Raw genomic sequence first — 115,343 nt, 5'->3', positions numbered from 1 at the left:
TTAAAGCGAATATTGAAGCGGCAGGATTCCGCCTCACAGACGTGCGCTATCTGTTGAACAGCCATGCGCGGCTGGATCAAGCGGGGGGCATGGCACGTTTGAAAGCGTGGAGCGGCGCACAATTGGTCGCCAGCCAACCCAACGCCGATCAGATGGCGAGGGGTGGACGAGAGGATTTTGCGCTTGGCGATGCGCTCCCCTTCCCGCCCGTCACCACCGATAAAATTATCCACCACCAGGAAAGCATCATCCTCGGAGGGATAACCGTGACAGCGCTATTCACGCCTGGGCATCTACCCGGCTCAACCTCCTGGCGCGTAACGCTCCGCAACGGCAAGACACTAATTTACGCTGACAGTCTCGCCACGCCCGACTATCTGCTGATTAACAACAAAAATTACCCTGACCTGGTTACTGATATTCAGGGTAGCTTTAAGACACTGGCCGCCCAGCATGTCGATATCTTTATTGCCAATAAAGGTGACCGCTTCGGGCTACTGGAGAAACGACAGCAACTTCGCAACGGCGATACGCAGGCATTCTTTGATTCCAATGGCTTGCAACAGTATGTAGAACGCTCGCGTCAGCGCTTCATCACACAACTTACCGCACAGCAGCCATAATGAAATGACTCACTGGCGGCGCGTCCAGGGCGCCGTTCAGGTAATTTATCTAAGTCAAAATAGAAAAACCTCGCATACAATAAACCACAAAAATGATGTTCAATTTATTGATATTTATAATAAATAATTATTAATCATAAATTTAAAATCATTACTAAAATTTATTAATCGTGTAATGCCTTAGAAAATCTCAATCGTGATACAGCGCACAAATCGTTAATCTTCGCCCCCAGTAAATTAGGGGGAAATCATGCTGTTGCACGTTCTTTATTTAATTGGCATCACTGCCGAGGCCATGACGGGCGCACTCGCTGCGGGTCGTCGTCGCATGGATACATTCGGCGTAATTATTATTGCTACCGCCACCGCCATTGGTGGAGGCTCGGTTCGCGACATTCTGCTCGGTCACTATCCGCTGGGTTGGGTGAAGCATCCCGAATATGTCATTATTGTGGCGACTGCCGCTGTATTGACCACCATTGTTGCCCCCGTCATGCCCTATTTACGCAAGCTTTTCCTGGTACTTGACGCGCTGGGGTTGGTGGTTTTCTCTATTATTGGCGCTCAGATAGCCCTTGATATGGGCGAAGGGCCAATTATCGCCGTGGTAGCCGCCGTCACTACCGGCGTCTTTGGCGGCGTGCTCCGCGATATGTTCTGCAAACGCATTCCACTGGTGTTTCAAAAAGAGCTATATGCCGGCATTTCGTTCGCCTCGGCGGTGCTCTATATTGCGCTGCAACATTACGTCATGAATCCGGATGTCGTCGTTATCTCTACGCTACTGTTTGGCTTTACAGCAAGGTTATTAGCGCTACGTCTTAAACTTGGCCTGCCGGTATTTTATTACCGCCATGAAGGGCACTAAGACCCAAATCCGGGAATATGCTGAGCAGCCAGCCATCTGCTCAGCGTTTTGATCTGCGGATTATCCCGCCAGTCGATAACTCTCCCGGCACGACGCTCGCCCGTCGCTGGTAACTGCCGCCAGTGTTGCTCTGTTCGCATTAATAACTGCTCCCATGAACGATCGCCGCTGGCCTGTAATGCAGCCTGCGTTAAGGGGATATCCATCGCCATGATCCAGCGGGTAAACGACTGCCGGCGCGCCAGGTTAAATTGCCGCCATATCTGCTCGCTTTTTCCTTTAGCAAAGCCTGGCGTGTTGGCTATTTGCGCTGACGTCAGGGTAAGCCAGGAGAAGATATGCTCAAAGCGATGCGTCTGATGCAAGGCCCGCCAGCTGGCTTCACCCATTCCGTCCAGACCCAACGCCGACCGTGACCCCAGCCATATCAGCCTGGAGATAAACTGTTCCTGACACGTTGCCGACGCGTAAAAGCAGGTCAGCGAGTTGAAATGGCTATCAGGCGGTACAGGCTTACTCCGCTCACGACTCCGCCAGACGACCTCATCAAGCCGGGGAATGCCTTGCCCGGCCAGACTCACCAGGATCTGATCGCCCGGCGCGATATCCCACGCTTCCCAACGTTTCACAGAACCGATATTGACCCGCTGAACCCGCTTATCATCCAATATAACGGGGACAAGCGACGCTACTACGGTAATTTTGCCGCTTTTCCCCACCGAGAACTGAATAGCGCTCACTTGCGCGACCTGCGCTACTGGCGGATATTTCCATGCTGCCAGCCAGTCGCCCTGCCCGGGTCGCCAGTGTTGTGACGCAGGTTCTTTAGCCATGCGTATCACTACGCCATCCGTTACAAAGGGTAATGCTGACGTCAGCCATGACTGGCGCGCCCGCTCGACCTCGCTGGCATCTTTTACCGCCAGGGTATATTTATTCGTCAGACTGAATCCAGCCTTAGCAAGTTGGCTTAATCTTTCGGGCATATTTGCCGGACCGTCCGGCCACGCCCAAATAAAAATACCCAACGAATTTAGCGCGGAGGCGTTATCCTGGCGCATTAACATTCCTGCGACTTTCGAGCGCGCATTCATCCCGCCCATCCGTTGCTGGATATGTCCCTCGCGCTGTAGAAAGATTTCGCCCTGCAACACCGCGTTAGCAAGCGCGCCTTGTGTTGTCTGCGGTATAGAGGGGATCAGGCGAATTTTTGGCGTCCAGTCCTCGCCTTGTAGTCCGTTACCCCGGCTAATGGCCCTGGTCAGTTTACCGTTTTGATAAACCAGTGTTACCGCTACGCCATCCACTTTTGGCTGTACCCAAAGCTCGCTGCGCCCGCGCATCCACTGTTCTACCGCCTGTCGGTCCGCGAGTTTACGTACGCCCGTGTGTGCAACAGGGTGCATTGTTGTACCGTTTAACGGCGGTGAAACCGGAGTAGATGAAACATCCTGACCAACACAGCGTTGCCACTGAACCAGCCTTGCGCTGAGCTGGTCGTACACACTATCGTCAACCGCGCTAACACCTTGTTTCCAGTAGATGTCATTCCAGTCAGCGAGCTGTTGCTGTAAACGGGTGATTTCTTCAGCGGCCCTTGCTGGCGGCCAGGCCGGGCAAAGCGCCCCACTCTGCGAATGCCACAATAAAATTCCCCACGCCATACTTTTCCATAATCTCATCACAACCTCCTGCGCACATTGCCCGGCAGGTATAGCGCTTTAGTGAATAAAAACCGACAGGTAAAAATGCACCATCCGAGCCGCTTTCCAGATTTTTTGGTGGGTTGCTGCAACGACGCGATAAAAGCGGAAAAAGGGACGCAAAATGCAATAATCTGGCGCAAAAAGTGTGACAAAGACTACGTCGCATAACGGCGATGTGTATAATAAGCCCGTATCAAGGCTCTATTTCGATAATCACAGACGTAAGATACTCATGGCTCAAGGTACGCTTTATATTGTTTCTGCCCCCAGTGGCGCGGGTAAATCCAGCCTGATTCAGGCTTTATTAAAAACCCAACCGTTGTATGACACTCAGGTTTCCGTTTCACATACCACGCGCGCGCCGCGTCCGGGTGAAGTGCACGGTGAGCACTATTTCTTTGTAAATCATGATGAGTTTAAAACCATGATTGGCAGGGAGGCGTTTCTGGAGCACGCGGAAGTGTTTGGCAATTACTACGGCACTTCGCGCGAAACCATTGAGCAAGTGCTGGCAACCGGCGTTGATGTTTTTCTGGATATCGACTGGCAGGGCGCCCAGCAAATTCGCGAAAAGATGCCGCAAGCACGCAGCATTTTTATTTTGCCGCCATCAAAGATCGAATTGGATCGCCGTTTACGCGGCCGCGGGCAAGATAGCGAAGAAGTCATTGCCAAACGAATGGCGCAAGCGGTTGCAGAAATGAGCCATTACGCCGAATATGATTATCTTATTGTGAATGACGACTTTGATACCGCGTTAAGCGACTTGAAAACCATCATTCGCGCTGAACGTCTGCGTATGAGCCGCCAAAAGCAGCGTCATGACGCTTTAATCAGCAAATTGTTGGCAGACTGAACCCACTTTCAGTATCATGCCCAGTCATTTCTTCACCTGTGGAGCATTTTAAGTATGGCACGCGTAACTGTTCAGGACGCTGTAGAGAAAATTGGTAACCGTTTTGACCTGGTACTGGTCGCCGCGCGTCGCGCTCGTCAGATGCAGGTAGGCGGAAAGGATCCGCTGGTACCGGAAGAAAACGATAAAACTACCGTTATCGCGCTGCGCGAAATCGAAGAAGGTCTGATTAACAACCAGATCCTCGACGTCCGCGAGCGCCAGGAACAGCAAGAGCAGGAAGCCGCTGAATTACAAGCCGTTACCGCTATTGCTGAAGGTCGTCGTTAATCACAAAGCGGGTCGCCCTTGTATCTGTTTGAAAGCCTGAATCAACTGATTCAAACCTACCTGCCGGAAGACCAGATTAAGCGTCTTCGGCAGGCGTATCTCGTTGCACGTGACGCTCACGAGGGCCAGACACGTTCAAGCGGTGAACCCTATATCACGCACCCGGTAGCGGTGGCCTGTATTCTGGCCGAGATGAAACTCGACTACGAAACGCTGATGGCCGCTCTGCTGCATGACGTGATTGAAGATACCCCCGCCACCTATCAGGACATGGAACAGCTTTTCGGTAAAAGCGTTGCCGAGCTGGTAGAGGGGGTGTCGAAACTTGATAAGCTCAAGTTCCGCGATAAGAAAGAGGCGCAGGCCGAAAACTTTCGCAAAATGATTATGGCGATGGTGCAGGATATCCGCGTCATTCTCATTAAGCTTGCTGACCGTACCCATAACATGCGCACGCTGGGCTCGTTACGCCCGGATAAACGTCGTCGTATTGCCCGTGAAACGCTGGAAATCTACAGTCCTCTGGCGCACCGTTTAGGTATTCATCACATCAAAACCGAGCTGGAAGAGCTGGGCTTTGAAGCGCTGTATCCCAATCGTTACCGCGTCATCAAAGAAGTGGTAAAAGCGGCGCGCGGCAACCGTAAAGAGATGATCCAAAAAATCCTCTCTGAAATCGAAGGACGTTTGCAAGAGGCGGGAATTCCGTGTCGCGTTAGCGGTCGCGAAAAACATCTTTACTCGATCTACTGCAAAATGGTGCTCAAAGAGCAGCGTTTTCACTCGATCATGGACATTTACGCGTTTCGCGTGATCGTTCATGACTCCGATACCTGCTATCGCGTACTCGGCCAGATGCACAGTCTCTATAAGCCGCGTCCGGGACGCGTGAAAGACTATATAGCCATTCCCAAAGCGAACGGCTATCAGTCTTTGCACACCTCGATGATCGGCCCGCACGGCGTTCCTGTTGAAGTCCAGATCCGTACCGAAGATATGGATCAGATGGCGGAAATGGGGGTCGCGGCGCACTGGGCGTATAAAGAACACGGTGAGACCAGCACCACGGCGCAGATCCGCGCCCAGCGCTGGATGCAGAGCCTGCTGGAGCTACAACAGAGCGCCGGTAGTTCGTTTGAATTTATCGAAAGCGTAAAATCCGATCTCTTCCCGGATGAGATTTACGTTTTCACCCCGGAAGGGCGCATTGTCGAACTGCCCGCTGGCGCTACGCCGGTGGATTTTGCCTATGCAGTGCATACCGACATCGGTCACGCCTGCGTCGGCGCGCGTGTCGACCGCCAGCCTTATCCGCTGTCGCAGCCGCTTAGCAGCGGTCAGACCGTCGAAATTATTACCGCGCCGGGCGCGCGTCCCAACGCCGCCTGGCTGAACTTTGTCGTCAGCTCTAAAGCGCGCGCTAAAATTCGTCAGTTGCTGAAAAACCTCAAACGTGATGACTCCGTAAGCCTGGGCCGTCGTCTGCTTAACCATGCTTTAGGCGGCAGTCGTAAGCTGGCGGAAATTCCGCAGGAAAATATTCAGCGCGAATTGGATCGTATGAAGCTGGCAACGCTTGACGATCTGCTGGCGGAAATCGGTCTCGGCAACGCGATGAGCGTAGTGGTCGCGAAAAATCTGCAGCAAGGCGAAGCCGTGGTGCCGACCGTTGCGCAATCGAATCACGGCCACCTGCCGATTAAAGGCGCGGATGGTGTGCTTATCACCTTTGCGAAGTGTTGTCGTCCGATCCCAGGCGACCCGATCATCGCTCACGTCAGCCCAGGTAAAGGACTGGTGATCCACCATGAATCCTGCCGTAATATCCGTGGATACCAGAAAGAGCCAGAGAAATTTATGGCGGTCGAATGGGACAAAGAGACGGAGCAGGAATTCATTACCGAAATCAAGGTGGAAATGTTTAACCATCAGGGCGCGCTGGCTAACCTGACGGCGGCGATTAATACCACCACCTCCAATATTCAAAGCCTGAATACTGAAGAGAAAGATGGTCGCGTCTATAGTACCTTTATTCGCCTTACCGCACGTGATCGCGTACATCTGGCGAATATCATGCGCAAAATCCGCGTGATGCCAGACGTCATTAAAGTCACCCGTAACCGAAACTAGCGCTATGAATCCAAAACGTTATGCGCGTATATGCGAAATGCTCGCCAGGCGTCAGCCTGATCTCACGGTCTGCATGGAGCAAGTCCACAAACCTCATAATGTTTCTGCAATCATTCGTACCGCAGATGCCGTTGGCGTCCATGAAGTCCATGCTATCTGGCCAGGTAGCCGGATGCGCACCATGGCTTCCGCGGCGGCGGGCAGCAACAGTTGGGTACAGGTGAAAACTCACCGTACCATTGGCGATGCGGTAGCCCATTTGAAAGGACGGGGAATGCAGATTCTGGCAACCCATCTTTCTGATAAAGCCGTAGACTTTCGCGAGATTGATTACACGCGCCCGACCTGTATTCTGATGGGTCAGGAGAAAACCGGTATTACTCAGGAAGCATTAGACCTGGCGGATCGGGATATCATCATTCCTATGATCGGCATGGTACAGTCGCTGAACGTTTCCGTCGCCTCCGCGCTCATTCTTTATGAAGCCCAGCGCCAGCGTCAGAACGCGGGCATGTATCTGCGTGAAAATAGCATGTTGCCGGAATATGAACAGCAGCGCCTGCTGTTTGAGGGTGGTTATCCGGTGCTGGCGAAAGTCGCTAAACGTAAAGGTCTGCCTTATCCTCGCGTCAATCAGCAGGGCGAAATAGACGCCGATGCTGACTGGTGGGCGACGATGCAGGCGGCAGGGTAATCACCATGTCAGGCCGCTTGTTAGACGCTGTTCCGCTCAATTCCCTGACAGGCGTCGGCGCAGCGCAAAGCAGTAAACTGGCGAAAATTGGCCTGCATACCGTGCAGGACCTCCTGCTTCACCTCCCTCTGCGTTACGAAGACCGTACGCATCTCTACCCCATTGGCGAACTGCTACCTGGCATCTACGCCACCGTTGAAGGCGAAGTGCTGAACTGTAACATCACTTTCGGTGGTCGTCGGATGATGACCTGCCAGATTAGCGACGGTTCCGGCATTCTTACCATGCGCTTTTTCAATTTTAACGCGGCGATGAAAAACAGCCTGGCGACGGGACGACGTGTGCTGGCCTACGGGGAAGCGAAGCGCGGCAAGTATGGCGCAGAGATGATCCATCCGGAATATCGCCTGCAGGGCGATCTCAGCACGCCGGAACTTCAGGAAACGCTCACCCCCGTCTATCCGACCACCGAGGGCGTGAAGCAAGCGACACTGCGCAAGCTTACCGATCAGGCGCTGGAGTTGCTCGACACCTGCGTCATTGCCGAACTACTACCGCCGGAACTGGCGCAGGGTATGATGAGCCTGCCGGAGGCGCTACGTACCTTGCATCGCCCGCCGCCGACACTCCAGCTCGCCGATTTAGAAACCGGTAAGCACCCGGCGCAGAGGCGCTTAATCCTTGAAGAGCTGTTGGCGCACAACCTGAGTATGCTGGCCCTGCGCGCTGGCGCGCAGCGCTATCACGCGCAGCCGCTAAGTACCAACAACATATTGAAAGACAAGCTGCTGGCGTCGTTGCCGTTTAAACCCACCAGCGCGCAGGCGCGGGTGGTGGCAGAGATCGAACGTGATATGGCGCTCGATGTGCCGATGATGCGTCTGGTTCAGGGCGACGTGGGTTCCGGTAAAACGTTGGTTGCGGCGCTTGCCGCCTTGCGCGCTATTGCCCACGGTAAGCAGGTGGCGTTGATGGCGCCGACCGAACTGCTGGCTGAACAGCACGCAAATAATTTCCGCAACTGGTTCGAACCGTTGGGCGTTGAAGTGGGTTGGCTGGCCGGTAAACAAAAAGGTAAAGCGCGTCAGGCGCAGCAAGAGGCTATTGCCAGCGGTCAGGTGCAGATGATTGTCGGCACTCACGCTATCTTCCAGGAACAGGTGCAGTTTAACGGGCTGGCGCTGGTCATTATCGATGAGCAGCACCGCTTTGGCGTCCACCAGCGTCTGGCGCTGTGGGAAAAAGGCCAGCAGCAGGGCTTTCACCCACATCAGTTGATCATGACCGCAACGCCCATTCCTCGCACCCTGGCGATGACTGCCTACGCCGATCTCGATACCTCGGTGATTGACGAGCTACCGCCGGGCCGTACCCCTGTCACTACCGTTGCTATTCCGGATACCCGTCGCCATGAAATCATTGATCGTGTGCGCAACGCCTGCACAACCGAAGGCCGTCAGGCCTACTGGGTCTGTACGCTGATTGAAGAGTCCGACCTGCTGGAAGCGCAGGCGGCGGAAGCCACCTGGGAGGAGCTCAAGCTGGCGTTACCGGAGTTGAATATCGGCCTGGTACACGGCCGCATGAAGCCCGCCGAAAAACAGGCGGTGATGCAGGCCTTTAAGCAGGGTGAACTGCATCTGCTGGTCGCCACTACGGTGATTGAGGTGGGGGTCGATGTTCCTAACGCCAGCCTGATGATTATTGAAAACCCGGAGCGACTGGGCCTGGCGCAGTTACACCAGCTCAGAGGACGCGTTGGCCGTGGCGCGGTCGCGTCGCACTGCGTGCTGCTCTATAAATCGCCGTTGTCGAAAACGGCGCAGAAGCGTTTACAGGTATTGCGCGACAGCAACGACGGCTTTGTGATTGCACAAAAAGATTTAGAGATTCGCGGCCCGGGGGAATTACTGGGCACGCGCCAGACGGGTAACGCCGAATTTAAAGTAGCTGATTTGCTGCGTGATCAAGCCATGATCCCCGAAGTTCAGCGTATTGCCCGTCATATTCACGAACGTTATCCACAGCAGGCACAAGCGCTGATTGAGCGCTGGATGCCGGAAACCGAACGTTATTCCAACGCCTAATCCTATTCGCCGCGCGACAGAGCCAACAGAAGATCCTCAATCTGGATAGCGATAACGTCCTGGGCTGCCAGGGCATCGCGCGAGATACGCGTTGCCATCGCACTCTCCGGCTCGTCCCGCAGCATTTCCGCCGCCTTCTGCACCCCGTCGAGGATCATCTCCGACGTTAACTGCCGGGTTAAAAACGCCAGATTATTTTCCAACCACGGTTCTTCCGTCGCACCTAATGGCGGTTGCCACTGCCACGAGCCTTCTGGCCAAAGCGGGTTAACCTCTACCGGATAAATTAAATGTGCGGCGTACTGCAACGCGCATACCGCTTTACCCGGCGTATCCAGTAACCACCACTGATTCCAGAGCGAACGGATAAACGGCGCAATGCCGCCGAGAACATTGAAGGTATCCAGCCAGGTCAGCGGAGAGTTGAAACCGCGCTCGTGATTGATTCGCGCCAGCATGGTCTCCAGCAAAAAATGCCGTACCTGCTGACGCTGAGCGGCATCCATCATTTCCCGCCAGAGATAAGGCCGCCGTAACGCACGCAGGAAAGACTCCTCGAAGTGATCGCCATAGCCATGGGTTAACAGCGTTTCGCGCCAACAGGCAAGGCACAGCGGAAACAGATAACGAAACAATTCCGGCTGCATCGGTTCGTGGTAAACCAGATTCAGCACATAATAAACGCTCAGATGCCAATCGGTAATCTGCCGCCAGTCCGTCGCCGCCAGCGCCTGCAACTCAGCATCGGCATAGTCAAACTCCGCTTCCCACACGTTAAGAACCGGCGGCTCATCGCCAAAAATATGACGGCAGCGTTCACGCAGGGTTTCAGGTTGACGGCAACGTTTTTTCATCTTTATCCGGCAAACATTGGCAGCATCAGGTACAGCTTGATCACCAACGCATTGACGATATCGATAAAGAACGCGCCGACCATCGGCACCACCAGGAACGCCATATGCGAGGGGCCAAAACGGTCGGTAATCGCCTGCATATTAGCAATGGCGGTCGGCGTTGCGCCAAGGCCAAAACCGCAGTGACCCGCCGCCAGCACCGCCGCATCATAGTTTTTCCCCATCATGCGCCAGGTGACGAAGATCGCGTACAGCGCCATGAAGATGGTCTGTACCACCAGAATCGCCAGCATCGGCAGCGCCAGTGACGCCAGTTCCCACAGCTTCAGGCTCATCAGCGCCATTGCCAGAAACAGTGACAAACTCACGTTCCCCAGCACCGAAACAGCACGCTCAAATACGCGATAAAAACCCACCAGCGCCAGGCCATTGCTGAGGATCACCCCAACAAATAGCACACAAACGAAGACCGGCAGTTCAAGCACCGTTCCCGCCAGTAGCTGCGCTACGATTTTGCCCACGGTCAAACAGATAGCAATCAGGGCGATGGTTTCGATTAGCACCAGAGAGGTGATCATACGGCCCACATCCGGCTTTTCAAAGGCTGTCGGCACGGCCTGATCGTCAGGCATTCCATCCGGCGTGGTGGAGTGTTTCACCAGATAACGCGCTACCGGGCCGCCAATCAACCCGCCCAGCACCAGGCCAAAGGTTGCACATGCCATCGCAACTTCGGTGGCACTGGCAAAACCATAACGTTCGACAAACAGTTTACTCCACGCCGCGCCGGTACCGTGTCCGCCGGACAGCGTAATTGACCCGGCAATCAGCCCCATTAACGGGTCCAGCCCCAACAGACTCGCCATGCCGATACCGATGGCATTCTGCATCAGCAGTAATCCGACCACGACGACCAGGAAGACGCCAACAACGCGTCCCCCCTTGCGCAGGCTGGCAAGGTTAGCGTTAAGGCCGATCGTCGCGAAAAACGCCAGCATCAACGGATCGCGCAGGGTCATATCAAAGTTGACCTCCCAACCGACGCTTTTTTTCAGTACCAGCAGAGCAACCGCGACCAGTAATCCCCCCGCCACCGGTTCCGGAATCGTATATTTCTTCAATAAGGAGACAGACTGGACCAGCTTGCGACCCAGTAGCAGCACCAGCGTGGCGGCGACAAGGGTCGATAAGGTATCGAGTTCAAACATTTAAAGCTCCTGTAGTGCGCTGTGACATGTGCGCACAAATCATTTCCTGAGTCAGTTTTTTAGCTCTTTGCGAGTCTTCGGCATGGATTTTAAGCAGAAAAAGGCAAAAAGTTATATAAAAAGGTGCATTTATCTTTTTTAAATATTAAGAATATTCGCTCGCAATCGTTTGCTTTTACCATCTGGTCAGATAAAATCACCGCTTTTCCACCACGAGAATGTCCCTGATGTCCGTTAACGCCATCGAGCCGGCAGATGCGCAACCGGTTGCGCAGACGCAAAACAGCGAATTAATTTACCGTCTTGAAGATCGCCCGCCGCTCCCTCAAACCCTTTTTGCCGCTTGTCAGCATCTGCTGGCCATGTTTGTCGCGGTAATCACGCCAGCGCTGTTAATCTGCCAGGCGTTGGGTTTACCGGCGCAGGATACGCAGCACATTATCAGCATGTCGCTGTTCGCCTCCGGCGTAGCCTCTATTATTCAAATCAAAGCGTGGGGGCCGGTAGGATCGGGGCTGTTATCCATCCAGGGAACCAGTTTTAACTTTGTCGCCCCGCTGATTATGGGCGGTACCGCGCTGAAAACCGGCGGCGCGGACGTCCCGACGATGATGGCGGCGCTGTTCGGCACGCTGATGCTGGCAAGCTGCACCGAGATGGTGCTTTCTCGCATTCTACATCTGGCGCGCCGGATTATCACGCCGTTAGTCTCCGGCGTCGTGGTGATGATTATTGGCCTGTCGCTGATTCAGGTGGGGCTAACTTCCATCGGCGGCGGCTATGCCGCCATGAGCGACAACACCTTTGGCGCACCGAAAAACCTGTTACTGGCCGGCGTCGTCCTGGCCATTATCATCCTGCTGAATCGGCAGCGTAATCCCTACCTGCGCGTGGCTTCTTTGGTTATTGCCATGGCGGCAGGCTATCTTTTGGCCTGGTTTATGGGCATGTTGCCTGAGAATAACGCGCCGGTCTCACAGGACATCCTGATGGTGCCGACCCCGCTGTATTATGGTCTGGGCATTGACTGGAACCTGTTACTGCCGTTGATGCTGGTCTTTATGATTACGTCGCTGGAGACCATCGGCGACATCACCGCCACCTCTGATGTCTCCGAGCAGCCGGTATCCGGCCCCTTGTACATGAAACGGCTAAAGGGCGGCGTACTGGCTAACGGCCTGAACTCATTTGTTTCAGCGGTATTTAATACGTTCCCGAATTCCTGTTTCGGTCAGAACAACGGCGTCATTCAGTTGACCGGCGTCGCCAGTCGCTATGTGGGATTTGTCGTCGCGCTGATGCTGATTGTACTCGGCCTGTTCCCGGCGGTAAGCGGTTTTGTGCAGCATATCCCGGAACCGGTGCTCGGCGGCGCCACGTTGGTGATGTTCGGCACCATTGCCGCCTCCGGGGTGCGTATTGTCTCGCGTGAGCCACTGAACCGCCGCGCGATTCTGATTATCGCCCTGTCGCTGGCCGTGGGTCTTGGCGTCTCGCAACAGCCGCAGATCCTGCAGTTCGCGCCGGAATGGGTGAAAAATCTGCTCTCATCCGGAATTGCCGCTGGCGGCATCACGGCTATCGTGCTGAACCTGATTCTCCCGCCGGAAAAACCGTAAAAACCCTGCGGCGGCGACACGATTCGCCGCTGCTGTAACGCTCTTTCACCATTCCTGTCTTGAGGATTGCACGCAAATCGTGCATAAATCCCCTATGTGCATTTCACGGGATGGAAGACCATGAAATTGATTGGGAGGTTGCTTCTCTACGTGCTGATCGCCTGTTTAGTGGTGATTTTCGGCTTTTATTTTCTGCTGCAAACGCGCTGGGGCGCAGATCATGTCAGCAACTGGGTATCAGAGAACAGCGGTTATCACCTCACATTCGACGTGATGGATCATCGTTTTTCCGCCCCATCCCATCTTTTACTGGAGAATGTGACCTTTGGTCGTGATGGTCAGCCTGCTACCCTGGTCGCGAAAACCGTAGATATCGGTCTGAGCATTCGCCAGTTAACCGCGCCGCTGCATGTCGACACGATTCTGTTACAGGACGGCACGCTGAATATTTCAGTGCAAACCGCCCCTTTCCCGTTTGAGGCCGACCGCCTGCAACTTCGCAATATGGCGCTCAATAGCCCCGGTAGCGAATGGCGATTGAGCGCCCAGCGCGTTAACGGCGGCGTTATGCCCTGGCGCCCCGAGGCCGGTCGGGTATTGGGCAATAAAGCCCAGATCCAACTGAGCGCTGGTTCGCTGACGTTAAACGACGTTCCCGCCACGAATGTGCTTATTGAAGGCAGTATCGACCATAATCAGGTGATGTTAAACACCGTCGGCGCCGATATGGCGCGCGGAGCGTTAACCGGCGTCGCCCGGCGTAACGCTGATGGTAGTTGGGTCGTTGAAAATCTGCGGCTGAATGATATTCGGTTACAAAGCGATAAATCCCTGAGCGAGTTTTTCGCGCCGCTTACTACGGTTCCATCTTTGCAGATTAGTCGTCTTGAAGTGACGGACTCCAGCCTGCAAGGACCAGACTGGGCAGTCACCGATCTTGACCTGAGTTTGCGCAATCTGACTCTGCGCAAAGAAGACTGGCAAAGCCAGGAAGGTAAATTATCGATGAATGCCAGCGAGTTTATTTACGGCTCACTGCACTTGCTCGATCCAATCCTGAACGCCGAATTTTCACCACAGGGCGTTGCGCTACGCCAGTTCACTACCCGCTGGGAAGGCGGTATGGTCAGAACTTCCGGCGCCTGGTTACGCGAAGGCAAAGCGCTTATTCTGGACGATACCGCTATCGCCGGGCTGGAGTATACGCTGCCGGAAAACTGGAAGCAGTTATGGATGAAGCCGCTGCCCGACTGGTTGAACAGCCTGACGCTGAAAAAATTCAGCGCCAGCCGCAATCTGGTGATTGATATCGACCCGGCCTTCCCGTGGCAAATCACCGCTCTGGACGGCTACGGCGCAAACCTGGAGCTGGTACAACATCATCAATGGGGCGTCTGGAGCGGCAATGCGACCCTCAACGCCGCAGCGGCAACCTTTAACCGTGTGGACGTGCGCCGCCCGTCGCTGTCGTTGACGGCTAATGCCAGCACGGTCAACATCAGCGATCTGAGCGCGTTTACTGGAAAAGGGATACTGGAAGCCACTGCCAGCGTATCGCAACTGCCGCAGCGTCAGACGCAAATCAGCCTGAACGGACGCGGCGTACCAATGGATGTGCTACAGCAGTGGGGCTGGCCGGCATTACCGATTGCTGGCGATGGCAATATTCAGCTCACGGCCAGCGGCAATATTCAGGCCGATGCGCCGTTGAAACCGACGGTAAACGGGCAATTACACGCGGTCAACGCACAAAAGCAGCAGATAACACAGACGATGCAAGCGGGCGTGGTGTCCGGCGGGGAAGTTACGTCAACGGAGCCAACGCTGTAATTGAGGGCTTTCCCGGTGGCGATGGCGCTTACCGGGCTTACGGTTCTTGCTCATTTGTAGGCCGGATAAGCGCAGCTCACGGCGCCATCCGGCGATTCAGATTTAAAGCGTAATCACCACTTCATTTCCCTGCGGGGTGACCACTACGCCCAGTTCACTTCCCGCATATGAGCCGCATTTGGTACCGCTAATCTGCGTAATATTACGCAGACACAGCGTCCAGTTGCGCGCCTTGCCTTCGCCGCTCACCGTAATGGTATTGCCTGTGCGTTTCGCCTGCAGCGTAAAGATTGTCGAACCATCCGTAGCAGGGACTTCGCAGACCGCTTCGCAGCCGTCATCCAGATGGAATAACTGGAAGGCCGTACCCTCATGCCAGGCGTAATCGGGCTTCTGGCTATTGTTGCCCAGCGCCAGTAGTGTATTGTCACGCACGTACACTGGCAGACTCAGGAAGTCATGCTGCTGTTTATGCCAGCGGCTGCCCTGCACTTCATCGTTGCGCCACAGGTGCGTCCAGCGGCCTTCTGGCAGGTAGAACTCCACGTCGCCCGCTTCACTAAATACCGGCGCTACCATGACCGCATCTCCCAGCATGTACTGGCGATCAAGATAATCACACGCCGGATCGTCCGGGAACTCCAGCATCATCGCCCGCATCATTGGCGTACCGGCTTCGTTGGCACGCGCCGCTTCCCGATACAGATACGGCATCATCCGGCACTTCTGTTCAGTGAAGAAGCGCACCACGTCACAGGACTCGTCGTCATAGGCCCACGGAACCCGGTAGGATTTGCTACCGTGCAGGCGGCTGTGGCTGGAGAGCAAGCCGAATGCGCACCACCGCTTGTAGACATGCGCCGGCGCGGTATTCTCGAATCCGCCAATATCATGACTCCAGAAGCCAAACCCTGACAGGCCGATGGACAGCCCGCCGCGCAGGCTTTCCGCCATCGATTCGTAGTTGGCGTAGCAGTCGCCGCCCCAGTGCACCGGGAACTGTTGCGCGCCCACCGAGGCGGAACGGGCGAACAGCACCGCCTCTTCAACGCCGACGGTCTCTTTCAGCACGTTCCACACCAGTTCGTTGTAGATGTAGGCATAATGGTTGTGCATTTTCTGTGGATCTGAACCATCAAACCACTGCACATCCGTTGGAATGCGTTCGCCGAAGTCAGTTTTGAAGCAGTCCACTCCCATCTCCACCAGGCCCTTCAGCTTGTCGGCATACCATTCGCAGGCTTGCGGGTTGGTGAAGTCGTAAATCGCCAGTCCCGGCTGCCATTTATCCCACTGCCACAAGGAGCCGTCCGGGCGTTTTAGCAAATATCCTTTCTCTTTCAGCTCCTGGAAGACCGGGGATTTCTGGCCGATGTAGGGGTTAATCCACACGCAGACTTTCAGCCCTTTCGCTTTCAGGCGGCGAATCATCCCTTTCGGATCGGGGAAAGTCACCGGGTCCCATTCAAAATCGCACCACTGGAAGGCCTTCATCCAGAAACAGTCGAAGTGGAAGACGTGCAGCGGCAGATTGCGCTCGGCCATACCGTCGATAAAACTGTTAACGGTCGCTTCGTCGTAGTTGGTGGTGAATGAGGTGGTCAGCCACAGGCCAAACGACCAGGCGGGCGGCAGCGCCGGACGACCCGTAAATTGGGTATAGCGGTTCAGCACGTCTTTCGGGGTCGGGCCGTCGATGACGAAGTATTCCAGATACTCGCTCTCGACGCTGAACTGAACTTTGGAGACTTTCTCGGAGCCAATTTCAAACGACACGCACTGCGGATGATTCACCAGCACACCGTAGCCACGGTTGGTGATATAGAACGGGATATTCTTGTACGATTGCTCGGTGCTGGTGCCGCCGTCGCGGTTCCAGGTCTCCACCGTCTGACCGTTACGCACCAGCGCGGTAAAGCGCTCGCCAAGCCCGTAGACGGTGTCGCCCACGCCGAGATCCAGACGCTCGAACATGTAGTTGCGCCCGCTATTGGTGTCCTGCACATAGCCGTTATTTTTCAACTGACTACCGGTGATACGTACACCGTTACGCAGAAAATCCAGTGACCAGATCTCGCCTTTGGTGACGCGCACGCTCAGGCTGCCGCTCTTGAGTTCGGCAAATTCGGCGTTGTTCTGCATCTCCACGTTGATATCTTGCAAGACATTGAGCGGATAATGTGGGCCGTTATCCAAAGCGCCCTGGAAGTGTTCCATCCGTACACCTATCACTCCTTCCTGCGGCGAGAAAAAGCGTAGGGTAAACAACGGGGTATCCAGTTGCCAGGTTCGTTCGCGGACATCACGCGGCGCGGCATAGATCACCATCTCATTCCCGTGCTGTTCAACGTCGAACACCTGAACCGGGTGAATCAAATTAAGGCCAGGCTGGATCAGCCAGTTTCCGTCGCTAATTTTCATAGTCTGTTCCTTTAGTTCTGCAATTCTTTATGGGTAAATTCTTGTTCATTACGGTGTGCGCCCTGCGCCAGTTGTTCCAGAATGGTTTTCAGGAACGGGCTTTTCAGGGTGTAGTAGCGTTTAGCGATCGCGGCGCTCAGCAGATAACAGATGGCCGGGACGATAGTGAACAGAGCGATGATGATGCTGATCGTGGCGCTGTTTTGCGTTTTCGCCGCCGCGTCGTAACCGCCGCCTGCCAGCATCCAGCCAATCAGCGCCCCGCCGAGGGCAAGACCCAGTTTCAGCACGAACAACGTGCCGGCAAAACTGATCCCCGTCAGGCGTTTGCCGTTACACCATTCGCCATAGTCGACGGTGTCAGACATCATCACCCACTGGATAGGCGTGACTAACTGGTGCAATACGCCAATCACAAAGATAAAGACGAACATAGCGATCGTGGCGTGCATCGGTACGAAGAACATCGCCACGCTGATTACTGCGAGTAAAGCATTGGTCCACCAGAAAACGCTCACTTTGCATTTCCAGTCGGTCAACGGTTTTGCCAGCGCCGAGCCAATCAGGTTGCCGACGCAATAGGTGGTGAGGAAGGCGACAAACACGCCCGGTTTGCCCAATATCCAGGTGACGTAATACATCATCGCCCCGCCGCGCACGCATACCGCCAGAATATTCAGGATGGTGAGCAGGCCGACTATGCGCCACTGGTCGTTGTGCCAGATATCACGCAGGTCTTCACGCATGGAGGTATGGGTGGCAGGCGCTTCAACGCGCTCTTTGGTGGTAAAGAAGCAGAACGCCAGCATCAGGAACGCCACCACCGAGAGCGCCGCGATACCCCCCTGGAAGCCCAGCGCCTTATTCTCGCCGCCAATCAGTTTCACCAGAGGCATCATCAGTACGGTAGAAAGCATTCCGCCCGCCGTTGCCAGCACAAAGCGCCAGGATTGCAGGGAGATACGCTGCGTTGGGTCATTGGTTATTACACCCCCCAACGCGCAGTAAGGGATGTTGACCACAGTGTACAGAAGGGTGAGCAACGTGTAGGTGATGGCGGCATAAATCATTTTGCCGTTCAGACTGAGATCCGGCGTGCTATAAGCCAGCACACAAACGATACCAAACGGCAACGCGCCAAACAGCACCCAGGGTCGGAATTTGCCCCAGCGAGAGCGGGTGCGGTCGGCCAGCAGGCCCATACAAGGGTCGGAGATGGCATCAAGCGCACGCGCCAGTAAAAACATGGTGCCAACAAAACCAGCGGGAATGCCGAAAATATCGGTATAGAAGAACATCATATATAACATGACGTTATCAAAGATGATGTGGCTGGCGGCATCGCCCATACCATAGCCAATCTTCTCCTTAACGGAGAGAATTTCACTTTTCATTACGCATCCTTAACGCTCACAACGCTCACTAATACCGGTTACAGTTTTTGTAAACCTTCCCTGCGAGCGTGAATATTCCGTTATTTGGTTATCAAATTACGATTCTTGTTTTCTGTGATCAGGGTAGCGTCAAAAAGTGTGATGAAATGTAACTAATGGATTTTATGGGGGTTTATATGAAACCGATCATGGCAGAAGGAAAGGGAAGTTAAAAAAGCACGGGAGGGGATGTGGAAACGCCAGGAAGTAGCTATAATGCGCGCGCCTCCATGTAGCAATCGAGGCGCGGAAGATCGTCGTCTCCGGTGAGGCGGCTGGACTTCAAATCCAGTTGGGGCCGCCAGCGGTCCCGGGCAGGTTCGACTCCTGTGATCTTCCGCCAACATCCTTCTCTCATGCCCACCATTCGTCCTCTATTTCGGGACAAAGTATTTGCTTATTATTAAGACTAGTTCTTGCATATAATACGAAAGGAAAGGTGGATAGAGAAAGTGGAATATTATTTTATTAATCACCATTTACCGATTGCTAAAACCGAACGTCCATTTATTGTGGGATATCGTCTGCAAAGAAGGGATAAAAGTACGCCAGGACTAACGCGGGCGGGACTTAACTAATCACCAAACGAACTTGTGGGTCATACTTACAGGCTCATCCTTTCTCAAAAGAGATACGCTTACCAGGCCAAAATTATGAGATCAACGTATAGAGCCATCCGGATAAAGATACATGCCTCCCTCCAGATACACGGGTTCTCCTTCTTCTACCGCTAAATTATGATATAGCGATTGCATTTCATCATCTGCACTTTCTTCCGGTTGGTTTTCAACTCGATAATAGGTATCTACATCATAGTTCTGTTTACGGAGATCGTCGTCGCTGTATACGCCAAGCCGTTTTTTTAAGCCTGTTATATTAAATATCCATTTTAACCCATCTTTAATATAATAGGCATCACCATAAGCATTTTCATCGGGGCATTCTTTATAGCCCATCCGCAATGCAACATCACAGCCATGCTTACCAACATATTTATAACTCATATCCCCCCCAATATGTTGCTTCAATATCCCAGATAAAATTCATAACGAAAACCTATCCTGATAACCTATGCCACATGAAGGATACAATTTAAACTAAAGTACGCGTTATATTATCCCCTAAGTCCGTATCAAGTATGCGTATTCTGTAGTAGGTAGTAATATGTTCTAATTTATTAATGTGAGTTATATATGAAGAGATTATTTACAGCGATGATTATCGCTTTTATTACCGTCACGGCATCATCCAGTGCGCTTGCCTGCCCAAAGGGTCAACATCCACATGGGGGTACAGGCTCACATCATAAGGGTGGATGGTGTTCATACGAGCAGTAACGTCGCAGCTTACTCATCTACTTGAAGGCACTATAGCCTTACGTTTATCAACGCAGGCGCTACGTTTGTCGATGCCGTAACTTTCTGAAGAAAAAACATGAACGAGTTGGTATCGATCGCAAAGAATATGGTTACCAACAACAGTCACCTTGTCTCCAGGCTGTCGATATTCTACGGACACGACAGGAAAGGATTTTATTAATTCCTTAGAAAAACCATGTTAATCAACAGGATAAATAGTTAAAACGTGATAAAAGGCGTAACCTTTGCCCGCTTAAAGCGGGCAAGATTGCAGGCAAGAGATGTTATTATACTAAAACATAAAAACAGGTGAGGCTGGTGTAATGAGAATCGACAAACTTTCACTGCTTAACTTTCGTTGCTTCAGACAGCTCGATATTACTTTTGATGAGCACATTACGATTCTGGTTGCACCGAATGGCGCGGGCAAGACGACAGTGCTGGATGCGATACGCCTGGCGCTGTTTCCCTTTATTCGTGGTTTTGATGCCAGCCTCTACGTAAAAGATAAATCGCTGGCGATCCGTACAGAAGATGTACGTCTGGTTTTCCGCCCCGAAGCGCTGAACATGGAAATGTCGTCTCCGGCCATGATTACGGCTACCGGGGAATGGGAAAGTGGAAAAACGGCAACCTGGATGCTCGACAAGCGAGGAGAACAGCCGCCGCATGAAGATAAGACAGCGGCGCAGCTTACCCGTTGGGGTGAACAACTTCAGACGCTGGTGCGTGAAGAGCATAATTTGCAGCAGGTTGAGCTTCCCCTAATGCTTTATCTGGGGACTGCTCGCTTGTGGTATCAGGAACGTTATGAGGCACAGCCTACTGAACAGCGTCTGGATAACAGCGCCTTTTCACGTTTGTCTGGTTATGACGATTGCCTTTCTGCCACATCAAATTATAAGCAATTTGAACAATGGTATAGCTGGTTATGGCTTAGCTACCGTGAACATCAAATCACACAACTTGAATCACCTTCAGCAAAGTTAAAAGAAGGTGTTCGTGTTCAGCGGATGAAAGAAGCTATTCAAGCCATCCAGCAAGCCATTAACTGTCTGACGCAGGAAGTGACTGGCTGGCACGATCTGGAATACAGCTCCAGCCATAACCAGCAATTGGTGATGAACCATCCACAGCACGGTAAGATTCCCTTATCCCAGCTCAGCGACGGCCTGCGTAATGCGGTTGCGATGGTAGCGGATATCGCGTTTCGCTGTGTCAAACTCAACCCCCATTTACGCGATGAAGCCGCCTTAAAAACACAGGGGATTGTGCTGATCGATGAAGTCGATATGTTCCTGCACCCAGCCTGGCAGCAGCAAATTATCCAGTCTTTGCGCAGCGCATTTCCACTAATCCAGTTTATTGTCACTACCCATAGCCCGCAGGTTATCAGCACGGTAAAACGTGAGTCTGTTCGCCTACTTGAACAGGACGAGAAAGGTAATGGTCTGGCGTCAATACCAGCGGGGCGACCTACGGCGAGCCAAGTAATGATGTACTGCACAGCGTGATGGGCGTCGATCCGCAACCTCCGGTTAAGGAACAGGATGTTTTCGAACGTGGGATTATCAATGTATTTAAGGGGTTAAGCCAGGAGTACAAAACCAATAATCCTTGTTATTTCGGCAAGAAGATTATCGTCAACAATCTGGTGAAGCATGACCGATGGGGCTACAGCCTGAACTGGGGCTGGCGACGCGACCAGCTCGCCGATCTGGAACGAATACTCTACCTGCTGGATAGTAAAACCATTCCTGACAACCGGCATGATGTCTCTATCCGGTTTATGGACTTCGTGCGCGATAATCCGCGTGAGCAGGTCTTTGAAGACGATATGTTCACCATCCGCTACTTTTAGAAGGGCAGCGGACATATCACATTTAAGCGTCTGGATCTGGTGGAGAATATGAATGATATCGTGGCGAAGCATTATCCGGGGGCGCTGCCCGCAAAATAAACGCTATCTGCGTAATAAGCTTCACCAGGAATTTCTGGCATACTAGGCAGATTACGGCATTGCGAGTCAGATATAAGCGGAGGCGGCATGGCAGACAAATACTTAACCCAATCCCCGGCAGGCGAATTTGTTATGTTTGCCAGCGATGACGGTGAAGTTCGTGTGGAGTGCCGCTTTGAGCAAGAGACGCTATGGCTCCCTCAGGCAACCATCGCCAACCTTTATCAGATCACTCCCCAGGCAGTTACACAGCACATTAAAGCGATCTATGAAGAAGGCGAACTTGAGCAAAACGCAACCTGTAAGTCTTACTTACAAGTTCAACAGGAAGGTAGCCGTCAGGTAAGCCGCAACAGGCTTCACTACAGCCTGCCTGTCATCCTTGCTGTCGGCTACCGCGTTCGTTCCCCGCGCGGCACACAGTTCCGCCAGTGGGCAACCCAGACGCTCCAGAAATACCTGATCAAAGGTTTTGTGATGGACGATGAGCGCCTGAAAAATCCGCCCGTGGGTTCATCGGCTGTACCCGACTATTTTGATGAGATGCTGGAGCGTATCCGCGATATTCGCGCCAGCGAACGTCGGGTTTATTTGCGGGTACGAGAGATCTTTGCGTTAGCCGCCGACTATCAACCATCGCTCAAAGAAACCACGCAATTTTTTCAAACCATCCAGAACAAGTTGCATTTTGCCTGTACCGGACATACCGCTGCTGAACTCATTCATCAGCGTGCTGACGCCAGCCAGCCGCATATGGGGCTGACCAGCTATAAAGGTGAAGAGGTACGTAAGGATGACGTGACGGTGGCAAAAAATTATCTCACTCAGGATGAAGTCAGCGAGCTTAACCGCGTAGTTAACATGTGGCTGGATTTTGCCGAGGATCAGGCCCGTCGTCGTCAGCAGATCTTTTTACGCGACTGGCAGGATAAGCTGGATCAGTTCCTGCAATTTAACGACCGTGAGGTTTTACAAGGCGCAGGTAAAGTCACTAAGAAAATGGCCGATGAAAAAGCGCAGGCGGAATATAGTCAGTTTGCTGAACAACAACGGCGCTTAAAAGAAGCCGAAGGTGAGAAGGATATCGCCGGTTTGCTACAATGGGAAACAGAACCTAAAAAGTAGCTCAGAATGCCCCGAACCCCACAAGCAAAATCATTTGGGGGCACAATAGTGGGCACCAGTAAAAATCCAACAAGATAAAAATCAATAAATTCAACAGACCAAGATATCAAATTAGACTCCTGTGATTGCATGATACCGTCGTGAATATGGCGGTTTTATCCAGGCGTAAAGACTGTGGGTAGTAATATCAAGACGTGTTGCGACGCTGGAAACAGAATGGCCGCGCTCAATAACCTGTTTTACCGCTTTAATTATAAACTCTTCGGGATAACGTTTACCGCTCATGGGCTCCTCTCTTTAAGCTATCTTAAATGACTCTGCGGTGTCTGTTAAACCTGTGGCGATTCATTTAATTTTTTGTACGTATCCCACATAATCGTGCTATTCACATTTAGAGATCACGTCATCGATCTGCTAACGAAGGAATCTCTATGTGTAAATCCCGTCTCACTGAGCATCAGAACATCGCCGTAATTAAGTTGGCCGAAGCCGGATGAATGGTTAAAGATATCTGCCCTGAGGCGGATATTTGTGAAGTGACTGACTATATCTATGGACATTGGGTTTCACCACATCCTGTTTCTCACTAATGTGCTCCGGGAAAGAGTTTTCATCAGATGAGCGATTGAAAAGAGAAGCCAGAAGCTGAAGTTGCTTCGACCAATAAGTCTGTCACTTGCTCAGACTGTCACGATCAGAATTAAGTCAGACCAACTTATTGGCAAGGTATAACTCCCGGCATTAAGTTACAAAATTTTCTCATGGCATTAGCATTACACCCTCTTAAAATTTACATGCGTCTCTATAAAAGAGTCTTAAATTTGTATATAAGAAGTTGATGAGAGCACAAATTTCACCATTAAGTCATTGAATAACAATGCAATAAAAGAAAAAATCTTAAATTAGGTTTTAATAATAAGAATTCATTACAGGTTGACAGGAATTACTTTTATATTTCATCACATCACCCCGATAGTGACGAAGGCAGCAGACAGATGGTATTGAGAACCGTTATTTATCACCCTCATGATTTAGCAAATAGTGCTGTTTTAAGATTTTTTATGATATTGGAGATACTGTATAAAAATCTCAATGAGTGAAATACGAATCCGAAATGATGTATTACGACTGTCGGATCTGTCATGGTTCCTTAAAGCTGTATTTTAGGTCTTTCCAGGAGTTTATGACACTGACAATATTTCGCGACTTTTGACAGTCGTAGTACTTTATATTATCTGGATTGACACATTTATTTACCAATGAAATATTAATAGAAACATCGACAGGAGTCGTTCAGGATGATGAGAAAGCCTTCACAAATTGTCCATTGCATTAGTTGCGATTTATCCTGTCAATTATTTCCTGACAGCGCAGTACGGGTGCAATACTGTCATAATGCGGCATTTTCCATCTGGCCAGATGGTAATGCTTTCCTGAAAAAAGGGTTTATTGAAAAGTTATTGCTTGATAGACACAATCATTTATCCAGCGGTTTTATCTTTGTTGATTTTTCTTTCCCGAATCTTCGACGATTTACCGATTTGCAATGGGCTGACAGTCTGGCAGACAGTGGCATGCATATTGTCCTGATTTCTGACAGAAGTTTAACTCCGCTGGCCAATTACTGGATTTTGAAAAGCAATAAAATACAAGGGATTATTTATTCCGATGACGATGATATTGTGCAACAGCAAAAGATGCACCGCTTGTTTACCGGTCGGCTCGCCAACAGTAAACGTGGACGAACGCTTAACTATACGGAATTTATATTACTGAAGCGCTTTGTATCAGGAATAAGTATTCAGCAGATTGTAAATATTGACAATATTGATATTAAGAAACTTTATGTGCATAAGCTGCGGCTTGAAAATAAGCTAGGGCATAGCATTCATAAAATAATATCAAATATTTTATAGATCCGTTTCCATTTTTATTATTTCCATATTATTGCGATGTGGAAGACGCTTTACGCCATAATGCAGGAGGCAGAATGCCAACTCCCCAAAATTACTCATTCATCGCCATAGCGGTATCAGCAGCATTAGCCTCTATGGTATTTCCCTCCCAGGCGGCCTGGGTTGACGTTGATAGTCTGCCATCCAGTGGGCTGGTCAGTCAGTTGCCGCCGGAATTACAGGCTATTATTCCCGCTCAGGCCAGTACCGGTTTCACCAAAGTCGGGACCATGCCCAACTACGTTTATCAGTGGAACACCGGCACCATCCCGGTTTATGGCAATGGCCTCACGCTTAATGGGCCGGGCGCGGAGGCGTTTGAACACACTGTCACGGTTATTCAAAACAGCGGGACGGGAAGTCCGGGCGTGATTTTTGGCAACGACCTGACCATTCGGACGCAGTCGGCGAATGCCGCGAATAATGGTAGAGACGTCGATGGCATCCGTACTCACGGCGCGAATACTCCGGATAACCCGGTATTTATTATTACCGGTGACCGTACCCGCATCTACGTGGATGGTCAGGATGGTGACGGTATTAACGCCGGATATAACTCACTGGGCCAGGGTTGGACCGGATCGGCCAATATTTACGTCGGCGACGATCTGTATATCAAAACGACCGGTAGCCAGGGACGTGGCATTACAGCCAACGCCATGCGGGATGCGTCACGTGCCAAAAATACGATTGTCGTCGGCAATCGTGCGCATATTGTTACTACCGGCGACAGTTCGGAGGGGCTGCGTACCGGACAAAGCGGTTCGTTGATTCGTCTGGGTGACGATGCAACTATCGAAACATCCGGCGCATCCTCAACGGGGATTTACGCAGCATCCTCCTCCAGAACCGAGCTTGGCAACAACGCTACTATTACGGTGAACGGTGCCAGCGCACACGCGGTATATGCAACTAACGCTACCGTTAATTTGGGAGAGAATGCCACTATTAGCGTTAACAGCGCCAGTAAGGCTGCATCCTATAGTAAAGCCCCTGCCGGTTTATACGCCCTCTCCCGAGGCGCCATTAATCTGGCAGGCGGTGCGGCTATTACTATGGCGGGCGATAACAGTAGCGAAAGTTACGCCATCAGCACGGAGACTGGCGGCATTGTTGACGGTTCTTCAGGAGGTCGTTTCGTCATCGACGGTGATATTCGTGCTGCTGGCGCCACCGCTGCCAGCGGTACGCTACCGCAGCAGAACAGTACGATTAAGCTCAATATGACGGACAACTCGCGATGGGACGGGGCGTCGTACATCACCAGCGCTACGGCGGGCACAGGCGTTATCTCTGTACAAATGAGCGATGCGACCTGGAATATGACCAGCAGCTCAACGCTCACTGACCTGACGCTGAATAGTGGCGCAACCATTAACTTCAGCCATGAAGATGGCGAACCATGGCAAACGCTCACCATCAATGAAGATTATGTAGGCAACGGCGGTAAGCTGGTCTTTAATACTGTGCTCAACGATGATGATTCCGAAACGGACAGGCTGCAGGTTCTCGGCAATACTTCAGGCAACACATTTGTTGCAGTAAATAATATTGGAGGAGCCGGGGCGCAAACCATTGAAGGTATTGAAATTGTTAACGTTGCTGGCAATTCCAACGGTACTTTCGAAAAAGCAAGCCGTATTGTTGCCGGAGCCTATGACTACAACGTGGTGCAGAAAGGTAAAAACTGGTATCTGACCAGCTACATTGAGCCGGACGAACCGATTATTCCTGATCCAGTAGACCCTGTTATCCCTGACCCTGTCGTTCCCGATCCGGTGGACCCTGATCCAGTAGACCCGGTTATCCCTGACCCTGTGATTCCCGATCCGGTGGACCCTGATCCAGTAGACCCTGAGCCAGTAGACCCGGTCATCCCTGATCCGACAATTCCTGACATAGGGCAATCTGACACACCGCCGATAACAGAACATCAGTTCCGTCCGGAAGTGGGCAGCTATCTTGCCAACAACTATGCGGCAAATACGCTGTTCATGACGCGTCTCCATGACCGTCTGGGTGAAACCCAGTACACCGACATGCTGACGGGTGAGAAGAAGGTCACCAGCCTGTGGATGCGTAACGTCGGCGCCCATACTCGCTTCAACGATGGCAGCGGGCAGCTAAAAACCCGCATCAACAGCTATGTGTTACAACTGGGAGGCGATCTGGCACAGTGGAGCACTGACGGTCTTGACCGTTGGCATATTGGTGCAATGGCAGGTTATGCCAACAGCCAGAACCGCACGCTGTCGTCCGTGAGTGACTATCATTCCCGTGGTCAAGTCACCGGTTACAGCGTCGGCCTTTACGGCACCTGGTATGCTAACAATATCGATCGGTCTGGGGCTTATGTGGATACCTGGATGCTGTACAACTGGTTTGATAACAAGGTCATGGGTCAGGATCAGGCCGCTGAGAAATATAAATCCAAAGGAATTACCGCCTCGGTTGAAGCCGGTTACAGCTTCAGGTTAGGTGAAAGCGCGCATCAAAGCTACTGGTTGCAGCCCAAAGCGCAGGTGGTATGGATGGGCGTGCAGGCTGACGACAATCGCGAAGCCAATGGTACCCTCGTCAAGGATGATACCGCCGGTAATCTGCTAACCCGCATGGGCGTAAAAGCCTATATTAACGGCCACAATGCTATTGATAACGATAAATCTCGAGAGTTCCAGCCATTCGTGGAAGCGAACTGGATCCATAATACGCAGCCTGCCAGCGTGAAGATGGACGATGTCAGCAGCGATATGCGTGGTACGAAGAATATTGGAGAACTGAAAGTGGGTATTGAAGGACAAGTTACCCCGCGCCTGAACGTATGGGGTAACGTGGCGCAACAGGTGGGTGACACAGGTTATAGTGATACCCAAGGAATGCTGGGGATGAAATACAGTTTCTGATTCAGGTAACAACAGAGCCGCTGATCTTCAGCGGCTTTTACCCGGAAACGCTTTCATTTGGCTGATAGGTTTCATGAACGGCTCCCAAAAAAGCTTAATGCGTACAGAAAAATATCGGGCGTTTCCCGATGGTGAACATAAAGCCACGATGGCCCTGAGTCAGGATGGTGTAACTGATACTTTTCCCTGGATAGACATAAAAATCGGGTAAAACCGTCTCGATAACCGCATCGGACAGTGTTTCGTCACGCGTGACTTTGTTGATATCCGTCGATATAAAATGGGTGCTGTCTTTATTTTCACTCCATACATAGGAAACATCACGGCGGATCACGCCGCTCATTTTATTATCGACGTAATATGTTCCGCTGATGGAAACCACCCCAGTGCGTTTTTTCAGCGAATACATAAAATCCAGCGTCAGGTTAGCCTGAGTGTTGTTATAAAACACAATCACAGGCGCCGTACATTTCTCTGGATCCCGGTTCTTTTCCGTATACAAATGAAAAAGATGTCCAAGCCCTACACCCAGACACAGTAGCGTCAGGCAGGCTAACATCAGTGCCTTTTTACCCATGTGTCACCCCGCGGAAAAAAAGCGTCACGCAGCCTGTATCACCGCGCGTTTTATAAGGTTGCTGACAAATCAATGCCGTAACCGCTGGGGTGCGACTGCTGGAAGGGAAATAGACCCATGGGTATTTCTGACAATCCATACCGGTTTTTAGAATCATTGACTTATAGCTTGCAAAGCGGCTGCCGCTTTCGATATCTTCATTCCGCGAGAAAAAATGACAGCCCTGAGTTGTTTCAACCAGCGTGTAGCGATCGTAAAAATCCTTATCGGGAACGGTTTGCCAGCTTATAGTGCCAAGCAAAATACCGACAGCAAATGTCCCGGTCATCCAAAGTACAGGTACATAATGTTTAAACCAACGCCCTGACATACGCGGTGGCGTCTCACCCTTTTTTTCTATTGCCTGAGCGAAGTCTTTGCGGATGGTCATGAGGCTCACACCTGGCTCAATCTGAAAGCCTCTACGCGGAACCGTGATTATCAGCGTATCTTCATTTTCGCCAACGGTACGTAATCCGCGGCGAATAATGGAGATATTCTGATAAAGCGTATTTGCCGACACCACCATGCCGTCTTCTTCCCACACTTTTTGAAAGAATGTTTGTTGTGAGACGACGGAGGGGGCGTTTTCCAGCAGAAGGCGCAAGCAGCGGCTGGCGGGCGTTGTCAGAATAATGTTGAGATCTGGCCTCGATAATGAAGCCAGGCGATTCATTTCTGGATTAAATTCAATATTATCGTTAATTATCCATAACATCGCATTGTTACCATGCCAAAACATAACGTAGTTGGAGAGGGTTAATAGACACCACTGAGTATAGTCTGATGCTGTGGCTGCGTAGCAGGACATGGATTGTCCCCTGCACATACCGATCATATAGAAGAGCGAGAGGCATAAGACATTAACAGGTAAGCGTAGACACCGCTTTTCTCATTATAGCAGACTCAGGGGTGAAAGTACGTTTGGTTTTCTTGTTCGTTAAGTCTCCTGTTTTGTATTGAGGTGAGAATATCACCTTTAATCAAGTGGCCAAATTTACTGTGCCACTACGCTTTAATATCTTATATATAAATCATGAGAAAAAATATCCTGATAATCTACCCCACATGAAAGACAAGGTTTTATTCAATGTGTTCCTATAATGGCTTGTAATATCCCAAAAAGCAGCACTCGTTATATAGGGATAGTTTCCAATTTATTAAGAGTTACAGTAGCCATACTTAATAAAAGCACGCTTCCCACTTAATATTTAAGCTGTGCTTTATGTTATTTAAATATAAATAAGTTAATCCTTAACCAACATATTTCAAATTTATACCAAATAATTTTAAAACTATCTATCAGAAACAATTTGTAGGGGCATAGTTTGTTTTTTCAATCAATAATCCTCTCTGACATGTAAAATAAAAACATTTATTCATAATATGAATATTGTTGTGATAACAAATTCGCGTGAAAGTAAATCGACTGAAGGTGATGCCGATGAATATTCCTTCAGAAAGAACTCAACAGGTTAATCCAGAATCGGCAACGGATTACTGTCATCAGCTTAAAAACGGAAATCGCCCCGGCGATTAATGACTTTAACACTGATAGTGACTATCAGTGAAAGGCAACAACAAGGAATGAATTATGTCTACACCCGCGAATTTTAACGGTCAACGCCCTGCCATTGATGCTAACGACGCAGTAATGCTGCTGATTGATCACCAAAGTGGCCTGTTTCAGACCGTCGGCGACATGCCGATGCCGGAATTACGCGCGCGCGCCGCGGCGCTGGCTAAGATCGCCACCTTATGCAATATGCCGGTCATTACTACCGCATCCGTACCACAGGGACCGAATGGTCCGCTGATTCCGGAAATCCATGCGAATGCGCCCCACGCGCAATATGTCGCGCGTAAAGGGGAAATTAATGCCTGGGATAATGCCGATTTTGTACAAGCGGTAAAAGCGACAGGCCGTAAAACGCTGATCATCGCTGGCACTATTACCAGTGTCTGTATGGCTTTTCCAGCCATCAGCGCCGTCGCGGAAGGGTACAAGGTATTTGCGGTAATTGATGCCTCCGGTACGTACAGTAAAATGGCACAGGAAATTACGATGGCCCGCGTGGTGCAGGCGGGCGTAGTACCAATGGATACCGCGGCGGTAGCCTCTGAGCTGCAACGTACCTGGAATCGGGAAGATGCCGCAGAATGGGCGGATGTATATACCAAAATATTCCCGGCTTATCAGCTACTGATTGAAAGTTATACCAAAGCGCAGGAAGTAGTAAAAAATAATGAACTGCTGGATTCTCAACGCGCATAAATAACGCCCTGAAGAGGCTAAATAGCCCCATTTAATGGGGCTATTTTACTTGCCATTTTGGACCTGGGCAGTGCTCGCCAAAACGCGTTAGCGTTTTGAACGCCGCTTGCGGCGGCCCGAAGGGCGAGCGTAGCGAGTCAAACCTCACGTACTACGTGTACGCTCCGGTTTTTGCGCGCTGTCCGTGTCCAAACTGGCTGCGCCAATAACGCCTGGTGGGATAGGCTCTTAATCAAATACGCCATTAATAATCGCCGTGACCACCGCGGTACTGAGCGCGATCAGCACCAGATTATCCCCAACGATTTTCCACTCATAGCCCGGATAATAAGGTAATTGTCCCAGCATAGACGCCGGCACCGTTTTTTTAGCGATTCCCGGCGGTAGCGGTTTTCCTCTCGCCAGATTTTTCGCAATCCCCGGAGGTAAAGACTGATAACCCGTCAGCCCTAAATTCACTGCCAGTTGCCTGGCGACAGCATAGCTAATGTCCGACTCGACGTGATCCGGTTTACCGCCATTTTTACGGTGTTCCGTTTTTTGCCCGGCATTTCCTTTATGTCCGTTACCGTTATTACCCTGATTAGCCGCGTTATTACCATGTCCGCCGCCATTACCATTTCCCGGATTCGCCAGCACAGGCGTAGCGCTCAGGGAAAACGTAATCAACGTCGCCAGGACGGCGGTTAAACCACGACGATTATTCATGATATTGCCCTTCTGATGTGGGATACCATGAAAATAGCGCCCCGCCATAAAAAGAACAACTACATCGATTCTTATTTTAAGCGGGGCTCGCCAACAGCAGCTTATCGTATCCAGATAGTCAGTAAAATCAGGATGATTGCTATCAGGACAACCTGATAAAAAATTTTGTCCAACCCTCTTTTTTGCATGGCGTCACCTCGTTAGAAAACGATTTGCCAGAGGGCTAAACACAACACCAACAGGCTAATCAGTAAAAATATCAGCGCGATGATTTTATCGGGTGAGCGATTCATCTGGGCGATCCTCAAACATTATTAAAACCACTGGCCAAAGCGTTTGATATAAAAGCGCTTCATGCCTTGCGCCACCAGACAGTAGCTCAATAATGTCGCCACCAACCACGGGAAGTAGCTCAGCGGCAGCGGCTCCAGTCCAACCATCGCGCCCAGAGGTGAGAATGGAATATAAATGCCTATCGCCATAATCAAGCCGGTCGTCAATAATACCGGCAACGTCGCCCGACTTTGGATAAACGGTATTTTCTGCGTCCTTAGCATATGCACAACCAGTGTCTGCGAGAGCAGACCCTCAATAAACCAGCCGGACTGAAAGAGCGCCTGCGCCTCTACGTTATTAGCCGCAAAGACGTACCACATCAGCGCAAAGGTTGTGATATCGAAAATAGAAGACGTTGGGCCAATCCATAGCATAAAACGACCAATATTTTTCGCGTCCCATTTCCGCGGCTTACGCAGGAACTCTTTATCCATTTTGTCCCACGGCAACGACAACTGCGAAATGTCGTACATCAAATTCTGGATCAACAGATGAATCGCCAGCATCGGCAGAAACGGAATAAACGCGCTGGCTACCAGTACCGAAAAAACATTGCCGAAATTAGAGCTGGCGGTCATATTCAGATATTTAATGATATTGCCAAAGGTTTCCCGCCCTTTGATAACGCCTTCCTCAAGCACCATGAGATCTTTTTCCAGCAGAATAATATCTGATGACTCTTTAGCAATATCGGCGGCGCTATCGACGGAAATCCCCACATCCGCATCACGAAGCGCGGGCGCGTCGTTGATCCCATCCCCAAGAAAACCAACGGTATGACCATTTTTCTGTAGCGCTTGCAAAATACGCGTTTTTTGTAACGGCGTCAGCCGGGCGAATACTGCGCGTTTCTCCACCTCAGACGCCAGTTCGGCATCTGACATCGCCTCAACCTGGGTTCCGGTCAGGATATCGTGCGTATCAATACCCACTTCCAGACAGATACGCGCCGTCACAACCGGATTATCGCCGGTGAGGACTTTGACCGCCACGCCGTTATCCCGCAACGCGGCAATAGCTTTTCCGGCGCTTTCTTTCGGCGGATCGAGAAAAGTGAGCATCCCTTCGATGGTAAGTTCGGTCTCATCCTCCACACTTAATGTCGGATTGTTCCCGGAACCATCCAGCTTACGTGTCGCTATCAGCAATACACGGAATCCCTGCGCATTGTAATCTTCGGTTTTCGCCAGCAGTAGCTCGCGGCGTGTTTCCGTCAGCGCCACCACACGATCGCCTTCGCGAAGATGGGTGGCTACCATCATCATCTCTTCAACGGCGCCTTTGCAGATCAGGCATCTGTCTCCATGCTGCGCATCCTCCACCAGGACCGATACCCGGCGACGTACAAAGTCGAATGGCAGTTCATCGCGTTTAATGAAGCGCGCTTTTGTCGATGGTGCGATTCGACCCTCGCCAAAACGCAGTATGGCGCGATCCATCACATTCCGGGCGCCGCTCTGGCTGCTACTATTCAGCCAGGCCAGCATCAATACCCGGCTGCTTTTTACACCGCTCACATCCAGATGATGCTCCAGAAAAATATTGTCCTGGGTTAAGGTGCCGGTTTTATCTGTACACAGCACATCCATCGCGCCGAAGTTTTGAATAGCGTTCAGGCGCTTGACGATCACTTTGCGCCGCGACATCGCAATCGCGCCTTTTGCCAGGTTGGAACTGACAATCATGGGCAACATTTCCGGCGTCAACCCCACCGCAACTGCCAGCGCGAACAGCGAAGCCTCTACCCAGTCTCCCTTACTGAACCCATTGATCAGCAGGACAACCGGCACCATGATCAGCATAAAGCGTATCAACAGCCAGCTCACGCTGTTGACTCCGCGATCGAAAGCCGTCTGGGTACGCGTACCCACAATGGATTTCGCCAGCGAGCCGAACCAGGTACGGCTTCCCGTCGCAACCACGACCGCTTGCGCTCTGCCGCTGGTTACATTGGTTCCCATCAGACAGATATTGCCCAAATCTAGCAGGCTTTTATCTTTATCAGGCAATTGCTCGCTGTCTTTACCTGCCACATCAGCCATAACATCGTATTTTTCTACGGGTAATGATTCACCACTAAGAATTGACTGACTGATAAAGAGATCGCGCGACGCCAGCAGTCGAACGTCGGCGGGCACCAGATCGCCTGCGGCCAGAAAAACCACATCGCCCGGCACCAGTTCTTCAATGGGAATCTCTTCCTGCACCGCGCCTATATTGCCCGGCCCACGACGCAACACCGTGGCGGTGGTGCGAACCATCTTTTTCAGCGCCTGTGCTGCTCTGTTAGTGCGAAACTCCTGCCAGAAACGCAATAACCCGCTCAAACTGACCATCGTCAGAATAATCAGCACGCCAGTGAGATCGGTCTCTTCGCCACGGCGTAACGGGAGCCAGTAATCCGTGATGAAACTAACCCCTGCCAATGCCATCAGAACGTAAATAAACGGGTTATTGAATGCCTGCAGAAGCTGAATCAGCGCCGGAGGAACTTGCTCATGCGCCACTTCATTGCGCCCATACACTTTCAACCGTTCGCTGGCCTCTTCTATCGTGAGGCCCTGACGATGGCTGTTCAGCCGCGCCAGTGTCTCCTCCGGGCTATGAAAAGCTTCCGCTTCGATCGGAAATACTTTTTTATGCTGCTTATCATTTTCTGACGCCGGGCGATTGAGTTTCCGGTTTTCAATGTTCATGTCAGTCATGATGAATCCCCAAAATTAAGGTGTAGTGTTTCCTGCATATCACGCCCGGGGAATAGTAAACTCACGATTAGAAGGTGAATGCCCCGGGAGAATTATCTATGCATAAAAAAGGTTATTGCTTACTCACTATTTTGAGTGGGTTTTATTTTATCGACTCGGGAATATCCATCATTCCCTCCTTATACGCCTGGCGTAATGTTGCAATTGAATAAAAAACTATTATTGACTATCAATGCTCCAGTGAATTGCGGTGATATTATCGTTATCACCTATTCTGGATATAATCAGCTCTCGCGTTTTACGATAATCAGCATGACCCACGAGCTCGGCACGAATTTCTTTATAGCCCTGTTCCTGAGCGGGGACCGAACCTAACCCTTGTAAACAGATCGCGGCCTCTTTTACGATATTCAGTAACCACTGACGAACCGCGCTCTCATCTTCTTTATTACAGGTTACTTTCAGGATATAACGTTTTTCTCCCTCAGCGGATATTGGGAGTTGATTTATACGCTGCGCCGCTTCACGCAATAAAATATTGGCGCAAAGAATAATGATCGTCGCCGCCAGCGCATTTTTGAACTGCCCTAAGCCGCATAACACGCCGATGCCCGCCGAACACCATAGCGTTGCCGCAGTGTTCAGCCCGCGCACATTCATCCCTTCGCGCATGATGACGCCCGCCCCCAGAAAGCCAATCCCAGAGACAATCTGCGCCGCAATTCGCCCGGGGCTGTCTGGCGATGTCGTCATGGAGCTCAGAATAAAAACGGCGGCGCCTGTCGCCACCAGCGCATTAGTGCGTAATCCCGCCATACGTTGACGCCATTGTCTTTCCGCGCCAATCAGCGCGCCCAACAGCATAGCGGCCAGTAAATTTAAAATATAAGGAAACATTAACATACGTTCCTCCATTTTTTCTGGAAGAATAAGTACGTGCTATATTTAGCACACGACAAATTTCTGCCCTGAGGCAATTAGCGTCGTGTTAACGGCGGAGGAAATAAAGCGTGTTTAAACATGAACATGACGATTACCTCGCGACAATGCGCGTGTTGTAACATTATTGGGATGACAATCGTCACAAGGGGAGATTGCTGCCCACCGGTTCGGCAAGCAGCGCAGGAATAGCGTGCGTTAACTTGCCAGATGATTTACGTAAAAGTGACTGTCCAACATATTACTCCTGCATGAATTTGCGCTTATTATAGTCAGCCAATATGTTCCGTAAAGTGCAAAGGCGGGTTTAGTGACGTTCTGTTTAAGTTTGTTTGATATTTTTTCTTATGACAAAAAAATGACAATATTATGTCGATAACAAGCTCGTCTGAAATCATTAAACAATAAATTCCTGCTTAATACCGGCGATAGCTCTGTTATGATGCCTGCACGTAAAAAAATAAAACAACATGACGAGGAAAAAATGGGTTCCACCAGAAAAGGGATGCTAAACGTCCTGATTGCCGCCGTATTGTGGGGGAGTTCAGGCGTTTGCGCGCAGTACATCATGGAGCAAAGCCGTATGTCGTCACAGTTCCTGACGATGATACGTTTGTTATTCGCCGGGCTGATACTGGTGACCTTCTCCTTTATGCACGGCGATAAGATATTTTCAATTCTTAAAAACCGCAAAGATGCCCTGAGTCTGCTGATTTTCTCCGTGGTGGGCGCGCTCACCGTTCAGCTAACCTTCCTGCTCACGATTGAAAAATCCAATGCCGCCACCGCGACAGTGCTGCAATTTTTATCGCCGACCATTATTGTAGCGTGGTTTGCATTAGCGCGAAGAACACGACCAGGCATTCTGGTCTTAACCGCCATTCTTACATCGCTTATCGGCACCTTTTTACTGGTGACTCACGGCAATCCAACATCGCTGTCGATCTCTTCAGCCGCGCTGTTCTGGGGTATCGCCTCCGCATTTGCCGCCGCCTTTTATACGACCTGGCCTTCCAGGCTAATCGCCCAATACGGCACACTGCCAGTGGTCGGCTGGAGTATGTCCTTTGGCGGCCTTATTCTGCTGCCCTTCTACGCTAAAGAAGGAACGCACTTTGCGGTGAGCGGCAGCCTGATTCTGGCCTTTTTCTACCTGGTGGTGATCGGTACATCGCTGACGTTCAGCCTGTATTTGAAAGGCGCGCAACTGATTGGTGGCCCCAAAGCCAGCATTTTAAGCTGCGCGGAACCGTTAAGCAGCGCCCTGCTGTCGCTACTGCTGTTGGGGATTAGTTTTACCTTGCCGGACTGGCTGGGCACGCTGCTCATTCTCTCGTCAGTGATTCTGATCTCCCTCGATTCCCGTCGACGCGCGCGGGCCGCTTAACGCCGTTGATAATCACGATGACCGGGCGGAAGAGGGAAAAGTTTAATGGCGCTTTGCCTTAATCTCTTCGTCAGAAAGCCCGGTAATCATCAGCACCATCTCTCGCTCGATCCCCTGTTCCAGCATCGTATGCGCAATACGCAAGGCTTCCTCCTGCTTACCTTGATGTATACCTTGCTGTATGCCTTGTTGCACGCCTTCACGCTTACCTTTTCTGCGCCCCGATTCACGTATTCTGTCTACGATCGTCATTAATCTCTCCTTGTGTTGGGGAACACGGCGCGCCACCTCGCGGATAAACTTGCCAAAACGAGGCGTGCTGCCATGCTGTATTAGCAAATAATTAAACAGCGCTTTTAGCTGACTGTCATTAGCGTTTCCCGTAATCAGAAGTACCGCTAAGCGCTCGACCAATCCCATCAGGTCGCGTTGACGTATATGCTTTTGTACCAGTTCCAGCATCGCGATACGTCGATGCTGCATAATCTCGTTATCCGGCACCACCGTAATGTCTACCAGTGGAAATGCCGTCGCATAAAGCTGACGCGCCAGCGCAGGATCGTCAAACTCATCCAGCCAGCAAAGCGAAAAGGGATACGGGCTTTTCGCGCCATGGTAAAACAGCATGGGAATCACCAGCGGTAACGTTTTATGGCCAGCATCCAGATGGCGCTGCATCGCGGCAGTGGCGTAACGCATTAACCGGAACGCCATATGCGCGTCCGGCGTACTCTGATGCTCTATAACGACATAGATATAACCGTCGCCTTCACACGTTTTTAGCGACCAAAGGACATCGGAATAAAACGCGCGTAAATTTTTCTCGATAAAACTGTCCGGCGCCAGTTTCAACGTCGTCAGATCGCAACGTATTCTTAGCGAATGGGGAAGATGAATATTGAGAAAATCCCGCGCGGTATCCGGATGGCGTAAAAACGTTTTGAATACCGCATCATGAGGCGTGGACGTGGGGCTTTTTTTCATGGCGATCCGTCACCTGAGGAATAAGATGACGCCACTGTACTCGCCAAAAATACAGACAGCATTCAGGAAAATTTACCCCTGCGAGGAGGCTCGAAAGGGAATCACTGACGGCTGCAATACGTACATTTTTGCCCAGCCTGCTACGCATTATCGCCCGATAGCGTAACGCTAACCGGGCCTACAAATACACGTCATCTGTAGGCCAGGTAAACGCAGCGCTCTTCGGCGATAAATCTCACACCAGCGCTTTGACTATCTCCATCAACCGAATGATGTCTTCGGGGCGCGTATTGCCGGTTTGCGGATCGATAATCGAGCTGTAAACATGCGGCATGACGCGCGGCACGCCTGCTTCCAGGCAGGTTTGCAGGATAATACCGAAATTATCCAGTGAGATACCGCCGGTCGGCTCGATAAGCGTCATGCCGTGGCGGGCAGCGGTTGTCGCCAGCGCATATAATTCCGGTAACGACTTTTCGCCGCCCATCGGGAAAAACTTCGCCGCATGTGCGCCCATATCCTGCATCATGCGTACCGCCGCTTCACAGGAAACGCGGGCTGGCGTTCCCTGGCTGCTGCTGACGCCGGTAGAAATCACCACCTCGCCAGGCGTTCCCGTCGGGCTGACCAGGGCGTTGATATGCGTTTGCTCGCCGCCCGTCGCCGCCAGCGCGCCCGCCGCGAAGCCGCTGCCGGTAAAGGTCTGGTTGACATGGGCCGGGTGAGTATGGGCGGCAATCATCGCCGCTTTGTAGTACTGCGCCGGGTCGCCTGCGCCCAGACCCACTGAGATAGACGGCACCTCCGCCATCCAGCGTTTCACCTCCGGCACGCCCTCTTCTACCGTAGCGAACTGCGCGGAAAGTACGCCAATGACCGCATGGCCTTCGGCGGCTTCATAGATAGCCTTCGCGTTGGCGATATCCTTTGCCAGCACGTTAATCGCTACCCGCTGACGATAAAAATTAATCTGCTGCATGTTCTGCAATCTCCCTGAGTCGCGCCACAATCAATGCCATTTCCCCTTCGGCTACCGTGCGTGGATCGAGGCTAAAAACCCCCTGATGAAGCTGATATTTGCGGGCGTAAATCGCTATCTCGCCGCCGCGCAGCTGCGCTTCGACGTCCTGCGCGTTCAGCCCCAATTCAGATGCGTTCACCCGCACACGAATACGCCAGATTGCACGCCCGGCCTCATCCTGTTCGATATCGGCATAAAGTCCATGGATGGCGGAAATCGCTTCCGCGACCGGCTGTAACTGTGCTGCGGTCACGGTCGTCTGGCCCTGGTGGTAATTCTCCAGCGCATACACCAGCCCAACCATGTTTTCCTTGCCGATTTTCATTGCTCTGGCAATCCCCTGGTGCTGCGCTTTGCAGGCGGCAATCCACGTTTTCCTACCAGTGATAAAGCCGGAGGTTGGCGCATTAAAGGCTTTCGCGCCGCTATAGATAACCATATCCGCGCCGCTCGCCACCCAGCCGCGCAAATCCTCTTCCGCCGCGGCATCGACAATCAACGGCAGGTGGTTGGCCTGCGCCACCTGTACAAAATCGTCAATGCTCAACATGCCTTTCTGTACGCAATGGTGTGATTTCACATACAGTAGCGCGGCGGTCTTTTCGTTAATGGCGCTTTCCAGTTGCCAGCGGGTCGCCAGATTGCTCGACCCCACTTCCACTATGCGCCCGCCGCCAAGACGAATGGCGCTGGTGACTGGCGCGCCGTAGTCCACATTATGCCCGCGCAGCATCACTACCTCATTGGCCATACCGCTACTGTCCGGCATCAGGGCGACGCGCGCCCGATCGCCGTGGGTGATAGCGGCAGCGACGGCAATGGCAATACCCGCCGAGGCGCACGAGGTGATATAGCTATCTTCAGCACCCGTATAGCGCGATACCAGTTCGCCGGTTTTTTCCACCAGCGCGTCAATCTCGACGAAAGCGGAAGCCGCGCGCGCGGTGGCCTGCATGACCTCCGGCGCGACGCTTGAGACGCCCAGAATGGTCATTTTGCCGCAGGCGTTAATGACCTTTTTCAACCCCAGTTGTTGATAGATATTCGGCGTCATGATTTACAGCACTCCCAACAACGAACAGACTATGCTCAGTGCGACAATCGACAGCAAAATGGTGGTGTAGCGCGGCCCTTTTTTTACCAGATAGAAGTAGATGGCGAATACCGCCGCCAGTGGCAGTAAGCCCGGCGCGATAGAGTCGAGGATCTGCTGAACCACCACTTCAGATCCTTTCAAGGCGCTAATTTTTAACGGCGTGGTGATTTTGACGTAGCTGGCGGAAAGCGCGCCCATCATGATCAAACCCAGCACGTTGGCCCCGTAGATCAGTTCTTTGATTCGCCCCCCTTGCAGCAGGCCGATAATCGAATCACGCCCCAGCGTATATCCCTTGTGGACCATACCGTAGCTGATCGCCAGGGTGATCGCCGGGTAGAGAATCAGCGGGATAATACCGCCCATCGCGCTGCCATTTGCCGCGAACGGAATAAAGATCGCTATCAACAGCGGCATCACCGCCGCCCAGATAATCGAGTCGCCCATCCCGGCAAGCGGCCCCATCAGGCCCGTTTTAATGCCGGTGATAGACGAGTCGTTAATCGGCTCGCCGCGCGTTTTTTGTTCTTCCATGGCAATAGAGATGCCCTGAATCACCGCGCCGAAGGTCTGCTCGGAGTTAAAGAAGTTAAGGTGGCGTTTTAGCGCTTCTACCTGCTCCTCTTTTTGTGGGTAAAGTTTTTTGATGATCGGCGTCATCGAGGCGCAGAAAATCAGGCTTTGTAAGCGCTCATAGGAGCTGGAAACCTCGGCGCCCAGCCAGTAGATAAACCAGGCTTTGGTGATATCTGCTTTGGTCAGCGCCCCGCTTTCCCGCGCGCGCTCAACCAGTTCATGTTGCATTACGTCACTGCTCATCATGCTGCTCCTTCATTTTTCGCCAGGCCTTTAATCAGGAAGGCGACACAGGTGCCGAAGATGGCCATCGCCATGATGTCGACCTTGAGGTACAACACCGCGAAGAACCCGCCGATAAACCACGGCAACAGGCTCTTTTTACCGATCACCATAATGGTGATGGCAAAGCCCAGCGCCGGCAGAATGCCGCCCATGATTTCAAAGGAGTGGGTTAACCAGTGCGGCATCAGTTTAAGGAAACTTTCCACCACATCCTGGCCAAAGTAGTTAGCGGCAAAAACCACCGGGAAGCGCAGCACCAGCCCCAGCAATGCCGGGTAAAGAAAGGCGCAACGCATGATGCCCGCCATGTTTGCCGTTTCCGCGTGTTTATCCGCCATATGCACCCAGGCAGCATTCAGCGTGCGCCTAAGCTGATCGAGAAACACGCCAATCACGCCAAACGGGATTGCCAGCGCGATCGCCAGGTTTGGGTCCATACCGGCCTTCACCGCGATAGGAATGGAGATACAGGCCGCCAGCGCCGGGTCCGACGGCACGTTGCCGCCCGGCGTTGAGGTCACGCCCAAATAAACGAGCTGCATCCCTGCGCCGATGATCATCGCAGTCTGCATATTGCCAAGCAAAAGCCCGACAAATACCGCGATCACCACCGGTTGTAACAGCATCGCGGAGAAGGTGTAGCCGAGGCGTAAACGGGCAAACCAGTAATACAACCCCATCAGGCTTGCAAAGAGTAAGGTATCCATAGTGTTATCCTATACACTTCATCCTTCAGGCTGCCTCTTTGTTGGCTGCCTTCGCTCACCCCAGTCACTTACTTTAGTAAGCTCCAGGGGATTCACTCAGTTGCCGCCTTGATGCATCCAGAATGATTTTGTGTCTATTAAAGGGTTAGAATTTTTTCAGGATATCGTCGAGCGGCTGCGGCTTATCTTCCGGAATGGTCTGGAAAAATACCTGAACGCCACGGTTTTTCAGGTCGTTAAGAATGCCGACGTCTTTTTCATCCAGCGTAATATTCTGAAAAACCGCCTTGCGGTTTGGCCCGCCGCCGAGACCGCCAACCTGAATGCGGGTGACGTCAAAGCCCAGTTGTATGGCGTCCTGCACCGCCGCCAGTGACGGAAAAAGCACCAGCACGTTACCGTCGCCAAGCTGATTTTCTTTCCATGCAGCGGCAAAACTCTGGTTGCCGAAGCAATCCACTTTGATATTTGGCGGCGCCGCCATCAGGTAGATATTTTTCATAAACGGATCGGCGTCCAGTTCATCACTCACAACGGCTATCCGGTTCGCCTGAGATTGTCCGACCCACTTCGTGACAACCTGTCCATGAATGAGACGGCTGTCGATGCGGCATAAAACGATATTGGCCATGATGTTTTCCTTAGAGTGATTGTTGTAGCTGACGTACATGGGCGACCACATCCAGGCAGCTACTGCGCCCGGCCTCAACTAACTCGTCCACGCAGGCGGTTAGCATCCCTTGTTCGCGCCTGTCCAGCGCCTCCAGCAGTAGCGACGCATTCAGTCCGGCAATCACCGCCACCGGATAATCGGCGCTTAGCCGCGCCGCGACGTTGGACGTTGTGCCGCCGACAAAATCCGTCAGGATCAGCGAGCCTTCCGGCAGCGTTTTCACCACGGCCTCGACGCGTTGATAAAACTCGCCCAGCGTATCGACAGGCATTAGCGCGATTTCCGTCACGCCTTTAATTTCGCCCGTGACCATACGCAGGCTGTTGCAAAGCGGTTGTCCCCAGCCGCCATGCGTCAGCAGCAGGATGTGGGGCAACGGTTGTGTGGTAGTCAAAATGGCCTCCTGGCGCAATTACATGAGGACACCGGCATATATTGCCCGGTGGCACTGCGCTTACCGGGCCTACAGGACACTCCCGGTAGGCCGGATAAGGCGTTTACGCCGCTATCCGGCATAACGCATCATCAGAAGAGCAAAGGTTGTGCCAGAATTTGTGTCACGCGAGGAAGAAGAAAGGTCTGGCGAGGCGCGAAGCCCCGCCAGTAAAAGGATTAACTATAGAGCAGTTCGTAGATATAAAAATATTCCGCATCCGATAAACGGATGGCGTAGGCGTCTTCGATCGGCAGAAAAGCGGATTTGATGACACTAAACGCGCGCGCGTCCAGATTCGGCTGACTTTCCAACGCCATCTGTAACGGTTTTCGGTTAATCACAATACGCTCTACCATACAGCAGCAGTGGATCAGGAAGCGCAGTGTCACCTGGCGGCTTGGTTTCAGGGAAAGCGAAGACGTCAGATGGTTAAAAACGCCCTCCATCTCTTTCAGAATACGCTGCGGGTTAAGCACGGAAATATGGTTGATGATACTCTCCATCGTTAGCGCGCTGATAAAGCGCATGGCGCTGCGCTCCATCTCCAGACGGCGTTCAGCGTTGGACAGATCGGGCGTTAACAGGCTCAACACCAGTTCCGGCCCTTGTTCGGAGAAAAGCTCTTCCAGCGAAATAAACGGAATATCCGGCAGCCCCGGCTGGAAAGTGCCGACAATCCCCGCCAGCCGCTCGCTGGCATTCAATGCCTGCTGAACGCGCTCCAGACTTCGTACCTCGTTATAATCAAGGATCACCATCCTGGTGTCCTGCGACATCAGTTCGCCAAAGCTCTCCTCCAGCACCTTTTTGATTTTTTCCGCCGTTCCCATGCCAGTAATACAGGAGATGACCAGCACTTTGCCGCCGTTCTCCTGCTGCGGCGTACAAAGCTGGCAGGGGATATTTTTACTCTGCAGGAGCGCCGTCAACTGTGGTAAGTCGCTGGTTTCATAGCTTAAATCCAGCCCGACTTCCAGCAGACTGGTCAGCGTGATGTTCGGCATGAGCAAAACATCTATCTGGAATAACTTACTGATCGTACTGCCGAAATGGATCAATGAGCCGATGTCCACCAACAGGATAAGCCGCCGATATTGGCGGATTTGAATCATTTGGGTCAGCGTTTCCAGCGTGTCATGCACCGACTGTTCAAACGGCATGTCGATGGCGCTGAACAGCTCGCGCTCCAGCACGCGGTTGACATATTGCGCCTGACTGGTGGCGGTGGTCGCGCCGTGGGCGATTAAAATAACCCCGCAGTCGGGGCTGGCATCGATACGCTGACGATAATGGCGGCACTCTTTCAGGAACAGGCATAGCCAGACCACTTCCGTCGCCGGACACTGAATATGCAGCAGTTCGTTGATTTTCCGACACAGCAGCGTGGCGTTGTCATATTCGTCTTTGCAGCGATCCAGGATCAAACTGGAAGAGTAAAGCTGCGGGATCAGGCCGCGCTGCACGTAGCCTATCAGCGCCAGGAAGTGTTTACGCAGTGGGTTAACCAGATTTTCCGGCAGCGAAAAGCCCAACACCTGCTCTACGCAGCCAATCAGCAGCGTCACGCGCTCTTCAATCTGGTCGCCATAGCGCGGCGGATGCGCCACGCTGTCACGGCTGTAGAGACCGTATTCAAAAATCGAGCTGAGTTTATTTTTCAGGATCGCCAGCGTCTCCGCCGGGGGGACGTTACTGTTGCGCAAATTAACATACTCGCGCGTCAGGAAGCTGTAAAAGAGGTCGCTCTCTTCAATTTCCGCCCCGGTCGCCAGCGACGTCTTCAATGCGGGCAGCGTGCGCGCGTCTATATTTAGCCGCGCTTTACCCTCAAACAGAGTATCCACCAATAGACGCTGTTCCGGCGTCGGGTTAACCGACATTTCCGCCAGCCGCTTATCCAGCTGTAGCGTGTCGTTATGCTCGGTCATTCCCGATGCCCACGCCTGAGCGCAGAGAAACTGAATATCGCTTTTAAGCTGACCGATATTGCCTTCCAGGGGTTTATTCAGCAACCAGAGTAACAACGGTTTATCAATGCTGACCGTGCGTTCTATTTTGCGGCTTTCCCGCTGTAAGAACCCCACGATCAGTTCGATCTGTTCTTCAACGGAGCGCTGGCGAATGCCCGGCAAATCAATGCATACCTGAATACGCCGCTGGAAAGTACGTAACAGCGCCGACCCGACCGGCTCGGTAGTGGCGCAAATCAGGCGTACCGAAATTGATCGCGGCTGGCTGCTCACGCCGAGCGGACGGTACTCGCCTTTATCCAGAATAGAGAACAGCTTTTCCTGCCCTTCATAAGACAGACGGTGCACCTCGTCCAACAGCAGATAACCACCGTCCGCCTGCTCCACGAGGCCTGTTTTATGTTCATTCGCGCCGGTAAACGCCCCCTGCCGATGACCAAACAGATGCGAGGAGAGCAGTTCCGGGTTATGGGCGTATTCCGCGCAGTTAAAGTAGACCAGCGGCGGGATAGCGCCGCTCGCCTGTTCACAGGCGAAACGGTGCATCAGTTCCGCAAAAAAGGTTTTACCGACGCCGGACGGCCCGGTAAGCAGAACGTGTAAACCGTGCGGATAGAGCACCGCCGCACGGCCTTTTTCTACCGCATCGCGCAGGCTGCGATCGTAACCAATCAGGCTGGTAAACGGATCGTCGGGCGCGTAATGCTCTTCATGCGGCAGCACATCCGCCACCGACCGCACCTCGCGTTCAGACTCTTCCAGCTGTCGTCCCAGCAACGTTTCCAGCGCCTGGCGATGCAGAAAATAGACCGGGCGGCCACGGCTTTTGATTGCCAGGCCGTCATTCCATAACTGATTGAGATCTTTGCTGACGGAGTTACGCGCCAGCCCAAGATTGAAACCTATCGCCTCCGCCGTAAACGCCGTCTCCTGCGCCAAATCGGCAAGACATAGCCCGCGCGTCAGCCGTTCCAGCTCTCCCAGTACGATCTCAATACGTCTCATTACACTACCGCTTACGAAATAAAAGAGTAGTCAGAACATACACTATTCTGCCACGCAAGAAAGTGAAGGCGCAGCGAGAAACCGCCTTCCCACTTTTGCCTGACTTCAACGCCAACGGATAGCACGCCCCGATGAGTGAACGTCGCACGGTCTACACTTACTCTTGAAAAAGTGCAAACCGATAAGGATACCGTTTATGAAACGAAAAACGCTTCTGCTTATTGCCACACTTGTCGCGCTACCGGGCGTCACGTATGCCGACTCTCCGTTTAGCTCACTCCAGTCGGCGCATGAAAAAAATACGATTTTAAAGGATTTGCGCAAAATGTGTACGCCCAAAGGCGCGCTAACCGATGAAGCCTGGGAGAAAAAAATCATGGCGAGCGAGGGGAACCAGCAGCATATTCGGGAGGCGATGATCGCGATAGAGCGCAACAATCAGCATAACTACTGGCAGGCTCTCGGCAAGGTGGAATGCCCGGAGATGTAGCACAGCTTTTCCGCTTTTTGGTCGCGAAAATGCGGACTGTAACCGGTTTCTGTTCGCTAAAAGCGCGTATTCTGGAGCGAATTTACGCGATCAAGGAGTACGACAATGCGATACCGTTTTCCCGATAACTTCTGGTGGGGCAGCGCCTGCTCAGCGTTGCAAACCGAAGGGGATAGTCTGAATGGCGGTAAAAGCCAGACCACGTGGGATGTGTGGTTCGAGCGCCAGCCGGGTCGTTTTCACCAGGGCGTCGGTCCAGCGGAAACCTCAACGTTCTATCGCCACTGGAAGCAAGACATCGCGCTACTGAAACAGTTAAAACATAACAGTTTTCGCACCTCGCTAAGCTGGGCGCGGCTCATTCCAGACGGCGTAGGCGAGGTGAATCCACAAGCGGTGAGCTTCTACAATCACGTCATCGACGAGCTACTGGCGCAGGGCATCACGCCGTTTATTACGCTGTTCCATTTTGATATGCCGATGGTCATGCAGGAGAAAGGCGGCTGGGAAAATCGCGACGTCGTAGAGGCGTTTGGTCGGTACGCGCAAACGTGTTTTACCTTGTTTGGCGACCGCGTGAAGCACTGGTTTACCTTTAACGAGCCGATTGTGCCGGTGGAAGGCGGCTATTTGTACGACTTCCACTATCCCAATGTGGTGGATTTTAAACGGGCGGCCACCGTGGCGTACCATACCGTGCTGGCGCACTCGACCGCCGTGCGCGCCTGGCGCGCCGGGCGCTACGACGGTGAAATCGGCATAGTACTGAATCTGACGCCGTCCTACCCACGCTCGCAGCATCCCGCCGATGTGCAAGCCGCGCACCATGCGGATCTGTTATTCAACCGCAGTTTTCTTGACCCGGTATTAAAGGGAGAATACCCGGCGGACTTGGTGGCGCTGCTGAAAACCTATGACCAGTTGCCTGCCTGTCAGCCAGGCGACCGTCAGCTTATTGCCGACGGCAAAATCGATTTACTGGGGATTAACTATTATCAGCCGCGCCGCGTGAAATGCCGTGATACGGCGGTGAATCCGCAAGCGCCGTTTATGCCGGAGTGGTTATTTGACTATTACGACATGCCGGGGCGCAAGATGAACCCTTACCGCGGCTGGGAAATTTACGCGCCAGGAATTTACGACATCATCACCAACCTGCGGGATAATTACGGCAATCCGCGCTGTTTTATCTCCGAAAACGGGATGGGCGTTGAGAACGAGCAGCGTTTTGTGCAAGCGGGACAGATTCACGATGATTACCGGATTGACTTTATTTCTGAGCATCTTAAATGGCTGCATAAAGGCATTAGCGAGGGCTGTCACTGTCTTGGCTACCACATGTGGACCTTTATCGATAACTGGTCATGGCTGAACGGCTATAAAAATCGCTATGGTTTTGTACAACTGGATTTAGCCACCCAAACGCGCACGGTGAAAAAAAGCGGAGAATGGTTTGCCGCCACCGCAGAGCATAACGGTTTTGATTAAGCATTTATTATTGCCGGATGACGACTAACGTCGTATCCGGCCTACAAATGGCAGCAATATCAACTCATTGGCGTAATACGGACTTTCGCCGCCACGACTAACGCCGTCAACAGCATCAGGCCGCCGGAAAGCGCCAGCGGCGAAAGCAGCCCGAAATTGTCGAGCGCATAACCGCCCACCGCCGCGCCACAGGTATTTGCCAGTTGAATCACCGCGACCTGGATGGAACCGGCTTTTTCCGCCTGATCGGCAAGAGAACGAGTGATCCACGTTGACCATCCCACCGGCACCAGCGCAAACGCCAGCCCCCAGATAATCGCTATTGCCGCCGCCACGGTTTTGTCGCTTCCCCACACAATGAGCGTCAGCGCGCTCAGCGCCAGTAGCAGCGGCGCACCGGCCAGCGCCAGTTTTACCGAACGTTTCAGGACATAGGATGAGAAAGAAGTGCCAACGAAGCTGGCAATACCAAAACTTAGCAACACCAGCGTCAGACCATCAACGTCAAAGCCCGCCAGATTCATATAGACCGGGCGAATATAGGTAAAGAAAGCGAACTGCCCGGCAAAAGACATAAAGATGGCGATCATCCCGGCCATCACGCCAGGGCGTTGCAACAGGCTAAACATATTCTGTTTCTGGTGAGAAGGTTCGCCCGGCAGCGACGGCAGTGATTTCACCACCCAGATGACGCACAGTACGCCCATCACCGCAGCGGCGTTAAAGACATTACGCCAGCCAATAATACCGCCCAAAAAGCTGCCCAGCGGCGCGGCGATCACTAACGCGATGGAGACAGCGCCAAAAATCACCGACAGCGCTTTCGGCACGGTACGCGCGGGAACCAGTCGCATGGTCAGCGACGCCGACATCGCCCAGAATCCGCCCAGCGCCAACCCAAGACAGGCGCGGCCCAGCAATAGCAGCGTAAAGCTGTTGGCAAAGGAGACCATCAGACAAGAAGCCGTCAGCAAAACGGCGAACAGAATAACGATATAACGCCTGTCGGTCGCCTGAATAATCTGGGTAATGAACAGGCTGGAAAACATCGCGACAAACGCCGTAACGGTGACCGACTGACCGGCGACGCCCTCGGAGATCCCCAGATCCTGCGCCATCGGCGTCAACAGACTAACGGGCAAAAACTCAACGGTAATCAGGCAGGCGACACAAAACGCCACGGCAAAAACGGCTGACCAGTTAGGCCTGGCAACCCCATCAGCGCGGAATTTTTCTGCGATATTTTCATTCATTGTGGTTACCTGCGTCGTTTTAGTGCGGAAAATCCACGCAGTGTAACATTACAAAATGTGATCTGATTAACGTTTTAGCAACTGACATTGTTGCGCTGCATTTTGCGAGGCTGGTCGAGAGTTGAGAATTATCTTCTCTCGCTGCGTGTAAAACCAAAAGGTAAGACATAGTGTATCACCTGGTGCTATACTTTAGATTACAGGATGTCAACCTGATGCGAACCTTCAAAACCAGGTGGTTTAACAGAGAAGCGAAGCCCCACACGATAAAAGATGACGAGTTAAGCGAGGCCATCAACGCCGTACTGCAAGGAAAAGCAGATAATCTTGGCGGCGGGGTTTATAAAAAACGTCTCAATCAAAATCGCGATCGCGCAATCGTGTTGGCAAAGGGAGGCGAACATTGGTTTTACACCTTCCTGTATGCCAAACAGGATATGGCCAACATTAGCTATCGCGAACTCGCGGGTTTCCGTGAGTTAGCAAAACACTATGCTTGCCTGACCGAAGATCAGATAACGGCACTCATTAATAACAAAGAACTGGTAGAGGTGCGCCATGTCAGCAAAAACTAAATTCAAAAGCCCTGCCTTTGAACCGATTCATAGCGCGGCATCTGGATTATTTAGCGTGGATGCCATTCCCCAGGAGACAATGCGCAGTTTTGACACGGCCTGCTTAAGCAGCATCAAAGACCTGCAGCCACTTGAAATAAAAGCGTTACGAGAAAAACTCAACGTTAGCCAGCCGGTTTTCGCTCGGTACCTGAATACCAGCGTATCAACGGTTCAAAAGTGGGAAAGCGGCGCCAAGCGTCCCAGCGGGATGTCACTGAAACTACTTAATGTTGTCCAAAAACACGGGCTAAAGGTGCTGGTATGAGGGTTTTACCGATGGTCTGTTAAGGCTATTCATACGATCATGAGTGCAGGAAGCCTCTACAACTTCCTGCGCTGTTTGACGGGAATTGCACTATACTGACTCACCAAAGCCATCAGCAAATGCAGATTTTAATTCATCCATAAAAGCCAGTTCATCCTGTCCATCACAAATTAAATCAATCATTGTGTTTCCCTTTACGCCAGCCCCCAAAATACTCATCATTCCTTTAATGGGAATTTCTTTGTCATTATTAACTAGCGTTAATGAAGACTGGTATTTTTTGACAATTTTCGCAAGCGTAGCGGCTGGCCGCGCATGAAGCCCCGTACTGTTCATAACGCGTACTTTTTGTCTAATCATATATTTTCCTTAAGAGACTTTGCGGAATGCTGAGTGATTTTTATTCATCATCTTAATTTTAGAATAAACATCATCCTCAACTGCCTGTTTTGCGTTCGCCATGACACGCGCCAGATTAGCCTCGTTGTTATTATTTACCCAAGCCTTACCAACAGTAGTAATAAAGGCTTTGCGCAAATCACTCGCAATATTCACTTTGGCTACTTTGTAATTAACAAAGCTGCGAAGAATATCCGCGTCAATACCAGAACCTCCATGAATAACCAAAGGTACCGGACTGACAGACGCGATGCGTTGTAATAGCGGGATATCAATGCGTGGGATATCTTCAAGACCATGTACATTACCAATTGACACTGCCAGCATGTCGCACCCTGTCTCCTCAACAAAGCGCTGAACCTTCTCAGGTTCAGTTTTGCAGTCAGCCTCGCTGACATGATCATCTTCCTTACCCAGAATAGCGCCTAATTCCGCTTCGACGGGAACACCAAATGATTTACAGAAATCGACAGCTTCTCGGGTAAATGCAATATTTTCTTCGAGCGGTAGCGCCGCGCCATCAATCATTACTGAGGTAAATCCGGCCCGGACAGCCTGCTTAACATCTTCCAGAGTTTTCCCATGATCCAGATGCAGGCTGACAGGAATATCCATTTTATCGGCATGTCGCTTAACTATTTCATAAATGTAATCGTAACCTGAAAGCTGTGCATTAGTAGGAGCAATTTGAATAAAATTGGGCAATCCGGAACGTTCTATTGCATTAAGAATGGAAATTGTTGTCTCCAGGTTCGTTGTATTAAATGCCCCCGCAAGGACATGTTTTTCCTGAATACAATTGAGCAGGATCCTACCATTGACTAAAGGCATATTAACTCCAGATATTTATGTGAGCAGTGTAAGTAAATTATCGAACTATTGAGTTATCACAGTTATTCACCAATAAGCGCCCCTTCTTGCCGCAGTTTAAATTGGTAAAATGACAGCCATTGCTGCTGATATATTTTCAACTTTGCAGAACGAACCGCGTCAGGAAAATATCGCTCAGCCACAGGAACAGTCGGGGGGACAACATTCGGACAGGCTATCAACAATGCTCCAAGGGAGACGGTTTCATCAAAAGCAATGGCCTCAATTGGACACTGGAGGATGTCAGCCTTCAACTGGAGCCAGTATGGGTTTTTCACCGCAGGGCCAATGACTTTTACTGTCCTGCCCGCCGGGATATTAAAGCACCCGTGACAGTGTGCAAACTCCATCGCCAGGCCAATAAAGACACTCTCAAGCAGAGACTCCGGAGGAAGTGAATCCGTCAGACCAAAAAGCAGGCCACGAGTGTGCCGATTTTTATTTGGCGAACCCGAGCCCCGCAAATGAGGAATAAATACCGGCACATGCTCGACAGACCAGGAAGGTTTGAGGTACTGCTCCATGACTTTTTCCAGGCCTGTGCTTATTTCCTTATCAGTTAAACGAAAGGTTTTTTTCACCCATTCAAGCGCATAACCGCCGACAGGCAGAGAAGCGAAAAGCGTGAAAAATTCACCATCGGAGTAACAACCATTTGCCAGCTTATTCCTGCGAGCCTGCACATCAAGCGTTGGCTGTGTATTCAGCAGTAAAATACCCTCTGTCGTGCCGGTAGAATTCAGCACATCGCCCGGTTGCATCTGTAATGCGCGGGCACCGACCATATGATCGTGTCCAGCGAGGGTGACTTTTACCTCATGAGAGAAGCCCAATTCCTCTCTAAGCGTTGCCGTCATCCATCCGGCCACTTCACCTGGCTTTATCAACGGAGCCAGTACACCGAACGGTATGCCGAGAATCCCGGCAGCATTACGAGACCAGGTACGGCGAGCAATGTCCAGACACAACGTTCTACTGGCCAGGGATATTTCCGTCTTTTTCGCACCTGTCATTCTCCACAACAACACTTCTGGTGCATGTAACCAGCAGATATCTTTTCTTTCATGCAAGGAATAGTTATCAAGCAACCATCTCATTTTAAATGCTGAGTAATTACTGTGAGGTGGCAATCCCGTTATAGAATACAGTTCTTCAGCCTCTGCCTTGCTTAATGACGAGAGATAAGATTCACCACGTCGATCATACCAGGCCAGCATCGGGGTAAGAATGACGCCCTCCTTATCCACAAAGACGCCAGACTCACCGAAACTCGCAATACTGATATTTTTTACCGGAAACGGTACTGAAGCCACCAGTTCAGCCATTACCAGTCGCAGTGCCTGCCACAGCGCTTCGATATCGAAATCTACCTCGCCTTTGTCCGACGATATTGTTGGCGTCGGAAACTTGCGGACTTCCAGAACTGACACGTCATGACAGGAATAACAGCTGACTTTGCAGTTAGTTGTGCCAATGTCAATGACAAGCGCTGCGTGGTAATCAGGCATAGACCGTTCCTTTTGTCAGGCGAAAAACACCATAAATAATCAGCGCAAGCACAGGAATCAGCCCGATAGCAATAATATTTCCGTTGAATATTTCAAGCAGCCAGAAACGGAAGGGGTTACCGCCATCAAGGAAGCTTGATACCTGACCACTTGACCCCTCAGCCATTTTGAAATTGACATCTTTAGCCATACCGGTAATAAATGGCGCAATTTTGGTCGCAATCCACAAGTCGGCGACAATAACAGGAATTGCGGTTATCACAGCCCGGAAAATATTGCCACGACATGCCAGTACAATCATGGAAGCCATGACTGCCAGGTTCGCAAGGTCTCCGAGTGGCAGGACTTTATTGCCAGGAAGAAGGAATGCAATAAAGACAGAGATAGGTGTCAGAATCAGTGCTGTAGATATAATGGCTGGGTTACCTACTGCTACCGCGATATCCAGTCCGATAAAGAGATCATCACGGCCAGGATATTTGGCATTCAAATATTTCTTAATGGCTTCAGACAGAGGTAATAAACCTTCCATCAAAATTCGTACCATACGCGGAAGAATGAACATGACACCGCCAATGCTGATCCCCAGCAACAGGATATGTTTAAAGTCATATCCGGCAATGATGCCCAACAAGACCCCCAGAATAGTACCCACCATCATAGGCTCGCCGAAGATTCCCATTTTTTTCTGAACGTTTTCCGGATCAATATGAATACGGTTAACGCCTGGGATCTTGTCGATAATTTTATCGAACAGCAATCCAATCGGAAAGAAGACGACAGATGACAGGGTCGGAAGTGAAATACCTTCCAGACCGAAGTACTTTGCCACTAATGGCGCTGACCAGTCCGCCAGTTTGAGAACCACGATCGCGGCAATAGCGGCTGCGGACAAACCCAAAACAAAACTCCCTGTGCTGTAGTAAACCAGCGTTCCAGCCAGGGCAAAGTGCCAGTAGTTCCACATGTCGACATCAACAGTACGTGTCTTATTCAGGGCCAGCATGGCGACATTAATCAGCATCGTCAGCGGAATGACAAAGGGTGCGATTGGTGAGCCCCAGGTAATTGCGGCCAATGGTGGCCAGCCTAAATCGACAACAGGAAGGCTAATACCAGTTCGCTCAACCATTGCCTGTGCAGCCGGGCCTACGTTGCTGGTAAGTATGTCAAAGATGGCATAAATTCCGACAAACCCTATTCCGACAATTAACGATGAGCGAAGTGCTTTAGCGGGTTTTACTTTGAAGAACAATGCCAGGAAAAAAAGGACCAGCGGCAATAAAACCGTTGGGCCAAACCCCAGGACATATTGCACAACGGTATAGAGAGTATGTGCTATATCATTCATATCCGACCTCTTATTCAGATGTGACCAGACCTCGCGTTAGCGCCTGGATAATTTATCTGTTTTTTATTTATGAAATCAGGCTTGGCCTTTAAGGATTGAAACTATTTTTTCAAGAACTTTATCTTCACCTACTCCGGTAATGATTGGCAGGCCACTAACAACCGGAATATCCAGTTCATAAGGAACTTTCGTTGTTGATACAACCAAAGCTGCACCATCGGTATTGTTTGGCAATGAGGCTACATTAGTTTGTGAATAATTAACATCAAGCCCATTATCTTTACAATATTCCATTACTTTTTCTGCCACAGCCGTGGAAGTAGCAACACCCGTTGCGCAAACAAATAGTATCATTTTACTCATACTTCACCTCTTTCAGATATGCGTGTGTAAATTGACTGATAAATTTCATCATCATTCATGACCAGTAACTGCTGCATAAAATCCTCATCCTGGATCACATCCATAATCCAACCCAGTACGTTGAGCTGCTTATTGCTTTCACCTAAAGCAAGCATAAACACCACCCTGACAGGTACGGGATCTGGTTCCCCGCCCATATCTTCGAAATTGACGGGTTCTGCCAGTATTCCAACACTAATGGCGTTTTGGCGAACATACTTGTGATCAGTATGTGGAATAGCGACGCCTACAGGCTCAACCGGTAGACCCGTTGGAAAATTCTGTTCTCGCGTAATGACGTGATCGGCAAAATCAGATACAACCATACCATCGTTAATTAACGGACTGGCAAGAGCCTTGATTATGTCATTCTGACTCACCTCTTTAGGGAGGTGTCGAACATAATGACGGCGAAAATGAATATCCTGCATAGATTCCTCTTTGCTAGTCAGGCATCCAGGCGCTGTAAAATAGTGCCAAGATAATATTTATTACCTTTTAACCAGACGTTACCAAAATCAATGGCCAATCCTCTAGAGAAAAATACCAACTGTTCCAAATGCAAAACAGGTGCGTCTTCACCAATATCAAGATAATGGCCTCGCTCATTACCAATTAATTTGGCTGCGTAACGGCTTTCAGAAAAACTTATTTTCTTATCAGATAATCTTTCTATTGCTGAAAATAAATTCTCCCTGGTAAAATCTACATCAATAATACCGGGGCAGAGATCAATGTTGATACGATTTTCAATCAACATGACTTTTTCATCGCCAATACAACGAAGGCGTTTAAGAAATAAAACATCTTGTCCCGGTTTGATACTCAGTTTCTCTGCTACAAAGCGGTTAGCGGGTTCCAGTCGGGAGGTTATGACACTGGTTGTGAAGTTTATCTTCTGGCTGGCTAAGGCTTCAGCAAAGGAGAGCAAACCTTCACCCAGTGGGTAAGCAACATTTTCCTTCTTTACGAAAGTTCCTTTACCCTGCACTTGCACAAGAACACCTTCCCGGACAAGTTGGTCAACCGCTTTTTTAACGGTACCGCGACTCACCTCCAGCATATCCATGATTTGAAACTCTGAAGGTATCCGGTCATCCTCAACTAATTCTCCGCTATAAATACTTTCCCTTATCCACTCCACAACCTGTTGATACAGTGGGATGTGTGAACTTTTACTCAATGTTTTCATGGTGCGCGCCTAAACATTTAGAGTTGTCTATAGACAATCATGTACAACTTCGAGTTTATGATAAGAAATTTTGAGACAGGAGGTATGGCAAGGAGTCACAGTTTTAGTGTTCAAAACAAGATCACATTTCCGTGATATATGTCACGGAAATGATGAGCTATAAGTCTCTGACGTTTTGGCGTCGTTAGCGGTTATTCGGTGCGTTACTTCTGTGGTTCACCCTTAGCAAATACGATGGCGGCTACGCTTTATTTAGTTAACGATGAATCGCGCCACCCGGCCGTTAATCGTGGCTCGCCGCCCTTGCCAGCCTCATTCATCTCGTCTTTTGTTAACGAGATAGTGAAGAGTATCAATGCAGCCAGTGGACACCCTCTTCCGGCTGAAAAAAGGCGTTATAGCGCAGTTGAAACGCGTTGATCTCCTGCATATCGGGTTCCATTTCGCGCAAAAAGCCCAGCGCCAGCCGTACCTGTGTATCGGTGATCGGCGCGGCTAAACGCGCTTTTTGCAGCAACCGATGCCACCGCTGCAAATTCTGATCGCCGCCATCGACAATCACCATTTGCCAGATCAGTAACACCTGAGCGGCATTTTGCAAATGCGACTCATCAGGGCGATGCAGATACTGTAAAAATTCACCGCCCGCCGTTTTACCCATCTGATCAATCATCGATTCTATCGGCACTACATCAATATTCAGACGTTCGCTCAGGCGGCGAATCGCCCGGCGGGTATCCGATGTCAGCACCCGAACCCCCACAATAAACACCACCACAAACGTGGCCAGAATCAACCAAATCATGCGCACATCCGTCACCAAACAGGATGCCCATCATAACGGTAAATTTATAACTGTCGACGTTCTGGCCTGTCAGGATGTGATTTATTAACGCTTGTCTTCATTTACGCCAGACGCCGGATGTCCTGTCTGACGAACGCAAGGCATAAAAAAGCCCGGCGTTAAGCCGGGCAAAACGTTACCAAATGCACACATTTAAGCGATATTGACTTGCTGAATTTTTTTCTCACGGCGGATTTTGCGCTCTTCCATCACGGCGACCATCGCCATCAGGCAGATACAGCCGATCGCGGCGGCGTCCAGCGCGGCGAACGTGCCCGCCCAGCCGGTCAGACCAAAAACGGGGGTGCCGTCGGCAATCATGCCCAGACCCAGCTTGGCAAAGCTATCGCCGATAAGATAAGCGAAGGTGCCCTTGATACCGTCCGCAGCGCCGATGGCTTTTTTCGGTACGAAACCGACAGCCGCCACGCCAATTAATAGCTGCGGCCCAAACACCAGGAAACCGAGCGCGAACAGCGAGGCCAGATAGACATACTGGTTGCTGGCGTGCTGGTAGACGCCGAGGGTGGCGATGATCAACGCCAGCGCCACACAGGCTACCAGCGCGCGACGACCGTTCGCCAGGTCAGAGAGCCAGCCCCACAGCAACGTGCCGACCAGCGCGCCCACTTCAAACAAGGTAAAGCCCTGAATCGCCACCTCTTTAGAAAGTTTCAGTTCCTGGAAGGCGTAGACGGTTGACCACTGGTCGATACCAATACGTACCACATACAGGAAGATATTGGAGAAGCACAGCAGCCAGATCACTTTGTTTTTCAACACATATTCAACAAAGATCTGCCACTTGGTCATTTCGTTTTCTTCAGTCTCTTTATCCTCTTCGCTGATCTCTTCGCCGAACAGTTCTTCAGCTTTACCCAGACCGTAAGACTCCGGGGAGTCGCTGCCAAAACGCAGACCGATAAAGCCAACAATCAGCGCGATAATCGACGGGAAGATAAACATGCCGATGACGTGACCGTCGAACAGGTAGTTGGCGCCGAACAGCGCCACGCCTGCCGCGCCCGCGCCGCCGAGGTTGTGGGAGATATTCCAGAAGCCGAGAAAGGTGCCGCGTTTACGACGCGGAGTCCATTTGGTGATGGTCGAGTAGCTGCACGATCCGCCGGTACTCTGGAAGAAACCGCTCAGGGCATAGAAAGCGATCATCAGAAACAAACTGGTTGACCCCGCGCCCATGCTGGCGCTGAAGCCGAGCATACAGATAGCGGAGAGGATCAACATAAACGGTAGAAACTGCTTGGTATTTTTACCGTCAGCGTAGTAGGAAACCAGCGTTTTCCCCACGCCATAGGTGATCGAGAAGCCCAGGCCAATCATCCCCAGCTCGGTCATGCTCAACCCGTAGGTAGAGATCATGTCGTTCTGCGCGATGTTAAAGTTTTTGCGGATCAGGTACATGGTCAGGTAGCCGATAAAAACCACCAGATAGGACTGCATGAACGGCTTGAACCACATTTTACGCCGCACATCGAGCGGCAGATCCAGGGTCGGCTTGCGCACCTGGTTTAAGAAGGCCAGCATGGATTACTCCTGAGCTAATTTTTATACCTGCGAATGGCAGGCATTGTAAAAATCCACAGGAAAAGAGGCCTGCGACAGCGTCCAGGCAAAACCGGGAAAATTTCTTAGTTTTGCCCCATTCAGCGCAAAAAGGTGAGGTGCATCACGCTTCGCTGGTCTCGCGTGGGGCCTGAGCGTTCAGAAATGGCAGCAGCAATAGCGCGGAGATCCCCGCCGCGATGGCGATGACCGCAAAAAAACCGGTCCAGTGCCAGATCTCCAGCACTTTCGCTAACGGCCAGCCGGAAAGCGACGCGCCGAGATAGGCGAACAGGCCGACAAAGCCGGTGGCCGCGCCCGCCGCCTCTTTATGCGAGCACTCCGCCGCCGCCATGCCAATGAGCATCTGCGGGCCGAAGACAAAGAAACCGGTGGTGAAGAAACAGGCCGCCTGCATCACGTAGCTGGCGAACGGCATCAGCCACAGCGAACCCACAGAGAGCAGAATCCCGGCGGCGAAGATTAAATTCATCGGTCCGCGGTTACCGTTGAAGAGTTTGTCCGAGCCCCAGCCCGCCACCAGCGCGCCGATAAATCCCCCCAGCTCAAACATCGATACTGCCGTGTTGGCCGTGACCAAATCCACGCCCAGCGTCTCGGACATATACAGGTTGCCCCAGTCGTTGATCGCCGCGCGCACCACGTACACTAAGACATAACACAGCGAAAGCAGCCAGATATAGGGATTCAACAGCACATATTTAGCGAGGATTTCTTTGCGACTTAGCCCCGCGCCCTCTTGCTGTTGGGCGACCTCCAGCGCATCGTGCCGCCAGTCGCCTACCGGCGGTAAACCAATCGCCTGCGGACGGTCGCGCAGCCGCCAGCAGAGGACCATGCCCACCCCGATGGCAAGCAATCCGGCCACCATCATCCCGACGCGCCAGCCATAATGCAGGGCGACAGCGGCCATAACGAGAGGGATCAGCGCCCCGCCGACATTGTGCGCGGTGTTCCATAACGCCCACCAGCCGCCGCGCTCGGTACGCGAGTACCAGGCGGTCAGCAAACGGGCGCAAACCGGCGATCCAAACCCCTGGAAAAAGGCGTTCAATGCCCATAGCAGCGCAAAGGCCCACAGCGAGGTCGAGAAGCCGAACAGAATATTCACTACGCCGGTCGCAATCAGCCCGATGCCCATAAAATAGCGAGCGTTAGAGCGATCGCTAACGATGCCGGAGACAAATTTCGACACCCCGTAGGTGATGTAAAACAGCGTCGCCAGCAGGCCGATATCGCTGCGACTCAGTATGCCGCTGGCAAGGATTTCCGGCGCGGCGGCGTTAAAGCTTTTACGGGTGAAATAGAACAGCGCGTAACCCAACCAAATGGTGATCAGGATATGCCGCCGCCAGTAGCGATAGCGGGCGTCAACCTCGTGCTTATCGGTGATGAGCGGCGCGTTGGCCGGGGCTTTTAAAAACGAAAGCATTATCCTTCCTTAAACGTAACGCTGGGGCAACGAGACGCTCACCCGCGTACCGTGGGTACAAGAGATGGTTAGCGTCCCGCCGAGCGCCGACACGCGTTCGCGCATTCCGGTCAGGCCGAAGCCCTGCTGGTGAGAGCCCGGCGGCAGGCCGCTGCCGTCATCCTCAATCACCAGCATCAGCCGCTCATCCTGCTGCCAGCCCTGGAGCGTCACCGCGCTGGCATTGGCATGTTTTACGATGTTATTCAGCCCTTCCTGACAGACGCGAAACAGCGTCACGCGCTGACTTTCACTCAGCGCCGTTTCGTCAATTCGCCAGTCGAGGTGACTGACAATACCGCGGCTTTCCAGCTCCATTTCGCGCAGCAGCGAACGGATGGCCTGCGCCAGCGTTAAGTCGTCTAGCTGGCGCGGGCGCAAGCGCCCCAGCAGGCGACGCACGGCGTCATACACGCCCAGCGAAAGCTGCTCGATAAGTTGCCCGCTCTGCTTCACGCCGCCGTTATCCGCCGCCAGTCGTTGCACAATGCCCGCCTGGGTTCGAATCGCGGTGATGGTCTGTCCGATGTCATCGTGCAGCTCACGCGCAACATCGCGCCGTACGCTCTCTTCGGTCTCCAGAAGACGCTCCGCCAGCCGATGGTTGCGCGCCAGCTCCTTTTGCAACGACTGGTTCAGCTCGCGCAGACGCTGAATGCCAGCGCCAAGCAGTAGCCCGGTCAGGCTTTGCGCCAATAGCGAAAGCAATAAATCGACGGGATGATCGTGCCAGGTCTGGCTGGCGATCAGCGCGATAGCATTCATCAGTGTGGCAATGAGCGCGCCCTGCCAGCCATAATGCCAGGCGAGCGCGATAATCGGCAACGCCAGGCAGAACGGCGTGAAGCGCGAAAGTTCAGCAGGTAAACCCAGTTGCAGCCACAGACTGACGATAAACAGCAGCAGATACCAGATCAGATGCCGCCCGCGCCAGTTTACCGGCTGCGATACCAGCGATGGTCCCAGCGGCAGCCAGGTAGTGCTGGTGAGATAGTGCCAGAAAACCAGGCAGATGGGGGCCAGCGTCAGACCACCCGTGAGGGTCAGCAGTAGCGCGTTCCATGCCGCTTCCCCCTGCCCCAGCCAGGGCAGGGATTGCAGTAGCGCCGCGGCGGTGAGGGCCGCGCCCTGAAGCAATAACGTGCGCCAGTCGCGCTGATGGCGGTAACGCGAAGTCAGCGCCACGGGCAGTAACGTCAACACACTACCGATCATCAAAAGCGGCAGATGGGCCAACGCAACTTCCTGCGCCAACCAGTACACCAGCAGCCACTCCGCGCCCAGCAATACTGGCCAGTATCCACGCGGGCATTGCAGCATAAGCCCCAGGCGCAGGCCGAAGGGAAAGAGCAGCGCCGCCAGCTCCGGGCGCTCTACCAGATGCAGGCTGATACTCCACAGGCAGAACCACGCGGCGGAGAAGATAAAAAAGCAGGCAACAACGGTGATTAAACGGGAAAAAAAGGTGTTCATTACCAACCGTCAAACATGCGATGCGCCAGTTCAACGTCATTGCTGACGCCTAATTTTTCCAGCAGATTCGCGCGATGGACATGCACCGTTTTTGGCGACAGCCCCAGCTCGGCGGCAATCTCTTTTACCGCCATACCCTGGGCGAGTTTTTCCGCCACTTGACGCTCGCGTTTGGTCAGCGGATCTTGCCGACCCGCCGCCAGTTTCACGGCAATATCGGGGGTCAAATAGCAGCCGCCCGTCGCCACCGTATGCACCGCGGCGATCAGTTCATCCGGACTACAGCGTTTAGAGAGAAAACCGCGCGCGCCGGCGTTCAACGCCTGTTCCACCAGCGCCGGGCTATCGTGAACCGAGAGCATGATCGTCGCCATCCCTTTTGGCAGTTGGCTTAGCAGCTCCAGTCCGGAAATATCCGGCATCGAAATATCGCAGATACACACCTGTACGCCGCGTCCCGGTAAACCTGCCAACGCTTCGCGCCCGGAACCAAACTCAGCGACCACCTGCAAATCAGGTTCCAGCCCCAGTAGCTGTGCAAAGCCGGAGCGGACGATAAGGTGGTCGTCGATAAGGGCAACGGTGATCATGGGTTCTGTCCTGATGGATAAAAAAAACGCGCTTACCTTAACGATAAGCGCGCGGCTGTTCAAGCCTTGAGCGGTCAGACAATGCCAGTCGTGACGGTGAACGTCCGGGTTTGCTGCGGTTCCAGTTGAAGCAAGGTTCCATTTCGCTGCGCCGCGAGAAAACCTTCAGGCCTACAGGTCGCGGGCAGGGCAAAGGCGGCAACCTGCTGATCGCCGTTATAAAGAATCCAGCGGGTCACGGAATTGAGCTCCGCGCTGGCGAAACGTGTCACGAACGTGGTGCCATCCGGGGCGATCATACTGAATTCCGGGGTATCCGTGTATCTGTCCAGTTCATCGGCGAAGAACACGATTTCCGGGTCATAAAAGCCAGGCTCGTTGAGCGTTTCCAGCGAGGCTTCACCCTGCAAAAGCCGTTGATTAAACGCCAGCCACTGCGCCGTGGGTTTGACATGCGCCGGCACCGACTCGCGTAGCTTCAGCGCGGTATCCGGGATATTCTGGCGGAACGTGGCGTTCGGCACATAGGCATAGTTCATGTGGCACATGTACTGTAGCGGCATGGCGACTGAAGCCAGGTTAGTCACTGTCATCTGAATATCAAACAGCGCGCTTGATTTACGCATTACCACCGCAGGTTGCGCCTGATAATGATGACCGAACCCCATCACATACTCGTAGCGCCCGGTCACGCGCAGACTGTCGCCCTCTAACTCCAGCCAGGCGTCGTCCATGGCAGCGCAGGGCATCTCGCCGTGCAGCGGATGTGTATCTTCCGGCGACGGGCAGCCATTCGCCAATAGTCCGGAATGGAAAGCAAAGCAACCATACGTTGCCACCACTTCCGCAGCCGGCTTCGGCTGGCGGAACATGTTGCGCATAGTCAGGTCATGACCGTCAAACTGCGCGTCCCAAATCATCTGCCCCATCCAGGGCAGAATCACCAGATGACCGCGGCTGTTTTGTATTTTCAGTCCTTCCACGCCGCTGGCGTAACGAAACGCCGTAACCGTAAAATCATCATTTTCCAGCAAGATACGCGGCTGCTCGTTAAAAAGCTCCCGCCATAATGTAATACGTGTTGTCATGGTTGATCTCCTCAGGACGCGGCGACTTCAGCCAGGTTGCCGCGCACTTTGCTTTCGCGCCAGAAGTAAACGCCAACGTAAACAAAGCACAGCATGGAAACCAGGAATGAGAGCTGTAGCGAGTGGAACATGTCCGCCACATAACCCTGAATCGCAGGAACCACCGCCGCGCCGACAATCGCCATCACGATGACCGCCCCCGCCATTTCGGTATGTTCGTTATCGACGGTATCGAGCGTTCCGGCATAAATGGTCGCCCAGCAGGGGCCAAACAGAACACTGACCAGCACCGCCACGTATACCGCGCTAAAGCTGGGCGCCAGCGCTACATAGGCCAGGAACAGCGCGCCGATCACAGAGTAAAGGATCAGGACTTTTTCCGGGTTAAAGCGTGTCATCAGAATGTTGGCGATAAACTTGCCGATAAAAAAGCAGGCGAAGCTGTAGACCATAAAGGTTGAGGCATCGCGCTCATTGATATCGCCTAACTCCAGCGCCAGACGGATAGTGAACGACCAGACCGCCACCTGCATTCCCACATACAGGAACTGCGCCACAATACCGCGACGGAAGCGGGCGTTGCTGGCGAGATAGCGTAGCGTATCCAGCGCCGAGGGACGTTTATGACTCGCGGTTTGCGCGACTTTACAGGTCGGGAAACGCGTCAGCAGGAACAGTACCATCACCACTACCAGAACCATAATCATGTACTTATAGGGTTCCAGAGTGTTTTCCAGCATCAGCACCTTGAAGTTGTGGACTTGCTCGGCATTCATGCCCGCCATCTGTTTTTCCAGGCTTTCCCCTTCGGAAAAGACCAGATATTTACCCAATAAAATTCCTGCCGCCGCGCCGATTGGATAAAAGGTCTGGCTGATATTCAGCCGCAGCGTGGCGTAGGCTTTCGGCCCGATCATCGAACTGTAGGTATTCGCCGCCGTTTCCAGGAAACTCAGGCCAATCGCAATGGCGAAAATCGCCGCGAGGAACATGGTGTAGGTCGCCATGTGCGACGCCGGGAAAAAGAGCGTACAGCCGACAATGTATAGCGTCAGGCCGATAAGTATCGCCACTTTATAACTGGTTTTTTTAATGACCAGCGAGGCCGGAATAGCAATTAAAAAATAACCGCCATAAAAGGCGCTTTGTACTAATGCCGAAGCAAAGTTGCTCAGCGAAAATACACTTTTAAATTGCGTAATCAGAATATCATTTAACGCGGCTGCGCATCCCCATAATGGGAATAAACAGGATAACAAAATAAACTGGAACAGAGGTGTCTTATTCAGATACCCGTCGGGCATCTGAACGATGTTTTTATCGTTCATAGTGCTACCTTTAACAGTGCAGGGTGATTGTTATTCGTTCAACGAAAGATACTCATTAAATTGCTCAATGCTTGGATAAGAGGATTGGGTGCCTTTCCCGGTGACGCTGAAAGCGGCAAAAAGGACGGCTTTTTTCATGGCGGCTTCCACATCCCCGCTCTGGACGTAGTAATGCGCGAAACAGCCGATAAAGGCATCGCCCGCGCCGCTGGTATCGACAGCGTTCACTCTAAACGCCGGGACATGGACTTCCTGGTCACGCGTCATCCACAGCGCGCCTTTCTCACCCATGGTGACGATAATATTGTTCAGCCCTTTATCCACCAGCGAACGTGCCGCTGCGCGAATATGGTCATAGGTATCCACTGGCATACCGGTTAATATTTCCAGCTCGGTTTCATTGGGTACAAAGAAATCGCATTTACAGGCATAAGACATATCTAATTCCCGTAATGCTGGCGCAGGGTTTAATAACACTTCAATCCCATGTTTCTTGCCAAATTCTATTGCGTGATAAACCGTTTCAAGCTGAACTTCCAGTTGCAGAACAATAAGCTGGCATTTTTTTAAATCTTCCGCCGCGCGATCGATATCTTCCGGCGAGAGAAACTTGTTAGCGCCTTTGATGATCAGAATGCTGTTGCTGGAGTTGGCGTTGACGAAAATCGGCGCTACGCCACTGCTGGTACACGGTACTTTTTCTACATACGTCGTATTGATCCCCCAGGATTCGAGATTACGAATGGTGTTGTCGGCAAAAATATCGTCGCCCACTTTGGTCAACATCAATACTTTTGAATTGAGCTTAGCGGCCGCCACGGCCTGGTTCGCCCCTTTTCCGCCGCAGCCGATTTTAAACGCCGGCGCTTCCAGAGTTTCCCCTTCTTTGGGCATCTGGTTGGTGTAGGTGATAAGGTCCACCATGTTAGAGCCAATAACCGCGATATCCATTTTACTCCCTCTCAGAAATCGTCACACGACAATGATATTAAAATAACATTATCATGTTACTTCCGTATCATTTGTGACTATGATCGCGATTAGAGGATCATTTTGCCATTTACTGCGTGAACAATCCCTGGCGGAACAAATCATTTTTAGGGTTACAATTTACTGAAAATTAACTATTTATTGTTATAAAACGCAAATAAACCCACTTTTATTTCCTGACGGCCAGACGTATAGTAGTGCCACACTGTAATGTTCTCAGAAACACATAAATGTTACTGATGGAACATAACAACATGATTTGCGGAGAGGGTGAATGGAGACCAAGCAAAAAGAACGTATCCGACGCTTGATGGAGTTACTGAAAAAGACCGATCGAATCCATCTGAAAGACGCCGCGCGGATGCTGGAAGTTTCGGTGATGACCATTCGCCGCGATCTCAGCCAGGATGATGACCCTTTACCGCTGACGCTGCTCGGCGGCTATATCGTCATGGTAAATAAGCCTACGTCTTCAACCAATATGCCGCTGCCGGCGAAAAAGACGCATCATAGGGACGACCTTCCCGTTGCGATCCTGGCCGCCGGCCTGGTGCGTGAAAACGATTTGGTTTTTTTTGATAACGGTCCGGAAATGCCATTAGTTATCAGCATGATACCGGATGATATTACCTTTACCGGGATTTGCTACTCGCATCGGGTATTTATCGCGCTGAATGAAAAGCCTAATGCCACGGCGATTTTGTGCGGCGGCACCTATCGGGCCAAGAGCGATGCCTTTTATGATGCCAATAATCCTTCGGCGCTGGATTCGCTCAATCCGCGCAAAGTGTTTATTTCCGCCAGCGGCGTACATGAACATTTTGGCGTGAGCTGGTTTAACCCGGATGATCTTGCCGCCAAACGTAAAGCGATGGAGCGCGGTCTGCGCAAAATTTTGCTGGCGCGTCACGCCCTGTTTGATGAGGTCGCGCCTGCCAGCATTGGTCCGCTTTCTGCCTTTGATGTCCTGATTAGCGATCGCCCATTACCGACAGATTATGCCGTTCACTGTCGGAATGGTTCCGTCAAAGTCATCACGCCTGATTCGGAAAGTGAATAACTTACTCAAAAAAGACGGCAATTTTATTGAACATGGTGGGATCGGACTGGTTTCGTACCACCTTCGCCACGTCTTCCAGTTTATCGATCTGACTGATCATCTGTTCAAGCCGCTGATCGTCATTGACCAGAAGCCAGATGCGGCTCTGATCGCTACCCTGAATCGGTAAACAGAGAATACCCTCAACGTTGAAAGCGCGTCGGGCGAACAGCCCGCAGACGTGGGTCATCACGCCAGGATGGTTGCGAACGGTCAGCTCCAGAATAACGTTATCATGTGATTGTTTCTGCATGGCTTATTCCCCCACCATCTCTGTATTTGCCGCGCCCGGCGGCACCATCGGATACACTTTTTCTTCTGCATCAATGCGCACATGGATCAACGCCGGTCCAGGACGACGAATGATAGCCTGCAACGCCGCCTGCGGATCGGCTTCGTTATTCAAATCACAGGTGTCCAGACCAAACCCGGCGGCAATCTGCATAAAGTTGATGCTTCCCGGATAGGTCGCCGCAAAAACGCCCTGTTTATAGAACAGACTCTGTTGCTGATGTACCAGTCCCAGCGCGTCGTTATTCATCAGGATGATTTTCACATCCAACTGGTTTTCACTGGCGGTAGCCATCTCCTGAATATTCATCATCAAACTACCGTCGCCGGAAAAACACAGCACCTTGTTGCCCGGATTCGCCAGCGCCGCGCCAATCGCCGCGGGCAGACCAAACCCCATGGTGCCCAGCCCGCCGGAAGTCAGCCACTGACGCGGACGGTTGAGCGGATAAGCCTGCGCGGTCCACATCTGATGCTGACCTACGTCAGTGGTAATAATCGCGTTGTCGTCCACACAGGCGGCGACCGCATTAATCAGCCCATAGTGACTAAGCGGGTTATTTTCCTGGGGAATACTGCAAGGGAATTCTTGCTGCAAGTCCGCCACCAACTGATGCCATGCTTCCCGCGGCTGTGCCTCGATATGGGGAATTAACTGTGCCAGTACATCATCGACATCCGCCTGAATAGCCACATGCGGCTGCTTAATTTTGCCTAACTCGGCGCGATCGATATCCACATGGATGATTTTGGCGTTCGGACAAAACTGCTCCGTTTTGCCAATCGCCCGGTCATCAAAACGCGCGCCCAGAACAATCAGTAAATCGGCCTCTTGCAGAATAAAATTGGTACTGCGCGCGCCGTGCATCCCCAGCATTCCTAACGACAGCGGATGCGCCTTAGGCAGCATTCCCAGCGCCATTAAGGTCATTGTCGTCGGCAGTTGCGCTTTTTCCGCCAGTTCGCGCACGCGTGTCGGCGCATTGATCACGCCGCCGCCCAGATACAGCACCGGACGCTTCGCCGCGTTAATCATTGCGGCGGCCTCGCGGATACTCTCCGCGCTAAACTCCGGCGGGGGTGATTTTTCCGCCGGCGACGGCAACGCATCCAGCTCAATTGTCGCCGTCTGCACATCTTTAGGAACGTCTATCCACACCGGGCCGGGACGCCCCGACTGCGCCAGACGAAAAGCATCGCTCATCACCTGAGGCAGCTCGTTGATATTTCTGACCAGATAGTTGTGCTTGGTGATGGGGATAGAGATACCGTAGGTATCCACTTCCTGAAACGCGTCAGTACCGATCATGGACGCCGGAACCTGCCCGGTAATACAGATTAACGGAATAGAATCCAGGCGCGCATCGGCAATGGCCGTGACCAGATTGGTCGCGCCCGGCCCGCTACAGGCCATACAAACAGCAGGTTTACCCTCCGTCCGCGCCATCCCCTGCGCAATAAACCCCGCGCCTTGTTCGTGGCGCGCCAGAATATGACGGATTTGCGTACTTTGGCTTAACGCGTCGTAAACGGGGAGGATCGAACCGCCGGGAATGCCGGTGACGATACGAATCCCCTGGCGCTCCAGAAAATGAACTATAAATTCCGCGCCCGTAAAGCGCTGAGGTGTAGATGTTGTGCCCGAACTTGCCATGCTCCATTCCTTTTATTCTGAGCCGACGTTCCGGGAAGGTGTCTTAAACAAAAAACCCCGCCCGGTTTGCGCCGGCGGGGTTTTGGAATCGTGTGTGTTCCGGACCCTACGGCGCATTGCCGACGACGACCACCACACGCACGACGACCACTGCGCGAGATGGCGCAGTTGTTAGTAGGGTCGCGTTCAGCATGGAAGGGTTCATTAGGGGCCTTGTCTGTTTGTTATTAACACGTTTTATACAAGCACAGCGCTTTCAGCATGACAACGGAAAAATTTTCATCTGCACAAAAATGCGTCAGCGATCACATTTTTCTACGAATTTACACGTTTTGAGTATAGGCGTAATAAGCGTAGCGCCCTCCGGTAATCGCCGGGATTGATGATTACGCGTTTCACAATGCCTGAAAACAAAAAACCTCGCCGAAGCGAGGTTCTTACAGCGTAATGCGGGTGGTAGCCGCGAAGCACACTGTGTTATGTCAACAGCAGAAGTATACGCGTTCTGTGCAGAACGCGCAATTTCGGCGCGAATTTTGATGAATTTGAGTATGGATCAGAAGCTCCGTTCTGTCTATAAATTACTGTTAATTTATACAGTACTTAACTATAATGTCTTTGACACAATGTGTTATGCGGGGGCCGCATCGTAAACCGGCGCAACGAAGTCCTGGCTGAAACGGGTGGTGCCGTCAGCGCCTTAACCCCCTCGTGAGCACACTGTGTTATGTCAACACGCACACTATTCCTCGCAAAAGGGATCGCGTGCGCAACAGCTGACAACAGGCAGCGGAAAGGTACGTCGGCTGGCAGTGCTCCTTAACCACAGGAGACGCGTATGAGCGTAGTGGATATCACCATTCTTATCCTGAAACTCATTGTTGCAGCACTGCAACTGCTTGATGCTGTTCTGAAATACCTTAAGTAATTCAGATTCAAGCCGCACCGAAGGGGAGCGGGCAACCGCTCCCCTTTCACCTTATCCGCTGGTCTTTCGCTTCCCGGGTATGTTACGTTTTTATGACACCCTCAACGACGCCTGACGCTATGACCCTTTCCGTTTTCTGCATTTTGCTGTTCGCCGCGCTGCTACATGCCAGCTGGAACGCCATTGTCAAAGCGGGAAACGATAAGCTCTACGCCGCGATCGGCGTCAGCGGTTCCGCGGCGGTCATGGCATTGATCCTTTTGCCCTTCTCGCCGCAGCCAGCTCACGCCAGTATCCCTTTTTTAGCGGCCTCTACCGCGCTCCAGGTGGTGTATACCGTCCTGGTGGCGAAAACCTATCAGGTCTCGGACATGAGCCAGACCTATCCTCTTATGCGCGGCACCGCGCCGCTGCTGGTGGCGCTCATTAGCGTTCTGTTTCTTGGCGACAGTCTGTCGTCGCTAGCCTGGGTCGGCATCGCAGTGATCTGCATGGCGATACTTGGGATGGCCTGTAATGGCCGCGCCAGCTCTCAACGTGGTGTCGTGCTGGCATTAACTAACGCCTGTTTTATTGCCGGATATACGCTGGTGGACGGGACCGGCGTAAGACTCTCCGAAACGGCGCTGGGCTATACGCTATGGTCATTTTTTCTCAACGGCGCCTGCCTGTTAACCTGGGCGATGATTGCGCGGCGGCGGGAAGCGTCGCGTTATCTGGCGCAACAGTGGAAAAAAGGCATTTTTGGCGGGATTGGCACTATGGGATCTTATGGGCTGGCGCTATGGGCCATGACCCAGGCGCCGCTGGCGGTGGTCGCCGCGCTGCGTGAGACGTCGATTTTATTCGGCGCGCTGATAGCCTGGCTGTTGCTTAAAGAGAAAGTGGCCGGGCTACGTCTGGTGGCGGCGGGCGGGATTGCCCTCGGGGCGATTTTACTCCGTCTGTCATGATTGCCCAATAACAGCTGCAGACGTAACACATTCTCGGCAACATTTGTTGCCGCTTTTGTTTACATATCCTGCCGTTCCTTCGTCTGCCATTGCTGGTTGCTGTCTGGCCTTCTTTTTCTGGTGTGATAGATTCCTCTCGCATTTATGGGAATGCGCAGCAAGTTATTCTTATTTTTTCTTTTTTTGAAAAGTAATCAGCGAAATGAAAAGGCAGAGAAACGTCAATTTGTTGTTGATGTTGGTGTTACTGGTGGCCGTAGGGCAGATGGCGCAAACCATTTATATTCCCGCCATCGCCGATATGGCACAAGCGCTAAACGTCCGGGAAGGCGCCGTCCAGAGCGTAATGGCTGCTTACCTCCTGACCTACGGCGTCTCGCAACTGTTTTACGGCCCGCTTTCCGACCGGGTTGGGCGCCGCCCCGTAATCCTCGTCGGCATGTCTATTTTTATGGTAGCGACTCTGTTCGCCATGACCACGCATAGTTTGACGGTGTTGATTGCCGCCAGCGCCATGCAAGGGATGGGAACCGGCGTTGGCGGAGTAATGGCGAGAACGCTCCCGCGCGATCTGTATGAAGGAACGCAACTTCGTCACGCCAATAGCCTGTTAAATATGGGGATTCTGGTCAGCCCGCTGTTAGCGCCGCTGATTGGCGGCCTGCTGGACACCCTGTGGAACTGGCGCGCGTGTTACGCTTTCCTGCTGGTGCTTTGCGCTGGCGTCACCTTCAGCATGGCGCGCTGGATGCCGGAAACCCGCCCCGCCGGCGCGCCGCGCACACGGCTGATCGCCAGCTATAAAACGCTGTTTGGCAACGGCGCATTTAACTGTTACCTGCTGATGCTAATCGGCGGGCTGGCTGGCATTGCGGTCTTTGAAGCCTGTTCCGGCGTGCTGATGGGAGCAGTATTAGGTCTCAGCAGTATGGTGGTAAGCATTCTGTTTATTCTGCCGATTCCGGCGGCGTTCTTCGGCGCCTGGTTTGCCGGACGCCCGAATAAACGCTTCTCACCCCTGATGTGGCAGTCAGTTATTTGCTGTCTGCTGGCAGGCCTTATGATGTGGATTCCCGGCTGGTTTGGCGTGATGAACGTCTGGACGCTACTCATCCCCGCTGCGCTGTTTTTCTTCGGCGCCGGGATGTTATTTCCACTGGCTACCAGCGGCGCGATGGAGCCGTTTCCGTTCCTCGCAGGCACCGCTGGCGCGCTGGTCGGCGGGCTGCAAAATATTGGTTCCGGCGTACTGGCGTGGCTTTCTGCAATGCTGCCGCAAACCGGTCAGGGCAGCCTGGGACTGTTGATGACCCTTATGGGGTTGCTGATCCTGGCGTGCTGGCTGCCGCTGGCGTCACGGATATCGCATCAGGGACAGACGGTTTAACATTTCCCTCGCCCGGCTTTTTGCCGGGCGTTTCACATTCCGGCGCGATCATCGCATTGAGCAGGGACTCCTGCGCCGGACGCCACGCTCCTTCTTCGCCGTCATAAAACTGTGTGTCCGCGTTTATCGCATACGGAATATGCGCTTTTTTCAGCTCGCAGGCCATAAAACGGGCAAACGCGAACTGTGAAGCGACCGGCGTCATTTTTATCGACTCTCCCGGCGCCCACCCGCCCACCCAGCTTGCATGGCCGGTCTTATGCTGCCAGCGAACCGCAGCATTAATCCGTGCCCGAATCGCCGCTTTTTCCGCCGCCGTGCCTGACGTCCACGGATATTTACCGCCGCTTTTCAGGGGGCCCCACGGGAAGATGTGCCACTCCGCCAGTACATAGTTCTGGCTTTGCGCCGGCAGTTTAAGCGCCGACAAATCCTCCGGCGCGGCGCGCATGCGGGGGGCAACGAAAATCATCCGCTGTGGGTCAATGGCGTGAATCAGGCGGATGGTTTTGTCATATACGCGATTCAGCGACGCCATATTATGATTAAGTTTGTCGGCAGGCTCATAAATGAGATCGAACCCCAGAAGCGGGGATGTCTGACCAAAATAGCGCGCGACCACGCTCCACCAGTTGATCAGCTCCTTTTCATGGCTGGCACTGGGATCGGTTTTATACGCATCCGCCTGATAGGCAATAATGGGTATGACGCCATAGTATTCGCAGGCCTCTACCAGCTTACGCAAATGGATGAGGCGCGCTTCCGTCGGCGCGCCTGCCACACGAATACGGACATGCGTTAACCCTTTTGCCTTAAAATCCCGCACGACCAGCGGATCAAACTCGCGGATACCCCGTTCCGTTCGCGCCCAGTCAACATCCATCCCAACGCCAAGCTGCTGCGCATAGCGCGCCGCCGTCAAAGGCATCGGTTTCGCATAGACGACCGCGCTGGTCAGCATGAGAGAGGCAATAAGCGGTTTAAACACGACGCCCCCTAAAATTTTTACCACGGTGATAGCACGTATTTAGCATATTCACTCCCGGCAGGTGTAGCGACAAAGCGTAATAAATCTTCACACCTGTTCCTGCAACCAGCGAATAAATGCCTCGATTTTCGGCCACTGCCTGCCAGGCAGAGTGGTGACATAATAATGCTGATGACATTTCAGCCTCATGTCACCAAAAGGCGCAATCAGTTCACCGCTGTCGAGACGCTTTTGCACCAGCCGTTTACGCCCCATCGCCACGCCAATGTGGTTCATCGCGGCAATCACCGCTAAATCAGAACGATCGAAGCCAATGCCGGATGAATCCGGCAAATTTACTGCAAAATGCTGCGCCCAACTGTGCCACTCATCGGTGCCCGAATCGTTACTCCACGCCTGTCTGTCGTGTAAGAGCGTACAGTGCCGCAGGTTATTCAGGTTGTTCTGCAAGGCGAAACGTCGGGCGTAATCCGGGCTGCAAACGGGCAAAATTGCCTCATCCATTAAAAAATGGTGCGTGAGCTGCGCCGACGGCGCATCGTCAAAATAGATAGCCAGGTCAATGCCGGCACGCTGTAGGTTAACGTTATCGTTGCCGGTCAGCATAGTGAGAGAAATTGACGGATAGCGACGGGTAAAGTCCCCCAGCGCGGGCACCAGCCAGCACTGGGCGATAGAGGGACGTGAATACACGGTCAGCGTGCCGGACAGTTCCTGATTTTTGATATCGAGGATTTCCTGATTCAACGTATCCAGCGACGATTTCAGCGCCCAGAATACCCGTTTGCCTTCATGGGTAAGCTCCACCTTACGGTGAGAGCGGACAAATAGCTGGATTCCCAACTCGGCTTCCAGTTGATTGATACGATGGCTTACCGCACTGGGGCTTAACGACAGCTCATCTGCCGCCAGAGCAAAGGACTGGTGTCTGGCCGCGACTTCAAAAGTATAGAGTTTGGATAACTGCCAACCGTTGAGTAAGCGGTTTCGGGTATCGCGAAGGGGTTCCATGGCAACCTCAGTCATCTTTTAATTTCCCGAAGTGTAAAAAAACACGCTGAAAAAATCCGCACATAGATGAAGCAAAATGAACCATATCGCAAAATAAAGGCAATATTAGATGGAAATCACATAGTTGATTCAATTTACATCATGTGAATGGCAAATTATATCGTTTGTCAGGAGGTGCTGTTTTTCTGTCCAATAAGAACAGATTAATCACAGGGTAGGTGAGATATGCACGCTCAAATCTGGGTAGTGAGCACGCTGCTGATCAGCATCGTGTTAATCGTATTGACCATCGTGAAGTTTAAATTCCACCCCTTCCTGGCGTTACTGCTCGCCAGTTTCTTTGTCGGCGCGATGATGGGCATGGGGCCGCTGGAGATGGTCACGGCGATAGAAAACGGAATAGGCGGTACGCTCGGTTTTCTGGCCGCCGTTATCGGTCTTGGCACCATCCTCGGCAAAATGATGGAGGTTTCCGGCGCGGCGGAACGCATCGGGCTTACGCTCCAGCGCTGCCGCTGGCTCTCTGCTGACGTGATCATGGTACTGGTGGGGCTGATTTGCGGTATCACGTTGTTCGTGGAAGTGGGCGTCGTGTTGCTCATCCCACTGGCGTTTTCTATCGCTAAAAAGACCCATACCTCGCTGCTGAAGCTGGCCATTCCGCTGTGTACCGCGCTGATGGCCGTCCATTGCGTGGTACCGCCGCATCCGGCTGCGCTGTTTGTCGCAAATAAACTGGGGGCGGATATCGGCTCGGTGATTGTCTACGGTCTACTGGTCGGGCTGATGGCCTCATTGGTCGGCGGTCCGCTGTTCTTAAAGTTTCTGGGTAATCGTCTGCCGTTCAAGCCCGTACCGACAGAGTTTGCGGATCTTGAAGTGCGCGCCGAAAACACCCTGCCGTCGCTGGGCGCAACGCTGTTTACCGTTCTGCTGCCGATTGGCCTGATGCTGGTGAAAACCGTCGCTGAACTGAATATGGCGAAAGACGGCACGTTGTATACGCTGCTGGAGTTTATCGGTAATCCGATCACCGCAATGTTTATCGCTGTCTTTGTGGCGTATTACATACTCGGTCTGCGCCAGCATATGGGTATGGGCACACTACTTACCCACACCGAAAACGGCTTTGGCGCCATTGCGAACATCCTGCTGATTATCGGCGCGGGCGGCGCGTTCAACGCCATTCTCAAAAGTAGCGGGCTGGCGGACACGCTGGCGGTGATCCTCTCAAATATGCATATGCACCCGATTCTGCTGGCATGGCTGGTAGCGCTGATTCTGCACGCGGCGGTCGGATCTGCGACGGTGGCGATGATGGGCGCCACCGCGATTGTTGCGCCCATGCTGCCGCTCTATCCTGACGTCAGCCCGGAGATCATTGCGATTGCCATTGGTTCCGGCGCCATTGGCTGCACGATCGTGACCGATTCCCTGTTCTGGCTGGTCAAGCAGTATTGCGGCGCTACGCTGAATGAAACGTTTAAATACTATACGACGGCCACGTTTATCGCATCTGTCGTTGCACTGGCTGGCACATTCCTGCTTTCCTTTATCATCTGATCGTAAAGAGACGTACTATGGAAAACATACAAAAGCTCATCGCCCGGTATCCTTTGGTCGAGGATCTGGTCGCCCTCAAAGAAACCACCTGGTTTAACCCGGGCGCCACCTCTCTTGCACAAGGTCTACCGTATGTCGGCCTGACGGAGCAGGACGTAAACGCCGCCCATGACCGTCTGGCGCGCTTTGCGCCGTATCTGGCGAAAGCGTTTCCGCAAACCGCTGCCGCTGGCGGCATAATCGAATCTGACGTGGTCGCTATTCCGGCCATGCAAAAACGGCTGGAAAAAGAGTATGGGCAAACGATCGACGGTGAAATGCTGTTAAAAAAAGACAGTCACCTGGCAATATCTGGTTCCATTAAAGCGCGCGGCGGCATCTATGAGGTGCTAACGCACGCGGAAAAACTGGCGCTGGAGGCGGGTCTGTTAACCACCGACGATGACTATAGCGTGCTGCTTTCGCCGGAATTTAAACAATTCTTCAGCCAGTACAGTATCGCCGTCGGTTCAACCGGCAATCTGGGGCTATCGATCGGTATCATGAGCGCCTGCATCGGTTTTAAAGTGACGGTACATATGTCTGCCGACGCCCGCGCCTGGAAAAAAGCGAAGCTGCGTAGCCACGGCGTGACGGTCGTAGAATACGAAGATGATTACGGCGTGGCGGTTGAGCAGGGCCGTAAAGCAGCGCAATCCGATCCAAACTGTTTCTTTATCGACGATGAAAACTCTCGCACGCTATTTCTGGGCTATGCGGTAGCGGGTCAGCGTCTGAAAGCGCAATTCGCGCAGCAGGGACGCGTCGTTGACGCCAGCCACCCACTGTTTGTTTATCTGCCGTGCGGCGTTGGCGGCGGCCCTGGCGGCGTCGCCTTTGGCCTGAAACTGGCGTTTGGCGACAACGTCCACTGTTTCTTTGCCGAACCGACCCATTCACCCTGCATGTTACTCGGCGTTTATACCGGTCTGCACGATGCCATCTCAGTACAAGATATCGGTATTGATAACCTGACGGCGGCTGACGGCCTGGCGGTAGGTCGCGCTTCGGGCTTTGTTGGTCGGGCAATGGAGCGTCTGCTTGACGGCCTCTATACCTTAGACGATCAAACAATGTATGACATGCTGGGCTGGCTGGCGCAGGAGGAAGGAATTCGACTGGAGCCATCAGCTCTGGCGGGGATGGCCGGACCACAGCGCATTTGCGCCGCCGCCGCGTATCAGCAAAGGCATGGATTCAGTCAGACGCAGCTCGGCAACTCGACGCATCTGGTATGGGCAACCGGGGGCGGCATGGTGCCGGAAGATGAAATGGAACAATACCTGGCGAAAGGACGCTAATACTCGCTCAGTGCCGGAAAGACGGCTGCGCCATCCGGCACGCCATCGCCTGATGGCGCTACGCTTATCAGGCCTGTAACGTTAACGCAGCATCGCCATCAACTCCTCAGGCGAGCGATGCTGTTTCAGTAAATCCCGCATCACCCGCATATGCGGCGAGGAGTAGTTAAAAAAGGTCTGGTAGCCCTCGCAAAGCTGATTTTTCCCCTGGCTATCCCGATGCTCAGGGCATCCGCCGCCGCAAAATCGTAATAAAGAGCACTTCTGACATTCAGCGCTTAGCGGCGCCTTGTCCGGCGCTTCAACGCCATTCTTGCCGCCGCACCACTGCTGTAGCGTCTCATCAAAAAGGCGGACCGAGATACGCTGAATATCTTCACGTACCCAAATATCAAATACGCTATTTAAAAACCGCCCCCAGTCTGCTGAACACAATGAATCCTCGGTCAACATTCCGTTCCGGTCATGTTCCAACAATGGGATAAAATGGACATTGCGAATGCCGAGCCGTTGTAAGTTACGGTACAGTTGCTGAGGGCGCTGGCTATTCTGGCGATTTACGACGACCTGAATCTGGTCATCACTCACGACAATGTCCTGACGTCCTGTCATATAAAATTCCCGATAAATGCAATAAGTTGGCGAATATGGGTAACAGCAAACAGGATTGCGAGCGACAACACCGCGAGGGAGATCAAAAATTTGTCACGCATGACATGAGTTTCGGAAAAATCGCTATGCGCGACATCCATCAAATTACGACTCAGGGTATAACGCCAAAGAATCACCGCCACTATCGCCAGAACGCTGATTGACACCCAGAACAGGAATCCCGCCTGATGCCAGTGGTGCCTGACGGCTAACGCCATTAACGCCCCGTATCCCAGCAGCGTGCGAAACCAGGCCAGCGACGTACGCTCCGGTTGCAGTCCCGGATCGTTCTGCCGACGGGCTTTACGACTATCCGGCATACAGTACCAGCCCCATCACTATCACCGCGACAATCATCAAAATAACGCTGATGATCAACAGGCTATGGGTATAAGGCAAATCCTCTTTCAGGCGCATCGCTTTTTCATTACGTAACCAGCGTAGATAGCCATAAATCGCCAGGCCGCCCGCAAACAGACACAACAGTAGCGCCAGCAGTTCACGGATCACCGGCGTGGCAAAATCCGGGGCGAGCTGATCAAGACCGACGCCTGCCGCCAGAAATCCCAGCGAGGTGCGAATCCACGCCAGAAAGGTGCGCTCATTTGCCAGTGAGAAGCGATAATCCGGCGCTTCTCCGAGGCGGGAAATCTTCATGACGACTCCTTTTACGTTATTATGTATTCCCGTTTGTTTTCAGAATACCACTCACGTTGTTGCTGATATGCTTCACATTATCCCGCAGCAAGGGAATCTTATTGCAAAATAACTGTAGTTCACTGGTGATGCGTTTTGGCGCAACCACGCTCATTGCCGCTATTTTTCATTTCCGTTGCGACCTTTTTCAACGCCACCGCCAGGAAAGGCATTATTGCCGAATTAAAAGCTGAAAAACTACCCGTCGCGACGAAAAAAAAGGCGAAGAAGATTGATAACTAACTGAAAAAATTGGAATTATGCTCATTGCCATTACGCTGATTAGCGCGTTCATTGAGGAAAGAGATAAGAAGAAGAGCAGAAGTGTGACCGGTGCGGCGCACGTTATCCAGCCTGGATTTAACACAGTGCGTAGGCTGGATAAACAACGCGCCATCAGGCGCTAACCCATTCCCCAAAAAATCACCGCCAGCAGTTGTGGCGTGATAATACGCAGGAACATCACTAACGGATAGACGGTCGCGTAAGAGAGCGCCGCCGCGCCGCTGGTGGCATGAAGATTGTTGGCAAATGCCAGCGCTGGCGGATCGGTCATCGAACCGGCCAGCATCCCGCACAGCGTCAGATAGTTCATTTTGGCAAAAATCCGCGCCAGCAAACCGACGGTAATCAGCGGAATAGCGGTGATGAAAATACCGTAGCCAATCCAGCTTAATCCTTCGCCCTGCGTCAGCGTATCGACAAAATCGCCGCCGGATTTCAGCCCAACGACCGCCAGAAACAAAACGATGCCTAATTCACGCAGCGCGAGGTTGGCGCTCGGCGGCATAAACCAGTACAGCTTACCGATGCTGCCGATACGCCCCAAAATTAGCGCCATGATCAGCGGCCCGCCGGCCAGCCCCAGTTTTAACGCGACCGGGAATCCTGGCACAAACAACGGGATTGACCCAAGCAGAACCCCTAATCCGATGCCGATAAACACCGGCAGCATCTGCACCTGCTGGAGTTTTTGCTGCGCGTTGCCGACCACATTGGCTACCGCATCAATCGAGGCAGGACGCCCCACCAGATTGAGAATGTCGCCAAACTGCAGGCTGGCGTCGCTGCTGGCGACCAGCTCAACGCCCGCGCGGTTAAGACGGGAGATAACCACGTCATAACGCTCTTTAAAGTGCAAATCGCGGATACGTTTGCCGAGCACTTTTTCGTTGGTGACGACCACACGCTCGACACGTAAATCCGTGCCGCGCGTCGACAACGAGGTGTCCACTTCCTTACCGATCACCAGTTGCGCGTTATGCAGGTCGGTAGATTGGCCGACGAGGTGCAGCAGGTCGCCTGCCTGGATAATCGTCCCCGGCGACGGCACCATCAGCGTGTCGTCGCGTTTCAGGCGTGAGCAAATGATTTTATCGCTGTTCAGGATCGGCACATCCTGGATAGCCATATTATTGAGGTTCGGATTCTCGACACGGATATTCATTGTCTGAATTAATGAATGACCGTTAGCGAGAGAGGATTCGTGCTTCTGCGCCTCCGCCTCGACGTTAACGCGAAAAATCAGCCGCATCAGCCACATGGTGAGCAAAATACCGCAGATGCCAAACGGATACGCCATCGCATAGCTCATCCCCATCTGATCCACCAGATCCACTGGCGTTCCCAGATCGCGCAGGATTTGCTGACCCGCCCCTAACGCAGGCGTATTGGTGACTGCGCCGGAGAAAATCCCCAGCACCACCGGCAGCGGAATAGCGAAAATTTTATGCAGAATCGCGGTGACCAACCCGCCCATAATCACAATCAGAATAGCAAACAGATTGAGACGCAGCCCGGAAACGCGCAGCGAGGCGAAAAACCCCGGCCCCACCTGTATGCCGATGGTATAAACAAAAAGAATCAGGCCGAATTCCTGGATAAAGTGCAGCATATCGCCGCTCAGCGTCACCCCAGCCTGATCGACGAAGTGGCCGACGATAATACCGCCGAACAGAACGCCGCCAATACCAAAGCCGACACCGCGCACTTTAATGTTGCCGATCCATAAACCGACAACCGCCACCAACGCCAGAACGCTGACCGTCAATGCGATATCACTCATCTTTTCTTCCCTGTGAGTAACATTTCAATTTATAGGGATTATGACTGAACCGTTAAGGCATATATACAGCATGGCGCACATTCTCATGTTACAAAACCGCCCAGACGTCCTGACTTCGGCAGCGTCTTACCCTTTTTCGTGGCACAAAAAAGCCCCGCCATCTCTGGCGGGGCAAGGCAAGGAGCTTATTAGCTATTTAATGCGGAGCGTTCGTTAATAGCGATACGCTGCGGCGCAATGGTTTCCGGCTCGTTACGGGTTAAATCAATATGCAGCAGGCCGTTGGTAAACGTCGCGCCGGAAACTTCCATATTCTCAGCCAGCGTAAAGCTCAGGCTAAAAGGCTGCATGACCAGGCCCTGATGTAACCATTTGGGCTCGTTTTCCGGCTGTTCCGGCGTACCTTTCACCGTCAGGCGCGTGCCTTCCAGTTGAATATCCAGATCTTCCTGACGGAAACCGGCTAACGCTAAGGTAATGCGATAATGGTTATCGTCGCTTTTTTCGATGTTATAGGGCGGGAAGCTCTGGCTTTCGCCGCTGTTTTGCAGCGCATTGGCCAGCTTGTCAAAACCGATCCATTGACGCAGCAGTGGGGATAAATCGTAGTTACGCATAATCATTTCTCCTTCTAAGAAGCGAGTTTTTACCTTCACACTTTACGTGCGAATATGCTCCCTGACGGCGAGCATGGGATGACAGGCCGCGCAACGCGACCCGACGGAATCAGTTAATTTCGATACGGCGCGGTTTGTTCGCTTCCGGAATCACGCGCTCCAGTTCGATATACAGCAGCCCGTTGACCAGGTTTGCGCCGCGAACGTGAATGTTCTCCGCTAACTGGAACTTACGTTCAAAGTTACGCTCGGCAATGCCCTGATACAGGTAAGTACGTTCTTTCTGCTCGTCCGCATGAGCGCCTTTTACCACCAGTAAATTATCCTGGGCAGTAATCTCCAGTTCGCTTTCCGCGAAACCGGCAACGGCAATGGCGATGCGGTAGTGGTTTTCGTCTACCAGCTCAACGTTGTACGGAGGGTAGCCGCCATTACTTTGGCTTTGGTTATTTTCAAGCAGGTTAAACAGACGATCAAAACCAATGGCAGAACGGTACAGCGGGGATAAATCAAAGTTACGCATAATCATAAACTCCTGAAATCAGCGAGAATGTCAGACCTTCCATCATGGACAGGCCAGGATTGCCAGAACACCCATCAGGCGTGCCCTTCTATTCACTACGTCTTATAAATGGGTCTGAATACGTACTTTTCAAGTATTTTAATCCGACTTTTTTTTGCAGTTTATTGGCTATTGCATAGACTGGTTGGGACAGCACTGATTGTTAAAGTGCGATTACCGCCACAGTGCCACGTACTGGTGATGTTATTTTTAGCAACGGATCGCTATAACTCATCATGCAAATAACGACAACCAACAGATGAATGAGTGATGATAAAAAACGTGTGGTTAACGCTGATAATATGGAATGGGATGCTTTTATTAGGCGGTTGTTCAAGCGTCATGTCGCACACCGGCGGTAAAGAGGGTACTTATCCTGGCACGCGCGCCAGCGCTACGATGATCGGTAACGATGAGACAAACTGGGGCACCAAATCGTTGGCCATCCTGGATATGCCGTTTACCGCCGTGATGGATACGATCCTTCTGCCGTGGGACATCTTCCGCAAAGACAGTTCGGTAAGATCGCGCGTCGAGAAAAGCGAGGAGGAGACGAAAATGACCAATGCCGTCATCCCCCCGGCGAAGATGCCTCCTCCCTGATTTATCGCCCGGTTTCCGTCACCCATAGCTGACGGAACCCTTTCACCTCTTCCATCCATGCGACGTGTCGCCCATCCGGTGAAAAAACGACGGCGTCCGCAGACGGCGGGTTGTCGTGCCTGGCGGTTAAGAAGTCGATCCTCCCACTTTGTGCGTCGCAGCAGGCAATCCGGTTTTCCAGCACCAGTCCCAGCCATTTACCCGACGGATGCCAGTTAAACGCTGACTGTACGCCGGTCGCATGATGCGTTAACTGCCGGGGCTCGCCTCCCTGCGGCGATATCAGCCACAGTTGCGCTACGCCGTTATCGTCCCGCATCAAAAAGGCGATCGCCGTCGCCTGCGGATTACTGCGGACCCAGTGGCGTGGTTCGTTAGTGAGTCCAGGATAAACACGCTGGTGAGTAAAGGTAAGACGCCGCTGAACTACGCCCAACGGCGGCGATGGCATCGTTGATTCGGTTCCCGTCAGCGGCGTGTCGCCTGCCTGTTTCCAGCCGTTTTCATGACACGGTAAATCGACAATAAACAGCTCCGGGACTTTTTTGCCCGTCAGCGACAGCGTATCGCCAATAAAGGCGATCTGGCGGTTGCCCACCCAGCCCTCTTCATAGGCGCGGTTAATGTCATCGCTGCCAGGTCTCGGCGCAGGCGTCGTGCGGCTAACCAGTACGCACCAGTGGCTACCGCTGTATTCGCGCGGATGCTGAACCGGCACCGTAACCGGCCCATACGGCGCGGCCACGCCGACATTGCGCAGATCCAGCGCCGGATCTCGCTCATGCAGAACGTGGTCATTATAGGTAAAACTCACCAGCTCGCCGTTCGGGCTAAACACATGGACGTGGCTGCCGCCGCGCAGCGCGCCGGGAGTATACGGCGCAGTAATATCCATCGCATCGAGGTTAGTCACGCCCCCCGGCGTTGCAATAACGCCCCGACGGTGGTGAAAATCGTAATGCCACGTCTCATCAGGGTTTTCAGGGCCATGAATAAACACATAGTGATTGTCGGCAGGATGCACCGTCACCACACCGACATGCGCGCCCTGCACAGCGCGATAAATCACCTCCACGTCGCCGGTATGCACATTGACACGCTCAATGGTCTTGCCCGTAAATGACGCGCCTGAAGGCCGTACATCAAAGACCAGCCACTGGCTGTCAGGTGTCCAGGTATTGGTGTTGGTAAGCTGGTGATGGCGCGGCGTAAAGGTGATTTGTTTCATAGGATGTCCTGATAAGAGACGATGCTCGTCATCATACTTCACACGGGCTTCACTTTCAGGCTTTAGCGTATCGTTGGGATAGCCAGGCCCGATGGCGCCACGCCACCGGGCCGTCAGGGCATTATTTCTCCTGCGCCAGCCGGATACTGCGCTCTATCACCGCCCGCCGGGCGTCACCCGCCGGCAGCAGCTTCAGCATCATCTCCCAGGCCGCCACCGCCTCGCCAAAGCGCTGCTGCTCAAAGGCGCTGAACGCATACAGGCTTAACACCCGGATATCCGTGTGGTCGCGGCTCACCAGCTGACGCAGCAGCTCCCCGCCGCGGCGGTTATCCTCCGGGTCGGACGAGCGCGTCAGCGCCTCCGCGTAGCCCAGCGCCGCATCGCGGTTTTTCGGGTCCAGGCGGTAGGCGTTCGCATACGCTCCGGTGGCGGTACCGGCATTACCCAGTACCATACCGGTGCGCCCCAGCATGAGCCAGCCCTCAACATTGCCGGCATCATTCTGCAGGCGGGTGCGCAGCCCCAGCGCCAGCCGCGCCATCTCCTCTTCATTCAGCGGCTGCGCCTGCGGGTCCAGCGCCCGCGCCAGCAGCCCGGGCGTCTGCGCCGTCGCCTGCTGCCAGGCCCTCACCTGCGGATAGCTGCCGGTCTGTGAGTAACTGATGGCGGCCACGACCAGCGCCATAACCACGCCCGGCACGTAAGCACCCCACCCGGCGCGCGGTCCCGCCGCAGGAATGGCGTCGGCCAGGACGTCCTGTCTGATACGCACCCGCCGGCGCGTGCGGGCGACGATTATCCACCCGCCCGCCACGATGGCGGCCAGCGGCAGCACCCACAGCAGCACCGTCAGCGGGGTCAGCGGCGGGTCGTAGGTGACGAAGTTGCCGTAGCGCGCCACCATGTAATCGATGATTTCCTGGCGGCTCTTCCCCTCCTGCATCAGGTCATACACCCTGCGGCGCATGTCGGTGGCTATCATCGCGTTCGAGTCCGCAATGCTGTTGTTCTGGCATTTCGGGCAGCGCAGCTGCTCCGTGAGCTGGCGGAACTGCTGCTCCTGCGCTTCATCTTTAAACGGCATCACGTCGGTGGTTGCCCGCGCTGACCCGGAGATAACCAGCGCCAGCATCAGCATCACCATGCCCGGTAACAGTCTCATTGCGCCGCCTCCCGGCTGTATCTGTCCCACAGCGGTTTCAGTTCACTTTCCCATACCCGGGCATTCAAATCGCCCGCATGGCGGTAGCGGATAATCCCGTTGCCGTCGATGAGGAAGGTTTCCGGCGCGCCGTACACGCCCAGGTCCAGCCCCAGCATCCCGTCGCTGTCCGATAAACTCAGCGCATACGGGTTGCCCAGTTCTTTTAACCAGGCCACCGCCTTCGCCCGGTCGTCCTTATAGTTCAGCCCCACCACCCGGATACCCTGCGCGGCCAGCCGGTTCAGGTACTGATGCTCGGCGCGGCAGGTCGGGCACCAGGTGGCCCAGACGTTAAGCAGCACCGGTTTCCCCTGCGTAAGCACCTCCGCCTCATAGTACTGACCCGGTGTCTCCAGCGATTCCAGGCGGAACGCCGGCACCGGCTTCCCGGTCAGTGCCGATTCGAGATTCGTCGGGTCATCCCCCTGCGCGTTGCGCGTCAGCTGCCACAGCAGCGCCGCGGCAATCAGCAGAAAAATCAGTAACGGTAATAACAGTACGTTGCGTTTCATCCGGCCTCCGGCAATGGTTTACGGCGGCGGTAGCGCGGGTCCGCCAGGCACAGCAGTCCGCCCAGCGCCATCAGCAGCCCCCCGGCCCATATCCAGCGGACAAACGGTTTGTAGTACAGGCGCACGGCCCACGCGCCGTTGTCCAGCTCCTCCCCGAGCGCGGCGTACAGGTCGCGGGTCAGCCCGCCGTCAATCGCCGCCTCGGTCATCACCATCCGGCTGGTGTTGTAGAGCCGTTTCTCCGCGTGCAGCACCGCCTCCGGCTCGCCGTGGCGCGTCACCCCGATGAGGGCCACCCCGCCGCGGTAGTTGGGCCCGGTGATGTCCCGCACCTCCCGGAAGGTGAAGCGGTAGTCGTGAATGGTCACGCTGTCGCCCGCCCGCATCCGCACGTCACGCTCCACGCTGTAATTCTGGCTGAAGGCGATGCCGGTAATCGTCACCGCCAGCCCGAGGTGCGCCGCCACCATTCCCCAGTAGCTGAGAGAGGTTTTCGTGCCGCGGGACACGCGCTGTACGGCTTCGGCCACCGCCAGCACCGCAATCCAGCAGGCCATCGCCATCCCCACCGCCGTCATGGCGATGATTTTATCTTCCAGCAGCCATGGCAAAAGTACCGACAGCACCAGGGTGGAGACCAGGGCGGTGAGCAGCAGCGTCCTGATGTTACGCGGCCGGTCCCGGCCCCAGCGCACCAGCGGCCCCACCCCCAGCAGCAGGGCAAAGGGGACCATCAGCCAGGTGAACATGGTGTTAAAGAACGGCTCCCCCACCGAAATGCTGCCCAGCCCCAGCTGTTTGTGCACCAGCGGCAGCAGGGTGCCCAGCAGCACCACCAGCATGGCGGCCATCAGCAGGACGTTGTTGCCGAGCAGCAGCGACTCGCGCGACCACAGCGCGTTGTTCACCCGCGAACGCACCCTGTGCCCGCGCACGGCGAACAGCAGCAGCGAGCCGCCGGTGACCAGCACCATAAAGGCGAGGATAAACATTCCGCGCGCCGGGTCGGAGGCGAAGGCGTGCACCGACACCAGCACCCCGGAGCGCACCAGGAAGGTGCCCAGCAGGCACAGCGAGAAGGCGCAGATGGACAGCAGCAGCGTCCACGCCTTAAAGCCGGCGCGCTGTTCGGTGACCGCCAGCGAGTGCAGCAGGGCGGTGCCCGCCAGCCACGGCATAAAGGAGGCGTTCTCCACCGGGTCCCAGAACCACCAGCCGCCCCAGCCCAGCTCGTAGTAGGCCCACGCCGAGCCGAGCACGATGCCCAGCGTCAGGAACACCCACGCCGCCAGCGTCCACGGACGGGCAAAACGGGTGAACGCGCTGTCCAGACGCCCGCTCAGCAGCGCGGCGATGGCGAAGGCGAAGGCCACCGAGAAGCCGACATAGCCCATGTACAGCAGCGGCGGGTGGAAAATCAGCCCCGGGTCCTGCAGCAGCGGGTTCAGGTCGCGCCCCTCCACCGGAAAGGCCGGCAGCGTGCGGGCGAACGGGCCGGAGGTGAACAGGATGAACGCCAGAAAACCGGCGCAGACCATCCCCATCACCGCCAGCACCCGGGCGACGATATCCGCCGGCACCTGCCGGCTGAACACCGCCACCGCCAGGGTCCAGCCGCTCATCAGCAGCACCCACAGCAGCAGCGAGCCCTCGTGCGCCCCCCAGGTGGCGGCCACCCGGTACCACACCGGCAGCTGCGTGTTCGAGTTGCCGGCGACATAGGCCACGGTGAAGTCGTTAACCACAAAGGCGTGCACCAGCACGAAAAACGCGCCCGCCACGCAGATAAACAGCAGCCAGGCGAACACCCCGGCCGACGCCATCATCCGCGCGTCACCGCGCGCCACGCCCCACAGCGGGTAAACGGACAGCAGCAGCGCCACGCCGAGCGCCAGGCACAGCAGCGCGTGGCCGTATTCAGGCATCATGATGAGGTGTCCTTATCAGCGCGTTGCGGGCGGCGGTGGTTTTCCTGCATCGCCTTTTCCACTTCCGGCGGGGTGTAGTTCTCGTCATGTTTGGCCAGCACCTCGTGCGCCAGGACGTGGTTGCCCTTCTCCAGGGTGCCCTGCACCACCACCCCCTGCCCCTCGCGGAACAGGTCCGGCAGTATCCCCTCATAGCTCACCGTCACCGACCCTTCGGCGTCGTAGAGACTGAAGTTCACCTTCAGCGAGTCCGGGTCGCGCCTGACACTGCCGGGCATCACCATCCCGCCGACGCGCAGGCGCTGGCCCGCCGCCGGCAGCTGCTGCGTCTCGCGCTTGCCGTAGAGGATTTCGCCGGGGGTATAGAACAGGTCGATATTCGCGCGCAGCGCGTACAGGACCAGGGCGGTGGTCAGCGCCAGGCCCGCCAGCACCGCGCAGACCACCCATAGCCGGTTTTTACGTCGCAGGTTCACGCGGCCTCCTGTTGCGCCTGTGCGGCACGCATCCGCGCCTCGCGCGCCCGCTGCTGCGCCACGCCGCGCAGAATGGCCCGGCGCTGCAGCACCGTGTGCAGCGCCAGCAGCGCCAGCGGCGCCACGGTCATCGCCACCGCCAGCCAGACAAAAAAGGCGTACCCGCCCATGGCGAAAAAATCGCTCCACGATGAAAATGCCGGACTCACCGGTGCCCCCTTTTCAGTATCAGTTCGCTCACCCACGGGCGGCGTTTTTCCATCAGTAAAATCAGGTTGCGCATCCGCATCAGCGAAAGCGTCATAAAGAGCAGCAGGTAGCCGGCGATGGCCCAGCGCAGCGGCGAGCGCATCGCCGGGTCGATGCTCTGCTGCATCCGCGTCGAGCCCTGGTGCAGGGTGTTCCACCACTCGACGGAATAGTGGATAACCGGCAGGTTCACCACGCCGACCAGCACCAGAATGCCCGCCGCGCGCCCGGCCATTTTACGGTCGTCAAAGGCGTGCCACAGGGCGATGACCCCGGCGTAGAGAAACAGCAGCACCAGCTCCGAGGTCAGGCGCGCGTCCCACACCCACCAGGTGCCCCACATCGGTTTGCCCCACGCCGCGCCGGTGACCAGCGCGATGAAGGTGTACACCGCCCCCACCGGCGCCATCGCCGCGACGGCAAGGCTGGCCATTTTCATCTGCCAGACCAGCCCGGTGAACGCCGCCACCGCCATCGCCGCATAGATACCCATTGACCAGATGGCCGCCGGGACATGCAGGTACATAATGCGGTAGCCCTCCCCCTGCTGGTAGTCCGCCGGGGCGAAACCAAAGCCCCGGACCCAGCCGGTGGCCAGCGCGATGATGCCGGCCGCCGCCAGCCACGGCACGAGCCTGCCGCAAATCTGATACAGCCGGGGCGGCGCCGCCAGCTGATGAAGGGTTTTCCACATAGTCGTCACCTGACCTCCTGAAACCAGTAAAATGTCCGTCGTGCCGGGGCGCTACTGCGTACTGATGCGCAGCGCCGCCGCGGTGGCGAACGGGCTTAACGTCGCGCTGCCCGCCAGCAGCGCCCCCAGCACCGCCAGATAGCCGTCAACGGGTAAATGCATCGATGCCGCGTCCATCGCCGCGGTGGCGAAAATCAGCACCGGGACACTCAGCGGCAGCACCAGAATGCCCAGCAGGACGCCGCCGCGCCGCAGCCCGGCCGTCAGCGCAACGCCCGGCGCGGCGAGAAACCCCAGCGCCGGCGTGCCGAGCAGCAGCGTCAGCGCCATGATTTTCCAGCCGTACACGTCCATCCCCAGCAGCAGCGCCACCAGCGGGGAGAGCATCATCAGCGGCAGGCCGGTCACCGCCCAGTGGGCCAGCACCTTCGCCAGTACCACCGCCGGCAGCGGCACCGGCAGCAGCATCAGCTGCTCCAGGCTGCCGTCCTGCAGGTCGTCGCGAAACAGCCGCTCCAGCGCCAGCAGCGAGGCCAGCAGCGCCGCCACCTGGATGATGCCCGGCGCGATACGCGCCAGCAGCTGCGGCTGCGGCCCGACGCTTAACGGAAACAGGGTGATGACCATCAGGAAGAACCACAGCGGGCCGGCGATGTCCGCGCCGTGGCGGAACGCCACGCGCAGCTCGAGACAGAAGACACGCCACATCACAGCCCCGTCCCCCCGCCGGTCAGCGCCAGGCGGCGGACGGTGTCCGCAGCCCCCGGCAGCGGCTGGTGGGTGGTGAGAATGACCATCCCGCCCTGCGCCGTGTGCGCCGCCATCCGCCGGGTGAGGCGCGCCACGCCGTTAACGTCAATGGCGGTGAACGGTTCGTCGAGCACCCACAGCGCGGCGCGGGTCAGCCACAGGCGGGCCAGCGCCACCCGGCGCTGCTGCCCGGCCGAGAGCTGAGCGACCGGCACATCCTCAAATCCCGCCAGCCCGGCCTGCGCCAGCGCCTCCGGGAGGCGCGCGCCGTCGCCGGGGTGGAAGAAGTGCAGGTTCTCCCGCGCCGTCAGGCGGGTTTTTATCCCCGGCTGGTGCCCTATCCACAGCAGGCTGCGATGGAAACTGTCGCGCACGCGACGCAGGGGCTCGCCCTGCCAGTACACCTCCCCGCCGTCCGGGCGCGCCAGCCCGGTCAGCAGGCGCAGCAGGGTGGTTTTTCCCGCGCCGTTGCCGCCGGTGACCTGCACCCACTCCCCGGCCTCCACGGTGAACGACAGCCCGCGAAACAGCGTCCTCTCGTCCCGCTCGCAGTACAGATCTCTGGCTTCAAGCATCATTGTCATTGCGCATATTCAGGTTGATATGGCGTATAAACACCGGTCAGGCTTTCCAGGAAGGCGACGATATCGTCAATATCGTTTTGCGGCAGATCGGTGCCAACCTGGTAACGCAGCATCAGTTTTACCGCGCCATCCAGCGTCGGTACGTCGCCCCGATGGAAATAAGGCGCTGTTAACGCGACGTTGCGTAAGCCTGGGACTTTTTGCCGTAATTTATCGCGAACCTCTTTGGTGACGTTCATACGACCAATATCCGCTGCGGTAATTTCGCCAAAATTAAAGTCTCGCTTTAATCCCAATGGTTCAAAAGAGCGCCCGCCTAAAATGATACCGCCGTGACAGGTTGCACATTTATTCTCTTTAAATAATTGATAACCGTGTTTCTGTTGCGCGGTCAGCGCATTTTCATCTCCACGTAGCCATTTATCAAAGGCGGAATCCGGCGTTATCAACGTTTTTTCGAATTCGGCGATCGCATCAGTAATATTTTCCCCGGTAAATCCTTGCGGATAAACCGCCTGGAAATCTTTTTTCAGGACAGGATCTTTATCAAGCTTGCTAATAATTTCATCCCAGGATTTAGAGGCCATTTCAATAGGATTTAACGGTGGTCCGCCTGCTTGCTCCTGCAGGGTTGCAGCACGACCATCCCAAAATTGTTCGATATTAAATACGGAGTTGAATACCGTCGGCGCATTTATTGGTCCTACCGCGCCGCCAACGCCAATTGAGGTTTTTCTGCCATCGACACCGCCCGCATTTAACGCGTGACAATGCGCACAGGATATTGTGCTGTCGCCGGATAAACGTTCATCATGATAAAGACGGAAACCTAAGTCGACTTTTTTCGCATCGACGGGAATATTGCGCGGAATAGGCTGAACGGGTTCATTCCGGTGCGCGGCGTCGGTATCGGCGCTGGCATAGTTGCGCTCACGCTGATCGGCTATCCAGTTCAGGATGTCAGTACGCTCTTTATCGCTGACGCCCCCCGCCCAGTGCAGCGCGACATAGCGGGTTGGCGGCATAGTCTGATGTTGCATAACCCATTCAATTTTATTCAGTTCGCTTTGCGGCACCGGCGTATCCGCAATCAGGGCGGCCCGTACCGCCTCCAGGTTAAACGATTTGTAGCCGAGCTGGATATCGTAATCCATTAGCTGCTTTGCCACCGGAAAAGAGGAATAAAAAGGTAATTCAGCGGAAGGCGTATGACAATAATCACATCCTTTCTCCCTGAAATAACCCAGTATTTTATTATTTTCACCCACAACCGAGGCCTGCACATCGCTTTTTTTACTGCGCTGTTTGTCGTAATACCATACATACCCGGACAAACCTAAATAACATAACAGCCCAACGGTGATAACCGTTGTCGCATAGAGGGTAATTTTTTTCATATCACTATCCTTATGGGGTATTGCGGCATGATTAATTAAATTTTATTTTTTTACTCATGAGGCCCGTCAATACTAAATACAAACCCATCATGGATATTGATTGGTATCAATAATTACAATTGGCTAAACCTATAGATATGATAACCCCCGACTATCGTAAGATTTATTTTGCGATGTCCGTCACAGGGTTTATTCAGCAGCAACAATGGATAAATCCTCTTTTCCGTCATCAAAACGAACGATAGCCAACAATAATTGACTTAACGCAGCATAAAAGCCATAGGGATCATGCTTAAGGCAATTATTTGTAAATTCCGGAAGCCATTCCAGTAATGACGACAATGTTTTCTGGCGTAATTTATTCATTCTCCGTTGTTGGAACGATTCACCCAATGAAAAATGTAAATGGCTGAGTAATTCCAGATAAATCGCCAGGTGGTCGGTCGGCTCTTTAAAATCGTCGTTGACTTCCATCCCGGCTTCAAGCAATAAATGTTTAATCATGCCGGGTTCCTGCTGCGGGTATTGCGAGGCGTAGGGCAACGCCGATTTTTTATCCGTCATCAGGAACAATCCGCAAAAATCTGCGGCCAGCTCCAGCTGCGCATCCTGGCGCAGGCTAAGTGCGGCAATTTTTTGTTCGAGTAACGCCACCGACGCCGCCAGCGCGGGCTGACGCTTTAACAGCGCCAGCCAGTCCGCGATCTCCGCGGACTGTAATTGTATTAACCCTTCATCATCCACTTCCCGGAAAAAGAGTAACGCCAGCCATGCATATACGCAGGCGTACTGTTCCTGAGCAAGCGCTGGCTGCTTAATCATGCGGATTCCCCTGCGATGCGGGTACATATTCACACTGCGCGACCATCTCGACCGGACCGTTAAACGCCGTGACGTTATCCATAGGGCCGGTATATTTTTCAATTTCCACCAGCGTCGTATGCGCGCTGGTCGCCTGTGCGAGCTGTGATGTACCGATATCCAGCGTTAATACGTTAGGGTTGCCGTACTTACATAACGCGTTGAGATCGCCGCCTTTATCAGGATCGTACCAGGCGCCTTCATGAATTCGCGCCACGCCCGGCGCATAGCGATCGGAAACTACCGCTCCCGCCAGTACCTGCCCGCGTGCATTGAATACCCGCACGATGTCACCGTTGCGGATCCCGCGCGCGCTGGCATCCTGTGGGTTAATAAAGACCGGCTCCTTGCCGCCAACGGCATATTGCTGACGCAGCGTTTCCGACTCGCACAGTTGGGAATGCAGACGGAAATCAGGGTGGACGGACTGTAAGTGCAGCGGCCAGCGCTGCGATCCCGGCCCGCCATGCGAGCGTTCGATTTTTTCGAACCACATGGGATGGCCCTGACAATCGTCGTATTGCATGTCGGCGATCGTTTTGGAGTAAATCTCGATCAAACCGCTTGGCGTGCCCAACGGCTCCAGGTCCGGATCTTCACGGAAAGCCTGATGGCGCACAAACATCTGCGGATGATCAAACTCGATGTACTCCTGTTGATTCCAGAACACCTCGAAAGTCGGTAAGTGGATACCGCGACCTTTTCCCTGCTGGCTCCCTTCCTGCCAGATGCGTTTCAGCCAGCCCATTTCATCAAGACCTTCCGTGAATGCCGCTTCACGGTTAAAGCGTCGGCAGAGATCGCGGAAAATATCAAAGTCGTTACGCGCTTCAAACTGCGGCGACACCACCTGTTTCATGGCGATAATGCCGCGGTTAGAGTGGTTGCCGAACTGATCAAGGTCGTTACGCTCAAATTGGGTGGTAGCCGGCAAAACGATATCCGCAAAGCGGCAGGTCGACGTCCACTGGTTATCAATAGCGATGACCGTTTCCAGCTTGCGCCAGCCTTCAATTATGCGGTTAATTTGTTGGTGTCGGTGGAACGGGTTGGTCCCGGCGAACACGCACATCTTCAGCGGCGGTAATTTAACCGATTTCCCGTTCCAGTTAATGATCTTGCCCGGTTCAAGAATGGCATCCATAAAACGCGCAATAGGAATGGTGCTGCTGTAGCCTTTGTAATCCGTGCTGTCGTGCACTGGCGGAACGGTCGTCGAACCGGAAAAGCCGCTTAAAATGATCCCTTTACGACCAGGCGTCCCGGCGCCGTTATAGTGCCAGCCAAAACCAAAGCCGCCGCCCGGTAAACCAATCTGTCCCAGCATTGCCGCCAGCACGACGACCATCCATGACCACTGTTCGCCATGCTGCATACGTTGCACGCACCAGCCAGCGATGATTTGCGTTCTGTCGCCCGCCATCTGCCGCGCCAACGCGCGGATGGTGTCGGCGTCAATACCGCACAGTTTTTCCGCCCAGGCGGCATCTTTGGGCTGTCCATCTTTTTCGCCCAGCAAATAGGGGAGGAACTGGTCAAAACCGACGCAATAGTTATCGAGGAAATTTTTATCGTACAGTTTCTCGCTGTACAGGGTATGCGCCAGCGCCAGTTGTAACGGGACATCCGTCTGCGGGTTAATGGCGATATGTTTGACCTTATCGCGCCCCAGATAATCGTGCGTGGAGGTGACGACCGGATCGATGCTGATGACCGAGATAGCGCCGCTGGCAACTTTTTCTTTTAATTGTTCATAGTACTGATAGACATCGTGATCCGGGCACCACCAGTTTGCCTGCTGGTTTTTCACCATATCAGAACCCCATAGCACAATCGTTTTACTGTTCTGTAAAACCAGAGGCCATGACGTTTGCTGCTCGTACACTTCCATTGAACCCACCACGCGCGGCAGAATCACCTGCGCCGCGCCGGTCGAATAGTCCCCTCCCGTGCTAACGCTATTGCCATGTAGCGCAATCGCGCGCGCCAGCATCCCGGAGGCGTTATGGAACATGCCGGTAGATTGCCAGCCGCTCGCCGTCAGTAACGCGCTCGGCCCGTAGGTTTTTTGCACCCGCTCCAGTTCCTGATAGAACAGATCCAGCGCTTCATCCCAGGAGACGCGCACAAAACGATTATCGCCGCGCTGCGAGGTGTCGCTTTGATGACCTTTGCGCATCCAGTCGACGCGCACCATCGGATAGCGAATACGCGCCGCGTTGTGGACGTGATCGGGCAGGCCGGCGATCATTTTGGACGGGTATTTATCCTGTTCAAACGGTTTTGCCGCCACAAATCGACCGTCAACCACCGTGGCGCGAATCGCCCCCCAGTGAGAACCGGTAAGGATACCCTCTTTCGTCGCGGCGCCTGGCGCAACGGCATCCGCTGCGCGGGCGCTACGGGGCGTCAGTAGTGACGGCCCCAGCATTCCTGCCACCGTCAAGCCGCCAAGCTGTGCCAGAAAACGTCGACGAGAGACGTGTAACGAGTCCTTATTTTTCATTGTGTTCTCCCTTATCGCTGTGCGGCGTGTTGGTGGTATCAGACGCATTCATCTGGAGATATTTCAACAAGGTACGTTCTTCACGCTTATCCAGACTGGTGAAACCGATCATGCCGTTGAGCGTGCCGATCCAGCCGTTAGCGTCAAAGTGCGCTTTGTCCGGCGCGCCGTGACACTGATTACAGGTGCCGTTATAGAGGGAGTCGGCATAGGCCCAAATCGGTTTAATGTCATTTACCATGTCGCCTTTTTGCATCCACGCGGTTGCCTGTAATTTGCTCCACTGAGTATTGGTCGCCGCGACGGTGGTCTCTTCCAGCGTTTTCACATGCTGTTGCACATCGCCGCGAATCGAGGCGACAAAAATACGTTTACCGGGCAACTGCGTCAGCACGCGCTGGCGACCGTCCGTCTCCGTCCAGCCTTCGATTTGCACTTGCAGCCAGTCACCGTCCCGTTTAAGGACTTTCACTTCAGAAGCAGGTAACAGCGAACCTGCCGGTTCTTTATCGCCTTTAGCGGCGTAAATCGGCTTGATATCCAGCGAATAGAGCGTATCGCCGTCATTATGCGTACTGGCGCTGGCGCGCAGTTCATCAAACTGTTTGCGAAAACCGCTGCTCATATCCGGTAGCTGGTGGGCAATCCCTTTATGGCAGTCGATGCAGGATTGATTTTCTTTCGCGGCGATTTTCATTTGCCGCGCCGCTTCCGGGTTCTGTTTCGCGTGATCCATCGCATCGTAGTTATGGCAGGAACGACAGGTCGCGGAGTTATTCTCTTTCATGCGCGCCCATTCACGCTCGGCAAGCTCGGCGCGTTTGGCTTCAAATTTTTCCGGGGTATCAATCGAGTGGGCGATAAATGTCTGGTAAAGATCGTTGCTGGCTTCCAGCTTACGTTTCACCATGCCTGGAATATCAGGGGGGATATGGCAATCGTGGCATTCCGCGCGTACGCCGGAAGCGTTCTGGAAATGTACGGACTGTTTATATTCCTGATACACCGGCTGCATACTATGGCAGCTGACGCAAAACTCTGTCGTACTGGTCAGTTTGATACCGACGTGAGGTAACACGATCAGCGCAACGCCGATCACAATCCCGACAATGACCAGCGCCAGTATCGACCAACGGGCGCTTGGCCTGAATAGCGCTCTCCAGAGTTTTCGCATAATAGCCCCTGTAATTATATGGTTTAATGCGCAGATCTTATTCCGCAAATATGAACAGCGTCACTGGTCAGGATGAACGGGATACGGCAATATATGAACAGATATGAACAGAAAGAGACCGCGCGCAGGATGTCACATCACATTGTTATTGTTGAGGATGAACCTGTTACTCAGGCCAGATTACAGGCCTATTTTGAGCAGGAGGGGTATCGTGTCTCGGTGACCGACAGCGGCGCGGGCCTGCGCGACATCATGGAGCATGAGCACGTTTCGCTGATCCTGCTGGATATCAACCTCCCCGATGAAAACGGGTTGATGCTGACCAGGGCGCTACGCGAACGCTCCACGGTGGGCATTATTCTGGTGACGGGGCGTTGCGACCAAATTGACCGCATCGTCGGGCTGGAGATGGGCGCGGACGACTACGTCACCAAGCCGCTGGAACTGCGCGAGCTGGTAGTGCGGGTGAAAAATCTTTTGTGGCGCATCGATCTGGCCCGCCCCACGCCGCAAAATGCCAGTGAAAACTGCTATATGTTTTCCGGTTACTGCCTGAACGTGATGAATCACACGCTGGAGCACAATGGTGAAGCCATTAAGCTTACGCGCGCGGAGTACGAGCTGCTGCTGGCCTTTGTGACCAACCCAGGCAAAGTGCTGCATCGCGAACGTCTGCTGCGAATGCTTTCCGCCCGCCGCGTAGAGACCCCGGATCTCCGCACGATTGATGTCCTGGTTCGCCGCTTACGCCATAAAATTACGCCGGAACTGCTGGTCACACAGCATGGCGAAGGCTACTTTTTAGCCTCGGAGGTGTATTGATACAGATAGACGGGCCGAAATCCCGGAGGCGATAGCGAACGGCGAACGCGCGCGCTGTCGGCGTTGTTATGCGTCAAAATAAGCACCGGCGGGCTGATATTTTCAGGCACCGGTTGCCCCTGTAAGACCTTAATCGACTGCGTTATCGCTAATTCTCCCTGCCAGGCCATCTGATCGCTGAGCGCCATCAGGATATGGCCGCGTTTTAAACCGCGATAAACCTGATGCGTCAGATAAAATGAGACGATCGTGAGCGGAGTCGTCAAATTTCGCCCTTCGCCCATCGCCGCCTCCGCCGCTATCGCCGACCCGGCGACCACATTGGCGTCCGGATGACGCTCCAGCATTTCCTGGAGTAAGTTTCGCTGCACTTCAATGTCGTTATCGCCCCAGGCGATATCCACAATGTTGATGGCGCTGCCTTTAATTGCCTGACGAAAACCCGCCACCATCTCCTGACTGCCGCCAGCTTCCTCCGGCCCCGGGAAGAGTAAAACGTTAAGCGTTTTTCCTTTGCTCCACTGCACCAGGAAACGTCCCGGCAGATAACCCATCTGAAACCACGGCAGACCGACGTGAGTTGCCACGCTGGCGTCGCGTATCACGTTCGCCACTTCAATAACCGGCACATTACCGGCATACCGTTCCAGTTCCGGGAAACGAATGGTACTGCTGCCAAGCAGAATAGCGTCGGCGCCCCACTCCCGGCACTGCGTCATTTGCTGTTGTTGCGTCGCCAGTTGCCGATAGCCATTCGCTTCCAGCACTTTTAAATCAACGCCATACAATTTGGCCGCTTTTTGCATCCCGTAGTTGACGGACAACCAGTAAGAATCTTTCAGGCTGGGGTATAATGCGCACAGTTTCCAGGGTTTACTCGCATTGACTGACGTTTGCCGCCAGGGAATCGCCCGATCGGCGCGCGTCCAGTGTAGCAGTCCGGTTTCGGCTGACGCCGTTTCTACATTCGAGACGATGATTATCAAAAAAAAGAACGAAATAAGCGCGCGCATGATAGCCCCACCAGCAATAAGGTTTTATCCTAATGGTTTTTCCGGCGGCAACTCAACCCATTTCACCCGCGGCGCATAAATGTCAACGCCTTCACTGACCCGCAGATTATGGCTGGCCTTCGCCCTGATGGCGGCACTCACCCTGCTCAGCACCGTGATCGGCTGGATAAGCCTGCGCGTCATTAGTCAGGTGGAGCAAACCAATACGCAAGCGCTGCTCCCGACGATGAATATGGCCAGGCAGTTAAGCGAAGCCAGCGCTTACGAGCTCTTTTCCGCGCAAAATCTGACCAATGCCGACAGTGAGGGCGTTTGGCTGGCGCAGGGGAAGATGCTGAAAGCGCAAAGCCTTAAAATTAACCATCTTTTGCAGGCATTAAGCGAGCAGGGATTTAATACCTCGGCCATCGCCCGGCAAGAAAAAGAGATTGCGCAAACGCTTGGGCAACAGGGAACGCTGGTCGGTGAAATTCTCACGCTGCGCGCACAGCAACAGCAGTTAAGCCGCCAGATTGCGGAGGCGGCGGAAAGCATTGCCGCCCAGGCTCACGGTCAGGCCAATAATGCAGCGACATCTGCGGGCGCCACCCAGGCCGGTATTTACGATCTTATCGAAAGCGGTAAAGGGGATCAGGCTGAACGCGCGCTTGACCGATTGATTGATATCGACCTTGAGTATGTGAATCAGATGAATGAGTTGCGGGTCAATGCCCTGCGGTTTAAGCAGCTCATTGTGACCTTAAAAGACGCGCAAGGGCTGAGCGATGCCGAGGAAACCGATGAAAAACTTAATCAGTTGGTTAAAATTTTATCCCGCCGCCAGCAGCGTATAGAAGATCCTACCGTTCGCGCCCAAATCGCCGACGCGCTGGAGAAAATAAACCAGTACACCACGCTGGTTACCCTGTTTCGTAAGGAAAACGCCATCCGCGACCAGCTTCAAACGCTTATGGCCAATAACCTCTTTCAGTTTACCCGCTTCAGTACGGAAGTGTCGCAGTTGGTGAACGCCATCGAAAAACGAAACGAGGCTGGGTTAGCGCGTCTTACACACGCCAGTCAGCGTGGGCAAATAGGGTTAGTGATCTTAGGCATCCTGGCGCTGTGCTCATTAAGTTTTATTCTTTGGCGAGTGGTTTACCGTTCCGTATCCCGCCCGCTGGCGCAACAAACGCAGGCCTTACAGCGGTTACTGGAGGGCGATATTGACTCACCGTTTCCGGAGGCGGCTGGCGTCAGCGAACTGGATACCATCAGCCGTCTGATGGAAGCGTTTCGCGCCAACGTGCGCAAATTAAACCGCCATCGTGAGGATTTGGCGGAACAGGTGCGTTCGCAAACGGCGGAGCTTCATGCGCTGGTGCTGGAACACCGGCAGGCGCGCGCCGAAGCGGAAAAGGCCAACGAGGCGAAATCGACGTTCCTTGCCGCCATGAGCCATGAAATTCGCACGCCGCTTTACGGCATTCTCGGTACGGTACAATTGCTGGCCGATAAACCGCTCATGGCAAACTACCGCGACGACTTACAGGCCATTAATGATTCAGGCGAATCGCTACTGGCGATTCTTAACGATATTCTTGATTACTCAGCGATTGAAGTAGGCGGCACCAACGTTTCCATTAGCGAGGAACCGTTTGAACCGCGACAATTGTTGAATAGCGCGCTGCATTTAATGCACAGCCGCGTGCAGGTGGCGCTCATCACCGACTTTAGCGAGCAACTCCCTTCCACGCTACAAGGCGATCCGCGCCGGATACGTCAAATTGTGATTAATCTTTTAAGTAATGCGGCGAAATTTACCGATCGCGGCAGCATAGTGCTGCGCACGTTTTGCGACGATCAGAGCTGGTTTATTGAGGTTGAAGATACCGGATGCGGTATCCCTGAAGCAAAGCTGACGGCTATTTTCAAACCGTTTGTGCAGGCGACTGGACGCCGGGGCGGGACGGGCCTGGGGCTGGCTATCAGCGCCAGCCTGGCAGAGGCGATGGGCGGGACGCTAACCGTCACCAGTACGCTTCATGTTGGCAGTTGTTTTCGCTTACAACTGCCGGTTCGCCACCCCAAACCCGCAAGCAAAAGTGCGTTCAGGGAACCGGTAAATCTTAACGGACTACGCCTGTTGCTGATTGAAGATAATATGCTGACGCAGCGTATTACCGCTGAAATGCTCACGGGTAAAGGGGTGAAGGTCTCAGTAGCTGAAAGCGCGAATGACGCGCTACGCTGTTTAGCCGAAGGCGAGTCCTTTGATGTGGCGCTGGTGGATTTTGATTTACCGGATTATGACGGCTTAACCCTGGCGCAGCAGTTGATGAGTCAGTATCCCGCCATGAAACGCATTGGTTTTAGCGCGCATGTGATAGACGATAATCTTCGTCAGCGTACCGCCGGTCTTTTCTGCGGGATTATTCAAAAGCCCGTTCCCCGCGAGGAGCTTTACCGCATGATAGCGCACTATTTACAGGGCAAATCTCACAACGCGCGGGCGATGCTGAATGAACATCAGCTTGCCGGCGATATGGCGTCTGTCGGCCCGGAAAAACTCCGGCAATGGATCGCGTTATTCAAAGACAGCGCGCTGCCTTTAGTCGAGGAGATCGAGGCGGCGCGCGCCATGAATGACGACGTTAACATTAAGCGGCTGGCGCATAAATTAAAAAGCGGCTGCGCCAGCCTGGGGATGACGCAGGCAACCGAAGCCTGTCGGGAGCTGGAATTGCAACCGCTAAGCGATATAGATATTAAAACTATCGTGACGCAGGGAGTGACGGCGCTCGACGCATGGATAGCCGGTCATCCTTCGCCATAATGACTTCCGGCTCGCCACGGCCAACTTATCCGACGCGTTTCACATCGCCCACTAACAGGATGTAAGACAGCGCGCCCAGCAGGGCCACAACGGAGATATAGACCAGCGCCGGAGCAAAACCGTAGCTTTGCGCCAGATAACCAATCACTAACGGTACGCTAATCCCGCCCAACCCGCCGATAAAGTTAAACATACCGCCGGTAAGGCCAATCAACCGCATCGGCGCAAGCGAAGAGATTAACGACCAGGTAATGGACGCAAATCCGTTGCCGAAGAAAGCTATCGCCATCAATGCCATAATCCACAACGGATCGTTAGTGTAGTTAGCGCCCATAATGCACGTGGAGATGAGCAAACCGCAAATAATCGGCGTTTTGCGCGCCACGCCCAGCGAGAAGCCTTTTTTCACCAGTTTATCCGCCAGCCAGCCGGAGAGCAGTACGCCAAAAAAGGCAGCCAGGAACGGTACGGTCGTCATAAAGCCCGCTTTTAGCGCGGTAATGCCTTTTTCCTGGGTCAGATAATTAGGGAACCAGGTCAGAAAGAACCATAGCGTAGAGTTTACGGCGAACTGACCGAGGTAGACGCCCACCAGCTTACGATGGAACACCAGTTTCCAGTCGGCTTTCGTCAACGGCTGGCGGGCCTCTTTTTTCGCTGGCGCATCGCCATCCACCAGACCGCCGCCATCGCGAATATACTCCAGCTCCGCCTGGCTAAGGCTTTTCGTCAAACGCGGCGGTTGATAAACCTTAAACCAGACCAATGACCAGATAATCCCGATACCGCCGGTGACGATAAAGACCCAGTGCCAGCTCAGCATTTCCTGAATCCAGATCAGCAGCGGCGTAAGGAATGCCAGTCCGACGAACTGTCCGGAGGTGTAGAACCCGACTGCGGATGCGCGCTCATGCTCCGGAAACCAGCTAGTGACCATCCGGTTATTTGCCGGAAAGGCTGGCGCCTCGAAAATCCCGGTAATAGCGCGCAGGCCGATAAGCGACAATAGTCCCGTCGCAAACCCCTGCAATAGCGTCGCGACTGACCAGCCGAAGATAGCGATAAAATAGGTCAGCCGGGACCCAATACGGTCGAGAAACCAGCCGCCAGGGATCTGGCATAACGTATAGAGCCAGGCAAAAGCGGAGAAGACATAGCCCATTTCCGCTTTGGTAATGCCGAATTCTTTTTGAATATGCATGGAAGCCACGGCAAGGTTGGCACGATCGACGTAGCAAATCACCACGGTAATAAAGATCATCACCAGCGTCAGATAGCGGCGACGCCCCGGCTGTGCTGCTGTAACTGAAATATCCATCGTCATCTGTCTCCAGATTCTGGGCATAGCGAGGCCGCTCACCATGCCCTGTAAATTACAGAGGGTGTGTTTTTATATTTAAATTGGGTTGCCCGGAGGGCGACGTTTGTTGAGCCTACAGCGTGGCGATCACCACTCGGCTACCGATCCGTCAGCGTGCCGCCACAACGGATTACGCCAGTCCGGCGCGCTTTTGCTAAGTTCAATCACCCTGGCCTCGTCAATGTCTACGCCAAGACCCGGTTTGGTTAAGGGTTTAAAGAAGCCGCCGTCCATGCTGAAGTCTTCTTTGTTTTTCACAAAGTCGAGCAGCTCCGCGCCCTTGTTATAGTGAATGCCCATGCTCTGCTCCTGGAATACCGCGTTGCGCGAAACAAAATCGATATGCAGGCAGGCAGCCAGGGCGATTGGACCCAGCGGGCAATGCGGCGCCAGCGCCACATCATATGCTTCCGCCATTCCGGCGATTTTATAGCATTCGGTAATGCCGCCCGCGTGGGATAAATCCGGCTGTAGAATCGCCAACCCGCCCGCGTCCAGCACGCGTTTAAATTCAAAACGCGAGAACATACGTTCGCCTGCGGCAATCGGAATATGCGTTTGCGCTGCCAGGCGCGGATAATATTCCGCCTGTTCCGCCAGCACCGGCTCTTCAATAAACAGCGGACGATAGGGTTCCAGTTCTTTAATCAGCACCTTCGCCATCGGCGCGCTAACGCGACCGTGGAAATCGAGCCCAAACTCAATTTCACTGCCGAAAGCTTCGCGGATTTGCGCCACGGTATTGACCGCCGCATCCACCGCACGGGAGTTATCAATCACGCCCATCTCTTCACAGCCGTTCAGCTTGAAGGTGTCAAAACCAATACCGCGCAATTTTTCAATACCGTCAATGACGTCTGCCGGACGATCGCCGCCCACCCAGCTATAGGCCTTGATTTTGTCGCGCACCAGGCCGCCCATGAGCTGCCAGACCGGCGCATTCAACACCTTGCCTTTGATATCCCACAATGCCTGGTCAATACCGGCGATGGCGCTCATCATAATCGGGCCGCCGCGATAAAAACCGGCCCGGTACATTACCTGCCACAGGTCGTTGATACGCGCCGGATCTTTCCCTATCAGGTAGTCGGCAAACTCATGTACTGCCGCCTCTACAGTACGTGCCCGACCTTCAATGACCGGCTCTCCCCAGCCAACCACGCCTTCATCCGTTTCGATTTTCAGGAACATCCAACGTGGAGGTAAACGGTACGTGGTGATGTGAGTTATTTTCATTTCACTGCCTCTCGATACGCATTAACAAATGCCGCAGCCTGCTGCGCGGTGCGTTCAACGGATTGCCCGGCGCGATAGAGATCGCTACCCAGTCCCGCGCCCACACAGCCTGCTTTAATCCATTGCGCCAGGTTTTCCGGCGTCACGCCGCCGACGGCAAATAGCGGAACATCCGGCGGAAGTACCGCTTTCAGCGCGCTGATGTAGCCCGGACCAAACGCCGACGACGGGAAAATTTTTAACGCCTGTGCGCCTGCATCCAGCGCAGAAAAGGCTTCCGTTGCCGTGGCGCAGCCCGGACACACGGTCATGCCATAGCTCACCGCCCGGCGGATCACCTCCGGTTGGATATTCGGCGTGACGATCAGCTTGCAGCCCATCCCGGCAAGCTGGTCTACCTGTTCCGGTTTCAGTACGGTACCAGCGCCAATAAGCGCCCTGCCGCCATACGCCTTCACCACGGAAGAAATGCTTTTTTCCCACTGTGGGGAGTTAAGCGGAATTTCTATAGCGTCAAATCCCGCATCCACCACCGCGCCAACGTGCGCCAGGGCATCATCGGGCGTAATACCGCGTAAGATAGCGATGAGAGGGAGATTAGTTTGCCACTGCATGAGCGATGCTCCTTATTCCAGCCTGAAATGCCATATCGCCATCCACGGTTGAAACATCACGCCCAATAGCACTAAACGCCTGTTGGTAACGTGAGATCAGCGCGGGTCCAGCGACGAGAGTGATAGCCTGTTGCGCCGCGAAGGATTCGCTCATGCTGGCGACTTCCGCGCCAATCAACAGGCCGGAGAGGAAGTCGCTGACCTGCTCACGCGCAAGATGCCCCAACACGTGCGAGGCGCGAACCTCAAAAAGAGAAGGCAGGACGGCAGGAGAATTAAGACCGCGCTCCAGCCCCGCGGCATAGGCGTCGCCAGAAGCTTCCTGTTCCGGCAAACCAGCCCCGACCAGCGAGTGACGCAACAACAAGTGATGGAGTTCGCCTGTCATCACAGTACGAAAATCATGAATTTGTTGCGTATCAGTCTGTACCCATTTGCAATGCGTGCCGGGCATGACATAGACAGAAGAAGGAGAAAGTTCGCGGGCGCCAAGCAGTTGCGTCTCTTCGCCGCGCATCACGTTGTGGTTATCCTCGCGTGAGACACACAATCCGGGGATGATCCAGATGTTGTCGCCAACGGCGGTTAACTGTTCGCCAATAGCGGAGAACAGGGCGGGAACCGGCAGATAAGGCGCATTTTGCCAGCCTACGTTACTGCCGATCATGCCCGCCATTACCACGGGGGTGGCGCTGTCGCGCCAGTGTGTTGTGACTTCTGCTAACACCGCGTCAGGAGATTTACCGTTCAGGCGTGTAACGCCTGCTTCTGATTGCCTGCTCTCCAGGCATTTGTCGCCCTGGTAAAGCCAGGCGCGCAGATTGGTCGATCCCCAGTCAATTGCGATGTAGCGAGCTGTCATGTGATTTCCTTTAACCTTCGTGTCGAGCTGGCGATCATGGTTAATGCCGCCTGCTCTGCCGCATCGCCATCCTGATGCCGTATCGCATCGAATAGCGCCTTATGTTCCTGGAGCGTTTTCGGCATATTGGCCGCATCGCCCATCCAGGTCCGTTCAAATACCGCTCGCTGTAGCGAGCTGATCGCTACATTTAACTGTTGCAGTACCGGGTTATGCACCGACTGCAACACTGCTTCGTGATAGCGAATATCCGCCTCGTTAAACGCTTCCCGGTCCTGGTTGTTGGCAATCATGTCGTTTAGCGCCGACTCAATTTCAGCCAGATCGCTTGATGTTGCCCGTTCCGCCGCCCAGCGTGCTATTGCTGGCTCCACCAGGTTTCGTATTTCGCTCATCGCGCTGATAAGCCTCGGGTCGTAGTCATTTTCCAGCACCCATTGCAGCACGTCGGTATCGAGATAATTCCACTGGTTACGCGGTGCGATAAACGCGCCGCGATAGCGCTTCATTTCAATTAGCCGCTTCGCCATAAGCGAACGAAACACTTCGCGAATGATGTTGCGCGACGTTTCAAACTCCTCGCACAGATCCGCTTCCGCTGGCAGCGCCGAACCGGGTACGTATTTACCGCTGACAATCTGTTTGCCCAGCGTGATAACGATGCGATCGGTTTTATTGAGAGTCATAGAGAGTCCTTGTGCTCGATGTGAACTCTCTTACTTTACCGCGATAGCTGAATTACGCCGCAATTTTGTAGTACTAGCGTGATATCAACCGTCGTTATCATGTCATTAATGTAGTACAACGCAATTATGTTGTACTACAATTTAGATCACAAAAACGACAATTGGTTATGGGAACGTTATAAGACGTAAACGAAAGACATAAAAAAACCCGCAGCAAGTGCGGGTCGTTAAGCGCGTATTTGCCCGATGGCGACTATGCCTTATCGGGCGGGGAAATGGCCGGATGAGTGATCGGGGTTCAGCACAAATTTTTCAATCGCCCAGGCAACACCATCTTCAAGGTTCGATTTAGTCACAAAGTTAGCCACCTCTTTGACCGACGGAATGGCATTGTCCATTGCCACGCCCATACCGGCGTATTCAATCATCGCAATGTCGTTTTCCTGATCGCCAATCGCCATCACCTCCTCGGCTTTAATTCCCAACGCCTCGGCCAGCGATTTTACGCCAGTCCCTTTGTTGACGCGTTTATCGAGGATTTCGAGGAAGTACGGCGCACTTTTCAGCACGGTGTACTTTTCCTTCACCTCTGCCGGTATACGCGCAATCGCCCGGTCGAGAACGGCAGGCTCATCGATCATCATCACTTTCAGGAACTGGGTCGCAGGATCCATTTTTTCGGCTTCACAGAACACCAGCGGAATGGTCGCCACATACGACTCATGCACCGTGTAGTAGCTGATATCGCGGTTAGCGGTATAAAGCGTATTTCGGTCTAATGCGTGGAAGTGAGAACCCACCTCACGGGACAGTTTTTCCAGGTAACGGTAGTCATCATAGCTGAGCGCCGTTTGCGCAACCGTACTGCCGTCCCCTGCTTTCTGCACCAGCGCCCCGTTATAGGTGATGCAATAATCGCCGGGCTGTTCCATGTGAAGTTCTTTCAGGTAACTGTGCACACCCGCATACGGACGGCCTGTGGTCAGCACCACATTTACCCCTTTTTCACGCGCAGCGGCAATCGCGTTTTTAACCGCCGGAGAAATAGTGTGATCGGGCAGCAGAAGGGTGCCATCCATGTCGATAGCAATAAGTTTGATAGCCATGAAATCCCCGCATTAAATGAGTCCTGACTCATGCTAACGCGATTCCGCTCAAAAAACAGCAAAGAATCCGAGAGAAAGGGGGATAAGATTCACAAACGGGATTCTCCTTTTCAGGCCGTATTCTCCCTCCTGATGTATTAGATAACCTCATTAATCAAACAGAAAATACCGTTTTTCTAAAAGAATGTGTATTGCTACTTTGGACATCATCACTTAGAGCCTAATGGGATTGGTTCTTAATCAGTAAAAATCAACAAAAACTTATATTTTAAAATAACCTTATCCGATGAGAAGGAGATCGTTAATGTCGATGGCCCTTACCGCCCCCCCAACCAGGAAAAGATTTTTAATCGTTGCCTGTCTGTTTATTGGAATATTTATTGCTTATCTCGATCGCGTTAATGTTTCGGTATTAGCCGCGAATGAACCCTTCTTAGCCTATATGGGTATTGAAGGTATGCCATTGCAAATCGGCATGATGATGACCGTCTTTCTGGCCGCTTATGGTATCGCTAACGTTGTATTATCACCGCTTGGTGATTATCTCGGCCCCAGAAAAGCAATGATGCTTTGTATTCTGATCTGGACTATCGCTTTAATGATTGGCGGAGTCGCTACATCATTCGCTCTAATTATTATTTGCCGTATATTACTGGGCATCGGAGAGGGATTTTATTATCCACTGCAAAGCGTATTTATTAAAAACTGGTTCCCGAAGCAGGAACGCGGCAGAGCAAACGCGGCGTGGATCGTCGGCCAGTCAGTCGCTCCCGCCATTGCGATGCCTTTTTTCACCTGGTGGATAGGCACCCACGGCTGGCGCTCCAACTTCTTTTTATGCGCCGCTCTCGGGTTAATCCCTCTTTGGCTACTTTGGCGATATGTTGCTGATAAACCAGAACAACATAAAAGTATCAGCGAACAAGAACTGGCTTATATCAAAGCTGGACAGGAAACGGAAAGCGCAGGCAACAGCGAAAGTTTTATGTTGCGGGTCAAACCGGTGATTACCAACTACAGCTATTGGCTGCTGGTGCTGTGGTATCTGTGTCTGCAATGTTTATATTGGGGAATGATTACCTGGCTACCGACCTATCTAAAATCAGCCAGAGGTTTCAGTTGGGCGGAAATGGGTTGGCTGGCGTCGCTTCCCTTTGTCCTGTCGATATTTGCCAAAGCGGCCGCAGGCGTCTTCGTCGATAAAATAGGACGCAGCGCCCCCATATTAATGGTATTAATGTTTTTCGCTGGCGTCAGTATCTATTTCGGCACCATAACCGAACATAAATATATGTCAGCAGTACTCCTCTCCTTTGCTGTGGCTTTCTGTACGATGGGCACCCCCGTTGCCTGGACGTTATTACAGGGAATGATACCAGGAAAATCCATATCCGCCGCCAGCGGCGTAATGAACGGCGTCGCCAATGGACTCTCTTCATTATCTCCTGTATTTATCGGCTTGTTTATTTCTATCACTGGAACTTATACCGGCGGCTTACTATGCCTGGTTTTTATCAGCGCTATCGCCGTGGTATCGGCATTAATCTTAACGATTAAAAAATATTAATTACGAGGAGTAAATTATGAAAATTACCAGCGTTGATATTATTGATGTGGCGAACGATTTTGCGTCCGCCACCAGCAAATGGCGTCCGGTGGTGGTAAAAATTAATACCGATGAGGGCATTTCCGGTTTTGGCGAAGTCGGGCTGGCTTACGGCGTCGGCGCTTCTGCGGGCATCGGAATGGCGAAAGACCTGTCGGCCATTATCATCGGCATGGACCCGATGAATAACGAAGCTATCTGGGAAAAAATGCTCAAAAAAACCTTCTGGGGGCAGGGCGGCGGCGGCATTTTTTCCGCGGCGATGAGCGGCATCGATATCGCGCTGTGGGATATCAAAGGCAAAGCGTGGGGCGTGCCGCTGTATAAAATGCTTGGCGGCAAAAGTCGCGAGAAAATAAGAGCCTACGCCAGTCAGCTACAGTTTGGTTGGGGGGACGGCAGCGATAAAGATATGCTGACCGAGCCGGAGCAGTATGCACAGGCGGCGCTGACCGCCGTCAGCGAAGGCTATGACGCAATAAAAGTGGATACCGTCGCAATGGATCGCCACGGCAACTGGAACCAGCAAAACCTCAACGGGCCTCTCACCGATAAAATCCTGCGTCTGGGCTACGACCGTATGGCCGCCATTCGCGATGCGGTCGGCCCGGACGTTGATATCATCGCCGAAATGCACGCTTTTACGGATACCACCTCGGCGATTCAGTTTGGCCGCATGATAGAAGAGCTGGGCATCTTCTACTACGAGGAACCGGTCATGCCGTTAAACCCCGGACAAATGAAACAAGTGGCTGATAAAGTTAATATTCCACTGGCGGCTGGCGAACGCATTTACTGGCGCTGGGGATACCGTCCTTTCCTGGAAAACGGCAGCCTGAGCGTTATTCAGCCCGATATCTGCACCTGCGGCGGCATCACCGAAGTGAAGAAAATCTGCGATATGGCGCACGTTTACGACAAAACGGTGCAAATCCACGTTTGCGGCGGGCCGATTTCCACGGCGGTGGCGCTGCATATGGAAACCGCAATCCCTAACTTCGTCATCCACGAACTGCACCGGTATGCGCTGCTGGAGCCGAATACACAGACCTGTAAATACAACTACCTGCCGAAGAACGGCATGTACGAAGTCCCGGAGCTTCCCGGCATCGGCCAGGAACTGACCGAAGAAACCATGAAAAAATCACCAACCATCACCGTAAAATAAGCCAACTGTCTGCCTGCGCCGCAGGCAGACACCCTGTATTTGCGAGTCGTATCAACGAGACCTTATCCAGCCTGAGATAAAATCCTCTCAGTAAAGGGGTAACACAGGTGGCAAATGAATTTAACTATCCGGCAATTTCGCGCGTTTCTGGCCGTCGCGGATTTGCGTAGTTTTACCGCCGCCAGCAAATATCTGTGCATCACGCAGGGAGCTGTTAGCGGTTTAATCAACGAAATGGAAAGCCAGATGGAGGTTTCCCTTTTCGACCGCACTTCGCGCGTGGTGAAGCTATCGCCCGACGGCGAAAAGTTTTTACCCGCCGCCATGCGGGTTGTTGAAGAGTTTCAACGGGCCGAAAATTATGCCCGCGACCTGAAAGAGATCAAAAAATCCCTGGTGCGGGTTGTTGGCGCGCCGCTGATCGCCTGTGCTTTTCTGCCGCAAATCATCCATGCCTTTAAGCGGCAGCATCCGCATACCCACGTACAGCTTATTGATAAGCCCATGTCGCAATTACAAAAAAGCATTATGTTGGGAGAAGCCGATTTTGGTATCGGCCCGGAGCGGCCGCTGGAACCGGAAATCGACAAACAAACGCTGTTCACAACGGAAATCGCCCTGTACTGCCATCCGGACTATCGGCTGCATAAAAAAACGGTTCGCTGGGAAGAGATTCAAAGCGAAGAGCTGATCGCCGTTGGCAACGAATCCATTCCGATGATCTCCGCAACCGCTGGCGTGCGCATTAAGCCCAAAATGACGGTGGAACATATGGCGACCGCCATGTCGCTGGCGGCGCAGTGTGAAGGCGTGGTGATCGCCGGAACCTTTTCCCGCCATTACGCCAAAAGCTACCAATTAGCGACCTGTTCGCTCACGCCTCCGCTGCGGCGCAATATGAACCTTTATTTCCATGCGTGGCGCGCACAAACGCCCGCCACTCAGCGCTTTAGAGATTTTTTATTCAGCTATGTCGATGAACATCATGATGCCCCGGCCAACCAGCGGTAGGCCGGGGATTAAGGCAGGTTAAATATCGATATTCGCTGCTTTCAGGGCGTTCTCTTCGATAAAGGCACGACGCGGCTCAACGGCATCACCCATCAGCGTGGTGAACAGCTGGTCGGCAGCAATCGCATCTTTGACGGTCACGCGCAGCATACGGCGGCTTTCCGGGTCCATGGTGGTTTCCCACAGCTGATCCGGGTTCATTTCACCCAGACCTTTATAACGCTGGATAGCCAGACCGCGACGTGATTCTTTCACCAGCCACTCCAGCGCCTGCTCGAAGCTGGTTACCGGCTGGCGACGCTCGCCGCGTTCAATAAACGCGTCCTCTTCAATCAGACCGCGCAGCTTCTCGCCCAGCGTGCAGATACGACGATATTCCGCGCCGGTCACAAACTCGTGATCCAACGGATAATCGGTATCCACGCCATGCGTACGCACGCGAACGATAGGCTCGAACAGATTCTGTTCCGTATTAGTATGAACATCGAACTTCCACTGACTGCCGTGCTGCTCTTTCTCGTTCAGCTCGGTAATCAGCGCATTCACCCAGCGCGTTACAGTCTGCTCATCAGAAAGATCGGCTTCGGTCAGAGTTGGCTGATACACCAGCTCTTTGAGCAGCGCTTTCGGGAAGCGACGCTCCATACGACCAATCATTTTCTGCGTGGCGTTATATTCAGAGACCAGTTTTTCTAACGCTTCGCCGGATAGCGCTGGCGCATGAGCGTTCGCGTGCAGAGTCGCACCATCAAGCGCGATGGAAATCTGGTACTGATCCATCGCTTCGTCGTCTTTAATGTACTGTTCCTGCTTGCCTTTCTTGACTTTGTACAGCGGCGGCTGCGCAATGTAGACGTGGCCGCGCTCGACGATTTCCGGCATCTGACGATAGAAGAAGGTCAACAGCAGCGTACGGATGTGCGAGCCGTCGACGTCCGCATCGGTCATGATGATGATGCTGTGATAGCGCAGCTTGTCCGGGTTGTACTCGTCGCGACCGATACCGCAGCCCAGCGCGGTGATCAGCGTCGCCACTTCCTGAGAGGAGAGCATCTTGTCGAAGCGCGCTTTCTCGACGTTGAGGATTTTACCTTTCAGCGGCAGAATCGCCTGGTTCTTGCGGTTACGCCCCTGCTTCGCAGAGCCGCCCGCGGAGTCCCCTTCCACCAGGTACAGTTCGGACAGCGCCGGGTCGCGTTCCTGGCAGTCCGCCAGTTTGCCCGGCAGGCCCGCTAAATCCAGCGCGCCTTTACGACGGGTCATTTCACGGGCGCGACGCGCCGCTTCACGCGCACGCGCGGCGTCGATAATTTTGCCGACGACAATTTTCGCGTCAGATGGGTTTTCCAGCAGGTATTCGCTCAGCAGTTCGTTCATCTGCTGTTCTACCGCCGATTTCACCTCGGAAGAGACCAGCTTATCTTTGGTCTGTGAGGAAAATTTCGGGTCCGGTACTTTTACGGAAACCACCGCAATCAGACCTTCACGGGCATCGTCGCCGGTGGCGCTGACTTTGGCTTTTTTGCTGTAGCCTTCTTTGTCCATGTAGGCGTTCAGCGTACGGGTCATCGCCGCACGGAAGCCTGCCAGGTGAGTACCGCCGTCGCGCTGCGGAATGTTGTTGGTAAAGCAGTAGATGTTTTCCTGGAAACCATCGTTCCACTGCAGCGCTACTTCGACGCCGATACCGTCTTTTTCGGTGGAGAAGTAGAAGATATTCGGGTGGATCGGCGTTTTGTTTTTGTTGAGATATTCAACAAACGCCTTGATGCCGCCTTCGTAGTGGAAATGATCTTCTTTGCCGTCACGCTTGTCGCGCAGACGGATGGAAACTCCAGAGTTCAGGAATGACAGTTCACGCAGGCGTTTCGCCAGGATCTCATATTCAAATTCAGTGACGTTAGTGAAGGTTTCGTGGCTCGGCCAGAAACGTACCATCGTGCCGGTTTTATCGGTATCGCCAGTGACGGCCAGGGGTGCCTGCGGCACGCCGTGCTCGTAGATCTGACGGTGAATTTTGCCATCTCGCTGGATAACCAGTTCCAGTTTTTGCGACAGAGCGTTGACTACCGAGACGCCCACGCCGTGCAGACCACCAGAGACTTTATAGGAGTTATCGTCAAATTTACCGCCCGCGTGCAGAACGGTCATGATCACTTCCGCCGCCGAGACGCCTTCTTCCGGGTGAATACCGGTCGGAATGCCACGGCCATCATCCGTTACGGACACGGAATTATCGGCGTGAATAGTCACGACGATATCTTTACAGTGACCCGCGAGCGCTTCGTCGATAGCGTTATCTACCACCTCGAATACCATGTGGTGCAGACCGGTGCCGTCATCCGTGTCGCCGATATACATACCCGGGCGCTTACGCACCGCATCCAGCCCTTTCAGGACTTTGATACTGGAGGAGTCATAAGAATTCGACATCAACGTTTCTCGCTCATTTAATCTTGGGTTAATCCGTTATTTTACCCTTTTCCACGGTAAACATCTTCGAATTTTCATCCGACATGTCTATAACGTGTTCAGCGCTAATTGCGCTGACAAAGACCTGCGATTGCGTGGCTTTTAAGCGGCTGGCCAGCAGTCCGCGACGCGCATCGTCAAGTTCAGAGGCAAAATCATCTATCAGGTACAGGCAGCGCCGCCCGCTTTCGCGGGTGAGGAACTCGCCCTGCGCCAGACGTAAGGCGCACATCAATAACTTTAGCTGCCCGCGCGACAGGGTATCTTCCACCGGCGCGCCGTCGGCGCGAATGCGAAAGTCCGCTTTATGCGGCCCGTGCGCGGTGTAGGTCAACATACGGTCACGCTCAAAGCTTCGCTCCAGCACGTCCGCATAGTCTGTCTCTTTCTCCCAGCCGCGCTGGAAAGAGAACGTCAGGGAAAATTCAGGTAAAAACTGCTGACAGGTATCCGCCATGTCCTGTGCGATAGCGCTACTGTACTCTGCCCGCCAGGTACTAATTTGTTCCGCCAGCGGAATCAGCTCTTTATCCCACGGGCGCAATTGCTCATAACGACTCACCTGGCGCAGCGCAGCATTACGCTGTTTCAGCAATCGTTTCAGGTTGCTCCAGGCGGTGAAGAATCCGGCTTCGTTGTGAAAGCATCCCCAGTCAAGGAACGCTCTTCTGTATTTGGGGCCGCCGTTGAGTAAAGTAAACCCCTCCGGCGTAATCAACTGCATCGGCATTAAATGCGCCAGCTCCGCGATCTTGTGACCGTCGGTACCATCGATACGGACTTTGCTGTCGCCCTGCTTATCTTTGGTTAAACCAATCGACGTCTCACGCTCTTCGCCCTGTAATCGCCCGTGAAGAACAAACGCTTCCTGCTCATGACGAATCACGCGGCCAGGCTGCAAACTGCGAAACGCCCGACCATGGCCAAGCGTATAGATAGCTTCCAGCACGCTGGTTTTGCCGCTGCCGTTGGCGCCAACTAGGAAGTTAAAGCCGGGGGATAAAGCGAGATCCGCATTTTCTATGTTGCGGAAGTCTTTGATTAAAAGGCGCGTCAGTGACATATATTAGTACATTCGTCCAGGGGCGTGTGTGTCGCAGCCAGTTCGTCTACCGCCAGCGCGCAGAAAGCGGAGCGTACACGAAGTACGTGAGCATTTCGAGCACTGCCGGGAGGCGAAATGGCAAGTAAACCAGCCCCTTTTCAGATTCTACAGCCTCATTGGCATAACAACGTAGGCAGCCGACTGTGACGCCGCATCTTCAATCTGTACGCTGGATACGGAATCCGTCAGCATAATGCGCACGGTTTCGCACTTCAGCGCATTGAGCACGTCCAGCACGTAACTGACGTTAAAGCCGATTTCCATCTCCGTCCCGCCATAGCTCACGTCCAGAATCTCTTCCGCTTCTTCCTGTTCCGGGTTATTGGCGGTGATTTTGAGCTGATTCTCACTGACGTACAGACGCACGCCGCGGAATTTCTCATTCGAGAGGATTGCCGCGCGGGCAAACGCCTGCTTGAGGATATCGCAGCCCGCTTCCAGATGTTTATCCGGATTCTTCGGCAGAACGCGACGGTAATCCGGGAAGCGACCATCCACCAGCTTCGAGGTAAAGATAAAGTCGCCGACGTGCGCGCGGATATTATTACTGCCGATCTGCACGCGCAGCGGGTTTTCGCCACCGTCGAGCATACGCATCAGTTCAATCACGCCTTTACGCGGCACAATCACCGAATGGCTGGGTAAAGACGCTTCCAGCGGCATTGAGCACACCGCCAGGCGGTGGCCGTCGGTCGCGACAGTGCGCAGTTCGCTACCTTCCGTTTCAAACAGCATACCGTTTAAGTAGTAGCGCACATCCTGATGGGCCATCGAAAACTGGGTCGCTTCAATCAGGCGCTTCATCGTGGCCTGCGGCAGCGTAAATTCAACTTCGCTTTGCCAGTCGTCAAGATTCGGGAAATCGGCGGCAGGCAGCGTAGACAGCGAGAAGCGGCTACGGCCAGAACGCACCAGCATCCGATCGCCTTCCAACTGAACGGCAATCTCCGCGCCCTCCGGCAGGCCGCGGCAGATATCAAAGAATTTCCGCGCCGGCACGGTAGTGGCGCCTGGCTCATGCGGCTGAGAAAGCGTAACGCGCGCGACCATCTCCATTTCAAGATCGGTGCCGGTCAGAGAAAGCGTACCGTCCGCTACCTGGAGGAGCAGGTTACCGAGAATCGGCAGCGTAGGACGACCGCCCAGCGGGCCGCTGACCTGCTGAAGCGGTTTTAATAAATGTTCACGTTCAACGGTAAATTTCATAGGATCACGACGACAATGTTCTGATTAAATTCGAAAAATCTTCTTTGATATCGTGGCTTTCTTCACGCAGTTGCTCAATTTTACGACAGGCATGAAGTACGGTAGTGTGGTCGCGCCCGCCAAACGCATCGCCGATTTCCGGCAGACTGTGGTTGGTGAGCTCTTTTGCCAGCGCCATAGCCATCTGGCGCGGACGTGCTACCGAGCGAGATCGACGCTTAGAAAGCAGATCCGCAATTTTGATTTTGTAATACTCGGCCACCGTCTTCTGAATATTGTCGATGGTGACCAGTTTTTCCTGCAACGCCAGTAAATCGCGCAGCGCTTCGCGCACAAAGTCGATAGTAATCGCCCGGCCGGTAAAGTTGGCATTGGCGATCACCCGGTTCAGCGCGCCTTCCAGTTCACGTACGTTAGAGCGTAGACGCTTGGCGATAAAGAACGCTACTTCGCCTGGCAGACGAATATCATTTTCGTCCGCTTTTTTCATCAGGATCGCCACGCGGGTTTCCAGCTCTGGTGGTTCGATCGCCACTGTTAGCCCCCAACCAAAGCGGGACTTGAGACGATCCTCAACGCCGTTGATCTCTTTCGGATAGCGATCCGACGTCAAAATGATCTGCTGATTGCCTTCCAGCAGAGCGTTAAAGGTGTGGAAAAACTCTTCCTGGGATCGTTCTTTATTGGCGAAGAATTGAATATCGTCGATCAGCAATGCGTCAACGGAGCGGTAGTAGCGTTTAAACTCTTCGATGGCGTTATTTTGCAGGGCTTTTACCATGTCCTGCACAAAGCGCTCGGAGTGCATATACACGACTTTCGCGTTGGGTTTGCGCGCCATAATGCCGTTACCCACCGCGTGCAGCAGGTGAGTTTTACCCAGACCAGTGCCGCCATAGAGGAATAACGGGTTATAAGCGCCGCCAGGATTATCCGCCACCTGACGTGCCGCCGCGCGCGCCAGTTGGTTGGATTTACCTTCGACGAAGTTATCAAATGTATGCTTAACATTGACGTTGGAGCGGTAGGTCGGCTCCGCCGGCGCTGGTACGTTATCCCAGCCCGAACGGGCCGCAGGCGCTACGCGCTGCGGCTGCGCCGTCGTTGTCTGCGCAGGCGCGACAACGTTATGCACAGGCGTTTTTAGCGTTTGCGTAACGGGCTTTGTTCCCACTTCAAAACGCAGTTGTGGGGCATCCGCGCCGCAGAATGTGTTGAGTAATCCATTGATATTGTTGAGGTACTTATCTCTTACCCAATCGAGCACAAAACGGTTTGGCGCATACAAAGCCAGCGTGTTATCGCTCAGTTCCGCCTGCAACGGGCGTATCCACATACTGAATTCTGTGGCTGGTAACTCATCCTGCAATCGGGCAAGACACTGCTGCCAAAGCGAAAGTGACAC

The 115,343-nt window shown here is 53.3% G+C and carries 105 protein-coding genes, 1 tRNA gene, 3 pseudogenes and 1 other annotated feature (1 of these 110 running past the window's edge); of the genes and pseudogenes, 36 read left to right on the top strand and 73 right to left on the bottom strand.

All coding sequences use genetic code 11. The features are described from left to right. On the top strand, positions 1-623 hold the 3' portion of the coding sequence (locus QEN31_RS00545) for an HARLDQ motif MBL-fold protein (RefSeq protein ID WP_001082962.1). It extends 259 nt beyond the left edge of the window; only the last 623 of its 882 coding nucleotides appear in the window; its start codon lies off the left edge, out of view; its stop codon occupies positions 621-623. A gap of 250 nt (positions 624-873) precedes the next feature. Continuing rightward, positions 874-1,491 carry a trimeric intracellular cation channel family protein gene (locus tag QEN31_RS00540; protein WP_000924334.1) on the top strand — a complete coding sequence of 206 codons (618 nt, stop codon included), beginning with the start codon at positions 874-876 and terminating at the stop codon, positions 1,489-1,491. Here the strand turns inward: QEN31_RS00540 and ligB are convergent. Next, entirely contained in the window at positions 1,488-3,173 is a 1,686-nt protein-coding gene (gene ligB / locus QEN31_RS00535; protein WP_052944297.1) for an NAD-dependent DNA ligase LigB, read from the bottom strand. The genes QEN31_RS00540 and ligB overlap by 4 nt on opposite strands. A 256-nt stretch (positions 3,174-3,429) precedes the next feature. On the opposite strand from ligB, the gene gmk reads away from it, so the two are divergent. Genes gmk through recG form a run of 5 tightly spaced genes read left to right on the top strand, consistent with a single transcriptional unit; the run spans position 3,430 to position 9,294 of the window. Continuing rightward, on the top strand, positions 3,430-4,053 hold the full coding sequence (gmk, locus tag QEN31_RS00530) for a guanylate kinase (protein WP_000046966.1): 624 nt from the start codon (positions 3,430-3,432) through the stop codon (positions 4,051-4,053). 54 nt (positions 4,054-4,107) lie between these two features. After that, positions 4,108-4,383 carry a DNA-directed RNA polymerase subunit omega gene (gene rpoZ, locus QEN31_RS00525; protein ID WP_000135058.1) on the top strand — a complete coding sequence of 92 codons (276 nt, stop codon included), beginning with the start codon at positions 4,108-4,110 and terminating at the stop codon, positions 4,381-4,383. 18 nt (positions 4,384-4,401) lie between these two features. Next, the gene (gene spoT / locus QEN31_RS00520; RefSeq protein WP_000280481.1) at positions 4,402-6,513 is read left to right on the top strand and encodes a bifunctional GTP diphosphokinase/guanosine-3',5'-bis pyrophosphate 3'-pyrophosphohydrolase; all 2,112 of its coding nucleotides are present in this window, start codon (positions 4,402-4,404) and stop codon (positions 6,511-6,513) included. Positions 6,514-6,517: 4 nt separating this feature from the next. Next, positions 6,518-7,207: a tRNA (guanosine(18)-2'-O)-methyltransferase TrmH gene (gene trmH, locus QEN31_RS00515; protein WP_001068437.1), complete on the top strand. Its 690-nt coding sequence runs from the start codon at positions 6,518-6,520 to the stop codon at positions 7,205-7,207. Positions 7,208-7,212: 5 nt separating this feature from the next. Beyond that, entirely contained in the window at positions 7,213-9,294 is a 2,082-nt protein-coding gene (gene recG / locus QEN31_RS00510; RefSeq protein ID WP_000016759.1) for an ATP-dependent DNA helicase RecG, read from the top strand. Positions 9,295-9,296: 2 nt separating this feature from the next. Here recG and QEN31_RS00505 read toward each other — a convergent pair whose 3' ends face one another. Further along, positions 9,297-10,148, bottom strand: coding sequence for a hypothetical protein (locus tag QEN31_RS00505; RefSeq protein WP_000745468.1), 852 nt, complete (start codon positions 10,146-10,148; stop codon positions 9,297-9,299). Between the two features lie 2 nt (positions 10,149-10,150). Continuing rightward, positions 10,151-11,356 carry a sodium/glutamate symporter gene (gene gltS, locus QEN31_RS00500; protein WP_000462256.1) on the bottom strand — a complete coding sequence of 402 codons (1,206 nt, stop codon included), beginning with the start codon at positions 11,354-11,356 and terminating at the stop codon, positions 10,151-10,153. 227 nt (positions 11,357-11,583) lie between these two features. Between gltS and xanP the strand changes: the two genes are divergently transcribed. Beyond that, positions 11,584-12,975, top strand: a complete 1,392-nt coding sequence (gene xanP / locus QEN31_RS00495; RefSeq protein WP_000115428.1) for a xanthine/proton symporter XanP — start codon at positions 11,584-11,586, stop codon at positions 12,973-12,975. A 120-nt stretch (positions 12,976-13,095) separates the two neighbouring features. Then, on the top strand, positions 13,096-14,805 hold the full coding sequence (locus tag QEN31_RS00490; RefSeq protein WP_000766669.1) for an AsmA family protein: 1,710 nt from the start codon (positions 13,096-13,098) through the stop codon (positions 14,803-14,805). A gap of 102 nt (positions 14,806-14,907) precedes the next feature. Here the strand turns inward: QEN31_RS00490 and yicI are convergent, their stop codons facing one another. Beyond that, positions 14,908-17,226 carry an alpha-xylosidase gene (gene yicI / locus QEN31_RS00485; RefSeq protein ID WP_000702987.1) on the bottom strand — a complete coding sequence of 773 codons (2,319 nt, stop codon included), beginning with the start codon at positions 17,224-17,226 and terminating at the stop codon, positions 14,908-14,910. 11 nt (positions 17,227-17,237) lie between these two features. Next, complete coding sequence (locus QEN31_RS00480) at positions 17,238-18,620, bottom strand: glycoside-pentoside-hexuronide family transporter (RefSeq protein WP_000834259.1); 1,383 nt, start codon at positions 18,618-18,620, stop codon at positions 17,238-17,240. Between the two features lie 287 nt (positions 18,621-18,907). Between QEN31_RS00480 and QEN31_RS00475 the strand changes: the two genes are divergently transcribed. Further along, positions 18,908-19,002: transfer RNA gene (locus QEN31_RS00475), tRNA-Sec, on the top strand. A 316-nt stretch (positions 19,003-19,318) separates the two neighbouring features. Here the strand turns inward: QEN31_RS00475 and QEN31_RS00470 are convergent. Beyond that, complete coding sequence (locus QEN31_RS00470; RefSeq protein WP_000120776.1) at positions 19,319-19,663, bottom strand: hypothetical protein; 345 nt, start codon at positions 19,661-19,663, stop codon at positions 19,319-19,321. A 417-nt stretch (positions 19,664-20,080) separates the two neighbouring features. Between QEN31_RS00470 and QEN31_RS00465 the strand changes: the two genes are divergently transcribed. From QEN31_RS00465 to rhuM, 4 genes and pseudogenes are all read left to right on the top strand, one after another. Continuing rightward, entirely contained in the window at positions 20,081-20,206 is a 126-nt protein-coding gene (locus QEN31_RS00465; protein ID WP_153644955.1) for a TA system toxin CbtA family protein, read from the top strand. A 134-nt stretch (positions 20,207-20,340) separates the two neighbouring features. Next, positions 20,341-21,531: an AAA family ATPase gene (locus tag QEN31_RS00460; protein WP_001541628.1), complete on the top strand. Its 1,191-nt coding sequence runs from the start codon at positions 20,341-20,343 to the stop codon at positions 21,529-21,531. A 29-nt stretch (positions 21,532-21,560) separates the two neighbouring features. Continuing rightward, positions 21,561-21,977, top strand: a pseudogene (locus tag QEN31_RS00455) (DUF4942 domain-containing protein); the annotation flags it as partial. Positions 21,978-22,064: 87 nt separating this feature from the next. Then, a complete protein-coding gene (gene rhuM, locus QEN31_RS00450; RefSeq protein WP_000774139.1) occupies positions 22,065-23,102 on the top strand; it encodes a virulence protein RhuM in 1,038 nt (345 codons plus the stop codon). A 153-nt stretch (positions 23,103-23,255) separates the two neighbouring features. Here the strand turns inward: rhuM and QEN31_RS00445 are convergent. Then, positions 23,256-23,387: pseudogene (locus tag QEN31_RS00445) on the bottom strand (transposase); the annotation flags it as partial. A 1,013-nt stretch (positions 23,388-24,400) separates the two neighbouring features. Between QEN31_RS00445 and QEN31_RS00440 the strand changes: the two are divergent. Continuing rightward, a complete protein-coding gene (locus QEN31_RS00440; RefSeq protein ID WP_000984806.1) occupies positions 24,401-25,018 on the top strand; it encodes a helix-turn-helix transcriptional regulator in 618 nt (205 codons plus the stop codon). Between the two features lie 74 nt (positions 25,019-25,092). Next, positions 25,093-27,960: an intestinal colonization autotransporter adhesin MisL gene (gene misL, locus QEN31_RS00435; protein WP_001143053.1), complete on the top strand. Its 2,868-nt coding sequence runs from the start codon at positions 25,093-25,095 to the stop codon at positions 27,958-27,960. A gap of 94 nt (positions 27,961-28,054) precedes the next feature. On the opposite strand, the gene QEN31_RS00430 is transcribed toward misL, so the two are convergent. Further along, on the bottom strand, positions 28,055-28,519 hold the full coding sequence (locus QEN31_RS00430; RefSeq protein WP_001653911.1) for a membrane protein: 465 nt from the start codon (positions 28,517-28,519) through the stop codon (positions 28,055-28,057). Positions 28,520-28,529: 10 nt separating this feature from the next. After that, entirely contained in the window at positions 28,530-29,387 is an 858-nt protein-coding gene (locus QEN31_RS00425) for a winged helix-turn-helix domain-containing protein (protein ID WP_001278062.1), read from the bottom strand. 783 nt (positions 29,388-30,170) lie between these two features. Between QEN31_RS00425 and QEN31_RS00420 the strand changes: the two genes are divergently transcribed. Beyond that, on the top strand, positions 30,171-30,851 hold the full coding sequence (locus tag QEN31_RS00420) for an isochorismatase family protein (RefSeq protein ID WP_000106461.1): 681 nt from the start codon (positions 30,171-30,173) through the stop codon (positions 30,849-30,851). Positions 30,852-31,079: 228 nt separating this feature from the next. Here the strand turns inward: QEN31_RS00420 and cigR are convergent, their stop codons facing one another. From cigR to QEN31_RS00395, 5 genes are all read right to left on the bottom strand, one after another. Continuing rightward, positions 31,080-31,559 carry an anti-virulence regulatory inner membrane protein CigR gene (gene cigR / locus QEN31_RS00415; protein ID WP_001065324.1) on the bottom strand — a complete coding sequence of 160 codons (480 nt, stop codon included), beginning with the start codon at positions 31,557-31,559 and terminating at the stop codon, positions 31,080-31,082. A 101-nt stretch (positions 31,560-31,660) separates the two neighbouring features. Further along, positions 31,661-31,747, bottom strand: a complete 87-nt coding sequence (mgtU, locus tag QEN31_RS00410; RefSeq protein ID WP_252515021.1) for a magnesium transporter protection protein MgtU — start codon at positions 31,745-31,747, stop codon at positions 31,661-31,663. A gap of 12 nt (positions 31,748-31,759) precedes the next feature. Next, positions 31,760-31,852 carry a protein MgtR gene (gene mgtR / locus QEN31_RS00405; protein ID WP_001082117.1) on the bottom strand — a complete coding sequence of 31 codons (93 nt, stop codon included), beginning with the start codon at positions 31,850-31,852 and terminating at the stop codon, positions 31,760-31,762. A 21-nt stretch (positions 31,853-31,873) separates the two neighbouring features. Next, the gene (gene mgtA / locus QEN31_RS00400) at positions 31,874-34,600 is read right to left on the bottom strand and encodes a magnesium-translocating P-type ATPase (RefSeq protein ID WP_000131288.1); all 2,727 of its coding nucleotides are present in this window, start codon (positions 34,598-34,600) and stop codon (positions 31,874-31,876) included. A gap of 219 nt (positions 34,601-34,819) precedes the next feature. After that, the gene (locus QEN31_RS00395) at positions 34,820-35,515 is read right to left on the bottom strand and encodes an MgtC family protein (protein WP_000392694.1); all 696 of its coding nucleotides are present in this window, start codon (positions 35,513-35,515) and stop codon (positions 34,820-34,822) included. A gap of 508 nt (positions 35,516-36,023) precedes the next feature. Between QEN31_RS00395 and QEN31_RS00390 the strand changes: the two genes are divergently transcribed. Beyond that, complete coding sequence (locus QEN31_RS00390; RefSeq protein WP_001682335.1) at positions 36,024-36,926, top strand: EamA family transporter; 903 nt, start codon at positions 36,024-36,026, stop codon at positions 36,924-36,926. A gap of 42 nt (positions 36,927-36,968) precedes the next feature. Here QEN31_RS00390 and QEN31_RS00385 read toward each other — a convergent pair whose 3' ends face one another. The 8 genes from QEN31_RS00385 to dagR form a co-directional block, all read right to left on the bottom strand. Next, on the bottom strand, positions 36,969-37,910 hold the full coding sequence (locus QEN31_RS00385) for an Rpn family recombination-promoting nuclease/putative transposase (RefSeq protein ID WP_000749540.1): 942 nt from the start codon (positions 37,908-37,910) through the stop codon (positions 36,969-36,971). A 235-nt stretch (positions 37,911-38,145) separates the two neighbouring features. After that, positions 38,146-38,889, bottom strand: coding sequence for a 2-dehydro-3-deoxy-phosphogluconate aldolase (gene dagF / locus QEN31_RS00380; RefSeq protein ID WP_001186146.1), 744 nt, complete (start codon positions 38,887-38,889; stop codon positions 38,146-38,148). Further along, positions 38,876-39,985 (bottom strand): D-glucosaminate-6-phosphate ammonia lyase, encoded by a 1,110-nt coding sequence (dgaE, locus tag QEN31_RS00375; protein WP_000188463.1) that lies wholly within the window; start codon positions 39,983-39,985, stop codon positions 38,876-38,878. Before dgaE ends, dagF begins: the two co-directional genes overlap by 14 nt. 3 nt (positions 39,986-39,988) lie before the next feature. After that, entirely contained in the window at positions 39,989-40,849 is an 861-nt protein-coding gene (locus QEN31_RS00370) for a PTS system mannose/fructose/sorbose family transporter subunit IID (RefSeq protein WP_001526325.1), read from the bottom strand. Next, positions 40,846-41,595, bottom strand: coding sequence for a PTS mannose/fructose/sorbose/N-acetylgalactosamine transporter subunit IIC (locus QEN31_RS00365; RefSeq protein ID WP_000380259.1), 750 nt, complete (start codon positions 41,593-41,595; stop codon positions 40,846-40,848). The genes QEN31_RS00370 and QEN31_RS00365 overlap by 4 nt, the downstream gene beginning before the upstream one ends. Before the next feature lie 145 nt (positions 41,596-41,740). Continuing rightward, complete coding sequence (locus QEN31_RS00360) at positions 41,741-42,226, bottom strand: PTS system mannose/fructose/N-acetylgalactosamine-transporter subunit IIB (RefSeq protein WP_001284295.1); 486 nt, start codon at positions 42,224-42,226, stop codon at positions 41,741-41,743. Positions 42,227-42,236: 10 nt separating this feature from the next. Beyond that, entirely contained in the window at positions 42,237-42,662 is a 426-nt protein-coding gene (locus QEN31_RS00355) for a PTS sugar transporter subunit IIA (RefSeq protein ID WP_000214106.1), read from the bottom strand. A 218-nt stretch (positions 42,663-42,880) separates the two neighbouring features. After that, positions 42,881-45,679, bottom strand: coding sequence for a transcriptional regulator DagR (gene dagR / locus QEN31_RS00350; RefSeq protein WP_099949587.1), 2,799 nt, complete (start codon positions 45,677-45,679; stop codon positions 42,881-42,883). 196 nt (positions 45,680-45,875) lie between these two features. Between dagR and QEN31_RS00345 the strand changes: the two genes are divergently transcribed. Both QEN31_RS00345 and QEN31_RS00340 read left to right on the top strand, forming a co-directional pair. Continuing rightward, complete coding sequence (locus QEN31_RS00345) at positions 45,876-46,169, top strand: YicS family protein (protein ID WP_000824217.1); 294 nt, start codon at positions 45,876-45,878, stop codon at positions 46,167-46,169. A 105-nt stretch (positions 46,170-46,274) separates the two neighbouring features. Then, positions 46,275-47,657, top strand: coding sequence for a glycoside hydrolase family 1 protein (locus tag QEN31_RS00340; protein WP_001270489.1), 1,383 nt, complete (start codon positions 46,275-46,277; stop codon positions 47,655-47,657). Between the two features lie 59 nt (positions 47,658-47,716). On the opposite strand, the gene nepI is transcribed toward QEN31_RS00340, so the two are convergent. Beyond that, a complete protein-coding gene (gene nepI / locus QEN31_RS00335; RefSeq protein WP_001004798.1) occupies positions 47,717-48,910 on the bottom strand; it encodes a purine ribonucleoside efflux pump NepI in 1,194 nt (397 codons plus the stop codon). 215 nt (positions 48,911-49,125) lie between these two features. Between nepI and QEN31_RS00330 the strand changes: the two genes are divergently transcribed. Both QEN31_RS00330 and QEN31_RS00325 read left to right on the top strand, forming a co-directional pair. Next, the gene (locus QEN31_RS00330; protein WP_001258724.1) at positions 49,126-49,485 is read left to right on the top strand and encodes a type II toxin-antitoxin system RelE/ParE family toxin; all 360 of its coding nucleotides are present in this window, start codon (positions 49,126-49,128) and stop codon (positions 49,483-49,485) included. Beyond that, on the top strand, positions 49,469-49,792 hold the full coding sequence (locus tag QEN31_RS00325) for a helix-turn-helix domain-containing protein (protein ID WP_001274847.1): 324 nt from the start codon (positions 49,469-49,471) through the stop codon (positions 49,790-49,792). The genes QEN31_RS00330 and QEN31_RS00325 overlap by 17 nt, the downstream gene beginning before the upstream one ends. A 90-nt stretch (positions 49,793-49,882) precedes the next feature. Here the strand turns inward: QEN31_RS00325 and QEN31_RS00320 are convergent, their stop codons facing one another. The 15 genes from QEN31_RS00320 to rbsK form a co-directional block, all read right to left on the bottom strand. Next, positions 49,883-50,152, bottom strand: coding sequence for an HPr family phosphocarrier protein (locus QEN31_RS00320; RefSeq protein ID WP_000621026.1), 270 nt, complete (start codon positions 50,150-50,152; stop codon positions 49,883-49,885). 9 nt (positions 50,153-50,161) lie between these two features. Next, positions 50,162-51,022 (bottom strand): class II aldolase, encoded by an 861-nt coding sequence (locus QEN31_RS00315; protein ID WP_001131801.1) that lies wholly within the window; start codon positions 51,020-51,022, stop codon positions 50,162-50,164. 62 nt (positions 51,023-51,084) lie between these two features. Beyond that, positions 51,085-52,569, bottom strand: coding sequence for an FGGY-family carbohydrate kinase (locus QEN31_RS00310; RefSeq protein ID WP_001113558.1), 1,485 nt, complete (start codon positions 52,567-52,569; stop codon positions 51,085-51,087). After that, positions 52,562-53,920: a PTS galactitol transporter subunit IIC gene (locus QEN31_RS00305; protein ID WP_000997824.1), complete on the bottom strand. Its 1,359-nt coding sequence runs from the start codon at positions 53,918-53,920 to the stop codon at positions 52,562-52,564. The genes QEN31_RS00310 and QEN31_RS00305 overlap by 8 nt, the downstream gene beginning before the upstream one ends. A gap of 75 nt (positions 53,921-53,995) precedes the next feature. After that, positions 53,996-54,283: a PTS sugar transporter subunit IIB gene (locus QEN31_RS00300; RefSeq protein ID WP_000041396.1), complete on the bottom strand. Its 288-nt coding sequence runs from the start codon at positions 54,281-54,283 to the stop codon at positions 53,996-53,998. Then, on the bottom strand, positions 54,280-54,753 hold the full coding sequence (locus QEN31_RS00295) for a PTS sugar transporter subunit IIA (protein WP_001152234.1): 474 nt from the start codon (positions 54,751-54,753) through the stop codon (positions 54,280-54,282). Before QEN31_RS00295 ends, QEN31_RS00300 begins: the two co-directional genes overlap by 4 nt. Positions 54,754-54,770: 17 nt before the next feature. Then, positions 54,771-55,514 carry a GntR family transcriptional regulator gene (locus QEN31_RS00290; protein ID WP_000854956.1) on the bottom strand — a complete coding sequence of 248 codons (744 nt, stop codon included), beginning with the start codon at positions 55,512-55,514 and terminating at the stop codon, positions 54,771-54,773. 352 nt (positions 55,515-55,866) lie between these two features. Further along, entirely contained in the window at positions 55,867-56,319 is a 453-nt protein-coding gene (locus QEN31_RS00285; RefSeq protein ID WP_099949586.1) for a DUF1198 domain-containing protein, read from the bottom strand. Positions 56,320-56,511: 192 nt separating this feature from the next. After that, positions 56,512-57,903, bottom strand: a complete 1,392-nt coding sequence (gene uhpT, locus QEN31_RS00280; RefSeq protein WP_000879181.1) for a hexose-6-phosphate:phosphate antiporter — start codon at positions 57,901-57,903, stop codon at positions 56,512-56,514. 142 nt (positions 57,904-58,045) lie between these two features. Continuing rightward, positions 58,046-59,374: an MFS transporter gene (locus tag QEN31_RS00275; RefSeq protein ID WP_000948164.1), complete on the bottom strand. Its 1,329-nt coding sequence runs from the start codon at positions 59,372-59,374 to the stop codon at positions 58,046-58,048. Between the two features lie 9 nt (positions 59,375-59,383). Then, complete coding sequence (gene uhpB / locus QEN31_RS00270; RefSeq protein WP_001091262.1) at positions 59,384-60,886, bottom strand: signal transduction histidine-protein kinase/phosphatase UhpB; 1,503 nt, start codon at positions 60,884-60,886, stop codon at positions 59,384-59,386. Then, positions 60,886-61,476, bottom strand: coding sequence for a transcriptional regulator UhpA (gene uhpA / locus QEN31_RS00265; protein WP_000633672.1), 591 nt, complete (start codon positions 61,474-61,476; stop codon positions 60,886-60,888). The genes uhpB and uhpA overlap by 1 nt, the downstream gene beginning before the upstream one ends. Before the next feature lie 74 nt (positions 61,477-61,550). Further along, a complete protein-coding gene (locus QEN31_RS00260; protein ID WP_023257211.1) occupies positions 61,551-62,564 on the bottom strand; it encodes an aldose 1-epimerase family protein in 1,014 nt (337 codons plus the stop codon). Between the two features lie 11 nt (positions 62,565-62,575). After that, on the bottom strand, positions 62,576-63,892 hold the full coding sequence (gene fucP / locus QEN31_RS00255; RefSeq protein ID WP_000998359.1) for an L-fucose:H+ symporter permease: 1,317 nt from the start codon (positions 63,890-63,892) through the stop codon (positions 62,576-62,578). Positions 63,893-63,922: 30 nt separating this feature from the next. Beyond that, a complete protein-coding gene (gene rbsK, locus QEN31_RS00250) occupies positions 63,923-64,843 on the bottom strand; it encodes a ribokinase (RefSeq protein WP_000350272.1) in 921 nt (306 codons plus the stop codon). A gap of 313 nt (positions 64,844-65,156) precedes the next feature. Between rbsK and QEN31_RS00245 the strand changes: the two genes are divergently transcribed. After that, entirely contained in the window at positions 65,157-65,942 is a 786-nt protein-coding gene (locus QEN31_RS00245) for a DeoR family transcriptional regulator (protein ID WP_000448642.1), read from the top strand. Between the two features lies 1 nt (position 65,943). Here QEN31_RS00245 and ilvN read toward each other — a convergent pair whose 3' ends face one another. From ilvN to ivbL, 3 genes are all read right to left on the bottom strand, one after another. Further along, positions 65,944-66,234, bottom strand: coding sequence for an acetolactate synthase small subunit (ilvN, locus tag QEN31_RS00240; protein ID WP_001171826.1), 291 nt, complete (start codon positions 66,232-66,234; stop codon positions 65,944-65,946). A 3-nt stretch (positions 66,235-66,237) separates the two neighbouring features. After that, the gene (ilvB, locus tag QEN31_RS00235; protein ID WP_000168439.1) at positions 66,238-67,926 is read right to left on the bottom strand and encodes an acetolactate synthase large subunit; all 1,689 of its coding nucleotides are present in this window, start codon (positions 67,924-67,926) and stop codon (positions 66,238-66,240) included. 106 nt (positions 67,927-68,032) lie between these two features. After that, the gene (gene ivbL, locus QEN31_RS00230; protein ID WP_001541152.1) at positions 68,033-68,131 is read right to left on the bottom strand and encodes an ilvB operon leader peptide IvbL; all 99 of its coding nucleotides are present in this window, start codon (positions 68,129-68,131) and stop codon (positions 68,033-68,035) included. Between the two features lie 522 nt (positions 68,132-68,653). Here ivbL and QEN31_RS00225 point away from each other — a divergent pair. From QEN31_RS00225 to emrD, 4 genes and pseudogenes are all read left to right on the top strand, one after another. Then, positions 68,654-68,768: pseudogene (locus tag QEN31_RS00225) on the top strand (hypothetical protein). Further along, complete coding sequence (gene tisB / locus QEN31_RS00220; RefSeq protein WP_000117642.1) at positions 68,765-68,854, top strand: type I toxin-antitoxin system toxin TisB; 90 nt, start codon at positions 68,765-68,767, stop codon at positions 68,852-68,854. Before QEN31_RS00225 ends, tisB begins: the two are co-directional and overlap by 4 nt. Positions 68,855-68,946: 92 nt before the next feature. Then, positions 68,947-69,807 carry a DMT family transporter gene (locus QEN31_RS00215; protein ID WP_001526328.1) on the top strand — a complete coding sequence of 287 codons (861 nt, stop codon included), beginning with the start codon at positions 68,947-68,949 and terminating at the stop codon, positions 69,805-69,807. Positions 69,808-70,009: 202 nt separating this feature from the next. Continuing rightward, on the top strand, positions 70,010-71,194 hold the full coding sequence (gene emrD / locus QEN31_RS00210; protein WP_061375571.1) for a multidrug efflux MFS transporter EmrD: 1,185 nt from the start codon (positions 70,010-70,012) through the stop codon (positions 71,192-71,194). On the opposite strand, the gene QEN31_RS00205 is transcribed toward emrD, so the two are convergent. Together QEN31_RS00205 and dsdC are read right to left on the bottom strand one after the other, a co-directional pair. Further along, a complete protein-coding gene (locus QEN31_RS00205) occupies positions 71,121-72,206 on the bottom strand; it encodes a cellulase family glycosylhydrolase (protein ID WP_000238928.1) in 1,086 nt (361 codons plus the stop codon). The genes emrD and QEN31_RS00205 overlap by 74 nt on opposite strands. Before the next feature lie 63 nt (positions 72,207-72,269). After that, on the bottom strand, positions 72,270-73,193 hold the full coding sequence (dsdC, locus tag QEN31_RS00200; protein WP_061375735.1) for a DNA-binding transcriptional regulator DsdC: 924 nt from the start codon (positions 73,191-73,193) through the stop codon (positions 72,270-72,272). 225 nt (positions 73,194-73,418) lie between these two features. Here dsdC and dsdX point away from each other — a divergent pair, with 225 nt between their 5' ends. Further along, positions 73,419-74,756: a D-serine transporter DsdX gene (gene dsdX / locus QEN31_RS00195; protein WP_000543314.1), complete on the top strand. Its 1,338-nt coding sequence runs from the start codon at positions 73,419-73,421 to the stop codon at positions 74,754-74,756. Positions 74,757-74,773: 17 nt separating this feature from the next. Further along, positions 74,774-76,096 (top strand): D-serine ammonia-lyase, encoded by a 1,323-nt coding sequence (gene dsdA, locus QEN31_RS00190; protein WP_064239952.1) that lies wholly within the window; start codon positions 74,774-74,776, stop codon positions 76,094-76,096. Between the two features lie 81 nt (positions 76,097-76,177). Here the strand turns inward: dsdA and QEN31_RS00185 are convergent, their stop codons facing one another. Genes QEN31_RS00185 through QEN31_RS00175 form a run of 3 tightly spaced genes read right to left on the bottom strand, consistent with a single transcriptional unit; the run spans position 76,178 to position 77,404 of the window. Next, positions 76,178-76,708 (bottom strand): radical SAM protein, encoded by a 531-nt coding sequence (locus QEN31_RS00185; protein WP_064001148.1) that lies wholly within the window; start codon positions 76,706-76,708, stop codon positions 76,178-76,180. Beyond that, entirely contained in the window at positions 76,705-77,067 is a 363-nt protein-coding gene (locus tag QEN31_RS00180; RefSeq protein ID WP_001113452.1) for a DUF202 domain-containing protein, read from the bottom strand. The genes QEN31_RS00185 and QEN31_RS00180 overlap by 4 nt, the downstream gene beginning before the upstream one ends. Then, positions 77,057-77,404, bottom strand: a complete 348-nt coding sequence (locus QEN31_RS00175; RefSeq protein WP_000703964.1) for a YidH family protein — start codon at positions 77,402-77,404, stop codon at positions 77,057-77,059. Before QEN31_RS00175 ends, QEN31_RS00180 begins: the two co-directional genes overlap by 11 nt. A gap of 135 nt (positions 77,405-77,539) precedes the next feature. Between QEN31_RS00175 and QEN31_RS00170 the strand changes: the two genes are divergently transcribed. Next, the gene (locus QEN31_RS00170) at positions 77,540-77,686 is read left to right on the top strand and encodes a hypothetical protein (protein WP_000068501.1); all 147 of its coding nucleotides are present in this window, start codon (positions 77,540-77,542) and stop codon (positions 77,684-77,686) included. Between the two features lie 160 nt (positions 77,687-77,846). Here the strand turns inward: QEN31_RS00170 and QEN31_RS00165 are convergent, their stop codons facing one another. The 3 genes from QEN31_RS00165 to ibpA form a co-directional block, all read right to left on the bottom strand. Then, positions 77,847-79,508 (bottom strand): putative transporter, encoded by a 1,662-nt coding sequence (locus tag QEN31_RS00165; protein ID WP_001279781.1) that lies wholly within the window; start codon positions 79,506-79,508, stop codon positions 77,847-77,849. A 188-nt stretch (positions 79,509-79,696) separates the two neighbouring features. Beyond that, positions 79,697-80,125 (bottom strand): small heat shock chaperone IbpB, encoded by a 429-nt coding sequence (gene ibpB / locus QEN31_RS00160; RefSeq protein ID WP_001246919.1) that lies wholly within the window; start codon positions 80,123-80,125, stop codon positions 79,697-79,699. A gap of 109 nt (positions 80,126-80,234) precedes the next feature. Further along, the gene (ibpA, locus tag QEN31_RS00155; protein ID WP_001532742.1) at positions 80,235-80,648 is read right to left on the bottom strand and encodes a small heat shock chaperone IbpA; all 414 of its coding nucleotides are present in this window, start codon (positions 80,646-80,648) and stop codon (positions 80,235-80,237) included. Further along, positions 80,642-80,715 (bottom strand) — a sequence feature (ROSE (Repression Of Heat Shock gene Expression) occurs in the 5'-region of heat shock genes and acts as an RNA thermometer to modulate expression.). It overlaps the preceding gene by 7 nt. Positions 80,716-80,957: 242 nt before the next feature. Here ibpA and QEN31_RS00150 point away from each other — a divergent pair. Next, the gene (locus QEN31_RS00150; RefSeq protein WP_001675643.1) at positions 80,958-81,290 is read left to right on the top strand and encodes a YceK/YidQ family lipoprotein; all 333 of its coding nucleotides are present in this window, start codon (positions 80,958-80,960) and stop codon (positions 81,288-81,290) included. 1 nt (position 81,291) lies between these two features. Here QEN31_RS00150 and QEN31_RS00145 read toward each other — a convergent pair whose 3' ends face one another. The 13 genes from QEN31_RS00145 to torC form a co-directional block, all read right to left on the bottom strand. Then, positions 81,292-82,518, bottom strand: coding sequence for a DUF3748 domain-containing protein (locus QEN31_RS00145; RefSeq protein WP_001749295.1), 1,227 nt, complete (start codon positions 82,516-82,518; stop codon positions 81,292-81,294). A 121-nt stretch (positions 82,519-82,639) separates the two neighbouring features. Beyond that, complete coding sequence (locus QEN31_RS00140) at positions 82,640-83,683, bottom strand: cytochrome c-type biogenesis protein CcmH (RefSeq protein WP_022562386.1); 1,044 nt, start codon at positions 83,681-83,683, stop codon at positions 82,640-82,642. Next, complete coding sequence (gene dsbE, locus QEN31_RS00135) at positions 83,680-84,237, bottom strand: thiol:disulfide interchange protein DsbE (protein ID WP_064239997.1); 558 nt, start codon at positions 84,235-84,237, stop codon at positions 83,680-83,682. Before dsbE ends, QEN31_RS00140 begins: the two co-directional genes overlap by 4 nt. Beyond that, a complete protein-coding gene (locus QEN31_RS00130; protein WP_000982518.1) occupies positions 84,234-86,165 on the bottom strand; it encodes a heme lyase CcmF/NrfE family subunit in 1,932 nt (643 codons plus the stop codon). The genes dsbE and QEN31_RS00130 overlap by 4 nt, the downstream gene beginning before the upstream one ends. Further along, entirely contained in the window at positions 86,162-86,641 is a 480-nt protein-coding gene (gene ccmE / locus QEN31_RS00125; protein ID WP_001053600.1) for a cytochrome c maturation protein CcmE, read from the bottom strand. The genes QEN31_RS00130 and ccmE overlap by 4 nt, the downstream gene beginning before the upstream one ends. Further along, positions 86,638-86,850 carry a heme exporter protein CcmD gene (gene ccmD, locus QEN31_RS00120; protein ID WP_000074110.1) on the bottom strand — a complete coding sequence of 71 codons (213 nt, stop codon included), beginning with the start codon at positions 86,848-86,850 and terminating at the stop codon, positions 86,638-86,640. The genes ccmE and ccmD overlap by 4 nt, the downstream gene beginning before the upstream one ends. Next, the gene (locus tag QEN31_RS00115; RefSeq protein WP_000265997.1) at positions 86,847-87,584 is read right to left on the bottom strand and encodes a heme ABC transporter permease; all 738 of its coding nucleotides are present in this window, start codon (positions 87,582-87,584) and stop codon (positions 86,847-86,849) included. Before QEN31_RS00115 ends, ccmD begins: the two co-directional genes overlap by 4 nt. 51 nt (positions 87,585-87,635) lie before the next feature. Then, entirely contained in the window at positions 87,636-88,295 is a 660-nt protein-coding gene (gene ccmB, locus QEN31_RS00110) for a heme exporter protein CcmB (RefSeq protein ID WP_000990038.1), read from the bottom strand. Beyond that, positions 88,292-88,909, bottom strand: a complete 618-nt coding sequence (gene ccmA / locus QEN31_RS00105) for a cytochrome c biogenesis heme-transporting ATPase CcmA (protein WP_023259547.1) — start codon at positions 88,907-88,909, stop codon at positions 88,292-88,294. Before ccmA ends, ccmB begins: the two co-directional genes overlap by 4 nt. A 5-nt stretch (positions 88,910-88,914) precedes the next feature. Continuing rightward, positions 88,915-90,315, bottom strand: coding sequence for a cytochrome-c peroxidase (locus tag QEN31_RS00100; protein ID WP_000724469.1), 1,401 nt, complete (start codon positions 90,313-90,315; stop codon positions 88,915-88,917). Positions 90,316-90,504: 189 nt separating this feature from the next. Next, on the bottom strand, positions 90,505-91,137 hold the full coding sequence (gene torD, locus QEN31_RS00095) for a molecular chaperone TorD (protein WP_000595421.1): 633 nt from the start codon (positions 91,135-91,137) through the stop codon (positions 90,505-90,507). Then, positions 91,130-93,682 carry a trimethylamine-N-oxide reductase TorA gene (torA, locus tag QEN31_RS00090; protein WP_000790668.1) on the bottom strand — a complete coding sequence of 851 codons (2,553 nt, stop codon included), beginning with the start codon at positions 93,680-93,682 and terminating at the stop codon, positions 91,130-91,132. The genes torD and torA overlap by 8 nt, the downstream gene beginning before the upstream one ends. Then, on the bottom strand, positions 93,672-94,856 hold the full coding sequence (gene torC, locus QEN31_RS00085; RefSeq protein ID WP_064239911.1) for a pentaheme c-type cytochrome TorC: 1,185 nt from the start codon (positions 94,854-94,856) through the stop codon (positions 93,672-93,674). The genes torA and torC overlap by 11 nt, the downstream gene beginning before the upstream one ends. A gap of 129 nt (positions 94,857-94,985) precedes the next feature. Between torC and torR the strand changes: the two genes are divergently transcribed. Then, a complete protein-coding gene (gene torR / locus QEN31_RS00080) occupies positions 94,986-95,678 on the top strand; it encodes a two-component system response regulator TorR (RefSeq protein ID WP_001562512.1) in 693 nt (230 codons plus the stop codon). Here the strand turns inward: torR and torT are convergent. After that, on the bottom strand, positions 95,651-96,691 hold the full coding sequence (gene torT / locus QEN31_RS00075; RefSeq protein WP_001202049.1) for a TMAO reductase system periplasmic protein TorT: 1,041 nt from the start codon (positions 96,689-96,691) through the stop codon (positions 95,651-95,653). The genes torR and torT overlap by 28 nt on opposite strands. Before the next feature lie 79 nt (positions 96,692-96,770). Here torT and torS point away from each other — a divergent pair, with 79 nt between their 5' ends. Then, complete coding sequence (torS, locus tag QEN31_RS00070) at positions 96,771-99,506, top strand: TMAO reductase system sensor histidine kinase/response regulator TorS (protein ID WP_064239912.1); 2,736 nt, start codon at positions 96,771-96,773, stop codon at positions 99,504-99,506. Between the two features lie 25 nt (positions 99,507-99,531). On the opposite strand, the gene QEN31_RS00065 is transcribed toward torS, so the two are convergent. From QEN31_RS00065 to yidA, 6 genes are all read right to left on the bottom strand, one after another. After that, positions 99,532-100,869: an MFS transporter gene (locus QEN31_RS00065; protein WP_000253524.1), complete on the bottom strand. Its 1,338-nt coding sequence runs from the start codon at positions 100,867-100,869 to the stop codon at positions 99,532-99,534. Between the two features lie 84 nt (positions 100,870-100,953). Beyond that, positions 100,954-102,102 (bottom strand): galactonate dehydratase, encoded by a 1,149-nt coding sequence (dgoD, locus tag QEN31_RS00060; protein WP_000704735.1) that lies wholly within the window; start codon positions 102,100-102,102, stop codon positions 100,954-100,956. Further along, positions 102,099-102,716, bottom strand: coding sequence for a 2-dehydro-3-deoxy-6-phosphogalactonate aldolase (locus QEN31_RS00055; RefSeq protein WP_001198742.1), 618 nt, complete (start codon positions 102,714-102,716; stop codon positions 102,099-102,101). Before QEN31_RS00055 ends, dgoD begins: the two co-directional genes overlap by 4 nt. Then, on the bottom strand, positions 102,700-103,578 hold the full coding sequence (locus QEN31_RS00050) for a 2-dehydro-3-deoxygalactonokinase (RefSeq protein ID WP_000127130.1): 879 nt from the start codon (positions 103,576-103,578) through the stop codon (positions 102,700-102,702). The genes QEN31_RS00055 and QEN31_RS00050 overlap by 17 nt, the downstream gene beginning before the upstream one ends. Continuing rightward, positions 103,575-104,264: a D-galactonate utilization transcriptional regulator DgoR gene (gene dgoR / locus QEN31_RS00045; RefSeq protein WP_000174317.1), complete on the bottom strand. Its 690-nt coding sequence runs from the start codon at positions 104,262-104,264 to the stop codon at positions 103,575-103,577. The genes QEN31_RS00050 and dgoR overlap by 4 nt, the downstream gene beginning before the upstream one ends. A 260-nt stretch (positions 104,265-104,524) precedes the next feature. Then, positions 104,525-105,370, bottom strand: a complete 846-nt coding sequence (gene yidA, locus QEN31_RS00040; RefSeq protein ID WP_001627195.1) for a sugar-phosphatase — start codon at positions 105,368-105,370, stop codon at positions 104,525-104,527. Positions 105,371-105,674: 304 nt separating this feature from the next. Between yidA and QEN31_RS00035 the strand changes: the two genes are divergently transcribed. The 3 genes from QEN31_RS00035 to QEN31_RS00025 all read left to right on the top strand — a co-directional run bounded on the left by QEN31_RS00035 (position 105,675) and on the right by QEN31_RS00025 (position 109,155). After that, a complete protein-coding gene (locus QEN31_RS00035) occupies positions 105,675-106,937 on the top strand; it encodes an MFS transporter (protein WP_000061257.1) in 1,263 nt (420 codons plus the stop codon). A gap of 13 nt (positions 106,938-106,950) precedes the next feature. Further along, a complete protein-coding gene (locus QEN31_RS00030; RefSeq protein ID WP_099949585.1) occupies positions 106,951-108,144 on the top strand; it encodes a mandelate racemase/muconate lactonizing enzyme family protein in 1,194 nt (397 codons plus the stop codon). Positions 108,145-108,258: 114 nt separating this feature from the next. Then, entirely contained in the window at positions 108,259-109,155 is an 897-nt protein-coding gene (locus tag QEN31_RS00025; protein WP_001054589.1) for a LysR family transcriptional regulator, read from the top strand. Positions 109,156-109,173: 18 nt separating this feature from the next. Here QEN31_RS00025 and gyrB read toward each other — a convergent pair whose 3' ends face one another. From gyrB to dnaA, 4 genes are all read right to left on the bottom strand, one after another. After that, positions 109,174-111,588 carry a DNA topoisomerase (ATP-hydrolyzing) subunit B gene (gene gyrB, locus QEN31_RS00020; RefSeq protein WP_000072047.1) on the bottom strand — a complete coding sequence of 805 codons (2,415 nt, stop codon included), beginning with the start codon at positions 111,586-111,588 and terminating at the stop codon, positions 109,174-109,176. Between the two features lie 28 nt (positions 111,589-111,616). Further along, positions 111,617-112,690, bottom strand: coding sequence for a DNA replication/repair protein RecF (recF, locus tag QEN31_RS00015; RefSeq protein ID WP_000060081.1), 1,074 nt, complete (start codon positions 112,688-112,690; stop codon positions 111,617-111,619). Between the two features lie 147 nt (positions 112,691-112,837). Then, the gene (dnaN, locus tag QEN31_RS00010) at positions 112,838-113,938 is read right to left on the bottom strand and encodes a DNA polymerase III subunit beta (RefSeq protein WP_000673474.1); all 1,101 of its coding nucleotides are present in this window, start codon (positions 113,936-113,938) and stop codon (positions 112,838-112,840) included. 4 nt (positions 113,939-113,942) lie between these two features. Beyond that, positions 113,943-115,343: a chromosomal replication initiator protein DnaA gene (gene dnaA, locus QEN31_RS00005; protein WP_000059093.1), complete on the bottom strand. Its 1,401-nt coding sequence runs from the start codon at positions 115,341-115,343 to the stop codon at positions 113,943-113,945.

It is taken from the genome of Salmonella sp. SA15303 (genome assembly GCF_029962125.1).
GTDB lineage: Bacteria > Pseudomonadota > Gammaproteobacteria > Enterobacterales > Enterobacteriaceae > Salmonella > Salmonella enterica.
Note: the sequence above shows the minus strand (reverse complement) of the source record. Positions and strands in the feature narration are given on the sequence as shown.

Bases quoted from the DNA above. Each gene is read 5' to 3' on its own strand.
- QEN31_RS00480 (WP_000834259.1), bottom strand. From the start codon at position 18,620: ATGAAAAGTGAAATTCTCTCCGTTAAGGAGAAGATTGGCTATGGTATG.
- QEN31_RS00425 (WP_001278062.1), bottom strand. From the start codon at position 29,387: ATGTCCTGCTACGCAGCCACAGCATCAGACTATACTCAGTGGTGTCTA.
- QEN31_RS00275 (WP_000948164.1), bottom strand. From the start codon at position 59,374: ATGCTTTCGTTTTTAAAAGCCCCGGCCAACGCGCCGCTCATCACCGAT.
- ilvN (WP_001171826.1), bottom strand. From the start codon at position 66,234: ATGCAGAAACAATCACATGATAACGTTATTCTGGAGCTGACCGTTCGC.
- mgtR (WP_001082117.1), bottom strand. From the start codon at position 31,852: ATGAATCGCTCACCCGATAAAATCATCGCGCTGATATTTTTACTGATT.
- QEN31_RS00260 (WP_023257211.1), bottom strand. From the start codon at position 62,564: ATGACAACACGTATTACATTATGGCGGGAGCTTTTTAACGAGCAGCCG.
- fucP (WP_000998359.1), bottom strand. From the start codon at position 63,892: ATGAACGATAAAAACATCGTTCAGATGCCCGACGGGTATCTGAATAAG.
- QEN31_RS00115 (WP_000265997.1), bottom strand. From the start codon at position 87,584: ATGTGGAAAACCCTTCATCAGCTGGCGGCGCCGCCCCGGCTGTATCAG.
- dsdX (WP_000543314.1), top strand. From the start codon at position 73,419: ATGCACGCTCAAATCTGGGTAGTGAGCACGCTGCTGATCAGCATCGTG.
- nepI (WP_001004798.1), bottom strand. From the start codon at position 48,910: ATGAATGAAAATATCGCAGAAAAATTCCGCGCTGATGGGGTTGCCAGG.
- misL (WP_001143053.1), top strand. From the start codon at position 25,093: ATGCCAACTCCCCAAAATTACTCATTCATCGCCATAGCGGTATCAGCA.
- QEN31_RS00305 (WP_000997824.1), bottom strand. From the start codon at position 53,920: ATGAATGATATAGCACATACTCTCTATACCGTTGTGCAATATGTCCTG.
- QEN31_RS00360 (WP_001284295.1), bottom strand. From the start codon at position 42,226: ATGGCCAATATCGTTTTATGCCGCATCGACAGCCGTCTCATTCATGGA.
- dsbE (WP_064239997.1), bottom strand. From the start codon at position 84,237: ATGAAACGCAACGTACTGTTATTACCGTTACTGATTTTTCTGCTGATT.
- uhpA (WP_000633672.1), bottom strand. From the start codon at position 61,476: ATGATCACCGTTGCCCTTATCGACGACCACCTTATCGTCCGCTCCGGC.
- tisB (WP_000117642.1), top strand. From the start codon at position 68,765: ATGAGCGTAGTGGATATCACCATTCTTATCCTGAAACTCATTGTTGCA.
- QEN31_RS00165 (WP_001279781.1), bottom strand. From the start codon at position 79,508: ATGAGTGATATCGCATTGACGGTCAGCGTTCTGGCGTTGGTGGCGGTT.
- QEN31_RS00295 (WP_001152234.1), bottom strand. From the start codon at position 54,753: ATGCAGGATATTCATTTTCGCCGTCATTATGTTCGACACCTCCCTAAA.
- QEN31_RS00180 (WP_001113452.1), bottom strand. From the start codon at position 77,067: ATGCCGGATAGTCGTAAAGCCCGTCGGCAGAACGATCCGGGACTGCAA.
- QEN31_RS00175 (WP_000703964.1), bottom strand. From the start codon at position 77,404: ATGAAGATTTCCCGCCTCGGAGAAGCGCCGGATTATCGCTTCTCACTG.
- QEN31_RS00140 (WP_022562386.1), bottom strand. From the start codon at position 83,683: ATGAGACTGTTACCGGGCATGGTGATGCTGATGCTGGCGCTGGTTATC.
- yidA (WP_001627195.1), bottom strand. From the start codon at position 105,370: ATGGCTATCAAACTTATTGCTATCGACATGGATGGCACCCTTCTGCTG.
- QEN31_RS00245 (WP_000448642.1), top strand. From the start codon at position 65,157: ATGGAGACCAAGCAAAAAGAACGTATCCGACGCTTGATGGAGTTACTG.
- cigR (WP_001065324.1), bottom strand. From the start codon at position 31,559: ATGAATAATCGTCGTGGTTTAACCGCCGTCCTGGCGACGTTGATTACG.
- torS (WP_064239912.1), top strand. From the start codon at position 96,771: ATGTCAACGCCTTCACTGACCCGCAGATTATGGCTGGCCTTCGCCCTG.
- dgaE (WP_000188463.1), bottom strand. From the start codon at position 39,985: ATGACGCCGAATATCTATCAACAACTGGGGTTGAAAAAGGTCATTAAC.
- xanP (WP_000115428.1), top strand. From the start codon at position 11,584: ATGTCCGTTAACGCCATCGAGCCGGCAGATGCGCAACCGGTTGCGCAG.
- QEN31_RS00505 (WP_000745468.1), bottom strand. From the start codon at position 10,148: ATGAAAAAACGTTGCCGTCAACCTGAAACCCTGCGTGAACGCTGCCGT.
- QEN31_RS00025 (WP_001054589.1), top strand. From the start codon at position 108,259: ATGAATTTAACTATCCGGCAATTTCGCGCGTTTCTGGCCGTCGCGGAT.
- QEN31_RS00490 (WP_000766669.1), top strand. From the start codon at position 13,096: ATGAAATTGATTGGGAGGTTGCTTCTCTACGTGCTGATCGCCTGTTTA.
- yicI (WP_000702987.1), bottom strand. From the start codon at position 17,226: ATGAAAATTAGCGACGGAAACTGGCTGATCCAGCCTGGCCTTAATTTG.
- QEN31_RS00540 (WP_000924334.1), top strand. From the start codon at position 874: ATGCTGTTGCACGTTCTTTATTTAATTGGCATCACTGCCGAGGCCATG.
- torR (WP_001562512.1), top strand. From the start codon at position 94,986: ATGTCACATCACATTGTTATTGTTGAGGATGAACCTGTTACTCAGGCC.
- QEN31_RS00460 (WP_001541628.1), top strand. From the start codon at position 20,341: ATGAGAATCGACAAACTTTCACTGCTTAACTTTCGTTGCTTCAGACAG.
- QEN31_RS00330 (WP_001258724.1), top strand. From the start codon at position 49,126: ATGCGAACCTTCAAAACCAGGTGGTTTAACAGAGAAGCGAAGCCCCAC.
- QEN31_RS00290 (WP_000854956.1), bottom strand. From the start codon at position 55,514: ATGAAAACATTGAGTAAAAGTTCACACATCCCACTGTATCAACAGGTT.
- QEN31_RS00430 (WP_001653911.1), bottom strand. From the start codon at position 28,519: ATGTTAGCCTGCCTGACGCTACTGTGTCTGGGTGTAGGGCTTGGACAT.
- dsdC (WP_061375735.1), bottom strand. From the start codon at position 73,193: ATGGAACCCCTTCGCGATACCCGAAACCGCTTACTCAACGGTTGGCAG.
- dagF (WP_001186146.1), bottom strand. From the start codon at position 38,889: ATGCAGCAGATTAATTTTTATCGTCAGCGGGTAGCGATTAACGTGCTG.
- QEN31_RS00440 (WP_000984806.1), top strand. From the start codon at position 24,401: ATGATGAGAAAGCCTTCACAAATTGTCCATTGCATTAGTTGCGATTTA.
- QEN31_RS00420 (WP_000106461.1), top strand. From the start codon at position 30,171: ATGTCTACACCCGCGAATTTTAACGGTCAACGCCCTGCCATTGATGCT.
- gltS (WP_000462256.1), bottom strand. From the start codon at position 11,356: ATGTTTGAACTCGATACCTTATCGACCCTTGTCGCCGCCACGCTGGTG.
- QEN31_RS00150 (WP_001675643.1), top strand. From the start codon at position 80,958: ATGATAAAAAACGTGTGGTTAACGCTGATAATATGGAATGGGATGCTT.
- ibpA (WP_001532742.1), bottom strand. From the start codon at position 80,648: ATGCGTAACTTTGATTTATCCCCGCTGTACCGTTCTGCCATTGGTTTT.
- dnaN (WP_000673474.1), bottom strand. From the start codon at position 113,938: ATGAAATTTACCGTTGAACGTGAACATTTATTAAAACCGCTTCAGCAG.
- QEN31_RS00315 (WP_001131801.1), bottom strand. From the start codon at position 51,022: ATGCCTTTAGTCAATGGTAGGATCCTGCTCAATTGTATTCAGGAAAAA.
- QEN31_RS00145 (WP_001749295.1), bottom strand. From the start codon at position 82,518: ATGAAACAAATCACCTTTACGCCGCGCCATCACCAGCTTACCAACACC.
- dsdA (WP_064239952.1), top strand. From the start codon at position 74,774: ATGGAAAACATACAAAAGCTCATCGCCCGGTATCCTTTGGTCGAGGAT.
- gmk (WP_000046966.1), top strand. From the start codon at position 3,430: ATGGCTCAAGGTACGCTTTATATTGTTTCTGCCCCCAGTGGCGCGGGT.
- QEN31_RS00370 (WP_001526325.1), bottom strand. From the start codon at position 40,849: ATGATGAGCAGTGACGTAATGCAACATGAACTGGTTGAGCGCGCGCGG.
- rhuM (WP_000774139.1), top strand. From the start codon at position 22,065: ATGGCAGACAAATACTTAACCCAATCCCCGGCAGGCGAATTTGTTATG.
- QEN31_RS00300 (WP_000041396.1), bottom strand. From the start codon at position 54,283: ATGAGTAAAATGATACTATTTGTTTGCGCAACGGGTGTTGCTACTTCC.
- dgoD (WP_000704735.1), bottom strand. From the start codon at position 102,102: ATGAAAATAACTCACATCACCACGTACCGTTTACCTCCACGTTGGATG.
- QEN31_RS00065 (WP_000253524.1), bottom strand. From the start codon at position 100,869: ATGGTGAGCGGCCTCGCTATGCCCAGAATCTGGAGACAGATGACGATG.
- ivbL (WP_001541152.1), bottom strand. From the start codon at position 68,131: ATGAACCCTTCCATGCTGAACGCGACCCTACTAACAACTGCGCCATCT.
- mgtU (WP_252515021.1), bottom strand. From the start codon at position 31,747: ATGCAAAAAAGAGGGTTGGACAAAATTTTTTATCAGGTTGTCCTGATA.
- QEN31_RS00390 (WP_001682335.1), top strand. From the start codon at position 36,024: ATGGGTTCCACCAGAAAAGGGATGCTAAACGTCCTGATTGCCGCCGTA.
- emrD (WP_061375571.1), top strand. From the start codon at position 70,010: ATGAAAAGGCAGAGAAACGTCAATTTGTTGTTGATGTTGGTGTTACTG.
- QEN31_RS00325 (WP_001274847.1), top strand. From the start codon at position 49,469: ATGTCAGCAAAAACTAAATTCAAAAGCCCTGCCTTTGAACCGATTCAT.
- ibpB (WP_001246919.1), bottom strand. From the start codon at position 80,125: ATGCGTAACTACGATTTATCCCCACTGCTGCGTCAATGGATCGGTTTT.
- dagR (WP_099949587.1), bottom strand. From the start codon at position 45,679: ATGAGACGTATTGAGATCGTACTGGGAGAGCTGGAACGGCTGACGCGC.
- QEN31_RS00215 (WP_001526328.1), top strand. From the start codon at position 68,947: ATGACACCCTCAACGACGCCTGACGCTATGACCCTTTCCGTTTTCTGC.
- mgtA (WP_000131288.1), bottom strand. From the start codon at position 34,600: ATGACTGACATGAACATTGAAAACCGGAAACTCAATCGCCCGGCGTCA.
- QEN31_RS00050 (WP_000127130.1), bottom strand. From the start codon at position 103,578: ATGACAGCTCGCTACATCGCAATTGACTGGGGATCGACCAATCTGCGC.
- ilvB (WP_000168439.1), bottom strand. From the start codon at position 67,926: ATGGCAAGTTCGGGCACAACATCTACACCTCAGCGCTTTACGGGCGCG.
- QEN31_RS00365 (WP_000380259.1), bottom strand. From the start codon at position 41,595: ATGGATACCTTACTCTTTGCAAGCCTGATGGGGTTGTATTACTGGTTT.
- gyrB (WP_000072047.1), bottom strand. From the start codon at position 111,588: ATGTCGAATTCTTATGACTCCTCCAGTATCAAAGTCCTGAAAGGGCTG.
- uhpT (WP_000879181.1), bottom strand. From the start codon at position 57,903: ATGCTGGCCTTCTTAAACCAGGTGCGCAAGCCGACCCTGGATCTGCCG.
- QEN31_RS00470 (WP_000120776.1), bottom strand. From the start codon at position 19,663: ATGAGTTATAAATATGTTGGTAAGCATGGCTGTGATGTTGCATTGCGG.
- torD (WP_000595421.1), bottom strand. From the start codon at position 91,137: ATGATTAAGCAGCCAGCGCTTGCTCAGGAACAGTACGCCTGCGTATAT.
- torC (WP_064239911.1), bottom strand. From the start codon at position 94,856: ATGCGAAAACTCTGGAGAGCGCTATTCAGGCCAAGCGCCCGTTGGTCG.
- uhpB (WP_001091262.1), bottom strand. From the start codon at position 60,886: ATGAACACCTTTTTTTCCCGTTTAATCACCGTTGTTGCCTGCTTTTTT.
- QEN31_RS00385 (WP_000749540.1), bottom strand. From the start codon at position 37,910: ATGAAAAAAAGCCCCACGTCCACGCCTCATGATGCGGTATTCAAAACG.
- ligB (WP_052944297.1), bottom strand. From the start codon at position 3,173: ATGAGATTATGGAAAAGTATGGCGTGGGGAATTTTATTGTGGCATTCG.
- QEN31_RS00100 (WP_000724469.1), bottom strand. From the start codon at position 90,315: ATGAAAAAAATTACCCTCTATGCGACAACGGTTATCACCGTTGGGCTG.
- ccmA (WP_023259547.1), bottom strand. From the start codon at position 88,909: ATGCTTGAAGCCAGAGATCTGTACTGCGAGCGGGACGAGAGGACGCTG.
- recF (WP_000060081.1), bottom strand. From the start codon at position 112,690: ATGTCACTGACGCGCCTTTTAATCAAAGACTTCCGCAACATAGAAAAT.
- QEN31_RS00055 (WP_001198742.1), bottom strand. From the start codon at position 102,716: ATGCAGTGGCAAACTAATCTCCCTCTCATCGCTATCTTACGCGGTATT.
- QEN31_RS00285 (WP_099949586.1), bottom strand. From the start codon at position 56,319: ATGATTTGGTTGATTCTGGCCACGTTTGTGGTGGTGTTTATTGTGGGG.
- recG (WP_000016759.1), top strand. From the start codon at position 7,213: ATGTCAGGCCGCTTGTTAGACGCTGTTCCGCTCAATTCCCTGACAGGC.
- QEN31_RS00130 (WP_000982518.1), bottom strand. From the start codon at position 86,165: ATGATGCCTGAATACGGCCACGCGCTGCTGTGCCTGGCGCTCGGCGTG.
- QEN31_RS00395 (WP_000392694.1), bottom strand. From the start codon at position 35,515: ATGGAGGAACGTATGTTAATGTTTCCTTATATTTTAAATTTACTGGCC.
- QEN31_RS00185 (WP_064001148.1), bottom strand. From the start codon at position 76,708: ATGACAGGACGTCAGGACATTGTCGTGAGTGATGACCAGATTCAGGTC.
- torT (WP_001202049.1), bottom strand. From the start codon at position 96,691: ATGCGCGCGCTTATTTCGTTCTTTTTTTTGATAATCATCGTCTCGAAT.
- QEN31_RS00340 (WP_001270489.1), top strand. From the start codon at position 46,275: ATGCGATACCGTTTTCCCGATAACTTCTGGTGGGGCAGCGCCTGCTCA.
- QEN31_RS00310 (WP_001113558.1), bottom strand. From the start codon at position 52,569: ATGCCTGATTACCACGCAGCGCTTGTCATTGACATTGGCACAACTAAC.
- QEN31_RS00345 (WP_000824217.1), top strand. From the start codon at position 45,876: ATGAAACGAAAAACGCTTCTGCTTATTGCCACACTTGTCGCGCTACCG.
- rpoZ (WP_000135058.1), top strand. From the start codon at position 4,108: ATGGCACGCGTAACTGTTCAGGACGCTGTAGAGAAAATTGGTAACCGT.
- QEN31_RS00035 (WP_000061257.1), top strand. From the start codon at position 105,675: ATGTCGATGGCCCTTACCGCCCCCCCAACCAGGAAAAGATTTTTAATC.
- torA (WP_000790668.1), bottom strand. From the start codon at position 93,682: ATGAAAAATAAGGACTCGTTACACGTCTCTCGTCGACGTTTTCTGGCA.
- QEN31_RS00320 (WP_000621026.1), bottom strand. From the start codon at position 50,152: ATGATTAGACAAAAAGTACGCGTTATGAACAGTACGGGGCTTCATGCG.
- dgoR (WP_000174317.1), bottom strand. From the start codon at position 104,264: ATGACTCTCAATAAAACCGATCGCATCGTTATCACGCTGGGCAAACAG.
- trmH (WP_001068437.1), top strand. From the start codon at position 6,518: ATGAATCCAAAACGTTATGCGCGTATATGCGAAATGCTCGCCAGGCGT.
- rbsK (WP_000350272.1), bottom strand. From the start codon at position 64,843: ATGGATATCGCGGTTATTGGCTCTAACATGGTGGACCTTATCACCTAC.